Here is an 83,928-nt window from a genome sequence, read left to right on the forward strand (position 1 = left end):
ATCCCGATCACCCGCGGCATCATCGAATCGCTGCGTACCGAGCAGGACCAGGACGTGCTGGCCAAGCGGCTCGTGTCCGAGGTCTCCCTAGCCGATGTGATCGAGAAGGCGCTGTCGCTGGTCCGTACTCTGGCTGCTGGCCGCCAGGAGCCCAACGTCGCCGCCAACCAGGTTGCCCAGACGCAGGTCGACCAGAACGCCGCCAACCTGCAGGTCGAGATACAGAACCTCAAGACCGAGCTGGACATGCGCCGGGAGCTAGCCGGCAACTCGCCGACCACCATCCTGCAGCGCGCCTCGATCCGCAAGGACGCCTCCAAAGGCATCTTCCAGGGCGATCCGCTGCCGAACCGGCTTGATCGCACCGAGAACCCGGCGAAGAAAGGCGAATGACCATGACGAAATCCTCGTGGACTCAGCGCGTTTGGACCGGACTCAGGATCGGCCGGCGCGGCCTTCGTCTGACCTGGTCGTTGCTATGGCCCTTCCTGCTGGCGGTAGCGATCGCCCTGGGCTTCGTGCTTGTGACGGCCTGGGGCTTCGGCGACCTGCAGAGCTACCGCCAGTGGCAGGCTGAGCACCATGGCCACTTCCTGGCGTGGCGGCTGTGCCTATACACCGGCTTGATCTGCTGCTGGTGGCCGGTCAGGCGTCGGCTGATAGCCATGACCGATGAGCGCGGCCGTATCTATCGCTGTGAGGGGCTCGCCCTGGTGGTCATCGGCCTCTTTGAACTGCGCAACGCCGGCGTGCTGTAGGAGATTGCCATGCAGCTCTATACCAACGACTACCTCGAGTACTACCTGACCCTCGTGGGCTGGATCATCAACAGCGGCATCTGGGAGATGATCGGTGGGACCGGACTGTTTGCCGCGCCGTTCGCCGCCATCATCATCCAGGAGTGGCTGCGCGCCCGCGGCGAGGGCCAGGACGAAGGCAACAAGGGTGCTTTGAGCCTAGCGCGCATCGAGAACCGGTTCTTCGTGGCCCTGGTCGTCATCATGCTCGGCCTGATGCCGCTCCCGAATGCGAACGTCAGCTTCTCGACCATCCAGTACGACCAGACCCGCTCCAAGCAATGCCAGGTCGACGTGCCCAAGCCGGACGGAACGGGCTGGGGAACGTCGTTCAGCACCCTCAACGGCAAGAGCGCCCAGGTGCCGGTCTGGTGGATGGTGGTCCACGCCCTGTCGAAGGGCATGGCGGCCGGCGCTGTGGCCAGCATTCCCTGTGGTCAGGATCTGCAGCAGCTGCGTATGGAGGTGAACGCCGAGCGGATCGACAATCCCCTCCTCGCCCAGGAGGTCGCCGACTTCACCAACGACTGCTACGCCCGGGCTCGCGCCAAGCTGTTCATGACCCAGCCCACCCTGACCGACAAGCAGTATCTGGACGTCAGCTGGATCGGCTCGAAGTACTTCCTCAACACCAGCGGCTACTACAGCGATGGCAGCTCGGGCTTCCGCTCCCATACCCCGCGTACGGCATGGCCCTACGATGCTACCCGGGACGCGGGCCTGGCACAGACCACCGGCGGAGGTGGCTACCCTACCTGCACCCAGTGGTGGTCGGACGGCTCTAAGGGCCTTAAGGCACGACTGCTGGCACAGGTTGAACCGGACACCCTGACCAAGCTGGCCAAGTGGGCAAGCTTCATGTCACAGGACGAGGTGAATGACTCAGTGATTCGGGACTTGGTGTCGCCGAAGAAGCAGACGTTGACACAGGGGCAGGTCTACGGGGACTACGGTGGCCAGATCGGCAGCTCGCTGTACAACGATGCCGCCAGGGTCACAGCCGGCCTGGGACAGGCAGTGGGCTCGCTCGCGTACTTCCCGGCCATGGACAGCGTCCGGCAGGCCGCGCCGATGGTGATGGCCTTTCTGAAGATGGCCTTCATCATCTGCATCCCCATCGTACTGGTACTGGGGACCTATGACCTCAAGGTGGCCATGACGCTCACGTTTGCCCAGTTCGCACTGATCTTCGTGGACTTCTGGCTGCAATTGGCGAGGTGGGTCGACAGCACCATCATGGATGCGCTGTATGGCACCGGGATCTACAAAGTGAATAACACCGCGCCCCACGCGAACTTCGACCCCATCATCGGCCTGAGCAATATGCAGGGAGACATGTTGCTGAACTACGTGATGGGGGCAATGTTCCTGATTTTGCCAGCCTTTTGGGTCACAGCTATGTCTTGGACGGGCTTCAAAGTAGGTGGTGTAGTTGATGGTCTCAGCAAAGCGACCAAAGGCGCTGCTGACGCATCTTCTGAGGGCGGCCGAATGGCTCAAGGGGCAGTGAAGAAGACAGCAGGTGGTGGCTGATAAGCAGCGGATTTAGCGGACTGAAGATAGCTAAATCAGTCCGCTCTATCACCCAGCATATCGAGGGGAAAACCGTAAACATCCCGGCCATGAGGGGCGTCAGGATCACGGGATACGCTACCGCCAGCGTTCGAAATGAAAAAGCTTGCAACGAGAGCTGCAGCCACAACTCCCAGTGCCATCAAAGAAACTGACGCCAGGCTCAGCGCTAACAAAGCTCGAACAGACCATTTCAGGAATAAGACGACATGAACAGGAAGTCTCATGCGCGCCAAGCTACTCCAAAGGCGCGACTCGGTACGGAGGACCCAATTGACTGCACCACCAACGGTGGCACCGAAGCGAGCTGCGTTCGAGGTGATAGTCATGAGAAACCCTAGAATACCGCAGAGGGATTGCGTTATGACATCACTTATACGCCCCAACTCACTAGCCTGCAACAGCTTTATCGTGCTAGGCCCAGCCGAGATCTGAGCAATCTGTCACATCATTCAAGGGTTTAGGAGCGGAAATGGGCTGGAGCAAAGGAGGGAATGGAAGGGAGCTTTAAGGGTAAAAGCCCTACCAGAAAGGGCCTCCGCTTTCGCTTCGGGATGACACGCTACGAAAGGGAGGCAAGCAGAAAGCGCAGTCACTTTACTCGTTACAGACTAAACGAACTCTTGCTCAGCTTTTGCCAATAGATCCCTGAGAGCCTGGATAGCAGACTTTCTCTCATCCACCGGGAGTTGCCTCAGGTCCTTCAGGGTTTCAAGATCCTCTTGCTCCTGGTCAAGATCGCTATCCTCCAGAGTCGACCTTTGGCAATCAAACCCACCACTGGCTGCGGCCATCGCATAGCCGAAACGCAGAAAAGCCTCCTTGCGGTCGTCGGACATTTTTCGATAGTAGTCGACGACTTCCCACTCATTTGTCGTGAGTGGCACCAGCCGGATCTGTGGATTATCCGGGTTGGAAGTTGTTTCGGTCATGATGTACGGCTCCAAAGGATGGGTTGATACTGCCCCACAATGCTGTCCGCTACGCCACCAACCTTCCACGGTAAACCGCAAACTCAGCGTATGAGGTTGCCTTCGGCCGCACAAAGCTGGCCTCCGGCCAGTCCAACCTCCTGAACCGTGATAGCGGTTTACCATTGTTCGGCCGATCGTACTGATCGACAACGCAGGCCCAAGAACCGCCAAGGGCATGCCATGTTCGATCTATTTTTCAGGAAGAAAGCCCCACCCTCCGCTCCTCCAGGCCCCTGCAAACAAGGCTTTACAATGCCGTCTGCAGGCAAGGACCTACTGGCCCTCCCCCGCCGGCAGAAGCTCATCGAGAACATCTGGCAGCGGACGTCGCTGTCCCGCGAGCAGTTCGCCTCACTCTATCGGGATCCTCTCGGGCGCTACGCTGACCTGGTCCAGCAACTTCCCGCTTCGGAAAACCACCACCACGCCTATCCCGGGGGCCTGCTCGACCACGGGCTGGAGATCGTCGCATACGCACTGAAGATCCGGCAGAACTACCTCCTCCCCATCGGCGCACCGCCTGAGTCACAAGCAGCCCAGGCCGAAGCGTGGTCAGCAGCAGTAGCCTACGGCGCCCTCCTCCACGACTTGGGCAAGATCGCCGTCGACATCGAGGTCGTCTTCGAAGACGGCAAGCCATGGCACCCCTGGCACGGCCGCATTGAGAAGCCCTACCGCTTCAGATACGTCAAAGGTCGCGACTACCAACTTCATGGCGCTGCCTCAGCACTCGTCTATTTCCAGGTGCTGCCGCCCCACGTGCTGGACTGGCTCAGTGGCTACCGCGAGCTATGGTCATCGCTGATCTTCGTCTTGGCCGGGCAATACCAGCATGCCGGCGTACTGGGCGAGATGATCGTCCAGGCCGACCAGGCGAGTGTCGCCCAGGAGCTCGGCGCCAACCCGCAACGTGCGATGGAGGCGCCCAAGAACACGATCCAGCGGCAGCTGGCAGACGGGTTGCGCACCCTAGTCATCGAGAAGTTCAAGCTGAACCAGCCAGACGGGCCCTCGGACGGGTGGCTGACCCAGGATGCGCTATGGCTCGTCAGCAAGCCGGCCTCAGACCAGTTGCGGGCACTGATGCTCTCCCAAGGCGTAGAAGGTATCCCCACCTCGAACGCCCCATTCTTCAACCTGATCCAGGACCAGGCCATCATCCAGGTCAACGCCCAGGACAAGGCTATCTGGAAGGCAACGATCGACACCGGCCACGGCTGGAAGAACACCTTCACCTTACTCAAGGTATCCCCCGCACTTATCTGGCCAGATCCTGCAGATCGACCAGCTCCATTTACCGGAACTCTCACACTCGAGCAGACAGACGGTGGAGAGCCAGAGCAGCAGCGGGGTGATATAGCGAGCAATATCATTTCGCCATCAATCGCGATAACACATACTGTGACGGATGTCACATCCTTCCAAAAGACAGTCCATTCCGAAACACTGCCGCCGCCCGCATTCCAGACCGGTTTGGACTCCATGGAAGACACCCTCGCACTGGCCGATGAACTCTTTGGCCATACGACCTCAGCCGCTCCACTCACTCTGCCCCAACCGACTATCGACCTCGCTCTCGATGACCAGGAAGCCCATACAGTCGAGGATGTTTCTGCGGCTGCAGTCGCGGTACCAGGTGCAGCGGAGCTAGGTCAGGCATTCATAGACTGGGCTCGTCACGGAGTCCTATCCCACAAGCTGGTGATCAACGATGCCAAGGCGATGATCCACACCGTGGATGGCACCGCGTTCTTGGTGAGTCCGGGGCTCTTCAAACGCTATGCCCTAGAACACCCTCATCTGCAGAAGGAGGCAAAGGAGCGCGATATCGATCCATGGCAACTGGTACAGCGTGCATTTGAGAAACTCAAAATCAATCGCAAGACGGCAGACAACCTCAACATCTGGACTTGCGAGGTTATCGGTCCGCGAAAATCCAAGTCGCTTAAGGGCTATCTGCTGCAGGATCCCACTTCAATCTTCGCTCAGCCGCCATTCGACAATCCCAGCATCAAACTGCAGGTCACGGAGGCAGAGCAATGAACCTGCCGCTGTTTGAGCTCACGGAGAAATTTATCGCTCTGAGCGACTTCCGCCTCGCCACTGAGAAAATCTACCGCGCGGCCGCACGCGCATTCATACGCCGCTTCGAGGATCTATCGCTCGAACAAGTTGATCGAGAGAAAATTATCGAGTGGCGGAAGCAATTGCTGGATCAAGGCTTGAGCAAGCGGAGCTGGAACACCTATAGCAGCCACCTCAAGACCATCGCCGAGTTCGGCATCAATGAGGGGCTCGTCGACCTACAGCGTAACCCCTTCAAAAAGACAAGCGTGGTGCCGCCGAAGCGAAGGAAGAAAACGGTCGCTCGCAGCGCAATCGAGCGCGCACGTGATCTTCTACTCCTGCTGGAGCAAGACGAACTCAAGGAGCAGAAGCGGGCCAAAATCACCCCTGCCTGGTTCTGGCTGATCGTATTCGAGACCTTCCATCTCACTGGGATACGGTTGAACGCCCTGCTCTCAATACGCCTGCAGGACATAGACCTTGAGGAGAACCTGATCGTAATTCGCGGAGAACTGGAGAAGACACACCGCGAGTTCGCAGTGCCGATTCCCACAGCCCTCTACCCACACCTGATCCGACTACTGGATACTGCAGTGTCATGCGGATTTGAGCCTGCCGATCAGCTGTTCAACGTCAACCGATTCTCAAGCCACTACCGCCGCGACGTGATGAACGACAATCAGGTCGAGGCCATGTACACGAAGCTAATTCGCATGACGGGTGTGAGGATGACTCCCCATCGATTCAGGCATACCTTGGCCAGCGACTTGATGCGGCAGCCTGACCGGAACATCCACGTCACCATGCAGCTCCTGAACCACTCGAATATGGCGACTACGATGGAGTACATCGAGCCAGACTATGAGGTGATGCGCGATGCCATGAACGATAGGGTCGAAGCGGCCAAGCCGAAGCATCGGCAACGGGCTCGTGTCGATTACGGCGCTCCGGTGCCAGCTATCACTAAAGCACCATCGCACCATTCGACACCTGCTCTGACTGACATGACAGCGCCCTCTGCGACAGTGGTCCAGGCCTCTCCGCGTGCGCTACCAGCGCCCAACCCTCGCACTGAGCAACGTTCAGCTGTATCTCACCATGAGCGATCTGACCCATTTGCTGGTCCAGATTTGGAAGAGATGGCCTACCAGGTAAGGCAGTTGAGCCAGCTACTATCGTCCAGTGGGCTGGATCAGCTACTACTGAGATCTGGGCATTCGATGACGACGGAAACTCGGCTCCAGGCCAGCCCTGTCAAAGTCTCCCCAGCAAGCAGATTCGAAGTCCGCTCTAAATCAGGGTGACCGACCCCTTCGCTTCGAGTCCTCAAAGTCGCCGTTCATCTGAAATTGAGAACTAGCTCTCAAGGATCGCCTGCGCGCCTTCGATAGATAACAGCCGTAATAACATGCCTTCCAGGCTCCTAGCCCAGTGCCAGAGCGTCATTGGCATGAGATATCGCGGTTTGACATCACTTCATTGCGAAGCTATGTTTCGCGACAGACGGCTGCTTGTATTAGCTGCGAGAAACGCCAAAACCCTCCGCAAGGAGGGTTCTGGGTGAAGTTGGTGGGTCGTGCAGGATTCGAACCTGCGACCAATTGGTTAAAAGCCAACTGCTCTACCGACTGAGCTAACGACCCAAATATGGTCGGGGTAGGGGGATTCGAACTCCCGACATCCTGCTCCCAAAGCAGGCGCGCTACCGGGCTGCGCTATACCCCGAGAATGGAAGTGGCTCCGCGACCTGGACTCGAACCAGGGACCCAATGATTAACAGTCATTTGCTCTACCGACTGAGCTATCGCGGAATTTCGATCTTCCAACCCCTCTTACGTCAGTGCCTTTCGGGCTTTGCCGTAAGTGAGGTGCGCCATTTTACGGAAGTGGAAACAGACGTCAACACCTAGCCTGCTGTTTTTTCACAAATTTATGCGAAAGGCCGGGCGACCCTGGGGTCGCCCGGTCATTTCCTAGGCGAAGACGATCTCGTCGCCCTCTACCCTGCCCTCGATGCGGCTGTTCGGCGCGAAGGCGCCCGAGAGGATGCGCTGGGCCAGCGGATTCTCGATCCAGCGCTGGATTGCCCGCTTGAGCGGACGGGCACCGTAGACCGGGTCGTAACCCACCGCCACCAGCTTGTCCAAGGCCTCGGGCGACAGCTCCAGCTGCAGATCGCGCTCGGCGAGGCGCTGCCGCAGGTGCTGCAGCTGGATCTCGGCGATGCCGGCGATCTGTTCGCGGCCCAGCGGCTCGAACACTACCACCTCGTCGATCCGGTTGATGAACTCGGGGCGGAAGTGACTGGCTACCGCATCCATCACCGCGGCGCGCTGGGCATCGGGGTCGCCGACCAGCTCCTGGATCTGCGCCGAGCCCAGGTTCGAGGTCATGACGATCACCGCATTGCGGAAATCCACGGTTCGGCCCTGGCTGTCGGTCAGACGCCCGTCGTCGAGCACCTGCAGGAGGATGTTGAAGACATCCGGATGAGCCTTTTCCACCTCGTCCAGCAGGACTACCGAGTAAGGCTTGCGCCGCACGGCCTCGGTCAGGTAACCGCCCTCTTCATAGCCGACATAGCCGGGCGGTGCCCCGATCAGGCGAGCCACGGAGTGCTTCTCCATGAATTCGGACATGTCGATGCGCACCATGGCGTCTTCGGTGTCGAAGAGAAACTCCGCCAGCGACTTGCACAGTTCGGTCTTGCCCACCCCGGTCGGGCCGAGGAAGAGGAAGGAACCACTGGGGCGATTCGGATCGGACAGGCCCGCCCGCGAACGGCGCACGGCATTGGCCACGGCGGTGACCGCTTCGTCCTGGCCGATCACCCGGTTGTGCAGGGCCTCTTCCATGCGCAAGAGCTTGTCACGCTCGCCTTCGAGCATCTTGCTGACCGGGATACCGGTCCATTTGGAGACCACTTCGGCGATCTCGTCTTCGGTGACCTTGTTGCGCAAGAGCTGGTTGGCCGGCTTCTCGTGCTGGTCGACCATCTGCAGGCTGCGTTCCAGATCGGGAATGGTGCCGTACTGCAGCTCGGCCATGCGATTGAGGTCACCCTTGCGGCGAGCGGCCTCCAGCTCAGTGCGCGCCTGTTCGATGCGCTGCTGCAACTGAGCGGAATCCTGGACCTCGGCTTTTTCCGCCTTCCAGACCTCCTCGAGATCGGCGTATTCCTGTTCGAGGCGAGCGATGTCCTCGTCGAGTTTTTCCAGTCGCTTGCGCGCGGCCTCGTCCTCTTCCTTCTTCAGCGCCTGACGTTCCACCTTGAGCTGGATCAGCCGGCGATCCAGGCGATCGAGGGCCTCCGGTTTGGAGTCGATCTCCATGCGGATGCGGCTGGCGGCCTCGTCGATCAGGTCGATGGCCTTGTCCGGCAGCTGACGATCGGTGATGTAGCGATGTGACAACTTGGCCGCGGCGATGATGGCGCCATCGGTGATGGCCACCTTATGGTGTACCTCGTAGCGCTCCTTGAGGCCACGCAGGATGGCGATGGTGTCTTCCTCGCTCGGCTCGTCCACCAGCACCTTCTGGAAGCGCCGCTCCAGGGCCGCGTCCTTCTCGATGTACTGGCGGTACTCGTCGAGGGTGGTGGCACCCACGCAGTGCAACTCGCCACGGGCCAGGGCCGGCTTGAGCATGTTACCGGCATCCATGGCGCCCTCGGCCTTGCCGGCGCCGACCATGGTGTGCAACTCGTCGATGAAGAGGATGATGCGCCCTTCCTGCTTGGCCAGTTCGTTGAGCACGCCCTTGAGGCGCTCCTCGAATTCGCCGCGGAATTTGGCACCGGCGATCAGCGCGCCCATGTCCAGGGCCAGCAGGCGCTTATCCTTGAGGCCATCGGGCACTTCGCCATTGATGATGCGCTGGGCCAGGCCCTCGGCGATGGCGGTCTTGCCGACGCCGGGCTCCCCGATCAGGACCGGGTTGTTCTTGGTGCGGCGCTGCAGGACCTGAATGGTGCGGCGAATCTCGTCGTCCCGGCCGATCACCGGGTCGAGCTTGCCGTCTTCGGCGCGCTTGGTGAGATCGACGGTGAACTTGTCCAGCGCCTTGCGGCTGTCTTCGGCATTGGGGTCATTGACCGCCTCGCCGCCGCGCAGGTTGTTGATGGCGTTCTCCAGCGCCTTGCGCGAGACGCCCTGCCCCAGCAGCAACTTGCCGAGGCGGGTGTTCTCGTCCATGGCGGCGAGCAGCACCAGCTCGCTGGAGATGAACTGGTCGCCCTTTTGCTGGGCCAGGCGGTCGGCCTGGTTGAGCAGGCGCGCCAGATCCTGGGACAGATTCACGTCGCCGGTGGGATTCTGGATCTTGGGCAGCTTGTCCAGCTCTTCGGCCAGGGTCTTGCGCAGGCTGGCGAGATCGAAGCCGACCTGGCGCAGCAGCGGAGAAATGGAACCGCCCTGCTGGTCGAGCAGCGCGGAGAACAGGTGCAGCGGCTCGATGGCCGGATGGTCATGGCCGACGGCCAGGGACTGGGCATCCGCCAGGGCGAGCTGCAATTTGCTGGTGAAACGGTCTATACGCATGGGCAAAGTCCTATCTGAGACGCGGGATGGCGCAGCAGAGGGCGCTTTCGATTACCCGCGGGAATGACCTTTAGATAGGGGCGATGCCTAACGATTCAAGCCACAGAGGCTTGACATCCGAAAAAATACTTAGGCGTTGATCCAGATCAGGCTGGCAAAGCGACCGGTCCGCGCGCCACGCCGATAGGAAAAGAAGCGCTCCTCGTCGGCGAAGGTATCGAAGCCACCGCCATGGACCGCCGTAATGCCTTGAGCCGCTAAGCGCAGACGAGCCAGGGCATAGAGATCGCCCAGGTACTTGTCCCCGCCCCTGGCCACGAAGCACTGCTCGGCCTCGGCGTGCTGGGCGACAAAGGCCTCGCGCACCTCGGCGCCTACTTCGAAACTGGCCGGCCCTATGGCGGGACCCAGCCAGACCAGCACCTCGGCGGGAGCGACCTCCAGACTGGCGGCAGCCGCCTCCAGCACGCCACCCGCCAGACCGCGCCAGCCAGCGTGGGCCGCCGCGACGCGGGAGCCGTCCCGCCGGCAGAACAGGGCCGGCAGGCAATCGGCGGTCATCATGGTCACGGCGATACCGGGCGTGGCCGTCCAGGCGGCATCGGCCTGGAGCACCTTGGTCGGATCGGCTTCGACGACGGCAGTGCCATGGACCTGTTCGAGCCAGGCCGGCCGGCACCCCAGGGCCTGGCCCAGGCGTCGACGATTCTCGGCGACCGCAGCCGGATCGTCACCGACGTGGGCACCCAGGTTGAGACTGGCGAAAGGCGCCTGGCTGACGCCCCCGGCCCGGGTCGTCACACAGGCCTGGACGCCGACCGGCGCCGGCCAGTCCGGCCGCAGCCAGTCGGCGTCGATCATTCGAAGGATTCCCGATCCTGGCGCAGCAGATCCAGCAGCCAGACCAGGTCTTCCGGCAGCGGCGACTCCCAGCGCAGGCGTTCGCCGGTCACCGGATGATCCAGTTCGAGGAAGCGCGCGTGCAGCGCCTGACGCGGGAATTCGCGCAGGGTCTTGACCAGGGTCGGATTGGTCGCCGGCGGGATCCTGAAGCGACCGCCGTAGACCGGATCGCCTACCAGGGGGAAACCGACATGGGTCATGTGCACGCGGATCTGGTGGGTGCGCCCGGTCTCCAGCTTGACCCGGGTATGGGTATAGGCACGAAAGCGCTCCAGCACCCGGTAGTGACTGACCGCGGGCTTGCCACCGGCGATCACCGCCATCTGCTGGCGGCGCTGGGAATGACGGCCGATGGGCGCATTGACGGTGCCGCCGGCGACGATCACCCCGGCGACGATGGCCTCATAGATGCGACTCACCGAGCGCGCCTGTAACTGGGCGACCAGGTGGGTATGGGCCTCCAGGGTCTTGGCCACCACCATGAGTCCGGTGGTGTCCTTGTCCAGGCGATGGACGATGCCGGCACGCGGCACGCTGTCCAGCGAGGGCACGTGGTGCAGCAAGGCATTGAGCAGGGTGCCATCGGCATGGCCGGCGGCCGGATGCACCACCAGCCCGGCGGGCTTGTCGAGCACCAGCAGGTGATCGTCTTCGTAGACGATGTCCAGTTCGATGTCCTGGGCCACCCACTCGCCCTGGGCCTCGCGCTCGGCGCGCAGCGCCAGCTGGGCGCCGCCATGGACGGTATCACGCGGACGCAGCACGGCGCCGTCGACGGTCAGGCTGCCGTCCTTGATCCAGGCGGCGAGACGCGAGCGGGAGTGTTCGGCGAACAGCTGGGCAGCGACCTGATCGAGGCGCTGGCCACCGAGTTCGTAGGGGACTTCGGCATTGAGAACGATGGATTCGGACATGGATCTGCGCGGGCAATGGCAGGGCTTTTGGAATCGGCCCGGCCCTGTGGTTAAATACGGCGACTTTTTTGCCCCGGCATTCCGGGTCGATCATCATAACAGGACGGTTCCGGCCCCGTCACAGGCTAGGTGAGCGCTCTCCGCGCTCATCCCTGCAGCGCCGACCGTTTCGGGGAATCCAAGCCGCCATGCAATTGAAGCACCTGCTGCTGGTCACCAGCCTAGTCCTCACCGCCGCCTGCTCCTCGAAAGCGCCCGAGGTTCCGGAAAATCTGCCGGAAGGCGAGCTCTACACCCAGGCTCAGCGCGATATCTCCAACAGCAGCTACACGGACGCCATCAGCAAGCTGAAGGCCCTGGAGTCGCGGTATCCCTTCGGTCGCTATGCCGAGCAGGCCCAGCTCGAGCTGATCTACGCCAACTACAAGAATGGCGAGCCCGAGGCGGCGCGCACGGCGGCGGATCGCTTCATCCGTCTGCATCCGCAACACCCCAACGTCGACTACGCCTACTACATGAAGGGCGTGTCCTCCTTCGAACAGGACCGTGGCCTGCTGGCGCGCTTCCTGCCGCTGGACATGACCAAGCGTGACCCGGGCGCGGCGCGCGATTCCTTCAACGACTTCGCCCAGTTCACCAGCCGCTTCCCCAACAGCCGCTACGCCCCGGACGCCAAGGCGCGCATGGTCTACCTGCGCAACCTGCTGGCGGCCTACGACGTGCACGTCGGCCACTACTATCTGACCCGCAAGGCCTATGTGGCCGCCGCCAACCGGGGTCGCTACGTGGTCGAGAACTTCCAGGGCACCCCGTCCGTGGGCGATGGCCTGGCGATCATGACCGAAGCCTACAAGCACCTGGGTCTCAATGACCTGGCGGCCACCAGCCTGGAAACCCTCAAGCTCAACTACCCGGACAACGTCAGCCTCAAGGATGGCGAATTCCAGCTGCGCGAGCCGGATGACAAGGATCAGCAGCGCTCCTGGCTGACCCGTGCGACCCTGGGCCTGATCGATCGCCCGAGCGATCCGCTGCCGCCCGGCGAGACCCGTGCCAGCCAGGACATCCAGCGCAAGTACCAGGAAGAGCGTGACAACCTGGCGCCCGAGCTGCGCATCGTCGACCCGGCCGAAGCCGAGAAGGCCGGCGGCGCGACGCCGGCGCCGGCCAAGCGCTCCTGGTTCAGCCGCCTGACCTTTGGTCTGTTCGACTGATTCGGCAGCAGACGTGAAAAGGGGAAGCCAGTGGCTTCCCCTTTTTTATTGCCCGCAATGGCTGGCGCACCCCTCTGGCGCCGGATCGCAGGGGTCCGGCGCCTGACGAGCTAGTCGCCGATGCGCCAGCCCGAGGTGATCGGATAGCGCCGATCACGCCCGAAACCGCGCTGGGTGACCCGGGCGCCCACCGCCGCCTGGCGCCGCTTGTATTCGTTGAGATCCACCAGGCGCAGCACCCTGCGCACCGTTTCCTCGTCGAAGCCGGCGGCGACGATGTCCACGGCCGAGAGATCCTGCTCGACATACAGTCGCAGGATCTCGTCGAGCACCGGATAGGGCGGCAGCGAGTCCTCGTCCTTCTGGTCCGGCGACAGCTCGGCCGATGGCGGGCGGTCGATCACGCGCTGGGGAATCACCTCACCCGCGCGATTGCGGTATTCGCAGAGGTGGAACACCAGAGTCTTGGGCACATCCTTGAGCACGTCGAAGCCACCGGCCATGTCGCCATAGAGGGTGGCGTAACCGACGGCCATCTCGCTCTTGTTGCCGGTGGTGAGCACCAGATAGCCCTTCTTGTTGGAGATGGCCATCAGCAGGGTCCCGCGGCAGCGCGCCTGCAGATTCTCTTCGGTGGTATCCCGCCCGAGTCCCGCGAATTCGCCGGCCAGGGTCGTCTGGAAGGCCTCGACCATGGGCGCGATGGGCAAGACGCTGTAGCGCACCCCCAACGTCCGCGCCTCGGCTTCGGCGTCGTCCAGACTGATCTGGGCGGTGTAGTGGTAGGGCATCATCACCGCCTCCACCTGCTCCGCGCCCAGCGCATCCACGGCGACCGCCAGCACTAGGGCCGAATCGATGCCACCGGACAGGCCCAGCACCACGCCCTTGAAGCCGTTCTTGCGCACATAGTCGCGCACCCCGAGCACCAGGGCGTCATAGACGCTGGCCTCCAGCGAGGCGACGGGGGCGAGTTCGGCCGGCTGCGGTTGCAGGGCCGCATCGATGACCACCGGATAAAGGCCTTCGACGAAGGCCGGCGCGCGCTGACAGACCTGCCCCTGGGCATCGACCACGAAGGAATGACCGTCGAATACCAGCTCGTCCTGGCCACCCACCTGGTTGACGTAGACCACCGGCATGCCGCCCTCGCGGGCACGCTCGCCCACCACGGCCTCGCGCTCCGGCTGCTTGCCGCCGTGGAAGGGCGAGGCATTGAGGTTGAGCATGAGTCGTGCCCCGGCCGCTCGCGCCCTCGCCATGGGCTCGGCGAACCAGATGTCCTCGCAGATGGTGACGCCGATGGGCACGCCCTGGTAGTCGAACACGGCAGCGCTGTCGCCCGGCTCGAAATAGCGCTTCTCGTCGAACACCCGGTAGTTGGGCAATTGCTGCTTGCGATAGAAGGCCAGCTCGGCGCCATCGCGATAGACCGCGCAGGCGTTGTAGCGTCGCCCCTCCTCCAGCCAAGGAAAGCCCACCAGCACATGGATGCCAACGATCTCCTGGCGGATCCGCTGCAGCCCCTGCTCGATCCGACGCTGCATGCTTGAGCGCAGCAACAGGTCCTCCGGGGGATAGCCGCACAGCGACAGCTCCGGAAAGACGATGAGATCGCCCTGCAGCTCATCCCGGGCCTGCCGGGCGGTAGTGATGATGCGTTCCACATTGCCGTGGATGTCGCCGACCTTGAGGTTCACCTGCGCCATCACGACGTTCAGCAACTGACTCATGCACTCTTCCTTGCCCGATTGATCGGCGCATTTTCCCGCAAGCAGCGAAGCGGGACAATCGATGCCATGCGGGGCTCACCGCCTGCAGCGGCCCTGCTAAACTCCACCCTCCTTCACGCTGCGAGATCGCCATGGGTCTGCTTCGCCTGCTGTTGTGGCTCGTCCTCCTGGGCGCGCTGTTCTGGATGATCAGACGCTGGTGGCGTGGCAAGACGCAGACGCCGTCCGGCAAGGCCCGTCCGCTACCGCCCAACCCCATGGTGCGCTGCGCCCATTGCGGGGTGCACGTGCCCCAGGAGAGAGCCCTGGCCGATGGCGAAGGCCAGCGCTGGTATTGCAGCGCCGAACATCGCCGGTTGCAGCATGAGCACCGCTACTGATCCAGGCACCCTGAGAGCCGACGCGGTCCTGCGGCTCTATCACCTCTATCGCATCGTCATCGGCCTGGCGCTGGTGGTGCTGATTTCCAGCGACCTGGACCAGCACTGGCTGCGCACCGTCGACGGCCAGCTGTTCCGCCAGGCCAGCTGGGCCTATCTCGCGGTCAACGCCGTGCTGGCGGTCGGCCAGCGGCTCTTGCGCGGTCGCGCCTTCACCCTGGCGCTGATCGACATCCTCGCCCTGGGCGGGCTGTTCTTCCTGGCCGGTGGCATCGCCAGCGGCATGGGCAGTCTGCTGGTGGTGACCGTCGGGGTGTCCAACGTCCTGATCCGCGGCCGCCGTGGCCTGCTGATCGCCGCCCTGGCGGCCATCGCCCTGCTGCTGGCGACCGGCTATCTCGACCTGCGCCGCGGCGACAGTGGCAGTGGCTATGTGCAGGCGGCGGGCCTGGGCACCCTCTGCTTCGCCACGGCGCTGCTGGTGCAGGGCCTGGTCCGGCGGCTGCTGGACAGTCAGGCCCTGGCCGAAACCCGCGCCACGGCCGTGGCCGAACTGGAGGCCCTCAATGCCCTGATCCTCGAACGGATGCGGACCGGCATCCTGGTATTCGATGCCGAATACCAGGTGCTGCTGGTGAATCCGGCAGCCCGGCGTTTGCTCGGCGTGGACGACGAGGACACCATCGCTCCCCTGGCCCTAGGTCTCGCCCAGCGCCTGGAGGAATGGGAGCGCAATCCCAGTATCCGCCCCGCGCCCTGGCGCGCCTATGCCAACGGCCCCCTGTTGCAACCCAGCTTCGCCCGCCTGCAACAGGGCGAAGGCGAGCGGGTGCTGACCTTTCTCGAAGACGTCTCGCGCATCGCCCAGCAGGCCCAGCAACTCAAGCTCGCCTCCCTGGGCCGGCTCACCGCCGGCATCGCCCACGAGATCCGCAATCCGCTGGGCGCCATCAGTCACGCCGCCCAGCTGCTGCAGGAATCCGAAGAGCTGACCACGCCGGACCGGCGCCTGGCGCAGATCATCCAGGACCAGTCGCGGCGGATGAATCGGGTGGTGGAAAACGTCCTGCAGCTGTCTCGCCGCCAGCAGGCCGCCCCTCAGCTGATCGACCTGCGCTACTGGGCGCACCGCTTCGCCGGGGAGTTGCGCCCTACCCTGCCCGCCGGCCAGACGCTGCACGTCAAGACCGAGCCGGGCACCCTGCAGACGCACATGGATCCCCACCAACTGGGCCAGATCCTGACCAACCTGGTGCAGAACGGCCTGCGCTACAGCTGCCAGAAGCACGGCATCGGCCAGGTCTGGCTCAGCACCTACCGCGATCCGGAAAGCGACCTGCCCATCCTCGAAGTGGTCGACGACGGACCGGGCGTCGCCGCCGAGCAACTCGACCACCTGTTCGAGCCCTTCTTCACCACCGAAAACAAGGGGACCGGGCTGGGCCTGTACATCTCCCGTGAGCTTTGCGAGAGCAACCAGGCCAGACTTGGCTATCATCCCTTGGCGAACGGCAGCTGTTTTCGCATCACCTTCGCCCATCCCCGCACAATGAGCTGAGCATGGCCCGACAGAAAGTCCTGATCGTCGACGATGAACCCGATATCCGCGAACTCCTGGAGATCACCCTGGGGCGGATGAAGCTCGACACCGCCAGCGCCAAGAACATCGCCGATGCCCGGGCCATCCTCGAACGGGAAAGCTTCGACCTCTGCCTGACCGACATGCGCCTGCCCGACGGCTCGGGACTGGACCTGATCCAGTTCATCCAGCAACGCTTTCCGCAATTGCCGGTAGCCATGATCACCGCCTTCGGCAGTCTGGAAACCGCGGTCCAGGCCCTCAAGGCCGGTGCTTTCGACTACCTCACCAAGCCGGTGGACCTGCCGCGCCTGCGTGAGCTGGTAGGCACCGCGCTGCGCCTGTCCGGGCCTGCCCCGACAGCGGCCGGCGCCAGCGAAACCCAACTGCTCGGCGAATCGCCGCCGATGCGCGCCCTGCGCAACCAGATTGCCAAGCTGGCGCGCAGCCAGGCGCCGGTCTACATCAGCGGCGAATCGGGCAGCGGCAAGGAGCGGGTGGCACGACTGATCCATGAGCAGGGGCCGCGGGCCGGTCGGCCCTTCGTGCCGGTCAACTGCGGCGCCATCCCCTCGGAACTGGTGGAAAGCGAATTCTTCGGTCACCGCAAGGGCAGCTTCACCGGCGCCATCGAGGACAAGCAGGGCCTGTTCCAGGCTGCCCAGGGCGGCACCCTGTTTCTCGACGAGGTAGCCGATCTGCCGCTGCCGATGCAGGTCAAGCTGTTGCGCGCCATCCAGGAAAAGGCCGTGCGCCCGGTAGGCAGCCAGCAGGAGATCAGCCTGGACGTGCGCATCCTCAGCGCCACCCACCGGGACCTGGCCGCCGAGGTCGCCGCCGGGACCTTTCGCCAGGACCTCTATTACCGCCTCAACGTCATCGAACTGCAGGTGCCGGCCCTGCGCGAGCGCCGCGAAGACATCGGCATCCTGGCCAACCATATGCTCGAGCGCCTGGCACGCGACTCCGGCCTGGCGGCGGCCACGCTGGGCGAGGATGCCCTGGCCAAGCTCAAGAGCTACCGCTTCCCCGGCAACGTGCGGGAACTGGAAAACATGCTGGAGCGGGCCTACACCCTCTGCGAAGGCGACGTCATCCGCCCGGCCGATCTACGCCTGGCCGATGCCCCAGCAGCCACTGCCACCGGCGAAGCCAGCCTGGCCAACATCGCCAATCTGGAAGACCACCTGGAGTCCATCGAACGCCAGCTGATCATGCAGGCGCTCGAAGAGACCCGCTGGAATCGCACCGCCGCCGCGGAACGCCTGGGCCTCTCCTTCCGCTCGATGCGCTATCGACTGAAGAAGCTCGGCATCGACTGATCAGCTCACCGCCAACCGCGCGCCTGGCGCATAGGGCGCCGGATCGATGATGGGCGTGCGCTCGGTGAGCAGATCGGTCAGCAACTGGCAGGACGCCGGCGCCAGCACCAGGCCGTTGCGATAGTGCCCGCAGTTGAGCCACAGCCCAGGCAGCTCCGGTACCGGCCCGATGAAGGGCACGCCATCCGGCGACCCCGGCCGCAGTCCCGCCCAGTGCGCCACCGGCGCCTGGCCGGCCAGGGCCGGCAGCAACTCGGCGGCCGAGGCCTGCAGGCTGGCCAGCGCCTCGGCGGTCGGCGTCTTGTCGAATTCGGCGTGCTCCAGGGTACTGCCGATGAGGATATGCCCATCGCGGCGCGGAATGGCGTAGCGCCCCTTGGCCAGCACCATGCTGGTCAGATAACCCACCGGCTGGCGATACAGCAGCATCTGCCCCTTCACCGGCCGCACCGGCACCGCCAACCCCAGGCTCTGCAGCAACTCACCGCTCCAGGCCCCGGCACAGACCACCACGGACTCGGCATGGATGGCCTCGCGCGCGGTCTGCACCCCCACTACCCGCTCACCCTGGCGCAGGAAACCGGTCACCGGCGACTCGCTCACCAGCGTCACATTGGGCATGCGCAGCAGGGCTTCGCGCAGAGAGCGCACCAGCCGGGGATTGCGCACATTGGCCACCCCCGCCATGAAGACCGCCCGCTCATAGCCCGGCCCCAGCACCGGCACCCGCTGCCGCACCGCCGCGACCGACACCGACGCCAGCGGCCGCACATTGCGCCGCGCCCAGTCCAGCGCCTCGGCTTCGTCCTCCAGATCGAGCCAGTACAGCCCGGTCACTTCCACCTCGGGGTCCACCCCCGTCTCCTGCCGGAGCCGCTCCCCCAGCACCGGATAGAAATCCTGCGACCAGTGCGCCAGCGCCGTCACCGCGGGCTGGTAGCGCCACGGATACAGCGGCGAAACGATCCCGCCGCCGGCCCAGGACGCCTCCCGCCCCGGCTCGCCGCGCTCGACTACCACCACCCGCCGACCGCTCAAGGACAGGCAATAGGCCGACATCAGCCCTATCGCACCCGCCCCGACCACCGCTACATCAAAGATCACGTCACACCTCTACATCCTGGAATTGACTGTTCCGCCGTCCTGGCGCAAAACGGCTAGTGCGGCCAGGAAGGCCGCCTACCTACAAGGACGTCAACATGACCTATCGCATCGCGCGAGGCTTCAGCCTTTTCGAATCCCTGATCTGCCTCAGCATACTGAGTATCGTTGCCTCCCTGGCCGTCCCCGCCTTTGGGGGAATGCTGCAGCGCAATCGCCAGCAACTGGCCATTCAGCAACTCAGGGAGACAGTCAACTTCGCACGTGCGGCTGCCATCAACGGCCATGGCAGTGTGTCCATCTGTCACGCGCCGGCCGGCGAGTGCGACGGCTCAAACCTCTGGGCAGCCACTACGCGCGTCTTCCAAGACAGCAATCGCGATGGCCTTCAATCAGTCGAAGAGCCCACCCTGCTGATCAGTCAGCTCCCCGAGGGCCTGCACTGGCGGTGGAACAATTTCCGTACGCTACCTCATCTGACGTTTTTAAACAGTGGCGTGACCAACGCCCTGAATGGCAGCTTCATTCTCTGCCAAGGCACCGAGCCGCGCGCACGACTGGTCCTGAACAAGGCCGGACGGATCGAGACGGCGAATGTTCGCGACAGCGATCGTTGCGCCTGAACTCCCTGACCAGACACCTTCCCGTTTCGACCGGATATCTGCCGTACGCTGTTCCAGCCGACCGTCATACCCCATGCTTGGCTTTCCAGCCCGGCGAAAACGACGATGCGTACCCAGTACGGCTTTACACTGATCGAAACCCTGGTAACGCTCGCCATTCTGGCGATCGTGGTCAGCATTGCTGCGCCTTCTTTCACTCGAACGTTACAGAGCAACAGGGCTGCAGTCATGAGCAATGAACTGCTTGGCGCCATGCAGATAGCACGCTCCGAAGCCCTGAAGCGTCGTACCGACGTCACCCTATGTCGGCGTAATGTCGCGGGTGATGCCTGCGAAAACGGGACCGACTGGACAGCGGGTTGGCTGATGATTCAAGGCGCAAACGTCATTCGGATCTGGGAGCCTACCACCGGCATCACCTTGAACGGCCCCGTTAATGGCGTCACCTATCGCAGCACTGGCCTCACCACCCTTGTTGCCGCCCAGTCGTTCAGTATCGAAACACCCAGCTGCCGCCGTACGGTTTCGGTGAGTCTCACCGGAAATGCCTTCGTCAACCAGAACGGCTGCCAGTCGCCATGAATGCAAAGCAGCAAATGGGCGCAACCCTGATCGAGGTGCTGGTTGCCATGGTCATTCTCGCCATTGGCCTGCTGGGGCTCGCGGGGCTGCAATCGGTAAGCGTTCAAAGTAACCAAGGTGCCTATTACCGCTCACAGGCGACCATCTTGGCCAACGACATGGCCGATCGTATGCGTGCGAACCGTACTGCTGCCGTGGCGGGTAGCTACGCCCTGACCACCTTTCCCGCTCCGTCGACCAGCAACGCTATTACTGGCACCCCGGCCCAGCGCGATACAGGCCAATGGCTCAATAACCTGGCAACCACTCTGCCACAGGGCACAGGGACCATAGTGACCAGCGGACAGATCGTGACCCTGACCATTTGCTGGAACGACAGCCGAGCCCGAATCAAGTCCACCCAATACGCGCCGCCACAGAACGATAGCTGTACCTCTACCGCCGAGAATTCGGGCTTCGAAACCTTCTCCTACAGGACTCGCCTATGAAACATCGGGCACCTCGCCGTCAGAAGGGCCTATCCATCATCGAACTCATGATCGCCTTGCTTCTGGGGCTATTGCTCATGGGCGGCGTCATGCAGGTCTTTCTGTCTTCCCGGCAAACTTATCAGACCAATTCCGCGCTCTCTCAGGTACAGGAATCTGGACGCTTCGCCCTGGACTTTCTGGCCTATGATCTGAAAAACGCCGGCTATCGCGGAGACTGTCTGTTTCCACTCTATGATCCAACGCCAGCGACACTGACCAAAGACGAACGCTATGTTCTCGGTACCGGTATCGAAGGCTGGAATGACGCTGGAGAGAACTCTATCCCGGGCTGGCTGAACGATATCTACACCACGAGCCGACGAGCCGGAACGGATGTCATTCTGCTCAAGCATGCTGCTGGCGCGACCGGCATAGCCCTATCCAATCCCGTCAGTGCAGACGCCACGACCATTAACGCGACCGCAGCGACCGGCCAGACACCTGGTAGCCTGCTGATCATCTCCGACACAGCTGGCTGCCAACTTTTCATCAATCAAAGCGCAGCCAACGCCACCACGTTGACAACGCTGCAGGCGATCAACCGCCCCTATGCGCAAACGGCGGTAATCTCAAATTTCCAAAGTTCGCTCTATTACATAGGTCAGAGTTCCGTTATAGCCGGCCTTCCTGCGCTACGCCGAATTCGCTATCTGGCCACAGCCGACGCGAGGCCCTTGGTGGCCGATGAGGAGTTGGTCAGTGGCATCCAAGATCTGCAGATCCAATATGCAGTAGGGAATAGCAATGGCCAGATAACAGGACAGTATAGAGACGCCCAGGAGATCAACGATTGGCAGTCCGTAATTTCCGCCCAAATCAGCCTGATTGCCGTTAGTAGAGATACCCAGGCCGTATCACCAGATCAGCAACTTACCTTTCGTGGCGGTACCGTCACCCTTGATAACGGTCGCCTGGGGCAGGTATTCAACCTAACCGTCAGCATTCGGAACCATCTGCCATGAGAACATCAGGCCTCCATCAAACCGGCGCGGTGTTGATCGTGACCTTGGTGATGCTGCTACTGATGACCCTGATTGCCCTGGCCAGTATGAGAGGCACGACGCTGCAGGAACGCATGGCAGGAAATGCTCGCGATCAAAGCCAGGCTTTTCAAGCATCGGAAATGGCCCAGCGACAGGCTGAAGCCTTCGCCCTCACCCGCAGCGTCACCGACTGGCAAAACACTGCCCAAACTGCCAACTGGACAAATGCAGATGCTTTGACAGATCTGCCCAATCAGGCCCGCTTCAGGATCAATCCAACACCAGGTGTCAATCCGTTGAGATCCGGCGATGGCCTTCAGGTGATTCCGCTGGACGTAAGCGTACTGCGCATCGAAACCCAAGGTGCTGGAGCAGCTACAACTGCTGGAGCCGGGTCGGCGTCCACGGCGAATGTCACCATCAACACCATCTTTGTCAGGCGATAGATACTCGGAGAGCGTCATGCCTCATCAATTGCGAATTCTGACGTGGACCCTGCCTTCAGCGATGGTGCTGCTTCTACTGAGTACGCCTGGCAAAGCCACGGTGTCCCAGACTCCGCTGGCTGTAGGGGGGGATATTCCAGGCAGCCTGGCGCTGGTGCCCTCGGTAGAGTGGCCGACGGTCCTATCTGTAGCCAACCTTGGCAGCTACAGTTCCGGCAACGTCTATAGCGGATACTTCGATTCGGACAAATGCTATACCTACGCCTTTGGCAGCTCACTGGACAATAGTTGGTTCAACCCTGTCAGTGCCGCCAATAGCCGTCGCTGCAGCGGTGCCAGACAATGGAGCGGCAATTTTCTCAACTGGGCCGCTACTCCAACCATCGACCCTTTCCGCAGCGCTCTGACCGGCGGCGCCAGAGTGCGGGACGATGTCGGCCTTACCGTGCTGCAAAAAGCTCGGCACAGCGGACAAAACTCTGCTGGTAACCGTTTGAATAGCGGTCAGGGACTGCTGCCAGCGTCCGAGATTGCCGGTGCTACCCCCTTTGCGGCCAACTGGGCTGGCTTCTATGTTCGTCTCGAAGGCCAGGGGTTCGACATGCTGTTCTCCAATTGGAACGATCGAATCGGTGGCGGCGGCTCTGCCGACTATGGCGCGGGCAACAATATGTCGAGCGTCTGGGTTAATCTGGATCCAAACGATAGCAACCAATGGAATGGCAATTTACTCAAGGCTGACTATACCGGGGGTTCGATTTTCAACTCGACCCGCTACAGTGTCTATCGAGTAAGAGTGCAGGTAAAAGTATGTGATCCCAGCGTTGGCTTAGAAGCCAACTGCAAAAGATATTCGGCAAGCAACTACAAACCCGAGGGACTTCTGCAACAGTATTCTGACAAGTTACGCTATTCGGTATTTAGCTATCTTAATGACTCCAGCGCAACACGTGATGGCGGTGTTCTACGGGCTAACCAGAGCTTCATCGGCCCCCTCAAGCCAGATCTCAGCAGTAATTCCGCACGCGCCGAATGGGACCCTCAGACAGGCATTCTGGTGCGTAATCCCTCTGCCAGTGAAGCATCAGCAACAGGCTACGGAGTAGCAGATAGCGGTGTCATTAATTATCTGAACAAATTCGGCTCAATGCCTTATGCGCCAAATACCTATCTTAGCTTAAAAAGCAACGACCCGGTTAGCGAGCTCTATTATACAGCGCTACGTTATTTCAAGAACCAGGGTAACGTATCTGCCTACAGTACGCTATCCGGCTCCACGGATACCGACAAATACGCCCAAGCCGACGGCTTTCCCGTAGTGACCAATTGGCAAGATCCAATCACCTATTCCTGTCAGAAGAACGTTATTCTCGGCATCGGCGACACGAACACCTGGAATGACAAGAATCTACCGGGAGGTATCACTTCCTCGGGCGGAGAACCGGCCAAGCCTGCAGAAGTGACCAGCGACACCTCTATAGATGTAGAGGCCTTGACACAGAAGGTCGCCAGTCTCGAAAACATCACCATAGGCACACCCTTCACAGGTCGCGGCAACTCTGCCTACATCGCCGGCCTTGCCTATGATGCCCATACTCGGGACCAGCGTAGCGATAAAGCAGGTAGCCAGACCATTTCTACCTATTGGATGGATGTCCGCGAGAACCAAAGTCTGGCCGGCAGATCATCGAACCAATACTGGCTCGCTGCCAAATATGGCGGCTTCACGGTCCCCCAAGGCTTTGCTAGCAGCGAAGCCACCGCTGCTAGCATTACCGACGACCTGTGGTGGACTAGCGGTGAGTATCTCTCTTCCAATTACAAGCGCCCCGACAATTTCTACGTTGCTAGCGACGCCCCCAACATGATCAAGGGTCTTCGAGCAGCCTTTGCCAAGATCGTTCAAGAGGTAACTACTTCGACCACCTCGATCAGCACCAACGGCCAGCAACTCGATACCGGCAGCGGCACCTTTCAAACTCAATTCGAAGCCAAGTTCTGGAGTGGCGATCTTCTGGCCAGAACGCTAAGTGCTTCGGGAGTTGCCAGCTCCTACAGCTGGAGCGCGGCAAACAAGCTCGACATCTTAGAGCCAAGCAGCCGAAAGATTTTTACGAGCAATACCCTAACCGCCCAGAGTAACAACGCCTATTCATTGGCTGCAGGCCAAGGCGTCAATTTTCTCTGGAGCAGCTTGGATGCTGAGAGCAAGGTCGCGCTGCAAGGAACCGCGACGACAGGCACCAATGTAAGCACCACAGAAGGGTCGCGTCGTCTCGACTATCTGCGCGGTGATCGGAGCCAGGAGACCGTCAGTAGTAACCCTATGCGCAAACGCAAGAGTCGCCTGGGAGACATTGTAAACTCAGACCCTTTATATATAGGAAAACCAGATTACGGCTATAACCGTCTAGCCGGATCCGTGTGGGGAAGTGCGGGTGAAAGCTATCTGACCTACCGTCAAAGCACAGCCTATCAGGCACGCAAGGCGCTGGTCGTAGTAGGTGCCAATGACGGCATGCTTCATGGTTTCGACGCCAGCCTGGCCGATGGCGGCAATGAACTGTTCGCCTATGTGCCTCGTACCCTGATGGGCGAACTCTACCGCTTGACCGACCCCAGCTATAGCCATCGCTACTATGTAGACGGCTCGCCAACGGGAGGAGACGCCTGGATCAACAATGGTTGGAAGTCCCTCATCGTGGGGACGGCGGGTGCCGGAGGAAACACCGTATTCGCGCTGGACGCGAGCGACCCGAGTAACATGGCTCCCAGCAACGTACTCTGGGAGTTCTCTTCGCCCGACATGCGGTATCCCATTCAGAAGCCTGCCTTGGTCGCGCTGGAGAATGGCAAGTTCGGTGTGATCGTGACCAGTGGCTTCAGCGACAGCAGTGTCAGCCAAGGCAAGATCTGGATCCTGAACGCCGCCACTGGCAGTGTCCTCAAGACCTTCACTGTCGCTACGACCGGCGGCTTGGGCGAGCCCCTTGCCATCGATACCAATAACGATCGCATCGTGGATCGTCTTTATGCTGGCGATACTGCCGGCAATATCTGGCGCTTCGACCTGAAAGGAGCCGACCCGGCCAATTGGGACGCTCCTGCAGCCTTGAAGAGCGGGGCAAACATTCTGCCCTTGTTCATTGCAAGGACAGCCAATGGTACCAGCAGTCCCACTCAACCTATCACTGCGCCTCTCGAAGCCGCCCTCAACAGCGACGGCAATCCGATCATTCTTTTTGGTACCGGAAGCTACTACCAGATTGGAGACAATGAGGTACCTGCCAATCCGCGCTTGGAAACCTTCTATGGCCTGATCGACAGGGGGCAGCAAATCAGCCGGAGCAATCTCGTCGAACAGGCCATTATTGCCCAACAAACCATCGGTAACCGCCGTGCCCGCGCAGTCACCAGTGCAGATATCGGCACGGATAAATCAGGCTGGTTCATGGATCTGGCATGGAAGAGCAGCAATGGCGGGTCTGGAGCTCTAACAAGCGAAAGGGTCATTGCCCGGCCGACACTGAGAAACGGCGTCTTGGTCTTTACTACCATGACCCCCAACAGTGATCCATGCGGCGGCGGAGGTACAAGCTGGATCATGACGTTGAATGTGCTGAACGGAGGCACTCTCAACTTCAGTTTTTTCGACTACAACGGTGACGGAACCTTTGATCAGCGTGACTATTACAGCTTGGCAAATGGCACCAAGGTCCCTTTCTCTGGGATCTCAGACGATCAAAGCGGCATCATCAAGACGCCAAGTTTCGTTCGCGGTAACGGCGACACGACCGACGGCTCTACAGCAACGGGGAAATTGTGCCACTCGGACGCGAGTGGCAACACGATCTGCCAAAATATCAATGACCCGAATAGCAGTTCGAAACGCATGACTTGGCGTGAAATCAGATGAAGTCAATTACGCAAAATCACCATTCAAACCACCAAAGAGGCTTCACGCTCATCGAATTGATGATCGTTGTGGCTATAGTTGGCATCTTGGCGGCCATTGCCTATCCGTCCTACACGGAGCACGTACGCAAGGGGAACAGGGCTGACGCTGAGGCTTCGCTCATGGAGTTGGCTCAGCTCATGGAGCGAAACTATACCCGCCTGGGGCGCTATACCACGGATGTGGCTGGTACGGCTGCACCCACCCTGCCGTTCACTACCTCTCCCAAGGATGGTGGGCGGGCCATCTACGATTTGAGCCTGAGTGCAGTCACTGCTACTAGCTATACGCTTCAGGCAGCCCCACGTGCAGGCGGCCCCATGGCAGGTGATCGATGCGGAAGTCTGACACTTACCAATACCGGGCTGAAGGGACAAGCGACCGGCGCCACCACTGCCGACTGCTGGCGCCGCTAAGGACGCCAGCGACTCCTATACCGCCTTTACCCTGAGCTCTCGCGGCAGGGTGAAGGTGATGTTCTCCGGCTCGCCTTCCAGCTCCACCTCGCCGGTGGCGCCCCAGCTCTGCAGCCGGTCGATGACGCCGCGCACCAGGACTTCCGGGGCCGAGGCGCCGGCGGTGACACCGATGCGTTGCACGCCCTCGAACCATGCCTGCTGCAGGTCTTCGGCGCCGTCGATGAGGTAGGCCGGGGTGCCCAGGCGTTCGGCGAGTTCGCGCAGGCGGTTGGAGTTGGAGCTGCTGGGACTGCCCACGACCAGCACTACGTCGCTTTCCAGGGCCAGGGTCTTCACGGCGTCCTGGCGGTTGGTGGTGGCGTAGCAGATGTCGTTCTTGCGCGGGCCATTGATGGAGGGAAACTTGGCACGCAAGGCGTCGATCACCTTGCGGGTATCGTCCATCGACAGGGTGGTCTGGGAGACGTAGAACAGGGCTTCGGGGTTGCGCACCTCGAGCTTTTCCACGTCGTCCTCGTCTTCCACCAGATAGATGGCACCGCCGGCACGATCGTCGTACTGGCCCATGGTGCCCTCCACTTCCGGATGCCCGGCGTGGCCGATGAGGATGCACTCCTGGCCGTCGCGGCTGTAGCGCGCGACTTCCATGTGCACCTTGGTCACCAGCGGGCAGGTGGCGTCGAACACCTTGAGGCCACGCTCGGCGGCCTCGCGGCGCACGGCCTGGGAGACGCCATGGGCGCTGAAGATAAGGATGACGTCATCCGGTACGTCGGCCACGTCTTCAACGAAGACGGCGCCACGGGCGCGCAGGTTGTCGACCACGAACTTGTTGTGCACCACTTCGTGACGCACATAGATGGGCGGACCGAAAACGTCCAGTGCCCGGTCGACGATGTCGATGGCGCGGTCCACGCCGGCGCAGAAGCCGCGGGGATTGGCGAGCTTGATCTGCATAGGCTCCTCTGCCCGCTTCACGGGCGGCGTTGGATCAATGGGAGACGGCAGGCTCGATGGCCAGGATTTCCACGTCGAAGGTCAGCACACGGCCGGCCAGCGGGTGGTTGAAGTCGATGATCACCTGCTCTTCGTCGTAGCTTTTGACCACGCCAGGCATCTCGCCACCGGCGGCGTCGCTGAAGATGATCAGCAGACCGGGCGACAGCTCCATGTCACTGAAGTCGTCACGCGCCATGGTCTGCAGATTGCCGTCGTTGGGCTGGCCGAAGCCGCGCTCCGGCGGAATGGTCAGGCTGGTCTTGGTACCGGCCTGCAGACCGAACAGCGCCTGCTCGAAACCGGGCAGCAGATTGCCGTCGCCGGCGGTGAAGGTGGCCGGCGCCTTGTCGAAGGTGCTGTCCACCACGTCGCCATTCTGCAGCTTGATGGCGAAATGCAGGGTGACCCGGGTATCCGGGCCGATGGTGATCTCAGCCATGGGCTTCCTCGGGTTTCTTCTTGCGGAACATGTCCAGGGCCAGCATTACGGCACCGACGGTGATGGCGCTGTCGGCCAGGTTGAAGGCCGGGTAGTACCATTCCTGGCGCCAGTGCACCAGGATGAAGTCGATGACGTGGCCCAGGACCAGGCGGTCATAGAGATTGCCCAGCGCACCACCGAGGATCAGGGCCAGGGCGATGGCGGTCCAGGTGTCGTTGCGCAGGCGCTTGAGCCAGACCACCAGCACCACGCTCACCACCGCGGCGATGCCGGCGAAGAACCAGCGCTGCCAACCGGAGTGATCGGCCAGGAAGCTGAAGGCGGCGCCCGGGTTGTAGGCCAGGGTCCAGCTGAGGATGTCCGGAATCACCGGCACCTGCTGGTAGAGCGACAGGTTGGCCTGGAAGTAGAGCTTGGTCAGCTGATCCAGCAGGATCACCACCACACTCAGGGCCAACCAGGGCAAGGCACCGAAACGCGAGGCGTCACGCATGCTCGCGCACCTCGCCGGCACCGTAGACGTTGGTCACGCAGCGCTCGCAGATCTCCGGGTGCGCGGCATCCTGGCCAACGCTGTGGCTGTGGTGCCAGCAGCGGGCGCACTTGGGTGCCTCGGACTTGCGCACCACCAGCTTGAGGCCGCTCAGTTCGCTGGCCACGGCACCTTCCGGAGCCTTCTCCAGCGGCTGGACAGCGGCCTGGGACGAGATCAGCACGAACCTGAGTTCGTTGCCCAGGGCTTCCAGCACGGTCTGCAGGGCGCTGTCGGCGTAGAGGGTGATCTCCGCCTGCAGGCTGCCACCCAGGGTCTTGGCGGCGCGCTGGTTCTCCAGCTCCTTGTTGACCGCGGCCTTGACCGCCATCACCTGATCCCAATAGGCACGATCCAGGGTCGCGCCCTCGGGCAGGGCGAAGAGGCCGTCGTACCAGGTGGTCAGCATCACCGATTCTTCCCGCTCGCCCGGCAGGTACTGCCAGATCTCGTCGGCGGTAAAGGACAGGATGGGCGCGATCCAGCGTACCAGGGCCTCGGCGATGAGATACAGCGCGGTCTGGCAGGAACGCCGCGGCAGGCTGTCGGCCCCGGTGGTGTACTGACGGTCCTTGATGATGTCGAGGTAGAAACCGCCCAGTTCCTGCACGCAGAAGTTGTGCACCTTCTGGTAGACGTTGAGGAAACGATACTCGGCGTAGGCCTGCTCGATTTCCTGCTGCAGCAGCAGGGCGCGATCCACCGCCCAGCGATCCAGGTCGATCATGTCTTCGGGAGCGACCCGATTCACCGCCGGATCGAAGCCGGACAGGTTGGAGAGCAGAAAGCGCGCGGTGTTGCGGATGCGGCGATAGGAGTCGGCGCTGCGCTGCAGGATCTGGTCGGAGACCGCCATCTCGCCGGTGTAGTCGGTCGACGCGACCCAGAGGCGCAGGATGTCGGCACCCAGGCTGTCGATGACCTTTTGCGGGGCGACCACGTTGCCCAGCGACTTGGATTGCTTGCGACCCTGCTCGTCCACGGTGAAGCCATGGGTCAGCAGTTCCTTGTAGGGGGCATGGCCGTCGATGGCGCAACCGGTCAGCAGCGAGGAGTGGAACCAGCCACGATGCTGGTCGGAGCCTTCCAGGTAGAGATCGGCCGCCGGGCCCTGGTCATGGGCCAGCTCGGCGTGGGAACCGCGCAGCACGTGCCAGTGGGTGGTGCCGGAATCGAACCAGACGTCGAGGGTGTCGCGACTCTTGTCGTACTGGCCGGCTTCTTCGCCGAGCAGTTCAGCGGGATCGAGCTTGAACCAGGCTTCGATGCCCTCGCGCTCGACGCGCTGGGCGACCTCTTCCATCAGTTCGACGGTACGCGGATGCAGCTCGCCGCTTTCCTTGTGGGTAAAGAAGGGAATCGGCACGCCCCAGTTGCGTTGGCGCGAGATACACCAGTCGGGCCGGCCGGCGATCATGCCGTGCAGCCGCGCCTGACCCCAGGCCGGGACGAACTGGGTCTGCTCGATGGCCGCCAGGGAACGCTCGCGCAGGGTGGCCCCTTCGTTGGGCTGCTTGTCCATGCCAACGAACCACTGGGCGGTAGCGCGATAGATCAGCGGGGTCTTGTGCCGCCAGCAGTGCATGTAGCTGTGGTTGATCGCCTCGTGCTTGAGCAGGGCGCCCGCCTCTTCCAGCGCGGCGACGATGGCCGGATTGGCCTTCCAGATGAACTGGCCGCCAAACAGCGGCAGCGACTCGGCGTAGACACCGTTGCTCTGCACCGGATTGAGGATGTCGTCGTTGCTCAGGCCGTACTGCTTGCAGATGCGGAAGTCATCTTCGCCATAGGCAGGCGAACAGTGCACGATGCCGGTACCGGCGCCCAGCTCGACGTATTCGGCAAGGTAGACGGGCGACAGGCGCTCGTACAGCGGATGGCGGAAGTTGATCAGCTCCAGGGCAGTACCCGGAGCAGTGGCAATTACCTCGCCCTGCAGGCCGTAGCGCGCCAGGCAACTTTCCACCAGCTCTTCGGCCAGCAGCAGCAGGCGATCGCCGACATCCACCAGCGCATAGGTGAACTCGGGATGCACGTTGAGCGCCTGGTTGGCCGGGATGGTCCAGGGAGTGGTGGTCCAGATGACGATGGCGGTGGGCTTGGCCAGGGCGCCAAGACCAAAGGCAGCCGCCAGCTTGTCGGCATCGGCGACCGGGAAGGCCACGTCGATGGCGTCGGATCTCTTGTCCTGGTACTCCACCTCGGCCTCGGCCAGGGCCGAGCCGCAGTCGAAGCAGAAGTTGACCGGCTTGAGGCCCTTGAAGACGAAGCCCTTCTTGACCAATTCGCCCAGGGCGCGGATCTCGCCGGCCTCGTTGGCGAAGTTCATGGTCAGGTAGGGATTGCTCCAGTCACCGAGCACGCCCAGGCGGACGAAGCCGGCCTTCTGCTCTTCGATCTGCTCGCTGGCATAGGCGCGGCAGCGCTCGCGGGTCAGGTCCGCCGGCTGGTTCTTGCCGAAGGTGGTTTCCACCTTGTGCTCGATGGGCAGGCCATGGCAGTCCCAGCCCGGCACATAGGGAGCATCGAAGCCGGCCAGGGTCTTGGACCGGGTAATGATGTCCTTGAGGATCTTGTTCAGCGCATGACCGATGTGGATGCTGCCGTTGGCATAGGGCGGACCGTCATGCAGGATGAAGGTCGGACGGCCCTTGCCGATGGCGCGCAGCTTCCCGTACAGGTCGATATCCTGCCAGCGCTTGAGCGCTTCCGGCTCGCGCTGCGGCAGGCCGGCTTTCATCGGGAATGCCGTTTCCGGCAGGTTGAGCGTCGCTTTGTAATCGGTCATGTCAGTCCAGGCTCGTTGACGGTTGCCCCTGCCAGTAGGCGCGGGCCGTGGCGACGTCCGCTTCGATCGCCGCCTTGAGGGCCTCCAGAGAGGCGAATTTCTGTTCGTCGCGGACCTTCTGCACGAAGGTCACGCTGAGGTGGCGGCCATAGAGGTCGCCGGCAAAGTCCAGCAGATGGATTTCCAGGTGCGGACGGCCATCGCCCTGCACCGTCGGCCGCTGGCCGATATTGGCCACGCCCGGCACCACCCGCCCATCGATCAGGCTGCTGACCAGATAGACGCCGCGCAGCGGCGGTCGACGCCGCTTGAGCTGGACGTTGGCCGTGGGCCAGCCCAGCTGACGCGCCAGCTTCTGGCCATGCAAGACCCGTCCCGAGAGGCTGTAGGGCCGGCCCAGCATGCGCGCGGCCAGGGCCAGATCGCCGTCGGCCAGGGCCTGGCGGATCAGGGTACTGCTCACCCGCAGGCCGTCCAGCTCGACGGTGGTGGCGGCTTCCAGGGTGAAGCCGTGGTCGCGGGCAGCCAGGTTCAGGTAGGTGAAGTCGCCGGCGCGGTCGCAGCCGAAACGGAAGTCGTCACCGATCTCCAGGTGCTTCACCCCCAGGCCTTCCACCAGCACCTGCTGGACGAAGGCCTCGGCGGACAATTCGCGCAGCCGTCGATTGAAATTCAGGCAGAGCACGTTGTCGACGCCCAGGCGTGCGAAGCATTCCAGCTTCTCGCGCAGGCGGGTCAGACGCACCGGCGCGATATCGGGCAGGAAGAATTCCCGCGGCTGCGGCTCGAAGATCACCACGCAACTCGGCACGCCGAGCTCCGCCGCCCGCTCACGCAGCCGCGCGAGGATGGCCTGGTGCCCCAGGTGAACCCCGTCGAAGTTGCCAATGGTGGCAACGCAGCCCTTGGGAAAGGCGTCGAGATGATGGAGACCACGAAACAGCTGCATGGGTAGGTATTGCTCAGAAATTAATCGATTATATCCGGATGCCCGCCGCGAGGACAGGCGCACACCCGGCCTTGTGCAATCACAGCACCGCGCGCCGATTGAAGTCGCGCACGCGGAAGCCGAGCAGGAAGAGACTGGCGAAATAGGCCAGCACCCCCGCCGCGACCAGACCACCCAGACGCAAGAGGCGCTGCCACATCAGACCTTCGCTCCAGCTGGGCAGCAGCTGCATCAGGCCGAACAGGACGGCGGTCATTACCGCTACCGCGATCAGCAGTCGCAGCAGGAAGCCTGTCCAGCCTGCCTGGGGGATGAACAGGTTATGGCGGCGCAGTTGCCAGAATAAAAGGCCGGCGTTGAGACAAGCCGCCAGGCCTATGGCCAGGGCCAGGCCGACATGCTGCAGCGGCCCGATCAGGATCAGGTTGAGCACCTGGGTCACCGCCAGGGTGAAGAGCGCGATCTTTACCGGGGTCTTGATGTTCTGCTGGGCATAGAAGCCCGGCGCCAGCACCTTGACCAGGATGATGCCGAGCAGCCCCACGGCATAGGCGACCAGCGCTCGCTGGGTCATCAGGGCGTCATGGGCATCGAAACGGCCGTACTGGAACAGCGAGACGGTCAGGGGCTCGGACAGCAGCGCCAGGGCCGCCGAGCAGGGCAGCACCAGCAGGAAGCACAGTCGCAGGCCCCAGTCGAGCAGCCGCGAATATTCCTGGCGATCGGCCTTGGCGTAGGTGCGCGACAGTGCCGGCAGCAGGATGGTCCCCAGCGCCACGCCGAGCACCCCCGAGGGCAGCTCCATCAGGCGATCGGCGTAGTACATCCAGGACACCGAACCGGCCGCCAGGAAGGAGGCGAAGATGGTGTTGATGATCAGCGAAATCTGGCTGACCGAGACCCCGAGGATCGCCGGCCCCATCTGCTTCATGACCCGCCAGACGCCACTGTCCCGCAGATTCAGTCGCGGCAGCACCAGCATGCCGATGCGCTTGAGATGCGGCAGCTGATAGAGGAATTGCGCCAGGCCACCCACCAGGGTCGCCCAGGCCATGGCCATGATCGGCGGATCGAAATAGGGGGTCAGGAACAGCGCGAAGATGATCATGCTGACGTTGAGCAGGGTCGGCACGAAGGCCGGCACGCTGAATCTGTTCCAGGTGTTGAGCACGGCGCCGGCCAGGGACGCCAGGGAGATCAGCAGGATGTAGGGAAAGGTCACCCGCAGCAGGCTGGAGGTGAGGGCGAATTTCTCCGGGGTGTCGGCGAAACCCGGCGCGGTGATCCAGATCACCAGGGGCGCGGCCAGCATGCCCAGCACCGTGACCAGCGCCAGCACCAGGGTCAGCAGGCCGCTGACGTAGGCCAGGAAGGTGCGGGTGGCCTCCTCGCCCTGCTGGGCCTTGTATTCGGCGAGGATGGGGACGAACGCCTGGGAAAAGGCCCCTTCGGCGAAGATGCGGCGCAGCAGGTTGGGCAGCTTGAAGGCGACGAAAAAGGCGTCGGTGGCCATGCCGGCGCCAAAGGTGCGGGCGACGATGGTGTCGCGCACGAAACCCAGCACACGGGACAGCATGGTCATGGAGCTGACGGCGGCCAGGGACTTGAGCAGATTCATGGCAGGGAGAGGACTCGGTGAACGCAGCGGGACGTGACAGAGGATGCGCGTGAGCGCAGTCGCGCGATGGGCACAAGCGATCGAGTGTAACGAGGCCCTTCATCGGCGACCAGCCGGATATCCATCCAGACAGCCTTGACAGGCGCCGCCAGGGACGTCAAGATTCGCGACCTTAATTTAGCTCTGTACTTGCTACAGAGTTCGCTCTGTACCCAATACAGTCTTTTTCGAAGGAGCTCCACGGTGGCTAACTCCCCCTCCGCCAAAAAACGCGCCAAACAGGCTGAGAAGCGTCGCAGCCACAATGCGAGCCTGCGCTCCATGGTGCGTACCTACATCAAGAACGTCGTCAAGGCGATCGAAGCCAAGGACCTGGAAAAAGCCAAGTCCGCTTATGTTGCTGCCGTTCCGGTCATCGACCGCATGGCCGACAAGGGCATCATCGACAAGAACAAGGCCGCTCGTCACAAGAGCCGCCTGAACGCTCACATCAAGGCCCTGGCTACCCCCGCCGCTGCCTGATAAGCGTTCAAGTAAAAAACCGGCTTCGGCCGGTTTTTTACTGCCTGGGATTCAGGAATCCAACGCCTCCGGAGAGGCGCCAGGATCGACGATCGTCAGACCAGGACGAGGTTGTCCCGGTGAATCAGCTCGGGCTCATAGACATAGCCCAGCTCGACCACGATGGCGTCCGAAGGCCGCCCCAGGATGCGCTGCGCCTCGGTCGCACTGTAGTTGACCAGGCCACGCGCCACCTCGCGCCCGTCCGGACCGACGCAGGCGACCATCTCGCCGCGCCGGAAGCTGCCTTCCAGCGCTCGCACGCCCACCGGCAGCAGACTGCGATGACCGCCCACCAGGGCCTCCACCGCACCGGCGTCCAGGCGCAGGGTACCGCGCACCTGCAGATGCCCCGCCAGCCACTGCTTGCGCGCCGCCACCAGGCCACGCTCGGGTGACAGCAGGGTGCCCAGCTGTTCGCCCTGCTGCAGGCGACTGAGCACCTGCTGGATCCGCCCGCCGACGATGACGGTATAGGCACCGGACCGTGCCGCCAGACGCGCAGCACGCAGCTTGGTCTGCATGCCGCCACGCCCCAGGGCACCGCCGGTACCACCGGCGACCAGATCCAGGGCCGGATCGTCGGCGCGCGCCTCGCTGATGAGGCTGGCATCGGGATTGTTGCGCGGATCGGCATCGAACATGCCATCGCGATCGGTGAGGATGACCAGCAGATCGGCTTCGACCAGGTTGGCCACCAGGGCGGCCAGGGTGTCGTTGTCGCCGAAGCGGATCTCGTCCGTGACGACGGTATCGTTCTCGTTGATCACCGGCACCACGCCCAGGCTCACCAGAGTGCGCAGGGTGCTGCGAGCATTGAGATAGCGCTTGCGATCGGACAGGTCGTCATGGGTGAGCAGGATCTGCGCGGTCTGCACCTGATGCTCGGCGAAACTGGATTCCCAGGCCTGCACCAGCCCCATCTGCCCTACCGCCGCGGCCGCCTGCAACTCGTTGATGGCGGTCGGACGCTGCGTCCAGCCGAGCCGACTCATGCCGGCCGCCACCGCACCCGAGGACACCAGCACCAGCTCGATGCCCGCCTGGTGCAGGGCCACCATCTGCTCGACCCAGCCGGCCATGGCCCCGCCATCCAGACAACGCCCGTCGTCGGTCAGCAGGGCACTGCCGATCTTCACCACCCAGCGCTGGGCGCCAGACACCTGATCACGCATGGGCAAGCTCCTTTCTTACCGTACGTAGAAGATTTCCGGACCGTCGCCGTCGTCTTCGTCATCATCGAAGTCGTCGTCTTCGTCCACCGCCTTGACGCCCGAACGGCGCAGGGCTCGCTGGTCGTCCAGCGCCTGCAGACGCGCCCGCGCCTCGTCCTCGATGCGCTGATCGAGCTCCTCCAGCGCCTCGGCATAGGCCGGGTCTTCGGCGAGACGCAGGGTCCGCTCGTCGAGATACTGCATGATGGCCTGACAGAGCTGCTCGGTGCCTTCCCGCTCCAGGGCGGAGATGACGAAGACCGGACCCTGCCAGTCCAGACGCTCGACCACCGCCTTGAGGCGCTCTTCGCGCTCGTCATCGAGCAACTGGTCGGCCTTGTTCAACACCAGCCAGCGGTCACGCTCGCCCAGCGCCGGACTGAACTTGGTCAGCTCGTTGATGATGGTCTCGGCAGCCTCGGCCGGATCGCTTTCATCCAGGGGCGCCATGTCGACGAGGTGCAGCAGCAGGCGGGTCCGCGCCAGGTGCTTGAGGAAACGGATCCCCAGGCCGGCGCCTTCGGACGCCCCTTCGATCAGCCCCGGGATGTCGGCGACCACGAAGCTCTTGAAGCGCCCCACGCTGACCACGCCCAGGTTGGGCACCAGGGTGGTGAAGGGATAGTCGGCGACCTTGGGCTTGGCGGCCGAGACCGCGCGAATGAAGGTGCTCTTGCCGGCATTGGGCAGGCCGAGCAGACCGATGTCCGCCAGCACCTTGAGCTCCAGCTTGAGATCGCGCTCTTCGCCGGGCTTGCCCGGGGTGGTCTGCCGCGGTGCGCGGTTGGTGCTGGACTTGAACCGGGTGTTGCCCAGGCCGTGCCAGCCGCCCTGGACGACGCGGATGCGCTGACCGGGCTGGGTCAGGTCACCGATGATCTCCTGGGTCGCCGCATCGATCACCGTGGTGCCCACGGGGACCGGCAGCACCAGGTCTTCACCCTTGGCGCCGGTGCACTCGGTGCTCCCGCCCTTCTCACCGTTCTGCGCGGTGAAACGTCGGGTGTAACGGTAATCGACCAGGGTGTTCAGGTTGATGTCGGCTTCGAGCCAGATCGACCCGCCATCGCCGCCGTCACCCCCATTGGGGCCACCCTTCTCGATGAATTTCTCCCGGCGGAAACTCATCATGCCGTTGCCGCCGTCACCCGCTTTTACGTGTATGGATACTTCATCGACGAATTTCATCTGGACCTCCCGCGCTCGCGGGCCGCTGCAAACAAGGAACTAGTGTGGTGCTTCAGGAGTTCGCGCAAGAATTGGCGAGTGATTTTTCGGTCTGGGCTAGGCGCCGCGACGAGTCATAGCAGGGCCATGGCGAGGAGTGGCAACAACGCCCAGGCGGAAAAAGCGCCGCCAAAATTGTGCAGATAACTTCTGAAACACCACACTAGCTTAACTACAAACGAAAAAGCCCCGTCGGGTAGACAGGGCTTTTCTTTCGTCACGGGCCTTAGGCGGCGGCGACGATGCTCACGTAACGACGGCCGAAGGCGCCCTTCACGTCGAACTTGATCACGCCGTCCACTTTCGCGAACAGGGTGTGATCCTTGCCGAGGCCCACGCCGTAACCGGCATGGTACTGGGTGCCGCGCTGACGCACGATGATGTTGCCGGCCTTGACGACCTGGCCGCCGTACAGCTTCACGCCAAGGCGTTTGCTTTCGGAATCGCGACCGTTACGAGTAGAACCACCCGCTTTTTTGTGTGCCATGAGTCAATTCTCCGTTAGAGGCGAGATCAGGCCTGGATGCCAGTGATCTTGATTTCGGTGAACCACTGACGGTGGCCCTGACGCTTCATGTGATGCTTACGACGACGGAATTTGATGATGGTGACCTTGTCGTGACGGCCCTGGGCGGTCACTTCGGCGGTCACTTTGGCACCATCAACGACCGGCAGACCGATCTTGACGTCGTCACCGTTGCCAACCAGCAGAACCTGGTCGAAGGTGACGGTTTCACCGGTGGCGATGTCGAGCTTCTCGACCTTCAGATATTCGCCTTCGGCGACCTTGTATTGCTTGCCACCGGTAACGATAACTGCGTAGGACATGGTAAATCTCCGTTAAACCTGCTCACCCGGTGCTTTATAGGAGGTATCGTCGACCGGCATGGCTGCACGGGACCGGAAGGACCACCGCGCAATTGCGTAAGACAGGGGGTTAACCCTAGGAATGTTCAGGGCCCGCGATTCTACGCAAGCCGTGCCCGGGAGGCAAGAGCCGCCCGCCCGCGCCTTGACAGCCCCCCACCCCACCCCTAGCATGCCGCGCAACCTCGTTCAGCGGCCATGCCGGGCCGGTGCCCAGCCGAATCGGCATGAGCGGCGAGCCGCGGGAGCGCGATGGCAATCCCTGGGCATGGCACTCGTGCCGGTCCCTAGGGCATAGTCTGGCGGTCATGCGCCATCCGGCCGCTTGAATATTGCCCGGACCTCCAGTGGACACCTCTCAATGACGCAGCAATCCCAGTCCTTCTATCGCGTGGTGACGGACGATTTCGCCGCCGTAGACGGCATCATCCGCCAGCAGCTGACCTCGCGCGTGCCGCTGGTCGAGAAGATTGGCGACTACATCGTCTCCGCGGGTGGCAAGCGCCTGCGTCCGCTGCTGGTCCTGCTGGCCGGTAAGGCGCTCGGGCGCGCCGATCACGATCTGCAACTGCTGGCGGCGACCATCGAATTCCTGCACACCTCCACCCTGCTGCACGACGACGTCGTCGATGCCTCGGGGATGCGCCGTGGCCGCTCCACCGCCAATGCCCTCTGGGGCAACGCCCCCAGCGTCCTGGTGGGCGATTTCCTCTATGCCCGCTCCTTCGAGATGATGGTGGCGCTGGGCTCCATGGAGGTGATGCGCATCATCTCCCAGGCCACTCGCGTCATCGCCGAGGGCGAGGTGCTGCAGCTGTCGAAGGTCCGCGACGCCAGCACCACCGAAGAGATCTACATGGAAGTCATCCGCGGCAAGACCGCCATGCTCTTCGAAGCCTCCACCCACAGCGCGGCGATCCTGGCCGGCGCCAGCGCCGAGCAGGCCGACGCCCTGCGTCGCTATGGCGATCATCTGGGCGTGGCCTTCCAGCTGGTCGACGACCTGCTCGACTACCAGGGCGACGCCGTCGCGCTGGGCAAGAACGTCGGTGACGATCTGGCCGAGGGCAAGCCGACCCTGCCGCTGATCGTGACCATGCGCGAAGGCTCTGCCGAACAGGCCGCCCTGGTACGCCAGGCGATCCGCCAGGGCGGCAGTCAGGACCTGGAAGGCGTGCGCGCCGCCGTCGAAGCCGCTGGCGCCCTCGACTACACCGCACGCAAGGCCCAGGAATTCGCCGAGCGGGCGATCGCCTGCCTGGACGCCCTGCCCGCCAGCGAATATCGCGATGCCCTGGCCGACCTGGGTCGGTTCTCGGTGGCCCGTACCCACTGACGCCTGCACCGACCGATCGAGCCCGCCGTCGCCAGATCGCGGGCTTTTTCATATCCGACCAAAAAAGTCAGGTAATCCCTTGCTATTTATTGAATAAGAATTATTCTCATAAATAGCACAGCAGGAGCCCTTGCCATGACTTATCTGATCGACGCCTGGCTGGACCGGCCGCACCCCTATCTGCGCATCCTCAACCGGGAAACCGGCAAGGTCTGCGCGGAGCTGGACGAGACGGCCCTGGAAGAACTCAAGGACCTGGGCGAGCTGGATCTGCACAGCCTCACCTCCAGCGAGCCGCGGGTGGTGAAGGAGCAGATCCGTCAGGTCTTCCTGTTCAGCTACGCCCTGGCGCTGCGCCCGGACAACGAGGCGCTGCGCCTGGACTGCTAGCGTTAGAGGACGTCGAGCAGCTCGACGTCGAACACCAGCACGCTGTGCGGCGGGATGCCGCCAACGCCCTGGGCGCCATAGGCCAGTTCGCTGGGCACGTGCAGGCGCCACTTGCTGCCGGCAGGCATCAGTTGCAGGGCTTCGGTCCAGCCGGCGATCACGCCGCCCACCGGAAACTCGGCCGGCTGGCCGCGCTGGTAGGAGCTGTCGAACACGCTGCCGTCGATGAGGGTGCCGTGGTAGTGGGTGCGCACCTGGTCTTCACGGGTCGGCGTGGCGCCCTCCCCCTGGGTGAGCACCTCGTATTGCAGACCGGACGGCAGCACCACGACGCCAGGGCGCTCGGCATTGGCCTTGAGGTAGTCGACGCCTTCGTGAGCCGCCGCAGCGGCCTTGGCCTGGGCTTCCGCCTGCATACGCTCGCGGATGACGCGGAAGCTGGCATTCAGCGACTCGACGTCCACCCGGGAATCCTGGCCGTCGAAGGCCTCGGTCAGGCCGGCGAGCACGGCCGCCAGCTGCATACCGGGAACCGGGTTCTGACGCAGCTGATCGCCCAGCTGGCGGCCGATGCCGTAGCTGACGCGGGCTTCGTCGGTGTCGAGCAGGATGTCGTTCATAGCAGCCTTTCCATCGTGAAAAAAGGAGCCGAGCCTAGCACATCAGGGTCCCGGCTCGCCGCCGAGGCTGCCGCGCTGCCGGCGACAGCGCTCGGAGCAGTAGCGCACCTCGTCCCAATTGCGCTCCCATTTCTTGCGCCATGCGAAGGGCCGCTGGCAGACCGGACAGACCTTGGTGGGCAGATCGCCCTTCTTCATAGGGATTCTCCCGCGTCGAGACGCGCCAGCAGGGCTTCGCCACGCTGCCAGAGGGCCTGCTGGCGCTCCGGGGCCTGGCGATCGAGATTGCGATAGAGATCGAGCATGCGCGGATAGTGGGCGAAACGCTCGCGATGGCGGATCAGGAAGTGCCAGTAGAGGGCATTGAAGGGACAGGCCCTGTCGCCCAGCGCTTCCGTGACCTGATAGTGACAGCCCTTGCAGTAGTCGGACTGACGACGGATGTACTGGCCACTGGCGCAATAGGGCTTGCTCGCCAGATAGCCGCCGTCGGCATGCATCACCATGGCCTGGGTATTGGGCAGCTCGACCCACTCGAAGGCATCCAGGTAGACCGCCAGATACCACTCGCCGATGGCCTGGGGCATGATGCCGGCCAGCAGGGCGAAGTTGCCGGTGACCATCAAGCGCTGGATATGGTGCGCATAGCCCAGCGCCAGGGTCTGGCCGATGGCTTCGCGCATACAGGCCATGGCGGTCGTCCCGGTCCAGTAGAACTCCGGCAGCGCCCGGGTATTGCCCAGTGCATTGAGCTCACGGTATTCGGGCATGCGCAGCCAATAGACGCCATGCACGTACTCCCGCCAACCGATCAGCTGACGCAGGAAGCCCTCGGCACTGTTGAGCGGCACCCTGCCCTCGCGATAGGCGGCGTCCACGTCGGCGCAGAGCTGACGCAGGTCCAGCAGCCCGATATTGAGCGCCGCACTGATCCGGGCATGATGCAGATAGGGCTCGCCACGGGCCATGGCGTCCTGATAGCTGCCGAAGTCGCGCAAGCCTGTGCCCAGGAAGTGCTGCCAGAGGCGCTCGGCATCCGCCCGGGTCACCGGATAGTCGAAGCCCTCCAGCCGGCCATAGTGGTGGGCGAAGCGCTGCCCGACCAGTTCGAGCACGTCCCGGGTACAGGCATCAGGCGGACAGCTGAAGGACTCGGGAACAGGATGGTCTTTAGGCAGCGCCTTGCGATTGTCCTTGTCCAGATTCCAGACGCCACCGCAAGGCTCGTCTGGTCCCGCCATCAGCCAGCCGTGTCGCCTGCGCATGCCGCGGTAGAAGGCCTCCATGCGCAGCTCGGTGCGCGACCCGGCCCAGCGGGCAAAGGCGGCGCGACTGCAGAGAAATCTGTCATCGCCGTGCCAGTGCACGGGTATCGCCAGGTCCAGCGCGCGCAGCGCCTGTTCCAGTCGCCACTCGCCGGCCTCGGTCAGCTGAATCTCGCGTGCACCCGTCGCCTCTGCCCAGAACGCGATCTCGGCCGGCAGCGAGCCCTGGTTGTCGGGGTCGTCCAGGGTGCGGTACAGAACCCGGAAGCCGCGCGCGCGCATCTCGCTGGCGAAGTGGCGCATGGCGCTGAAGATCAAGGCGATCTTGCGCGGATGATGAGGGACGTAGCTGGCTTCGCTCATCACCTCGGCGAGCAGCAGCACGTCCTGCGCGGGATCGGCGTCGCGCAGGGAGGCCAGGCGGGGCGAAAGCTGGTCGCCGAAGACCGGCAGCAGGCGCCGGACGGCGCCTTCGCTCAAGTGGCGTTCCGGTAGTTCAGCGGGATCTTCAGGGGTTCGGCCGAGCGTGGCGCCATGCCGACCATCTCGTCGTAGGCACTGTGCTGGATGAGAAAGCACGGCAGTGCCGGCAGATCGGCCAGCAGGCGGCGGGCCTGGGCAGCCGAGCCCAGCCGGTAGAAGTGCCCGTCCCGTCCGGTCAGGCGCGTGCGACCGCTCTGGGTGAGCACCTCGAGCACATAGAAACCGCCCTCGATGGAAAGCAGATTGAGTTCACGAACCTCACCGGCCTGGGCGCGCTGGGTCAATTCCGGCAATTGCATGGAAACCTCCGGGTCGAGATCGACACCAGGGATGGCGTCGATCGGCAGCTGTGAGCATTCGACAACCTAGGACAAGCAAGCGCAGCGGCGCAATCCACAAAGCGTAAGCGAAAGCTGCCGGCGGCGGACCAATGGCCGCCCGGCCCGTCAATGCTTGGTCAAGCGATCCAGATAGCCCATGGCGAAGGCCGAGACCACGAACACCAGATGGATGATCACGTACCACTTGAGGTACTCGGGATTGGTGTTCTGGGCATCCATGAAGATGCGCAGCAGGTGAATCGAGGAGATGGCGACGATGGACGCGGCCACCTTGTTCTTCAGCGAGCCCGAATCCATCTTGCCCAGCCAGCTGAGCTTTTCCGAGCCTTCGTCGATGTCCAGCTGGGACACGAAATTCTCGTAGCCGGAAATCATCACCATGACCAGCAGGCCACCTACCAGCGCCATGTCGATCAGCGACAGCACCAGGAGGATCAGCTCGGCCTCGGTGGATTCGAAGATGTGCGGCAGGACGTGGAAGACTTCCTGAAAGAACTTGAGCGCCAGCAGGACCAGGGCCAGGGACAGACCCAGATAGATGGGCGCCAGCAGCCAGCGGGAGGCGTAAAGGGCTTTTTCGATCAGACGTTCCATGCACACTCGCTCGGATTACCAGGGCCGGGCGAGTATACCGGGGCGGTGCAGGCGGACCAATGCGGCAGGTTGTACCTGACTCAGGCGTCGGGGCCGACCTGGAAACGCACCTGCTGATGGGCACGCTCGCCATTCATCTTGCGCAGCTCACTCTGCATGTGCAGGCGCCAGATCTGGGTTTCTTCGACCTGGATATAGCCCTGCTCGACCAAGTTCTCGGCAATGGCGGTCATTACGCCTTCGGCCGCCTTGGGACCGTGGAAAGGTCCCTGGGCCTTGATGGCGGTGGGCTGCTGACCGTTCAAGCCGGCGGCGCACAACAGGGTCCAGAGGCCCTGTTCCTGACCGAGCGGCTTGATTTCGCATTCGATACGGGTGACGAGGCCCAGGCAGGGACGGATCAGGGTAATGGTGCGGGACATGGCGTCATCCTCTCGAAGCGCTCAATGCTCGCCGGTCCTAGGCCAGAGGTATCCACAAAGGCTGTGGACAACCCTGTTGGTCAACAGGGGGCAAGCGGGTCTGGGCGCCGTGCTACTTGGGCTGCGGCGCCTTGTACAAAATCCGACCTGCCCCCTGGACCTCAGTTCTCCGCCGCTTGGTTGTTTTTCCCTTTTGCCTTGGAGTTATCACTGAGTTTGTCGGCCAGTTCATCTTCCAGCTCGAGCTCGGCGATTTCCTTGAGACGCTGTACCACACGCGCATTGACGCTGCCGTCGGGGAAGCGACCCTTGGCATCCGGCGCCCCGGCAGGCTCGCCCACCAGCAGCGACAGGGCCTCGTCCGCCTGACGTACGGCATAGACATGGAACAGCCCCGCGCGGACCGCTTCCAGCACGGTTTCGTCGAGCATCAGGTTGGTGACGTTGGCGCGCGGAATGATCACCCCCTGCTCGCCGGTCAGGCCGCGGGCCTGGCAGAGGCGGAAGAAGCCTTCGATCTTCTCGTTCACGCCACCGACCGGCTGCACCTCGCCGAACTGGTTGATGGAGCCGGTGATGGCGAAGCACTGCTTGAGCGGGGTGCGCGAAAGGGCCGAGATCAGGGTGCAGGCTTCGCCGAGGGAGGCGCTGTCGCCATCGACATAGCCATAGGACTGCTCCAGGGCAATGCTGGCCGAGATCGACAGCGGGAATTCCTGGGCATAGCGACTGCCCAGGTAGCCGGTCAGGATCATCACCCCCTTGGAGTGGATCGGCTGACCCAGGCTGACTTCGCGCTCGATGTCGAGGATGCCGCTGGCGCCCGGGTAGACGGTGGCCGAGATGCGCGCCGGCATGCCGAAGGCGGAGTCGGCGACCTCCAGTACGGTGAGACCGTTGCACTTGCCCACCGCCGCGCCCTGGGTGTCGATGAGGATGAGCCCGGTGAGCATGTCGTCCAGCACCCGGGCGCAGACGCGACCGGTGCGGGTCTCCTTGGCCTTGAGCGCGCGCTCGACGTGGCCCTTGTCGGTCCGCTCATCGCCGGCCAGGTGGCGGATGAAGTCGGCTTCGCTGACCAGTTGGAACAGATCGCCGATACGCGCCGACAGCCGTCCCTGGTGTTCGGCCAGGCGGGCGCTGTAGGTGGCCAGGCGGGCCACGGCCGCCGAGGTCAGGGGCGCCATGCCCTCTTCCGAGGTGCGCGTCTTGAGCAGCTGGGCGAACTGCTCCAGGCTCTCGTCGCGCAGCGGCAGTTCTTCATCGAAGTCCACCAGTACCCGGAACATCTCCTGGAAGTCCGAATCCAGCTCCTGCAGGGTGTAGTAGATGTTGCGCGAGCCGATGATGATGACCTTGAGCTGCAGCGGAATCTGCTGCGGCGCCAGACTCATGGCCGTGAGACGCCCCAGCTCGGCCAGCGGCGATTCCATCTTCAGCTGACGCGAATGCAGGGCGCGCTTGAGCGCATCCCAGACGAAGGGCTCGGTCAGCAGCTTGTCCGCCTCGACGATGAGGAAGCCGCCGTTGGCGCGGTGCAGGGCACCCGGGCGCAGCTGGCGATAATTGGTGTAAAGCGCGCCCTGATCGGACTGGTACTCGATGCGCCCGAAGAGGTTGTCGTAGGTCGGGTGGGACTCGAACACCACCGGCGCACCGCCGGTGACGTGGTGGCCGATGATCAGATTGGGCTCGTACTGTTCGCGCAATTCCTTGCGCCGCTGCATGTCGGGCTTGGCGTCGTCGGCCAGTTGCTCGACCACCGTCTTGAGCAGATCCACCTGCATGGCCTGCAGGTAGGCGCAGACCCCGGGATTGTCGTTGTACTTCTCCGACAGCGGCGCCAGCAGCGGCTGCAGGGCCTGGATGATGGTGTCTTCATTCAGGGCACGCAGCTGGTTGCTCGATTCGCGCCGCCACTGCGGCAGGCTGGCCAGCTCTTCGTTGAGGCGCTCTTCCAGGCTGGAGATGTCGGCGTGGAAACGCTCGCGCTCGGCCTCGGGCAGCTGGGCGAAGTCGGCCTCGTCCAGCGCCTTGCCCTCCTTCATCGGGGTGAAGGCGACATTGTTGGCGTCGCGATAGAGGGCGATCTCCTTTTCCAGGGCGAGCTTTTCCACCACGTCCAAGGCTTGGTCATAGCGCTGGTTGAAGGCGCGCTCGATGGCGCTCTTCTTCTGCTGGAACGCCGGGTGCTCGAACACCGCCGGAAAGGTCGCCAGCAGGTTGTCGATGAAATGGGCCATGTCGGCCACGAAGGCCTCGCCTTCACCAGGCGGCAACTCCAGAGCGCCCGGTGCGCGGGGCTCTTCGAAGTGATTCAGGTAGACCCAGTCGTTGGGCGTCGGCTGGCGCTTGGCTTCGGCCTTGAGATAGCGCTGGACGAAGGAAAAGCGACCGGTGCCCGGCTCGCCCATGACAAAGACGTTGTAGCCGGGCCGCGGCATGGCCACCCCGAACTGCAGGGCTTCCACCGCGCGCTCCTGACCGAGGATGCCACGGAAGGGTTCGAGCTGATCGGTATCGGCAAAGGAGAATTGTTCGGGAGCGAAGGGGCGGGTCAGCTCATCAGGAGCGAGCCGGAGACCGGCCGCGACGGGATCGTGCATCGTAAGTCCTTGTCAGGCATGCAAGCAGTGTCCGCATTCTGCGACCGGGATGACAGCCGAAGCAAGGCAAGCGGCGCTCCCCTGCCCATTTAAGCGCAGCGGTGCGTGAGGCTAGCGCAACGTCTGTCGGTATTTTTCGGCTCCAGCGTTTTTTGACGAAATTCTCACCAGACGCCTACTAAGCTTTCTACATGGGGATCAGTCGTAGGATCCCGTGAGGAGGTCCCATGGCTGGCTCTCGTCGTTTCATTCCGCTGTTCTTCCTGCTGTCCGCACTCGCGGCCTGCACCAGCTATCACGACCAGTTGATCGCCAAGGGCTATCCACCGGCCTATGCCGATGGCTTCAGCGACGGCTGCCAGACCGGCAAGCAGGCGGTCAACGGCATAGGTTACGAGCACAAGGACGCTCGCCGCTTCGCCGCGGAAAAGCCCTATCAGCAGGGCTGGGACGCGGGCTATACGCAATGCGTGCAGGTAGCCCAGCGCGAAGAGCAGCAGCGGTTCCTGGACCAGGTCCGGGAAAACCGCGAAGGCGCCGAGCAACTGCACCTGCGCTCCAAAACACGTTGAGGTCGTAGCCAACCTTGCGGCGCGGATAGGATGACCTATGCTGGCGGGCCCGCTTGTCGAGCCCTGCCGATGTCTGCCCGTTCGCCACTGTTCGCCGTTGCCCTGCTGCTGGTCGCCATGACCTCGATCCAGACCAGCGCCAGCCTGGCCAAGACCCTGTTCCTGCGCCTGGACCCGGTGGGTGTCACCACCCTGCGGCTGATCTTCGCCGCGCTGGTCCTGCTGCTCGTGCTGCGCCCCTGGCGCAACTTTCGCCGGGAGGCGCTGGGCAGTCTGCTTGGCTATGGCGTCGCCATGGGCGTGATGAACCTGACCATCTACCTGGCCATGCAGCGGTTGCCGATCGGTATCGCCGTCGGCCTGGAATTCGTGGGCCCCCTGGTGGTGGCGCTGTGCGCCCTGCGCCGCTGGCTGGACCTGCTGTGGATCGTGCTGGTGGTGGCCGGCCTGGCGGTACTCCTGCCCTTCGGCCATAACGCCTCGGCGCTGGATCCGCTAGGCACCGCCCTGGCCCTGGGCGCCGGCGCCTGCTGGGCGCTGTACATCGTGCTGGGCAAGCGCGCTGGCGCGGTTCACGGTACCGGCACGGTGGCTTTCGGCGCGACCATCGCCGCCCTGGTCGTCCTGCCCATCGGCATCGCCCATAGCGGCAGCAATCTCTTGCAACCGGAAATCTGGCCGCTGGCACTGGCCCTGGCGCTGATGTCCACGGCCATTCCCTACGCCCTGGAGATGGTGGTCCTGACCCGCCTGCCGGCGTCCACCTTCGGCACCCTGATGAGCCTGGAACCCGCGCTGGGTGCCCTCTCCGGCTGGGTATTCCTCGGCGAGATCTTGGGCATCTCCCAGTGGTTCGCCTTGGCCTGCATCATCGCCGCGTCCATCGGCGCTACCTGGAGCAGCCGCCTGACCCCGGAGCAAACGCCGCTCTAGGGACTCTATAGCGAGGCGAATCCTCACGCGGAGTACCGACGATGATCTATCTGATAATGGGCGTCTCGGGCAGTGGCAAGACCACCCTGGGCGAACTCCTGGCCAGCCGGCTGGGTTGTCGTTTCGACGATGCCGACACCTTTCACAGCCAGGCCAACAAGGACAAGATGGCCAAGGGCATCGCCCTCACCGACGAGGATCGCTGGCCCTGGCTGGATGCCATCCACGACGCCATGCAGCAGGCGCAAGCCAAGGGCACCACCCGGGTGTTCGCCTGCTCGGCGTTGAAAAAGATCTATCGCGACCGCCTGCTGAGCGGCCTGAAAGGCGTCCGGCTGCTGTTTCTCAAGGGCTCGCCGGAGCTCCTGGCCGAGCGCATCGGCAGCCGCCGTGGGCACTTCTTCGATCCCAAGCTCTTGCAGAGCCAGCTCGATACCCTGGAGGCGCCCGATCACCTGGAAGCCCAGGTGCTGGACGTGCGCAAATCGCCCGAGCAGCTGGTGGACGAGGTGCTGGAGCCTGGCCACAGCGCCTGAGCGCTGCGGCCAGCGCCTCAGACCGCGACGGGTGCCTTGATGTGCGGGTGGGCCTGATAGCCTTCCAGTTCGAAATCCTCGAAGCGGAAGGCGAACAGGTCCGTGACTGCCGGATTGAGCTTCATGGTCGGCAGCGGCAGCGGCTCGCGGGTCAGCTGCAGGTCGGTCTGTTCCAGGTGATTGGCATACAGATGACAATCACCGCCGGTCCAGATGAATTCGCCCGGCTGCAGCCCGGTGACCTGGGCCACCATCAGGGTCAGCAGCGCATAGCTGGCGATGTTGAAGGGCACGCCGAGGAAGATGTCGGCGGAACGCTGATACAGCTGGCAGCTCAGGCGACCATTGGCGACATAGAACTGGAACAGCGCATGGCACGGCGGCAGCGCCATCTCGTCCACCAGGGCCGGATTCCAGGCCGAGACGATCAGGCGGCGCGAGTCGGGGTTGGCGCGGATCATGTCCACCACCCCGGCGATCTGGTCGATATGGCGACCATCGGGTGCCGGCCAACTGCGCCACTGGTAGCCGTAGACCGGACCCAGCTCGCCATTCTCGTCGGCCCATTCGTCCCAGATGGACACGCCGTGGTCCTTCAAATAGCGGATATTCGTATCGCCCTGCAGAAACCACAGCAGTTCGTGGATGATGGAGCGCAGATGGCACTTCTTGGTGGTGACCAGGGGAAAACCCTCGGCCAGATCGAATCTCATCTGGTAACCGAAGACGCTGTAGGTCCCGGTGCCGGTGCGGTCGCTCTTGAAGGTGCCGTGTTCGCGCACGTGGCGCATCAGGTCGAGGTACTGTTTCATGGCGAGAGCGCTACCTGGCAAAAGGCAAATGGTACCAAATCGCGCCCCGTTACAGCGGTCGCGCTTGTCGCAGCCCCAATCGAGGCACAAAAAAAGCGGCCCGAAGGCCGCCTTTTCCAGGACACCTAGCTATTGGCTGGCGGCGCCGTGAGGGTCGCCGTTTCGCGCTCGCGCTGGGTGATCTCCGAGGCCGTGGCATCCATGGCTTCCTGTAGACCCTGCAGCCGTTTCTTCTCGGCGCGGCGGGTGAAGTACCAGGCGAAGAAGGTGAACAGCGAGACCGCCAAGAGGATCAGGCTGGCGATGGCGTTGATCTCCGGCTTCACGCCCAGGCGCACCGCGGAGAACACCTCCATCGGTAGGGTGGTCGAGCCGGGGCCCGAAACGAAGCTCGCCAGCACCAGGTCATCCAGCGACAGGGCGAAGGACATCATGCCGCCCGCCGCCAGCGACGGCGCGATCATGGGAATGGTGATCAGTAGGAACACCTTCCACGGCCGGGCGCCCAGGTCCATGGCCGCCTCTTCGATGGACAGATCCAACTCGCGCAGGCGCGAGGAGACCACTACCGCCACATAGGAGGCGCAGAAGCTGGTGTGGGCGATCCAGATAGTGGTCACTCCGCGATCCTGCGGCCAGCCGATCAGCTGGGCCATGGAGACGAACAGCAGCAGCAGCGACAGACCGGTGATCACCTCGGGCATCACCAGCGGCGCCGTGACCATGCCACCGAAGATAGTGCGGCCACGGAAGCGCGGGATGCGGGTCAGTACGAAGGCTGCCAGGGTGCCGAGGATCACCGAGGAGATGGCCGTGTAGAAGGCGATCTCCAGGGAGCGGAACACCGCACTCATCAGCTGGCTGTTGTCCAGCAGACCGACGTACCACTTCACCGACCAGCCGCCCCAGACGGTCACCAGGCGCGACTCGTTGAAGGAGTAGATGACCAGGATGACCATCGGCAGGTAGATGAACAGCAGTCCGAGCACCAGCATCAGGTTGGTGAACTTGAGGCCTCTCATAGCTTGCCCTCCAGTTCCTTGGCTTGGTTTCTGTTGAACAGCACGATGGGCACGATGAGGATCAGCAGCATCACCACCGCCAGGGCGGAGGCCACCGGCCAGTCACGGTTGTTGAAGAATTCCTGCCAGAGCACGCGGCCGATCATCAGGGTCTCAGGGCCACCCAGCAACTCGGGAATGACGAACTCGCCCACCGCCGGAATGAACACCAGCATGCAGCCGGCGATGATGCCGTTCTTGGACAGCGGCACGGTGATCTTCCAGAAGCTGGTGAAGCGGCTGGCACCCAGGTCGCCGGCGGCTTCCAGCAGGGTCAGGTCATGCTTCACCAGGTTGGCGAACAGCGGCAGAATCATGAACGGCAGATAGGAATAGACGATCCCCAGATACACCGCGAAGTTGGTGTTGAGCATCTGCAGCGGACTGCTGATGATCCCCAGGTTCATCAGGAAGCTGTTGATCAGGCCGTTGGTGGACAGCAGCCCCATCCAGGCATAGACGCGGATGAGAATGGCGGTCCAGGTCGGCATCATGATCAGCAGCAGCAGGACCGTCTGCTTCTCGCGACTGGCCCGGGCGATGGCATAGGCCATAGGGTAGCCGATCAGCAGGCAGATCAGGGTGCTGATGCCGGCCATCTTCAGCGAGCCGAGATAGGCATCCAGATACAGCGGATCGTCGGCGAACATCAGGTAGTTGCCGAAGTTGAGCGCGATATCCAGTTGCTGATCGGCGTAGCTGAACAGCTCGGTATAGGGCGGGATGGCCACGTCCGCCAGCGAGAAGCTGATCTTGAGCACGATCAGGAACGGCAGCAGGAAGAACAGGAACAGCCAGACGAAGGGCACGCCGATGGTCAGGCGGCGGCCATCGAGCAGGCGCTTGAGCAAGGGAGGTCTGGTCATGCTTGCAGTACCACGCCGCTGTCGTCTTCCCAGTACACCACCACGGCGTCATCCCAGGTGGGTCGCTTGCCGAGGCGTTCGGCGTTGGCGATGAAGCACTGGACCAGATGGCCGGAAGCCAGGCGCACGTAGTACACCGAGTGCCCGCCCAGGTAGGCGATGTCCTGCACGGTACCACTGCACCAGTTGTAATCGGGATGCTCGTGATCCGCCGGCAGGCTCGTGCCCATCAGCAGTTTTTCGGGACGCAGGGCGAAGGTTACCTGCTTTTCCTGAGCCCGAGTACTGATGCCGTGACCGATGTAAATCGGTCGCTCCAGTTGCGGACTCTGGATGATGGCGTGGTCGGCGCCGTCGTCGGTCAGCTCGCCGTCGAAGACGTTGACGCTGCCGATGAACTCGCAGACCAGCCGGCTCGCCGGGGTCTCGTAGATGTCCATGGGGCTGCCCACCTGGGCGATCCAGCCCAGGTGCATGATGGCGATGCGCTCGGCCATGGTCATGGCCTCTTCCTGATCGTGGGTCACCATCACGCAGGTCACCCCCACGCGCTCGATGATCTCCACCAGTTCCAGCTGCATCTGCGAGCGCAGCTTCTTGTCCAGGGCGCCCATGGGCTCATCGAGCAGCAGCAGCTTGGGTCGCTTGGCCAGGGAGCGCGCCAGGGCCACCCGCTGGCGCTGGCCACCGGAGAGCTGGTGCGGCTTGCGCTTGGCGTACTGGGTCATGTGCACCAGCTTGAGCATCTCGGCCACGCGGGCATCGATCTCGGCCTTGGGCAGCTTGTCCTGCTTGAGACCAAAGGCGATGTTCTGCTCCACGCTCATGTGCGGGAACAGCGCATAGGACTGGAACATCATGTTGATCGGCCGCTCGTAGGGCGGCATGTCGGTGATGTCCACGCCATCGAGGAAGATGCGCCCCTCGCTGGGCCGTTCGAAACCGGCCAGCATGCGCAGCAGGGTCGACTTGCCCGAACCCGAGCCGCCGAGCAGGGCAAAGATCTCGCCCTTGTTGATGGTCAGGGAGACGTCGTCGACAGCGACGGTTTCGTCGAACTTCTTGGTGACCCGGTCGATCTTGACCAGGACTTCCTTGGCTTTCTTGTCGCCGGTGGCGGCTTTCTTGAAGGCACTGGTGGCGGTCGCCATGTACATCTCCCCAGGAAAATCGGGGACCGGCCGGGCCGGTCCGCTTAGCGTTGGTTATTTGCCGGACTTGACCCGCGTCCAGCTGCGGGTTTCCAGGCGCAGGAGTTGCGGAGGCAGCTCCTTCATGACGTACAGCTTGTCCATCACCGCCTGTGGCGGATAGACGGTCTCGTCCTGCCGCAGCTCGGCACTCATCAGCTCGCCCGCCTTGGGATTGGGGTTGGCGTAGCCGACATAGTCACTGACCTTGGCGATGACCTCGGGCTGCAGCAGATAGTTGATGAAGGCATGGGCCTCCTTCACGTTCTTGGCATCCTTGGGGATGGCCAGGAGGTCGAACCAGAGGTTCGCGCCCTCCTTGGGAATCGCGTAGCCGATGTTGACGCCCTTCTTCGCTTCCTCGGCACGCGAGCGCGCCTGAAAGACATCGCCGGAGTAGCCGAAGGCCACGCAGATGTTGCCGTTGGCGAGGTCCGAGATGTACTTGGAGGAATGGAAATAGGTGATGTACGGCCGCACCTTGAGCAGCTGTGCCTCGGCCTTCTTGTAGTCGTCAGGGTTGGTGCTGTTGGGATCGAGTCCCAGGTATTGCAGTACCGCCGGATAGACCTCATCGGGCGAATCCATGAAGGACACGCCGCACTTGCTTAGCTTCTTGAGGTTCTCAGGTTCGAACAGGATGGCCCAGGAATCGAGCTTGTCGGTTCCCAGCGCGGCCTTGACCTTGTCGACATTGTACCCGATGCCGTTGGTGCCCCACAGGTAGGGAACGCCATATTGATTGCCCGGATCGCTCTTTTCCAGCTGCTTGAGCAACGCCGGGTCGAGATTCTGCCAGTTCGGCAGCTGGCTCTTGTCCAGTTTCTGGAAGGCGCCCGCCTTGATCTGCTTGGCCAGGAAGTTGCTCGAGGGCACCACCACGTCGTAGCCGGTATGGCCGGCCAGCAGTTTGCCTTCGAGGGTTTCGTTGGAATCGAAGACGTCATAGACCGGGGTGATGCCGGTTGCCTTCTGGAAATCCTCCAGCGTGGTCTCGCCGACGTAATCGCTCCAGTTGTAGACGCGGACCGTCGATTCGGCGACGGCGGTTCCCATGACGGTCAGGGTGGTCATGGCCAGCAGGGTTTTACGCAACGAAAGCACGGGCGGCTCCTTTCATGGTGGGTATCGGCGGCGACACCCTTTCGGCGGTCCATACAGACGTACGGCACGCCGGAGTGACTCCGGCGTGCCGTCCTTTCAGCCGCACACGGCGGCAGAACTCACTTGCCGGACTTGATGGTGGTCCAGGTACGGGTCATCAGACGCTGGGTCTTGGCCGGAAGATCCGGGAAGGCGTACAGCTTGGCCATGGTTTCCTGGGTCGGATAGATCCCCGGGTTGGTGCGGATCTCTTCGGCCACCAGCGGGGTCGCCGCCTTGTTGCCGTTGGGATACTGCACGTAGTCGCTGACCGCCGCGATCACCTTGGGCTCCATGATGTAGTTGATGAACTTGAGCGCCCCTTCGGGGTTCTCGGCATCCTTGGGAATGGCCATGGTGTCGAAGAAGGTGCCAGCGCCTTCCTTGGGAATGTTGTAAGCCACGGTCACGCCGTTCTTGGCGTCGGCCGCGCGGGCCTTGGCCTGGGCGATGTCGCCGGAATAGCCGACCGCCACGCAGACGTTGCCGTTGGCCAGGTCCGAGATGTACTTGGAGCTGTGGAAATAGGTGATGTAAGGACGCACCTTGAGGAACAGGTCCTCGGCCGCCTTGATCTCCTTGGGATCCTGGCTATCCGGCTTGTAGCCGAGGTAGTGCAGACCGGCGGGAATGATCTCGGTGGGCGAATCCAGCACCGCCACGCCGCAGCCCTTGAGCTTGGAGAGGTTCTCGGGCTTGAAGATCAGGTCCCAGGAATCCACCGGGGCATTGTCGCCAAGGGCAGCCTTGACCTTGGCCGGGTTGTAGCCGATGCCGATAGTGCCCCACAGGTAGGGGATGGCGTACTGGTTGCCCGGATCGCTGACTTCCAGGGTCTTCATCAGCTGCGGATCCAGGTTGCTGTAGTTGGGCAACTTGGACTTGTCCAGCGGCTGGTAGACGCCGGCCTTGATCTGCTTGGCCAGGAAGGAGTTGGACGGCACCACCACGTCGTAGCCGGAACGACCGGCCAGCAGCTTGGCCTCGAGGGTCTCGTTGCTGTCGTAGACGTCATAGACCACCTTGATCCCCGACTCCTTCTCGAAGTTGGCGATGGTGTCTTCGGCAATGTAGTCGTTCCAGTTGTAGACGTGCAGGACCTTGGGGTCCGCCGAGGCGTTACCGGCAAAGAGGCCGGCCAGGCTCAGCGCTAGAAGAGTCTTGCCAAAAACATTCATGCGGTGGTGCTCCTCAAGTCATCGTTGGTCTTTTGATTCGGTGCGCGGCCAGCGCCCGCGCGCAGTCTGGCAAGGTCCGCCGCCGCGCTCAAGCCTTGCCGGCCATTAGCCACGCTGGCGCAGCACCTCATGTGTCTGATCGAGGCTCAAGCGCGCCAGGGTGACCAGCTCGTCGATGGACTCGGGCGTGATCACCAGCGGCGGCGCGATGATCATGGTATCGCCCACCGCGCGCATCACCAGGCCATTGCGGAAGCAGTGCTCACGACAGAGCATGCCCGCCCCACCCTCGTAGCGGGTCCGCGTCTTCTTGTCGCGCACCAGCTCCAGTGCCGCCACCATGCCGACGCCACGGGTCTCGCCCACCAGCGGGTGGTCGGCCAGCTCCGCCCAGCGTTTCTGCAGATAGGGTGCCGTGGTGCTGCGAACCCGGTCGACGATGCCTTCGTCGCGCAGGATGCGGATGTTTTCCAGGGCCACGGCGGCCGCCACCGGATGCCCGGAATAGGTGAAGCCGTGATAGAACTCCCCGCCCTCGTCAAGCACCCTGACCACCTCGTCACGCACCACCACACCGCCCATGGGCACGTAGCCGGAGGTGAGCCCCTTGGCGATGGGCATGAGGTCCGGAGCATTGCCATAGTACTGGCTGCCGAACCATTCTCCGGTACGACCGAAGCCGCAGATGACCTCGTCGGCGATGAAGAGGATGTCGTACTTGTCGAGGATCTGGCGCACCCGCGGCCAGTAGCTTTCCGGCGGCACGATCACTCCGCCGGCGCCCTGGATGGGCTCGGCGATAAAGGCGGCTACCCGTTCCTCTCCTACCTCGAGGATCTTCCGCTCCAGCTGATCGGCCGCCCAAATGCCGAATTCCTCCGGACTCATCTCGCCGCCTTCACCAAACCAGTAGGGCTGCGGGATGTGCACGATGTCGGGCAGCAGGCCGCCCTGCTCGTGCATCGCCGCCATGCCGCCCAGGCTCGCCCCGGCCATGGTCGAACCGTGGTAACCGTTCCAGCGGCCGATGACCACGCGCTTCTCCGGCTGGCCCTTGATCGCCCAGTAATGGCGTACCAGGCGCAGCACGGTGTCGTTGGCCTCCGAACCGGAACCGGTAAAGAACACGTGGTTCATGCCCTCCGGCGCTAGCTCGGCGATGGCCTTGGCCAGCTCCAGCGCCGGCGGGTGGGCGGTCTGGAAGAACAGGTTGTAGTAGGGCAACTCGCGCATCTGGCGGCTGGCCGCCTCGACCAGCTCTTCCCGGCCGTAGCCGACGTTGACGCACCAGAGCCCGGCCATGCCGTCGAGGATGCGCTGACCCTCGCTGTCCCAGAGGTGGACGCCGGAGGCCTTGGTGATGATGCGCGCGCCCTTTTCGTTGAGCTGGCGATAGTCGGTGAAGGGCGCCAGCAGATGCCGGCGACTCAGGTCCTGCCAATGGGCGGTGGTAAAGGTATTCACGAAGCCTCTCCTCGGATCGCGGTCAGACGCTGAGCAGCAGGAATTCCCGCTCCCAGGAACTGATCACGCGCTTGTAGTTCTCGTGTTCGGCGCGCTTCACCGCGACATAGCCGCGGGTGAAACGACTCCCCAGATAGCGTTCCAGGGTGGCCGACTGTTCCATGCGCTCCAGGGCGGCTTCCAGGGTCAGCGGCAGGCGCAGGTTGCGACGTTCGTAGCCACGCCCCTGCACCGGCGCGCTGGGCGAGACGTTCTCGGTCATGCCCAGATAGCCGCACAGCAGGCTGGCCGCTAAAGCCAGGTAGGGGTTGGCATCGGCACCCGCCAGGCGATTCTCCACCCGGCGATTCTGCGGATCGGAATCCGGCACCCGCAGTCCCACGGTGCGGTTCTCCTCGCCCCACTCCACGTTGACCGGCGCCGAGGTGTCGGGCAGGAAGCGGCGGAAGGAATTCACATTGGGGGCGAACAACGGCAGCGCCTCGGGAATGTATTTCTGCAGGCCGCCGATGTGGTGCAGGAACAGCTCGCTCATGCTGCCATCGGAGTTGGAAAACACCGTCTTGCCGGTCTTGAGATCCACCACGCTCTGGTGCAGGTGCATGGCGCTGCCGGGCTCGCCGGTCATGGGCTTGGCCATGAAGGTGGCGGTGACGTTGTGCTTGAGCGCTGCCTCGCGCAGGGTGCGCTTGAAGACAAAGATCTGGTCGGCCAGGTGCAACGGATCGCCGTGGCGGAAGTTGATCTCCATCTGGGCAGTGCCTTCCTCGTGGATCAGGGTATCCAGATCCAGTTCCTGGGCCTCGCACCAGTCGTACATGTCTTCGAACAGCGGATCGAATTCGTTGGCCGCATCGATGGAAAAGGACTGGCGCCCGGTTTCCTGGCGCCCGGAACGGCCTACCGGCGGCTGCAGCGGATAGTCGGGGTCGTCACTGCGCTTGGTCAGGTAGAACTCCATTTCCGGCGCGACGATGGGCTGCCAGCCGTGCTCGGCATAGAGCTTGAGCACCTTCTTGAGCAGGTTGCGCGGTGACAGCTCGATGGGGATGCCGCGCTTGTCGTAGGTGTCGTGGATCACCAGGGCGGTGGGCTCCAGTGCCCAGGGCACCAGGAACACCGCGCGATCGTCCGGACGACAGTGCATGTCGATGTCCGCCGGATCGAGCAGTTCGTAGTAGATGTCGTCGTCGACATAGTCCCCGGTCACGCTCTGCAGGAGCACGCTCTCCGGCAGGCGCATGCCCTTTTCATTGAGAAACTTGGCGGTGGGGGAAATCTTGCCGCGGGCGATGCCGGTCAGGTCGGCGACCAGGCATTCCACTTCAGTGATCTTGCGTTCTTTCAACCAGGCGGTGAGCCGGTCAAGCGGGGTGCTCATAAAGACCTCGAAGGTTCGAGCGGGGTGAACAGCATCAGCGATCGGCAGCGCGCTCCTTGCAGGCCTTGCCAAACGCCTCGAATAAGGCGAGATAGACCGGGTGACTGTGCACCTTCCATTCCGGGTGCCACTGCACGCCACAAGCGAAGGCGCGGGCCTCTCGGATCGAGACGGCCTCGATCAGGCCATCGGGGGCCAGTGCCTCGGCGCGCAACCCCGGTGCCAAGCGATCGATGCCCTGGCCGTGGATGGAATTCACCGCGAAGCGCGCCGGCAGGCGCAGGGCTTCGAACAGGCCACCCGGCTGGATCTCGACCGGATGGTGCAGGCCATAGTGCTCCTCCAGGGTCTCGCCGCGTTCGCGGTGATCCATGAGGGAACCGACCTCGTGCACCTTCTGGTGCAGGCTGCCGCCAAAGGCCACGTTCATTTCCTGGAAGCCGCGGCAGATGCCCAGCACTGGAACGCCCGCCGCCACGGCGGCGCGCAACAGCGGCAGGGTCACGGCATCGCGGGCCGCGTCGTGCAGGGTGCCGGGCTCGCTGGGCGTGCCCTGGTAGTGATGGGGCTCGACGTTGGATGGCGAGCCGGTGAACAGCAGACCATCCAGGCGCTCGAGCAGGGCCTCGATGGCGATGAAGTCGGCCAGGGCCGGGATCACCAGCGGCATGCCCTCGGCGCCCTCCACCACCGCGCGCAGATACTTGTCGCCAGCGATGTGAAAGGGATGCAGGCCTAGTTGCCTGGTACAGGCTGTGACACCTATGAGGGGCAGCGTGGACATGGGACACCGGGTTGACCAGGAATCATCCGAGCCTAGTCTTGTTCGTTATTTTTCACAACCACCGGCAAAAAGTTTCGAGATTCTGCACAGAAGCGGCGAAACAGAGGCCTTCCGGCCCTGCTAAATGCGCCAAAAACAGGCACCTGCGCACCACCTCTGAGCAGGGCTGCCTCCAGTTGACTTTGGTCCGCCTTTCGGATTGACTCCAGGGTGGTAACTCCGCTGATTGATATTTTTAACAGGGGCGCTGACAAAGCGTCGGAGCGCAGGCGAGACCGTACTCTCAGGTCGCTGTCGGATCGACAGCGGGCACTCGTGCCCTCACTGCGGTTGGCCCACTGGGCAAACAGGCGCATCAGGCGCTAACCGTTTTGTCGAGCGCAGCCAAAAGCAAAGGTGTTTCATCATGTCGGTACCCCCGCGTGCCGTTCGTTTGGATGAAGCGACCGACTTCCTCAGGGAACACCCTGAGGTCCAGTTCGTCGATCTTCTGATTGCGGATATGAATGGCGTGGTGCGTGGCAAACGCATCGAGCGCAACAATCTGCCCAAAGTCTTCGAGAAAGGAATCAACCTCCCCGCTTCGCTGTTCGCCCTCGACATCACCGGCTCCACCGTCGAAAGCACCGGTCTCGGCCTCGACATCGGCGACGCCGACCGCGTCTGCTTCCCCATCACCGACACCCTCTCGATGGAGCCCTGGCAGAAGCGCCCCACTGCGCAGCTGCTGATGACCATGCACGAGATGGAAGGCGAGCCCTTCTTCGCCGATCCGCGCGAGGTCCTGCGCCAGGTCGTCCAGCGCTTCGACGAGCTTGGACTCACGGTCTGCGCCGCCTTCGAGCTGGAGTTCTATCTGATCGACCAGGAGAACATCAACGGCCGCCCGCAACCGCCGCGTTCGCCCATTTCCGGCAAGCGTCCCCAGTCGGTCCAGGTCTACTCCATGGACGACCTGGACGAATACGCGGACTGCCTGCAGGACATCATCGACGGCGCCCGCGCCCAGGGCATTCCGGCCGACGCCATCGTCGCCGAATCGGCTCCGGCGCAATTCGAGGTCAACCTCAATCACGTCGCCGACCCGATCAAGGCCTGCGATTACGCCGTGCTGCTCAAGCGGCTGATCAAGAACGTTGCCTATGACCATGAAATGGACACCACCTTCATGGCCAAGCCCTACCCGGGCCAGGCGGGCAACGGCCTGCACGTGCACATCTCCCTGCTGGACAAGGAAGGCCGCAACATCTTTGCCGGTGAGGATCCCGAGCAGAACGCCGCATTGCGTCATGCCATCGGCGGTGTGCTCGAGACCCTACCCGCCTGCATGGCCTTCCTGTGCCCCAACGTGAACAGCTATCGCCGCTTCGGCTCGCAATTCTTCGTGCCCAATGCGCCGAGCTGGGGTCTGGACAACCGCACCACCGCGCTGCGCGTCCCCACCGGCACGCCGGAAGCGCACCGCATCGAGCATCGGGTGGCTGGCGCCGACGCCAACCCCTACCTGCTGCTGGCCGGCGTCCTCGCCGGTGTGCACCATGGCCTGACCCGGCAGATCGAGCCCGGTCCGGTCACCGAGGGCAACTCCTACGAGCAGCACGAGCAGAGCCTGCCGAACAACCTGCGCGATGCCTTGCGCTACCTGGACGACAGCTCGGTGATGGCGGAATACATCGATCCGAAGTACATCGATATCTTCGTCGCCTGCAAGGAGCACGAGCTGGAGGAGTTCGAGCACTCCATTTCCGACCTCGAGTACAACTGGTACCTGCATACCGTGTAAACGCCGGCCTGCCGACCGGTCCCGCACCGGTCGGCAGCTGTTCTGCGGTACCCCTGACGCCCTGCGCGTGTTCACGCCCGCGGCGCCCTTTCGCTTCTTCCCTTTATCAGCCAACGACGACTCTGGACGGAGAGCCTCGCCATGACCACCCTCACCACGCCGCGTGCCGACGGCTTCCACATGCCGGCCGAATGGGCCGACCAGCGCCAGATCTGGATGGTCTGGCCCGAGCGCCCGGACAACTGGCGCCTGGGCGGCAAACCCGCCCAGGCCGCCTTCACCGCCGTCGCCCAGGCCATCGCCCGTTTCGAGCCGGTCACTGTCGGCGCCTCCGCGCAGCAATACGAGAATGCCCGCGCCCGTCTGCAGCACCCGCATATCCGCGTGGTGGAAATCAGCAATGACGACGCCTGGTGCCGCGACACCGGTCCGACCTTCGTCAGCGACGGCCAGGGCGGCGTGCGCGGTGTCGACTGGAGCTTCAACGCCTGGGGTGGCCTGGATGGCGGCCTCTATTTCCCCTGGCAGCGCGATGACCAGGTGGCCGGCAAGATCCTGGCGATCGAGAATCTGCCGGGCTATCGCACCCCTGACTTCGTCCTCGAAGGCGGCTCCATCCATGTCGACGGCGAAGGTACCCTGATCACCACCGAGGAATGCCTGCTCAACACCAACCGCAATCCACACCTGGATCGCGAGACGATCGAGCGCTACCTGAGCGACTACCTGGCGGTGGACAAGGTCATCTGGCTGCCCCATGGTCTCTACAACGACGAGACCAACGGCCACGTGGACAACTTCTGCTGCTACGTGCGTCCGGGCGAGGTGCTGCTGAGCTGGTGCGACGACCAGGCCGATCCCAACTACCACCGCTGCCGCGAGGCCCTGGCCGTACTGGAGCGCGAAACCGATGCCCGCGGCCGCACCTTCAAGGTGCATCGGATCGTTACCCCGGGCCCGCTGTTCGCCAGCGAAGAAGAATGCCGTGACGTGGATGCCTGCCTCGGTACCCAGCCACGCCGGGCCGGCGAGCGCCTGGCTGCGTCCTACGTCAACTTCCTGATCGTGAACGGCGGCATCATCGCCCCGACCTTTGGCGTTCCCGAGGATGCCGAGGCGCTGCGCACCCTGCAGGCCTGCTTCCCGGAGCACGAGGTGGTACAGGTGCCCGGGCGCGAGATTTTGCTGGGGGGTGGCAACATCCACTGCATCACCCAGCAGCAGCCGACCGGCCGCTGATTTCTGGCAGAAACGAAAAAGCCCGTCTTGCGACGGGCTTTTTTCTGACCTGAGCGCGGCTTAGAGCAGCGGCAGGGTGTAGCTGACGATCAGACGGTTTTCGTCCTGATCACGCTGGCTGGAGGCCGGCAGGTCAGTACGGTACATCGCGTTACGCCAGGTGAAGCCCAGACCTTTCAGCTGGCCTTCCGGAATGACGTAGCTGACGGTCAGGTCGCGTTCCCACTCCATGGAGTCACCACCAGCGGTGCGGATGTTGTCGCCACGCTGGTAGATGACACCAGCGGTCAGACCCTTGGCGCCCAGCTGAGCGAAGTCATAGGAGTAGCGAGCTTGCCAGGTGTCTTCGCCCGAACGGGTGAAGTTGTTGATCTGGATATCGGTGATGGTGTAGGTCGAGGCACCACCCGCCTGGTTCAGATACGGGAAGTTGCTGTCGCCGTTGGTGCTCTGATAGCCCAGGCCCAGGGTGTGACCATAGATGGAGTAGGTGAACAGGCCGCTGTAGAGACGGTTGTCCACTTCGCCACGAGTACGGGTGCCGCCGTAATAGCCGGTAGAACCGTACAGGGCGCCTTGGGTATCGGCGTCCTTGTTGTTGCCATTGCCCTTGCTATTGAAATAGCGCAGGTCGGTCTTGAAGGTGCCATCGCCCAGCTTGACCGCGTGGGTCAGACCCAGGAAGTGCTGGTTGTAGAAGTCTTCCAGCTGACCGAAGTAGTACTGCAGGGTCAGGTCTTTGGTGACCTTGTAATCAGCACCGATGAAGTTGAACTTGTTGCTGTCACGCGCAGTGGAACCGCTGTTGGAACCCGCGATGGACAGTTGGTCCTGATCGGTGGAGTTACGGTTCTTCGCGCTCTGCAGCTGGCCGCCGGTCAGGGTCAGGTTCTTGATGTCCTTGGACGTCACCTGGGCGCCTTGATAGGTCTGCGGCAGCAGACGACCGTCGTTGAAGGTCACGACCGGCAGCTTGGGCATCAGGGTGCCGTAGCGGAATTCGGTCTCGGAAATCTTCATCTTGGCGGTAGCACCAACGCTGGAGAATTCATCGACGGAGCTGTTGTCAGTCTCGCGCGGGAACATGGTGCCCGGCTGGTTGGAGTTGGTAGAGCGGCCGGCATGGCCGCTGCCATCCAGACGCAGGCCCAGCATGCCGATGGCGTCAACGCCAAAACCGACGGTGCCCTGGGTGAAGCCCGACTGATAGTTCAGCAGGAAGCCCTGACCCCACTCTTCAACCTTGGAGGGGTTCCGTGCAGCATAGGAAGCCTCGTTGCGGTTGTCGTTGTTGTAGTAGAAGTTGCGCAGGCTGAGGGTGGCCTTGCTGTCTTCGATGAAGCCGGCAGCGTGGGCAGCGGCAATGACGGACAGGTTCAGACAGGCCGCGGAGACCGCGACCACCAGTGGCTTCTTGACCATGTGTGCTCCAGGGGTGAATCGTTGTTATGCAGCCACCAGAGGTGTCAGCGCCTGCTGGTGGTATGCCCGACGGGCCGTGCGGAAGGGAAAGCTAGAGGGCTTTTGTTTCAATTTGGAGAATTATCCCGGGCCTGGTCGACTTTTAAGTTGCGACCTCCAGCACAGGGTCTCTGCCACCGTCTTCCACGTTGCGAAAGCTAATTGCAAAAAAGCATTTCGTCTAGCGATACCTGGTTGAAAACCCGCCCTGTGGTCTTCCGCTCTGACTGTTCGGTCATTCCCCCGGGGAACCTGCCCCGCCCACACCTCAGGAAAGGTTTGCCTTTTATAGATAAAGCAGCTCTTCCAGCCCGACACCCTGATGCTCTAGAACGGTAATCTCAGGGCACTTCCGGCCTCGTTTCCGTCACCCACCTCGGCGCGAGAACTCTGACTCCAAAAGAATTTTTGTTTGTCTTCAAGGACTTGTAATTTTTTGCAACTGGCCTTCCAGTCGACTTTCGTAGGCATCGACCGCTTTCGCTCCTGATCAGGCGCCGCATGCCTTGCCACAAAAGTCTTTCCAATCGGCGCAGTGCCCCCCCCTTGCAGCCTGCGGGCCAGGCGATGCGGCAGACTGAACGGAAAACTCAGCGAACGGAAGGGGAACGTCTACGTGCAGGTTGTGGAGGCAAGGCAGCCGTCAGGCCGGTAGGGCAGAGCCAGAGGGGCGGCGCAGACGGCCGACAATCGGAAGCCAGGCAACCCGGGGTGTCGCCGGGCCGCCTGGCAGGGGATTTCAGCCCTGGACGATCTGATCCTTGCCCTGGCGCTTGGCTCGGTACATGGCTTCGTCCGCGCGGACATAAAGGGTGTCGAGGGACTCATCGCCCTCGCGCAGGACGGTGACGCCCTGACTGATGGTGACCTTCAGCGGCCCCTCGGCAGTGGGCACCGCCAGTTGCCGCACGGCCCGTTGCAGGCGTCCGCCGATCTGCAGTGCCAGGTCGCTGTCGCAGCCCGGCAGCAGCAGGGCGAATTCCTCGCCCCCGATACGGCCGAACAGATCGCCCCTACGCGTGGTCTGGGCACCGCACTCAGCAACACGCTGTAACACTTGATCACCCATCTGGTGACCGAAGCGGTCGTTGATCTTCTTGAAGTCGTCGATATCGAGCAGCAGGAAGGCCAAGGGCTCGCCTTCGTTCTGGGCGAATTCGAAGGCGCGCTGGGCACTCTCGAAGAAATGCCTGCGGTTGCTGCTGCGTGTCAGCACATCGGTAGTGGCGAGCCGCTGCAGCTCTTCCTCCATGCGCTTCTTATCGGTGATGTCTTCGGCGATGCCCACCACCAGCAGAGGCATCCCGGCTTCGCTGCGCTGGCTGACGAAGCACTTGTCGCTGAGCCAGCGGATCTCACCGTCGGCGCGGATGATGCGGTACTCGCGCGACTCCACGGCACCCTGCTCGATCACCTGTTCCAGCGTACGCTGAGCGTATTCCAGGTCGTCGGGATAGATGTTGTTGAGCCAGGTGCTGTAGTCGCTCAGTACCAGCGACTGGGAACGACCGAAGATCTGGGCGTAGGCGGGGCTGACATAGATGATCTGACGATTGCGCCAGTCCAGCGCCCAGAGGACGGCGTTGACGCTTTCGAGCAGTGCGCTGAAGAGCTGCTCACGATCACGCAGGCGATCTGCCTCGGCCCGCGAGTGCAGGAGAGCCAGAAGATTCTCTTCCGGAGTGGGAAGAGCAGACAGCGGGGGTTGTTCATCCATATACAAATGCGCCTACGCGGGGTCCTGAGGGAATTAGAGACAGCTGAAACCAGCCTGGTTCAATCCCCGCGTAGGGCAGCCCGCCGCTTCGACGGGCTTTTGTGAAGCCTTTCTCAGGCGGTTCCGGCCGGCCGCAGGGAATAAGTTCTCAGCTGTTCGGCGAATTCGCGCAGGGACTGGATACCACTGGCTTCGGCCTCGCCGATCCACTGGCGGGTCGCGGCCAGCATGTCATGGCCATTGGCGCTGGTGCGAGCCCAGATCTGCTGCAGCGCCAGGCGCTTTTCGTAGATCAGCTTCAGCGCCTGGCTGTGCTCGAGCAATTCGTCGATGCGCACCTGATGGCGCGCCTTGAGCAGGCTGGTCTCCCGTGCCAGCAGACCACGCGCGCGACGGAACAGCGGGCGCTGGGAGGGCGCGGCGCTGCCCCGCTCCTGCCGCAGCAACGGGCCGATCACCTGCTTGCGATACTGGGCCATGATCTGGAAGCGGTTGTTGAGGATGGCCATGGCGGTGTCCATGTCCAGTTGCCCCTTACCTTCGATGCGATGGGCGATGGGGGCGACGCGATTGACCTTGGCCAGGCGCAGCCAGGTGAACAGCTTGATCCAGGCCCAGCCCATGTCGAATTCCCAGCGCTTGACCGACAGCTTGGCCGAGTTGGGGTAGGTATGGTGATTGTTGTGCAGCTCTTCGCCACCGATGACGATGCCCCAGGGGATAAGGTTGGTGGCGGCGTCGCGGCATTCGAAGTTGCGATAGCCCACGGCATGGCCCAGGCCATTGACCACGCCCGCGGCCCAGAAGGGAATCCAGACCATCTGCACCGCCCAGACGGTGAGACCCAGGGCGCCGAACAGAGCGATGTCGATCAGCAGCATCAGAACCACACCCAGGTTGCGGGTGCGCGGATTGGAATAGAGCTTGCACTCGATCCAGTCATCCGGACAGTTCTTGCCATAGATGCGCAGGGTGTCGGCGTTGCTGGCCTCGGCCTTGTACAGCTCGGCACCGCGCCGGACCACGGTGGCCAGGCCCTTGTGCACCGGACTGTGGGGGTCTTCCTCGGTTTCGCACTTGGCGTGGTGCTTGCGATGGATGGCGGTCCACTCGCGAGTGTTCATCGCCGTGGTCAGCCACAGCCAGAAGCGGAAGGCGTGCTTGAGCGCGGGATGCAACTCCAGCGAGCGGTGGGCGGAGTAGCGATGCAGGTAGACGGTGACACTGACAATGGTCAGGTGGGTCAGTACCAGGGTGACCACCACCAGTTGCCAGACAGACAGGTCGAGCAGGCCGTTGTAGCTCATGGACGCAGAGGACCTCGCGCGGGTTGTGTAGTGCAACTGTCACGGAAAGTTCAGTGAACAGGCGTTCGCGCATTATTGCCGCGGCGGACGATAAATCCAGCTCTCCCTTTTGCTACATAACGTGTCCTTCACAGACTGCTAATTCTAAAATTGAATAAATAAAGCATTATTAGCAATTTTAAGAAATAAAGACCGGCATCCTAAGATGGTCCACCTCTTCGCCCATCTCCACCTCCGAGGACGCCGTCCCATGAGCTCCGTTCCGTTCCGCAGCCTGGAAAACCAGGACGAAACCGCACTGCTCCGCGATATCCAGCAGGCTTTGCGCGGACTCAGGTTCGGCGCCATCGAGATCACCGTGCACAACGGGCAGGTGGTGCAGATCGAGCGTAAGGAAAAATTCCGGCCCCAGAGCGGCCACCCCAACAAGCACTGAGTTCTCGAGGTCAGCGGACGAGCGGGCAAGGTGCCCGCCAGACGGTGTCCGGCATTCTCACGTCAAGGAGCCTTTTCATGTCGATTCGCCGTTTCGCCCTGGCCGCGCTGGCCGGTGCCCTGTTCGCCACCCAAATCCACGCCGTTGAGTTGCTCAACGTGTCCTACGATCCGACCCGCGAGCTTTACCAGCAGTACAACGCCGCCTTCGCCAAGCACTGGAAGGCCGAGACCGGCGAAGACGTGACCATCAAGAATTCCCATGGCGGCTCCGGCAAGCAGGCGCGCTCGGTGATCGATGGCCTGCAGGCGGATGTGGTGACCCTGGCGCTATCCGGCGATATCGATGCCCTCAACCTGCGCCAGCAGCTGGTCGACCCCAACTGGCAGAAGCGTCTGGCGGACAACAGCACCCCCTACACCTCGACCATCGTCTTCCTGGTGCGCAAGGGTAATCCCAAGGGCATCAAGGACTGGGACGACCTGGTGAAGAAGGATGTCCAGGTCATCACCCCCAATCCCAAGACCTCTGGCGGCGCCCGCTGGAACTTCCTCGCCGCCTGGGCCTATGCCAAGGCCAAGTACGGCAGCGACGCCGAGGCGCTCAAGTTCGTCACCGAGCTCTATCGCCACGCCCCGGTGCTGGACACCGGCGCCCGCGGCGCCACCATCAGCTTCGTGCAGCGTCAGCTGGGCGACGTGCTGATCGCCTGGGAAAACGAAGCCTATCTGTCGCTCAAGGAAGAAGGCGGCGACCAGTTGGAGATCGTCACCCCGTCGCTGTCGATCCTGGCGGAGCCCCCGGTGGCGGTGGTGGACAAGGTGGTCGACAAGAAGGGCACCCGCAAGCAGGCCGAGGCCTATTTGCAGTATCTCTACAGCCCCGAGGGCCAGCGCATCGCCGCGCAGAACTTCTATCGTCCCCGCGATGCCAAGGTGGCGGCGGAATTCAAGGATCAGTTCAAGCCGGTCAAGCTGGTGACCATCGACGAGGAATTCGGCGGCTGGAAAGAGGCGCAGCCCAAGTACTTCGCCGACGGCGGCGTGTTCGACAAGATCTTCGCCGACATCAACAAATAGCACCCCGGCCGGGACGGCTCACGCTGACCGGCCCGGAACAGGTATCGTTCCACCCCTCTGCGCCCTGGCGAATGCATCGCCGGGGCGCCTTGCAGAAGGACGTCTCATGCCTCGCCGTCTCTCCCCGGTCATACCCGGCTTCGGGTTGACCCTGGGATTCTCCCTGACCTACCTCGCGCTGATCGTGCTGATCCCGCTGGGCGCCATGTTCCTTCACGCCAGCCAGCTGACCCTCGGGCAGTTCTGGTCGCTGATCACCGGGCGCCAGGTGCTGGCCGCTTTGCAGCTGTCCTTTGGCACGGCCCTGCTCGCCGCCTTCGTCAACGGCATCCTCGGCACCCTGCTGGCCTGGGTGCTGGTGCGCTACGAATTTCCCGGGCGCAAGCTGATCGATGCCATGGTCGATCTGCCCTTCGCCCTGCCCACCGCGGTGGCCGGCATCGCCCTGACGGCCCTTTATGCGCCCAACGGTCTGATCGGTTCGCTGTTTCCCTTCAAGATCGCCTACACGCCGATCGGCATCACCCTGGCGCTGATCTTCGTCACCCTGCCCTTCGTGGTGCGCACCCTGCAGCCGGTGCTGGCGGACATCCCCAAGGAGCTCGAGGAAGCCGCCACCTGCCTGGGCGCGCGCCCCTGGCAGGTGTTCCGCTACGTGCTGGTGCCGACCCTGCTGCCGGCCTGGCTGACCGGTTTCGCCCTGGCCTTCGCCCGCGGCGTGGGCGAGTACGGTTCGGTGGTGTTCATCGCTGGCAACATCCCGTTCAAGACCGAGATCCTGCCGCTGCTCATCGTCTCCAAGCTGGACCAGTACGACTACACCGGCGCCACGGGCATCGGCGTGTTCATGCTGCTGGTGTCCTTTGTCATGCTGCTGCTGATCAATATCCTGCAGCGCCGCATCCAGCCCAACATCTAAGGACGTCCGCATGAGCCTCATGACTTCCACCAAGGCCGATGCGCGCGCCAACAAGCAGCGCACCCCGGTGGCCATCGCGCTGATCGCCAGCGCCTGGCTGATCTTTTTGCTGGTCCTGGTGCTGCCGCTGTACATGGTGCTGAGCCAGGGCCTGGCCAACGGCATCGGGGCCTTCTGGGACGCCATCAGCGAACCGGATGCAATCTCGGCGCTCAAGCTGACGCTGTTCGCCACCGCGATCTCGGTGCCCCTGAATCTGGCCTTCGGCCTGGCCGCGGCCTGGTGCGTGACCAAGTTCGAGTTCACCGGCAAGAGCCTGCTGATCACCCTGATCGACCTGCCCTTCTCGGTCTCGCCGGTGATCGCCGGCCTCATCTATGTGCTGCTGTTCGGCGCCCAGGGACTGCTGGGCCCCTATCTGCAAAGCGTGAACGTCCAGATCGTCTTCGCCGTACCGGGCATCGTGCTGGCGACGATCTTCGTCACCTTTCCCTATGTGGCCCGCGAACTGATCCCGCTGATGCAGGAACAGGGCACCCAGGAAGAAGAGGCGGCACGCCTGCTGGGCGCCAGCGGCTGGCAGCTGTTCTGGCACGTGACCCTGCCCAATGTGAAATGGGCGCTGATCTATGGCGTGGTGCTCTGTACCGCCCGGGCCATGGGCGAGTTCGGCGCGGTGTCGGTGGTCTCCGGCCATATCCGCGGCCTGACCAACACCCTGCCGCTGCACATCGAGATTCTCTACAACGAATACAACATCGTCGCCGCCTTCAGCGTGGCGATCCTGCTGCTGATGATGGCCCTGGTGATCCTGCTGCTGCGGCAGTGGAGCGAGAGTCGCCTGAGCCGCCAACTGCAGCACCGTGACGAGGAATAAGCCGCCATGAGTATCGAGATCCAGGGCATCAACAAGAGGTTTGGCGCCTTCCAGGCGCTTAAGGACATCAACCTGCACATCGAGAGTGGCGAGCTGGTCGCCCTGCTCGGCCCCTCGGGCTGCGGCAAGACCACCCTGCTGCGCATCATCGCCGGCCTGGAAGCGCCGGACACCGGCAACATCGGCTTCCATGGCGAAGACGTCTCCGGGCGTGACGTGCGCGATCGCAATGTCGGCTTCGTCTTCCAGCACTATGCGCTGTTCCGCCACATGACGGTGTTCGACAACGTGGCCTTCGGGCTGCGCATGAAGCCGCGCCGCGAGCGGCCGAGCGAGGCGCAGATCGCCAGCAAGGTGCACGAGTTGCTGAACATGGTGCAACTCGACTGGCTGGCCGATCGCTATCCCGAGCAGCTCTCCGGCGGTCAGCGCCAGCGCATCGCCCTGGCCCGCGCCCTGGCGGTGGAGCCCAAGATCCTGCTGCTCGACGAACCCTTCGGCGCCCTGGATGCCAAGGTGCGCAAGGAGCTGCGGCGCTGGCTGGCACGGCTGCACGAGGAGATCCACCTGACCTCCGTGTTCGTCACCCACGACCAGGAAGAAGCCATGGAGGTGGCCGACCGCATCGTGGTGATGAACAAGGGCCAGATCGAGCAGGTCGGCTCGCCCGGCGAGGTCTACGAGCAGCCGGTGAGCGACTTCGTCTATCACTTCCTCGGCGACTCCAACCGCCTGGCCCTGGGCGAGCAGGAGGTGCTGTTCCGTCCGCACGAGGTGGAGCTGGAGCGTGAGCCGCGACCGGGTTACCACGCCGCCGAAGTGCGCGACATCCGGCCGCTGGGCGCCACTACCCGGGTCACCCTGAGGGTGCCGGAGCAGAGCGAGGTGATCGAGGTGGAACTGGTCAAGGACCACCCGGTGCTGGCCGGGCTGCAACGGGGTGCGCCGCTGCATTTCCTGCCGCGTACGCCCTGACCCTCCGCAGGCGGCTAAGACGAAAGTCGTAGCCGCCGGGACCAGACAGCGGTTGCAACCTCCGGAAAGCCGGCTCCATGATCGAAGAAGCTGACAGCCGTCACACTTCGTATTCGATCGAGCAGAATAACAAGGAGGTCGCATGCCCAGGCGCTGGCCCATCGTGTTGTCGCTTCACGTGGCCAGCCTCGTGGCGGCCCTGCTGCTCTGGCAGGGGCTGACGCTGTCCGCCGCCGCTGGCATGGGGCTGGTCCTGATGGCCGCCCTCTGGCCCTGGTCGCTGCTACGCAAGCCCGAGGCACCACCCGCTTCCACCCAGTCTTTCGATGAACTGACCGGCGATCTCTCGCGCAGCACGGCGCGCAACGCCGTGGCCATCGCCGGCGTGGCCTTTGCCGCCCAGCAGCTGGCGGCTCGGGTCCAGTCCCAGGCCAGCACGGCCGCGCAGATTTCCAGCAGTGCCTCAGCCCTCACCCAGACCGAGCACGACAGCGCCGCCAGCGCCCGCCAGGCCCTGGCGGTGGCGCGGCAGGTGCACCAGCGCAGCGAGGCCGGTCAGGACGCCCTGAGTACGGCGATCGCCGCCATCCGTGCCCTCAGCGAGCACGCCCGCCAGAGCCGCGAACTGATCGCCGGCCTGAGTGCCCGCACCGAAAAGATCCAGCAGGTCACCGAGGTCATCCAGGGCATCGCCAGCCAGACCAACCTGCTGGCGCTCAATGCCGCCATCGAGGCCGCCCGGGCCGGCGAGCACGGGCGCGGTTTCGCCGTGGTCGCCGACGAGGTCCGGGGCCTGGCGGCGCGGACCTCCAGCGCGACCGGCGAGGTGGGGCTGATCGTTGCCGACATCAGCCAGCAGACCGACGCCGTGGTGGCGCAGATCCAGGAACTGGCCCAGGCGCTGGAAGACGGCGTGCGCCAGGTCGAACGCACCGGCGAAGGCCTGCAGGAGATCGCTCAGCTGGCGCAGACCGCCGAGCGCCAGGCCGCGGACATCGCCCAGGGCACCTCGGCCAATCTCGCCCAGCTGGAAAGCCTGGCCCAGGCGGTGGAGCAGGTGCACAGCGATCTGGCCGACAGCGAGCGCCAGACCAGCCGGCTCAGCAGCGCCGCCGACGAACTGGTGGACATGGCCGAAGCCAGCAGCGAACGCCTGGCCGAGGTCGGTCTGGACAGCTATCACCAGCGCATCTTCGAACTGGCGCGCCAGGGCGCAGATGCGATCGGCCGGCGCTTCGAGGAAGACCTGGCCGCCGGACGCATCACCCAGGATGCCCTCTTCGACCGCCAGTACCAGCCGGTGCCCGGCAGTCAGCCGGCCAAGTACCGCACCCGTTTCGACAGCTATACCGATGGCGTGCTACCGGCGATCCAGGAGCCGCTGCTGGATCAGCATCCCGGCCTGGTCTTCGCCATCGCCTGTACCCCGGAAGGCTATGTGCCCACCCACAACCGCGCCTTCGCCCATGCGCCCACCGGCGACGTGGCGGTGGATACCGCGCGTAGTCGCAGCAAGCGCCTGTTCAGCGACCGCACCGGCAGGCGCTGCGGCAGCCATCAGCGCCGCCTGCTGTTGCAGACCTACATGAGAGACACCGGCGAGGTGATGCACGACCTTTCGGTGCCGATCCTGGTGAATGGCCGGCACTGGGGTGGACTGCGGCTGGGCTATCGCCCCGACACCGGGCGCTAGCTCAGCTTGAGCTGGGTGACGGCCAGCTGCCAGACCGCCGCCTCCAGCCCCAACATGCGCCCGGCCTTGTGCTCCAGCAGGGCTTCGAGGGACTCGCCCGGGGCGGGATCCGCCGCCTGCGCCGCCAGGTGCAGGATCAGCGACGGCTTGGGCAACACGCCCTGCAGGCTGTGCACCGCGGCCACCAGCTCGCGCAACTCCAGCGGCAGTCGCCAGTGCCGCTGCAATTCCGCGGAGAATTCCAGGCTGTAGCTCAGCAGCGCGCGTTCCAGCGCGGCTTCGTCGATGGCACCACCCCCGTCGCACCAGCGCTGCACGCCTTGCAGCACGGCCAGCTCACCCAGGCGGTGCAGCAGGCCGGCGGTATAGCAGCGTTCGGCGTCTTCGCGCACATAGCGCAGCGCCAGCAGCCGCGCGCAATCGGCGGCGCGCTGGGCGAGGTGCAGATAGCCCTCGGCGCGTCCGGCCAGTAGCGGCTCGGCCAGGCGGGTTGCGCGTCGCAGACTCAGGCCCAGGACCAGATTGAGGGTGAAGCCGACGCCCAGCCGCGGCAGGGCCTGGCTGAGGGTCTGGCAGGACTGGCCGACGCGCTGGGAGGCACTGTTAGCCGCGGCGATCAGGGTCGCCGTGACCAGCGGATCCTGGCCGAATTCGGTTTCCAGTTCGCCCAGGCTGCAGCTCTCGCTCTCGCGGCAGCGCTGGATGATGGCGGGCAAGTCGGCGAACAGCGGCACGGCGTCGATTTCGGCGGCCATGCGCTGCAGATGATCGTCAAGCGAACCCAGGGCCGTGGCACTGGCCGCCTGAGAAGCGTCTCCGGCCGGCGGCAACAGACTGCGCAGGCGGCGCAATACCTCTTCCGCCGCATAGGGTTTGACCAGATAGGCCGTTGGTGCCAGACGCAGGGCGGCGCGCACATAGGCGGTATCGGAATGGTCGGACAACAGGATCACCGGCTGCAGCGGCTGGGCGCCGCGCTGGCGAATGCGCCGCAACAGGTCGAGGCCGTCGCAGTCGGCCGGTCGCTCGACGATGATCAGGGCGCATCTCTTGCGCTGATCCAGTTCGGCGAGGGCCTGATAGCCATGGCCGTATTCATGCACCAGGGCATCGGCACGCACGGCCAGCACCAGCGACTTGAGCAGGTCACGGGTCCAGGGATTGGCGTCTACGATGAGTATCAGGGGCGGCATCCCAACCCACTCCTGCTTGAGGAAAGCGAAGCGGCGGATGATGCGGCAAAGCGAGGTTTGTGCCAAGCGTGTCACAAAAAAACCGCCCTCCAGGAGGGCGGTTTAGGCAGGACTCAGGCCAATTCGGCAAAACACTCGCCGATAATGGCCAAGCCGCGATCCAGCTCTTCGTCGCTGGCGGTCAGGGGCACCAGGATGCGCAGCACGTTGCCGTAGCTGCCGCAGCTGAGCAGGATCAGGCCCTTCTGACGCGCCCGGACCACGATCTGGCTGGTCAGCTCGGCATCGGGCTGCTCGATGTCGCCGCCCTTGCCCAGCTCCATGGCGATCATGGCGCCCAGGCCACGGACGTCGCAGATCTGCGCGTGCTTGGCGGCCAGTTCGCGCAGACCGGCGGTGAGGCGTTCGCCCACGGCCTTGGAGCGGTCCAGCAGGTTCTCTTCCTTGAAGGTCTCGATCACCGCCAGGGCCGCGGCGCAGGCGATGGGGCTGCCGGCGTAGGTGCCACCCAGGCCACCGGGGGTGACGGCATCCATCACCGTGGCGCGACCGGTCACGCCCGACAGCGGGAAGCCGCCGGCGATGGACTTGGCGAAGGTCACCAGGTCGGCGTCGACGCCCATCTGCTCCATGGCGAAGAAGGTGCCGGTCCGGCCGGCACCGGACTGGACTTCATCGGCGATCAGCAGGATGCCGTGGGTGTCGCACAGGGTGCGCAGGCGCTGCATGAATTCCTTAGGCGCGGCATAGAAACCGCCCTCGCCCTGCACCGGCTCGAGGATGATGGCCGCGATGTCACCGGGGGCGGCATCGTTCTTGAAGATGCGCTCGACGCTGGCAATGGCGTCATCGACGCTGATGCCATGCAGTTCGCAGGGGTAGAGCGCGCGATAGACGCCGCCGGGCATCAGGCCCATGCCGGCCGAATAGGGCGCGACCTTGCCGGTCAGCGACAGGGTCATCATGGTGCGACCGTGGTAGGCGCTGGAGAAGGCGATGACGCCGGCACGCTGGGTGGCGGCGCGGGCGATCTTGACCGCGTTCTCCACGGCTTCGGAGCCGGAGTTGAACAGCGCGGTCTTTTTCGGGAAGTTGCCCGGCACCAGTTCGTTGAGCTTTTCGCAGACCTCGACATAGGGCTCGTAGGCCAGCACCTGGAAGCAGGTGTGGGAGACCTTGGTCAGCTGCTCCTGCACGGCCGCCACCACGCGCGGATGCAGGTGGCCGGTGTTGAGCACGGCGATGCCGCCGGCGAAGTCCAGGAACTCGTTGCCCTCGACGTCCCAGACCTTGGCGTTCTCCGCGCGGGCGACGAAGATCGGGTGGGTCTGGCCGACGCCACGGGCGACGGCGGCGCTGCGGCGGTGCATCAGGGAATCATTGGTGTGGCTCATTGCAGTCCTCGATGGCCGCTCATCGTGGCGGCCGGCTACGGGAAAGGCGCGGACCGGATTCCGGGCAGCATACGATGATCGACTGCCAACGGCCCGGCGTCCGCGCCGGGGGAAAGCTAGGGGCGAGCTGGAAGTGTTGGGCTTCGACGGAGGAGCCGTCTCAACCCAACCTACGGGTGCTGGTAGGTTGGGTTGAGCACAGCGAAGCCCAACAGATCAGCGGCGTCGGGTCAGACGCCCAGGCAGAGGTACTTGATCTCTAGGTACTCCTCGATGCCGTACTTGGAGCCCTCGCGGCCCAGGCCCGAGGCCTTGACGCCACCGAAGGGGGCGACCTCGTTGGAGATCAGGCCGGTGTTGATGCCGACCATGCCGTACTCCAGCGCCTCGGCCACGCGGAACACGCGGGACAGGTCGCGGGCATAGAAGTAGGAGGCCAGACCGAATTCGGTGTCGTTGGCCAGTTCGATGACCTCGGCCTCGTCCTTGAAGCGGAACAGCGGCGCCAGCGGGCCGAAGGTCTCTTCCTTGGACACCTTGGCGCTCTTGGGCACGTCGGCGAGGATGGTCGGCTCGAAGTAGCTGCCACCGTTGGCGTGGGCCTTGCCCCCGGCGATGACCTTGGCGCCCTGGCTCACGGCGTCGTCGATGTGTTCCTTCACCTTGGCCGCGGCCTTGGCGTCGATCAGCGGGCCGATGGTCACGCCCTCTTCCAGGCCGTTGCCGACCTTGAGCTTGGCCACGGCGGCCTTGAACTTCTCGGCGAAGGCGTTGTAGACACCGTCCTGGATGTAGAGGCGGTTGACGCAGACGCAGGTCTGGCCGGCGTTGCGGTACTTGGAGGCAATGGCGCCTTCCACGGCCTTGTCCAGGTCGGCGTCGTCGAAGACGATGAAGGGCGCGTTGCCGCCCAGCTCCAGCGACAGCTTCTTGATGGTGGGCGCGCTCTGCTCCATCAGCTTGGCACCGATCTCGGTGGAGCCGGTAAAGGAGATCTTGCGCACGATGGGGCTTTCGGTCAGCTCGGCGCCGATCTCGGCGGCCGAGCCGGTGACCACGCTCAGCACGCCCTTGGGAATGCCGGCGCGCTCGGCCAGCTTGACCAGGGCCAGCGCCGAATAGGGGGTCTGGCTGGCGGGCTTGATCACCATGGTGCAACCGGCGGCCAGGGCCGGACCGGCCTTGCGGGTGATCATCGCGGTGGGGAAGTTCCACGGCGTGATGGCGGCGGTGACGCCGATGGGCTGCTTGATCACCAGGATGCGCTTGTCGGCCTGGTGGCCGGGGATGGTGTCACCATAGATGCGCTTGGCTTCTTCGGCGAACCACTCGATGAAGGAGGCGGCGTAGGCGATCTCACCCTTGGCCTCGGCCAGCGGCTTGCCCTGCTCCAGGGTCATCAGGCGGCCCAGGTCGTCCTGGTTCTCGATCATCAGCTCGTACCAGCGACGCAGCTTGGCCGAACGCTCCTTGGCGGTCAGCGCCCGCCAGGCCGGCAGGGCGCGGTTGGCGGCATCGATGGCACGCTTGGTCTCGGCGCGACCGAGCTTGGGAATGGTGCCCAGGGTCTCGCCGGTGGCCGGGTTGTCCACCTTAACGGTGGCACCGCTGTCGGCGTCGATCCAGGCGCCGTCGACATAGGCTTGCTGGCGAAACAGGGAAGCGTCTTTGAGCTGCATTACGGTCTCCTTGGCTGAAAGGGCCGGAAGCAAGGGCATGACACCCCTGCGCCTGCGATAGGGTCAGGCCTGGAAACGCTGGCATCGCCACCGTTCAGTGCCCGCTCGAGCAACGTCCGAACCGCCCTGGGCGTTCGAAATATTGAACGCATCCTAGGAGAATATTGAACCCCCGCGCAAGAGCGCCGGAGCGGTTTTCGCGCGGACTTCCTCCTTGTTTATGCAGCCCTTGCCAAGCCCCGCGAAACAGTCGTTCAAAATCAACAACATCGTGCATGCGGGCATGGACGGTCGAGGGCAAGGTGAGTATGATGGCGACCGATTCAGCGTCACCGAATCGCTGCACTCGTAGCTCAGCTGGATAGAGTACTGCCCTCCGAAGGCAGGGGTCGTGGGTTCGAATCCCGCCGAGTGCGCCATCTCCCGTTCACCGCTGCGTGAACCTCAGCAAAGCCCGCCATCGCGCGGGCTTTGTTGTTTATGGCTGTCGCTCAAGCCGTTCCGAGACGCTCAAAACGTTCTGTAAAAGACGATCGCCAGATCACCGGCGTGAATTATCTGACCATTATCCCTGGCGCTAACGCGATTCTGCTCTAAGCTCTGACCTCTAGACCCGCTCCAACAGGCCGGCCGGATGCCGATACCCTGGTGATCACCCTGCAAGGACGCCTCATGAGATACCTCCTGACCAGCTCGGTCACTCTATTTCTCGCCGCTCCGCTCCTGACCGAAGACACCGCCCTGGCCCAGGCCGGCCATGCCCTGCGTCCGGGGATAGAGGCAGCGGCGCACGCCCTCAACCTGTCGCTGCTGCAGAGCAGCGCGGTTGGCAGAGGGCCGGTGGCCGACGGCGCGCGGCTGCAGCTGGCGGCGCTGGAACGGCAGGCGCGGCTGGACGACTAGGGCTTCAAGGCGTTTGCCAAGGCCCGGCGCAGAGCCATTCTTGAACGAAGCGCCCGTCCCGGGCTCTCAAGGTCTCCACCACGGCCACTCCGAGGAGACCTGGATGAAATCCCTGATTCCCCTGTTGCTGCTGCCGCTCGCCCTGGGCGCCTGTACCAAGGAACAACGACCTCGCGACGATCTTGGCTTGCCCAGCTGCAATCTGCAGCAGCAGCGTGAACTCCCGGGTGAGCTGGGCGGCGCCATAACCGATCCGCGGCAGGCGCATGTATCCATGCGCGCCAATGTGCTGCTGGCGGATGTGAGCACGGCGCGCAAGGCGCAGCGGATCAGTCAGGAACAGGCGACCGCCTTCAGCGAGCGCATTGCCGCGGTGCGCAGCCAGACCGATGCCCTGGTCGGGCAGCAAGGCTTTCTCAGCGCGGCCGAACGCGCCAGCTTCGACCGGGAATTCGACGGGATCGCCATGCAGATCTGCCAGCCGCGCTAGCGGGTGATGGGTAGCGACTGCCAGGCCGGGTCGAACGGCGCGGCCATGAACGGCTAGGATAGTAGAGCCGATCAGGCGGTGGAGCAGCCTGCCGCCCTTCTCTCTTGGCCCCCGGGGACGACCCCGGCGATCGGTGGGCAGCGTTCCGGGACGGCCCGGTTTTACAGGAGGCCGTCGTTGGCTTGGTTCTATCTGGTGTGCGCGGGACTGCTCGAGGTGGTCTGGGCGTTCTATATGAAGCAGTCCGCGGGCTTCACCCGTCTCACGCCCACGCTGATCACCGGGGTCGCCATGGTGGCCAGCGTGGCGCTGCTGTCGATCTCAATGCGCAGCCTGCCGCTGGGCACCGCCTATACGATCTGGACCGGCATTGGCGCGGTCGGCGCCTTCATGGTGGGCATTCTGGTGCTGGGCGAGGCGGCGAGTCCTCTGCGCATCCTGGCCGCCGCGCTGATCGTCAGCGGACTGGTGCTGATGAAGCTGACCTCGTCCTGAGCGCCCTCCCCTAGCGCGGGACCACCGAGCGCGCCAGCCAGATGAACAGCAGCCCGCCAAGCAATCCACCCACGGCCATCGCCAGCAGCCCCTCCAGGGTGCGCGTCGCATAGATGAGCACCGGCATAGGCGCGAAGGCGTCGATCAGGCGGATGGCGGCGATCAGGCTGAGGCTGCTGGCCAGCGGCAGCAGGCAGGCGCGATAGGCACCGCCGTGACGCCCCAGCCAGAGGGCCGCGGCAAAGGCTGGTAACCAAGCGGCGAGCACGATCGCGGCATAGACGGGTCCGAAGCCCAGCAGATCCTCCAGCGAGGTCCGCCAGCGCGTGGGCAGGTCGATCGGCTGGCCGAGTCCCTGGAGAGCCGCCAGATTGTACTGGGTCTGCACCAGGCTGCCCCAGGCGGTGGCCAGCAGCAGGGCCGCGGCGAACGCCAGCAGGGTGCGCGGTTGCAAAAGGGCGCGCCAGAGCGGTTGAGACATGGTCGAAAGATCCCTTGGAGAGAGGCAGATGCTAGCGAAAGCGAGTACCCGGAGTAGACCTCAAGCGTTACCTAAAGCTTCCGGCCGCTGGGCCTGGCTGGCCTGGCTGGCCCTGCTGGCGGTTCCGCTGGCGCTGGCGGCGCCGGCCTATCGGATCGAGACGGTGGCGACCGGACTGGACCGGCCCTGGTCGCTGGCCTTCCTGCCCGATGGCCGCGCGCTCCTGACCGAGGGCGCCGGGCGCTTGCGGCTGCTGGTGCCAGATGGAGACGGCCGCCTTAGATTGCACGCGGAAGCGCTGGACGGACTACCCACCCTTTACAACGAAGGCCAGGCCGGGCTGTTCGAGGTGCTGGCGGATCCGGATTTCGCGCGTAACCAGCTGATCTATCTCTCCTATGCGACAGGCACGCGCCAGGCCAATCACTTGAGGGTGGTACGCGCGCGGCTGGAGGGCGGACGCCTGCAGGACGTCCAGCCGTTGTTCACCAGTCAGCCGGCCAAGGCCTTCGGCCAGCACTTCGGGGCGCGGATGGCCCTGCTTGGCGACGGCACCCTGGCCATCGCCCTGGGTGACGGCAACGTGGAACGTACCGATGCCCAGCGACTGGATACCCATCTGGGCAAGATCGTGCGCATCACCCGCAACGGCCAGGTGCCGGCGGACAATCCCTTCATCAAGCGACCCGGCGCCCTGCCGGAGATCTACAGCCTGGGCCATCGCAATCCCCAGGGCCTGGTCTGGGTGGCCGAGCGCCAGGCGCTTTACGAGCACGAGCACGGCTCCAAGGGCGGCGACGAACTCAATCTGATCCGCAGCGGTGCCAACTATGGCTGGCCGCTGACCACCGGCGGCGTGGACTACACCGGCGCGCGCATCTCGCCCTTCCGCGAATTGCCGGGCATCACTCCACCACTGCTGGAGTGGACCCCCTCCATCGCCCCGGCCGGCATGACCTGGTACGACGGCCAGGGCTTTCCCGCCTGGCGCGGCAGTCTGTTCGTGGCGGCGCTGCGGGAAAAATCGGTGCGGCGGATACCGCTGGTGGACGGCCAGCTCGGTCAGCAGGAGCTCCTGTTCCAGGAGCTGGACCAGCGTCTGCGCGATGTGCGCAGTGGACCGGACGGCAATCTCTGGCTGCTCACCGATGGCGAAGACGGGCAGCTGTTGCGGGTGGTGCCGGATAAGGGCAGCGGCGCCTGAGCGGGCATAGAGCGTTCGGCCTATCGCGGCCATGGCGGTCCGCCGATGCGGCCGCTCCTACAGGTTCTATGTAACCGTAGGAGCGGCCCATGGCCGCGATCAAGGTCACCGCGCAAACCTCCTTCGGTAACAGCGCTCCGACCCACGAGCGAGACGCTTCGTCGAAACGACGAAAACTCCGTCGCTTCGTCAAATAAAGCACAACACTTCGACGCTCTGACGCTCACATCTGACAGCGCCACTTTTTAAGCTGGAGCCTCAACCACGGAGGATCCGCCATGAAAGTCACCCTGCTCGGCGCCGGCCATATCGGCTACACCATTTCGCAATTGCTGCACGCCAGTGGCGACTATCAGGTGACGGTGGCGGATCGCGACGAGCGCGCCCTGGCGGCCATCGCTGCCCTGGGCGTGCAGACCCGGACCCTGGATACCGCCGACGCCAGCGCCCTGGCCGCGGCCCTGGACGACCAGGACGTGGTGCTCAATGCCCTGCCCTATCACCTGGCGATTCCCGTAGCCCAGGCGGCCAAGGCCACCAACACCCACTATTTCGACCTGACCGAAGACGTCAAGGCGACCAAGACCATCCGCCAGCTGGCCGAGGGCGCGAGCAATGCCTTCATGCCCCAGTGCGGTCTGGCGCCGGGCTTCATCGGCATCGCCGCCCACTCCCTGGCCAAGCGCTTCGACAGCGTGCGCGAGGTGAAGATGCGCGTCGGCGCCCTGCCGGAATTCCCTACCAATGCCCTGAAGTACAACCTGACCTGGAGCGTCGACGGCCTGGTCAACGAGTACTGCCACCCCTGCGAGGCGGTGCGCAACGGCGAGCTGCAACTGGTGCAGCCGCTGGAAGGCCTGGAGCACTTCTCTTTGGACGGCGTGGAATACGAGGCCTTCAACACCTCGGGCGGCCTGGGCACCCTCTGCGAGACCCTGCAGGGCCAGGTGGAAACCCTGGACTACAAGACCGTGCGCTATCCCGGTCATCGCGACCTGATGAAATTCCTGCTGGAAGACCTGCGCCTGGCCAGTGACCAGGAGCAGCTCAAGACCATCCTGCGCGGCGCGGTGCCCACCACCATGCAGGATGTGGTGCTGGTGTTCGTCACCGTCAGCGGGATGCGCGGCGGCAAGCTGGTGCAGGAGGTGTTCAGCCGCAAGATCTTTGCCGCCGAGCGCGACGGTCGCCTGACCAGCGCCATCCAGATCACCACCGCCGCCGGTATCTGCACCGCCCTGGATCTGTTCCGCGAAGGCAAGCTGCCGCAGCGCGGCTTCATCGCCCAGGAGCAGGTGGACATGGAGGCCTTCCTAGCCAACCGTTTCGGCAAGGCCTACCAGCCGGCCTGATCGGGGAAGCTTAGCGGCGCACCCGGGGTCCATAACGGAACAGTTGCCGTTAGAGGACCCCTCGTCATGCTCAGCGTCGCCATCGTCGGTTGCGAACAGATCCACGCCCAGGACTACCTGGACACCAGCCTGGCCGATCCGCGGGTGCGGGTGGTGGCGGTGGCCAGCGAACTGGATCCCGCCCGCGCCCGGCGCCTCGCCGCCCCTCATGATCTGCCGGTAGTGGACGACTTCACCCGGCTGCCCGAAGTGGACCTGGCCTTCGTCACCACCGCGATCGAGGATCACGAGGCGGCGGTAACCGCCCTGCTCCCGCGCGCCCGACACCTCTTCGTGGAAAAGCCGCTGGCCGTCTCGGCCGCCCGGGCCACCGCCCTGGCCAGGCAGCTCGCCGGACGGTCCTGCTTCAGCGGCTTCTATCTGCGCACCGATCCGGCCCTGCAGCTGTTGCGCCAGCGGGCGCGGGACGGGGCCATCGGCACGCTCAGCCACCTGTCGCTAACCGCCGGGCATCCCGGACTGCTGGAGGGTTGGCTCAGCGACTGGCCGGCGCACCTGGACGAGCGCCGCATGGGCTATGGCGCCTTTGGCGATCTGGCGGTGCATCTGCTGGATTTCAGCGCCTGGCTAAGCGGTGAGGCCCTGACCGTCACGCACAGTCGGCTGGACCGCGATCCGCGCTGGCCACTGGATCATGGCGGCGAGGCCCTGCTCCATGCCGGTGCTCTGCCGATTCATCTGCGTGCCAGCGCCACCCTGCGCGGTCCGCGCCTGGCCATTCGACTGGACGGCAGCGAGGGAACCCTGGAGCTCTCTGCGGGGCGGCTGGTGCTGCACGACGCCAAGGGCCATCGCCAGGTGCTGGTCGAAGGGGTGGACCCCGGCGTACCCCAGGGCGCCCAGGCGGTGTTCGATCAGTTGCTTGGCCGGCCGCGGCCGGAACTGGCCAGTCTGGCGGAGGCGCTGGCGGCCAATCGGCTGGTCGACCGGCTCTATGGACGCGACTGAAGGCGGACCGGAACGATCGTGAGCCCGCCACCTCACCTAAAGGTCGGACTGTTGGTGCCGATAGCGAGGGTATCCAGCGCAACTTGCTGATACCCACCTCGCAGAAAGGAAGGCTCCATGGTCTGGTTCAACAATCTGGCGCTGGCGAAGAAACTCGCCGTGGCCTTTGGTCTTTGCACGGCGATCACCCTGGGCATTGGCGCAGTGGGCATGAGTGGACTCAACAGCCTCAATGCGCTGCTGAATAACCTGCTGAGCGACAATCTGCGCTCCATCGTTCTGCTCAACGACGCCAAGAGCAATGTCATCGGTCATAACCGCGACCTCTTCCGCCTGCTGTCCATGGCCTATGGCGAGGCACCCCAGAACGACCAGGAGGCCGTCATCGCCTCCATGAAGAGCAACCAGGCCGATGCCGAAAAGCCCTTCGCCGCTTACCGTGCCACCCCGCTGGAAGACGATGAAAAGCAGGCTGGCGATGCCTTCGAGCGTGACTGGAAGACCTATATTGCCGGTGTCGACAGCATCCTGGCGCGCTTGGCCGCCAAGGACGTGGCCGGTGCGGCCAAGTTGCTCAACGAGCAGGTGCAGCCCACCTATCGCAAGACCATGGCCTCCTTCAAGATCATGGTGGAATCCAACAAGCGCCAGAGCACCGAAGCCGGGGTCGAGGCAAAGACTACCTATGACAAGGCCTTCTGGACGCTCGCCGGCGGTCTGCTGCTGGCCACGCTCTGCGCCCTGGCGCTGGGCATCATCATCACCCGAATGATCGTCACGCCGATCCGCCAGGCGGTGACCAGCGCCGAGCGCGTCGCCCAGGGCGACCTGACCCAGGCGATCCAGAGTTCGCGCCGCGACGAGGCCGGGCAACTGCTGCAAGCGCTGGGTGGCATGCAGCGCAGCCTGAAAGACACCGTGCAACAGATGGCCGGTGCCTCCAGCCAGCTCGCCGCGGCCGCCGAGGAATTGCATGCCGTGACCGAGGAGACTTCCCGAGGTCAGGTCCGCCAGCACGATGAACTGCAGCAGGCCGCCACCGCGGTGAACCAGATGACCGCGGCCGTGGAAGAGGTGGCGCGCAATGCGGCCTCCACCTCCACCGCCTCCCAGGACACCAGCCGCGAAGCCCAGAAGGGTCGCGAGCAGGTGCAGCAGGCGGCCCAGGCCATGGCGGTAATGACCGGCGAGATCACCGATTCCACCCAGAAGGTGCAGACCCTGGAAGGCCAGGTGCGCGAGATCGGCAAGCTGCTGGAGGTGATCCGCGGGATCGCCGAGCAGACCAACCTGCTGGCGCTCAATGCCGCCATCGAGGCCGCCCGGGCCGGCGAACAGGGCCGCGGCTTCGCCGTGGTGGCGGACGAGGTCCGCGCCCTGGCCCATCGCACCCAGGGTTCCACCGGCGAGATCGAACGCATGATGAGCGCCGTGCGCAGCAGCGCCGAAGAGGCGGTGAGCGCCATGCACAAGAGCCAGTCCCTGGCCGACAGCACCCAGGTGCGCGCCAACCAGGCGGGTGAAGCCCTGGACCGCATCGCCGCCGGGGTTGCCCAGATCGAGGAGCGCAACCTGGTGATCGCCAGCGCCGCCGAGGAGCAGGCCCAGGTCGCCCGCGAAGTGGACCGCAATCTGGTCAATATCCAGGACCTCTCCACCCAGACCGCCACCGGTGCCCAGCAGACGGCCGCCTCCAGCCAGGAGCTGTCGCGACTGGCCACCTCGTTCCAGGGCCTGGTGGCGCAATTTCGTTATTGATCGGCCGTTCAGGAAACTTCCGACCAGCGGTCAGCCTGCCCTCGCCCCTGCGAGGGGCAGGCTTTCGGCATGGCCATGGACCGGCTAACGCAGTGCGCCGATGTTCGCAATTGAACATTGCGTGCCCGCGCGGCTCTGAGCTGAAACACCTGAATGGATGCTCCCATGCGCTTTACCTACGATGCCCGTCGCAGCTATCGCCTGATCGGTCTGGACGATGGCCGTCTGGCAGGCCAGTTGCTGTGCGGGCAGCTGTACATCATGGTCGGAGGGGATGGCAGGCAACCAGAGTCCTATGCCCAGCTGGAAGACGACCAGTTGCGCACCGCCGAAGGCCGGCTGATCGGCTGTCGCGAGGCGGATATCCTCACCCTGCAACGGACCGGTGTCGCCCTGCGGCTGGAGCCGCTCGACGCCTGAGCGAGACCCCTAGCGCGGCCCCCTTTGCTCCGGGCCACCGCCGGGCCCGCCGTGGCCGCCATGACCACCCCCTCCAGGCGGTGGCGTGAACAGCCAGCAACCGGACAGGGACAACAGGGCCGCCAGCACGGCCACCTTGACGCCTTTCATCACCACCTTTACCTTGTAGTGGTCAACCCATCCCGGACAGTGGGTTAAGTTTTTCTTCGGCCACCGCAGGCGGTAGCCCATCGTTGAATTGATGCGGCCTGATCCAGTT

At 63.7% G+C, this 83,928-nt stretch carries 79 protein-coding genes, 4 tRNA genes and 1 pseudogene (1 of these 84 running past the window's edge); 40 read left to right on the forward strand and 44 right to left on the reverse strand.

What is annotated here, in order from left to right; genetic code table 11:
* The 3 genes in view from EC839_RS18790 to EC839_RS18800 are tightly spaced (at most 9 nt apart) and all read left to right on the forward strand, a layout consistent with a single transcriptional unit that may run on beyond the window.
* Positions 1–393 carry the 3' portion of an integrating conjugative element protein gene (locus EC839_RS18790; RefSeq protein ID WP_132832989.1) on the forward strand. The gene continues 981 nt to the left of window position 1, outside the view, so 393 of the gene's 1,374 nt are visible here — the last part of the coding sequence; the start codon falls outside the window, past its left edge; the stop codon is at positions 391–393.
* Entirely contained in the window at positions 390–758 is a 369-nt protein-coding gene (locus EC839_RS18795) for a hypothetical protein (RefSeq protein ID WP_132832990.1), read from the forward strand. The genes EC839_RS18790 and EC839_RS18795 overlap by 4 nt, the downstream gene beginning before the upstream one ends.
* Positions 759–767: 9 nt before the next feature.
* Positions 768–2,330: a conjugal transfer protein TraG N-terminal domain-containing protein gene (locus EC839_RS18800; protein ID WP_132832991.1), complete on the forward strand. Its 1,563-nt coding sequence runs from the start codon at positions 768–770 to the stop codon at positions 2,328–2,330.
* Positions 2,331–2,365: 35 nt separating this feature from the next.
* Here the strand turns inward: EC839_RS18800 and EC839_RS25090 are convergent, their stop codons facing one another.
* Positions 2,366–2,698, reverse strand: a complete 333-nt coding sequence (locus EC839_RS25090; RefSeq protein WP_132832992.1) for a DUF3742 family protein — start codon at positions 2,696–2,698, stop codon at positions 2,366–2,368.
* A 282-nt stretch (positions 2,699–2,980) separates the two neighbouring features.
* Complete coding sequence (locus tag EC839_RS18810) at positions 2,981–3,301, reverse strand: hypothetical protein (RefSeq protein ID WP_132832993.1); 321 nt, start codon at positions 3,299–3,301, stop codon at positions 2,981–2,983.
* A gap of 222 nt (positions 3,302–3,523) precedes the next feature.
* Here EC839_RS18810 and mobH point away from each other — a divergent pair, with 222 nt between their 5' ends.
* The gene (gene mobH, locus EC839_RS18815) at positions 3,524–5,386 is read left to right on the forward strand and encodes a MobH family relaxase (RefSeq protein ID WP_132832994.1); all 1,863 of its coding nucleotides are present in this window, start codon (positions 3,524–3,526) and stop codon (positions 5,384–5,386) included.
* Positions 5,383–6,714, forward strand: a complete 1,332-nt coding sequence (gene xerC / locus EC839_RS18820; RefSeq protein ID WP_132832995.1) for a tyrosine recombinase XerC — start codon at positions 5,383–5,385, stop codon at positions 6,712–6,714. Before mobH ends, xerC begins: the two co-directional genes overlap by 4 nt.
* 263 nt (positions 6,715–6,977) lie before the next feature.
* Here xerC and EC839_RS18825 read toward each other — a convergent pair.
* From EC839_RS18825 to rluD, 6 genes are all read right to left on the reverse strand, one after another.
* Positions 6,978–7,053: transfer RNA gene (locus EC839_RS18825), tRNA-Lys, on the reverse strand.
* 5 nt (positions 7,054–7,058) lie between these two features.
* Positions 7,059–7,135 (reverse strand) — tRNA-Pro (locus tag EC839_RS18830).
* A 10-nt stretch (positions 7,136–7,145) separates the two neighbouring features.
* Positions 7,146–7,221: transfer RNA gene (locus EC839_RS18835), tRNA-Asn, on the reverse strand.
* 162 nt (positions 7,222–7,383) lie between these two features.
* Positions 7,384–9,948, reverse strand: coding sequence for an ATP-dependent chaperone ClpB (gene clpB, locus EC839_RS18840; protein WP_027600191.1), 2,565 nt, complete (start codon positions 9,946–9,948; stop codon positions 7,384–7,386).
* Between the two features lie 129 nt (positions 9,949–10,077).
* Positions 10,078–10,809: a peptidoglycan editing factor PgeF gene (pgeF, locus tag EC839_RS18845; protein ID WP_132832996.1), complete on the reverse strand. Its 732-nt coding sequence runs from the start codon at positions 10,807–10,809 to the stop codon at positions 10,078–10,080.
* A complete protein-coding gene (gene rluD, locus EC839_RS18850) occupies positions 10,806–11,765 on the reverse strand; it encodes a 23S rRNA pseudouridine(1911/1915/1917) synthase RluD (RefSeq protein WP_074583960.1) in 960 nt (319 codons plus the stop codon). The genes pgeF and rluD overlap by 4 nt, the downstream gene beginning before the upstream one ends.
* 188 nt (positions 11,766–11,953) lie before the next feature.
* Between rluD and EC839_RS18855 the strand changes: the two genes are divergently transcribed.
* Positions 11,954–12,979 (forward strand): outer membrane protein assembly factor BamD, encoded by a 1,026-nt coding sequence (locus EC839_RS18855; RefSeq protein ID WP_007160812.1) that lies wholly within the window; start codon positions 11,954–11,956, stop codon positions 12,977–12,979.
* 110 nt (positions 12,980–13,089) lie between these two features.
* Here EC839_RS18855 and EC839_RS18860 read toward each other — a convergent pair whose 3' ends face one another.
* Positions 13,090–14,712, reverse strand: coding sequence for an NAD+ synthase (locus tag EC839_RS18860; protein WP_132832997.1), 1,623 nt, complete (start codon positions 14,710–14,712; stop codon positions 13,090–13,092).
* Positions 14,713–14,843: 131 nt separating this feature from the next.
* On the opposite strand from EC839_RS18860, the gene EC839_RS18865 reads away from it, so the two are divergent.
* Genes EC839_RS18865 through EC839_RS18875 form a run of 3 tightly spaced genes read left to right on the forward strand, consistent with a single transcriptional unit; the run spans position 14,844 to position 17,993 of the window.
* Complete coding sequence (locus EC839_RS18865) at positions 14,844–15,092, forward strand: PP0621 family protein (protein WP_132832998.1); 249 nt, start codon at positions 14,844–14,846, stop codon at positions 15,090–15,092.
* On the forward strand, positions 15,076–16,650 hold the full coding sequence (locus EC839_RS18870; RefSeq protein ID WP_132832999.1) for a PAS domain-containing sensor histidine kinase: 1,575 nt from the start codon (positions 15,076–15,078) through the stop codon (positions 16,648–16,650). Before EC839_RS18865 ends, EC839_RS18870 begins: the two co-directional genes overlap by 17 nt.
* Positions 16,651–16,652: 2 nt before the next feature.
* A complete protein-coding gene (locus EC839_RS18875; RefSeq protein WP_132833000.1) occupies positions 16,653–17,993 on the forward strand; it encodes a sigma-54 dependent transcriptional regulator in 1,341 nt (446 codons plus the stop codon).
* Here EC839_RS18875 and thiO read toward each other — a convergent pair whose 3' ends face one another.
* A complete protein-coding gene (thiO, locus tag EC839_RS18880) occupies positions 17,994–19,097 on the reverse strand; it encodes a glycine oxidase ThiO (RefSeq protein WP_132833001.1) in 1,104 nt (367 codons plus the stop codon).
* 95 nt (positions 19,098–19,192) lie between these two features.
* Here thiO and EC839_RS18885 point away from each other — a divergent pair, with 95 nt between their 5' ends.
* From EC839_RS18885 to EC839_RS18915, 7 genes are all read left to right on the forward strand, one after another.
* Positions 19,193–19,717, forward strand: a complete 525-nt coding sequence (locus EC839_RS18885) for a GspH/FimT family pseudopilin (RefSeq protein ID WP_132833023.1) — start codon at positions 19,193–19,195, stop codon at positions 19,715–19,717.
* Positions 19,718–19,822: 105 nt separating this feature from the next.
* Positions 19,823–20,299 carry a GspH/FimT family pseudopilin gene (locus EC839_RS18890; RefSeq protein WP_132833002.1) on the forward strand — a complete coding sequence of 159 codons (477 nt, stop codon included), beginning with the start codon at positions 19,823–19,825 and terminating at the stop codon, positions 20,297–20,299.
* Complete coding sequence (gene pilV / locus EC839_RS18895) at positions 20,296–20,787, forward strand: type IV pilus modification protein PilV (RefSeq protein ID WP_132833003.1); 492 nt, start codon at positions 20,296–20,298, stop codon at positions 20,785–20,787. Before EC839_RS18890 ends, pilV begins: the two co-directional genes overlap by 4 nt.
* On the forward strand, positions 20,784–21,791 hold the full coding sequence (locus tag EC839_RS18900) for a PilW family protein (protein WP_132833024.1): 1,008 nt from the start codon (positions 20,784–20,786) through the stop codon (positions 21,789–21,791). The genes pilV and EC839_RS18900 overlap by 4 nt, the downstream gene beginning before the upstream one ends.
* Positions 21,788–22,258, forward strand: a complete 471-nt coding sequence (locus tag EC839_RS18905) for a PilX N-terminal domain-containing pilus assembly protein (protein WP_132833004.1) — start codon at positions 21,788–21,790, stop codon at positions 22,256–22,258. The genes EC839_RS18900 and EC839_RS18905 overlap by 4 nt, the downstream gene beginning before the upstream one ends.
* A gap of 16 nt (positions 22,259–22,274) precedes the next feature.
* Positions 22,275–26,174, forward strand: coding sequence for a pilus assembly protein (locus EC839_RS24640; RefSeq protein ID WP_165904687.1), 3,900 nt, complete (start codon positions 22,275–22,277; stop codon positions 26,172–26,174).
* Positions 26,171–26,629, forward strand: a complete 459-nt coding sequence (locus EC839_RS18915) for a type IV pilin protein (protein ID WP_132833006.1) — start codon at positions 26,171–26,173, stop codon at positions 26,627–26,629. The genes EC839_RS24640 and EC839_RS18915 overlap by 4 nt, the downstream gene beginning before the upstream one ends.
* A gap of 15 nt (positions 26,630–26,644) precedes the next feature.
* On the opposite strand, the gene ispH is transcribed toward EC839_RS18915, so the two are convergent.
* The 6 genes from ispH to murJ form a co-directional block, all read right to left on the reverse strand.
* Positions 26,645–27,589 carry a 4-hydroxy-3-methylbut-2-enyl diphosphate reductase gene (gene ispH / locus EC839_RS18920; protein WP_132833007.1) on the reverse strand — a complete coding sequence of 315 codons (945 nt, stop codon included), beginning with the start codon at positions 27,587–27,589 and terminating at the stop codon, positions 26,645–26,647.
* 34 nt (positions 27,590–27,623) lie between these two features.
* A complete protein-coding gene (locus EC839_RS18925) occupies positions 27,624–28,070 on the reverse strand; it encodes a peptidylprolyl isomerase (RefSeq protein WP_132833008.1) in 447 nt (148 codons plus the stop codon).
* A complete protein-coding gene (lspA, locus tag EC839_RS18930) occupies positions 28,063–28,566 on the reverse strand; it encodes a signal peptidase II (RefSeq protein ID WP_132833009.1) in 504 nt (167 codons plus the stop codon). The genes EC839_RS18925 and lspA overlap by 8 nt, the downstream gene beginning before the upstream one ends.
* A complete protein-coding gene (gene ileS, locus EC839_RS18935) occupies positions 28,559–31,393 on the reverse strand; it encodes an isoleucine--tRNA ligase (RefSeq protein WP_132833010.1) in 2,835 nt (944 codons plus the stop codon). Before ileS ends, lspA begins: the two co-directional genes overlap by 8 nt.
* Position 31,394: 1 nt before the next feature.
* A complete protein-coding gene (gene ribF, locus EC839_RS18940; RefSeq protein WP_007160797.1) occupies positions 31,395–32,342 on the reverse strand; it encodes a bifunctional riboflavin kinase/FAD synthetase in 948 nt (315 codons plus the stop codon).
* A 79-nt stretch (positions 32,343–32,421) separates the two neighbouring features.
* The gene (gene murJ / locus EC839_RS18945; RefSeq protein WP_132833011.1) at positions 32,422–33,960 is read right to left on the reverse strand and encodes a murein biosynthesis integral membrane protein MurJ; all 1,539 of its coding nucleotides are present in this window, start codon (positions 33,958–33,960) and stop codon (positions 32,422–32,424) included.
* Between the two features lie 243 nt (positions 33,961–34,203).
* On the opposite strand from murJ, the gene rpsT reads away from it, so the two are divergent.
* Positions 34,204–34,482 (forward strand): 30S ribosomal protein S20, encoded by a 279-nt coding sequence (gene rpsT, locus EC839_RS18950; protein WP_007160795.1) that lies wholly within the window; start codon positions 34,204–34,206, stop codon positions 34,480–34,482.
* Between the two features lie 95 nt (positions 34,483–34,577).
* Here the strand turns inward: rpsT and proB are convergent, their stop codons facing one another.
* The 4 genes from proB to rplU form a co-directional block, all read right to left on the reverse strand.
* Entirely contained in the window at positions 34,578–35,696 is a 1,119-nt protein-coding gene (proB, locus tag EC839_RS18955; protein ID WP_132833012.1) for a glutamate 5-kinase, read from the reverse strand.
* A 15-nt stretch (positions 35,697–35,711) separates the two neighbouring features.
* The gene (cgtA, locus tag EC839_RS18960) at positions 35,712–36,923 is read right to left on the reverse strand and encodes an Obg family GTPase CgtA (RefSeq protein ID WP_042137070.1); all 1,212 of its coding nucleotides are present in this window, start codon (positions 36,921–36,923) and stop codon (positions 35,712–35,714) included.
* A 265-nt stretch (positions 36,924–37,188) separates the two neighbouring features.
* Positions 37,189–37,449, reverse strand: coding sequence for a 50S ribosomal protein L27 (gene rpmA / locus EC839_RS18965; RefSeq protein WP_007160792.1), 261 nt, complete (start codon positions 37,447–37,449; stop codon positions 37,189–37,191).
* A 26-nt stretch (positions 37,450–37,475) separates the two neighbouring features.
* Entirely contained in the window at positions 37,476–37,790 is a 315-nt protein-coding gene (rplU, locus tag EC839_RS18970) for a 50S ribosomal protein L21 (protein WP_007160791.1), read from the reverse strand.
* 400 nt (positions 37,791–38,190) lie between these two features.
* Between rplU and EC839_RS18980 the strand changes: the two genes are divergently transcribed.
* Positions 38,191–39,165, forward strand: a complete 975-nt coding sequence (locus tag EC839_RS18980) for a polyprenyl synthetase family protein (protein ID WP_132833014.1) — start codon at positions 38,191–38,193, stop codon at positions 39,163–39,165.
* A 135-nt stretch (positions 39,166–39,300) separates the two neighbouring features.
* The gene (locus EC839_RS18985) at positions 39,301–39,555 is read left to right on the forward strand and encodes a hypothetical protein (RefSeq protein ID WP_007160789.1); all 255 of its coding nucleotides are present in this window, start codon (positions 39,301–39,303) and stop codon (positions 39,553–39,555) included.
* 2 nt (positions 39,556–39,557) lie between these two features.
* Here the strand turns inward: EC839_RS18985 and EC839_RS18990 are convergent, their stop codons facing one another.
* The 7 genes from EC839_RS18990 to EC839_RS19020 all read right to left on the reverse strand — a co-directional run bounded on the left by EC839_RS18990 (position 39,558) and on the right by EC839_RS19020 (position 45,886).
* On the reverse strand, positions 39,558–40,175 hold the full coding sequence (locus EC839_RS18990) for an FKBP-type peptidyl-prolyl cis-trans isomerase (protein WP_132833015.1): 618 nt from the start codon (positions 40,173–40,175) through the stop codon (positions 39,558–39,560).
* A 42-nt stretch (positions 40,176–40,217) separates the two neighbouring features.
* Complete coding sequence (locus EC839_RS18995; protein ID WP_081737463.1) at positions 40,218–40,373, reverse strand: DUF2256 domain-containing protein; 156 nt, start codon at positions 40,371–40,373, stop codon at positions 40,218–40,220.
* Positions 40,370–41,920 (reverse strand): cryptochrome/photolyase family protein, encoded by a 1,551-nt coding sequence (locus tag EC839_RS19000; RefSeq protein WP_132833016.1) that lies wholly within the window; start codon positions 41,918–41,920, stop codon positions 40,370–40,372. Before EC839_RS19000 ends, EC839_RS18995 begins: the two co-directional genes overlap by 4 nt.
* On the reverse strand, positions 41,917–42,222 hold the full coding sequence (locus tag EC839_RS19005) for a DUF6482 family protein (protein ID WP_132833017.1): 306 nt from the start codon (positions 42,220–42,222) through the stop codon (positions 41,917–41,919). The genes EC839_RS19000 and EC839_RS19005 overlap by 4 nt, the downstream gene beginning before the upstream one ends.
* 147 nt (positions 42,223–42,369) lie before the next feature.
* The gene (locus tag EC839_RS19010) at positions 42,370–42,858 is read right to left on the reverse strand and encodes a TIGR00645 family protein (protein WP_017640865.1); all 489 of its coding nucleotides are present in this window, start codon (positions 42,856–42,858) and stop codon (positions 42,370–42,372) included.
* 80 nt (positions 42,859–42,938) lie between these two features.
* Positions 42,939–43,280 (reverse strand): hypothetical protein, encoded by a 342-nt coding sequence (locus tag EC839_RS19015; protein WP_007160783.1) that lies wholly within the window; start codon positions 43,278–43,280, stop codon positions 42,939–42,941.
* 161 nt (positions 43,281–43,441) lie between these two features.
* Positions 43,442–45,886, reverse strand: coding sequence for a Lon protease family protein (locus EC839_RS19020; RefSeq protein ID WP_027600169.1), 2,445 nt, complete (start codon positions 45,884–45,886; stop codon positions 43,442–43,444).
* 227 nt (positions 45,887–46,113) lie between these two features.
* On the opposite strand from EC839_RS19020, the gene EC839_RS19025 reads away from it, so the two are divergent.
* From EC839_RS19025 to EC839_RS19035, 3 genes are all read left to right on the forward strand, one after another.
* Positions 46,114–46,458, forward strand: coding sequence for a hypothetical protein (locus EC839_RS19025; protein WP_058791116.1), 345 nt, complete (start codon positions 46,114–46,116; stop codon positions 46,456–46,458).
* Positions 46,459–46,527: 69 nt separating this feature from the next.
* Positions 46,528–47,391 (forward strand): EamA family transporter, encoded by an 864-nt coding sequence (locus EC839_RS19030; protein ID WP_007160780.1) that lies wholly within the window; start codon positions 46,528–46,530, stop codon positions 47,389–47,391.
* 41 nt (positions 47,392–47,432) lie between these two features.
* Entirely contained in the window at positions 47,433–47,927 is a 495-nt protein-coding gene (locus tag EC839_RS19035) for a gluconokinase (protein WP_007160779.1), read from the forward strand.
* A gap of 17 nt (positions 47,928–47,944) precedes the next feature.
* On the opposite strand, the gene EC839_RS19040 is transcribed toward EC839_RS19035, so the two are convergent.
* From EC839_RS19040 to EC839_RS19080, 9 genes are all read right to left on the reverse strand, one after another.
* Positions 47,945–48,739 (reverse strand): thymidylate synthase, encoded by a 795-nt coding sequence (locus EC839_RS19040; RefSeq protein WP_007160778.1) that lies wholly within the window; start codon positions 48,737–48,739, stop codon positions 47,945–47,947.
* 125 nt (positions 48,740–48,864) lie between these two features.
* On the reverse strand, positions 48,865–49,761 hold the full coding sequence (locus EC839_RS19045; protein ID WP_007160777.1) for an ABC transporter permease subunit: 897 nt from the start codon (positions 49,759–49,761) through the stop codon (positions 48,865–48,867).
* Positions 49,758–50,666, reverse strand: coding sequence for an ABC transporter permease subunit (locus tag EC839_RS19050; RefSeq protein ID WP_037006730.1), 909 nt, complete (start codon positions 50,664–50,666; stop codon positions 49,758–49,760). Before EC839_RS19050 ends, EC839_RS19045 begins: the two co-directional genes overlap by 4 nt.
* A complete protein-coding gene (gene potA / locus EC839_RS19055) occupies positions 50,663–51,817 on the reverse strand; it encodes a polyamine ABC transporter ATP-binding protein (RefSeq protein ID WP_007160775.1) in 1,155 nt (384 codons plus the stop codon). The genes EC839_RS19050 and potA overlap by 4 nt, the downstream gene beginning before the upstream one ends.
* A 54-nt stretch (positions 51,818–51,871) precedes the next feature.
* The gene (locus tag EC839_RS19060; protein WP_177416771.1) at positions 51,872–52,930 is read right to left on the reverse strand and encodes a polyamine ABC transporter substrate-binding protein; all 1,059 of its coding nucleotides are present in this window, start codon (positions 52,928–52,930) and stop codon (positions 51,872–51,874) included.
* A gap of 149 nt (positions 52,931–53,079) precedes the next feature.
* Positions 53,080–54,177 (reverse strand): polyamine ABC transporter substrate-binding protein, encoded by a 1,098-nt coding sequence (locus EC839_RS19065; RefSeq protein WP_007160773.1) that lies wholly within the window; start codon positions 54,175–54,177, stop codon positions 53,080–53,082.
* Positions 54,178–54,282: 105 nt separating this feature from the next.
* The gene (locus tag EC839_RS19070; protein ID WP_007160772.1) at positions 54,283–55,641 is read right to left on the reverse strand and encodes an aspartate aminotransferase family protein; all 1,359 of its coding nucleotides are present in this window, start codon (positions 55,639–55,641) and stop codon (positions 54,283–54,285) included.
* A gap of 22 nt (positions 55,642–55,663) precedes the next feature.
* Positions 55,664–57,022, reverse strand: coding sequence for a glutamine synthetase family protein (locus EC839_RS19075; protein ID WP_007160771.1), 1,359 nt, complete (start codon positions 57,020–57,022; stop codon positions 55,664–55,666).
* A 34-nt stretch (positions 57,023–57,056) separates the two neighbouring features.
* Positions 57,057–57,806 (reverse strand): gamma-glutamyl-gamma-aminobutyrate hydrolase family protein, encoded by a 750-nt coding sequence (locus tag EC839_RS19080; RefSeq protein WP_007160770.1) that lies wholly within the window; start codon positions 57,804–57,806, stop codon positions 57,057–57,059.
* 406 nt (positions 57,807–58,212) lie between these two features.
* On the opposite strand from EC839_RS19080, the gene EC839_RS19085 reads away from it, so the two are divergent.
* Both EC839_RS19085 and aguA read left to right on the forward strand, forming a co-directional pair.
* Complete coding sequence (locus tag EC839_RS19085) at positions 58,213–59,589, forward strand: glutamine synthetase family protein (RefSeq protein ID WP_007160769.1); 1,377 nt, start codon at positions 58,213–58,215, stop codon at positions 59,587–59,589.
* Between the two features lie 141 nt (positions 59,590–59,730).
* Positions 59,731–60,828, forward strand: a complete 1,098-nt coding sequence (aguA, locus tag EC839_RS19090; RefSeq protein ID WP_007160768.1) for an agmatine deiminase — start codon at positions 59,731–59,733, stop codon at positions 60,826–60,828.
* 60 nt (positions 60,829–60,888) lie between these two features.
* Here the strand turns inward: aguA and EC839_RS19095 are convergent, their stop codons facing one another.
* From EC839_RS19095 to desA, 3 genes are all read right to left on the reverse strand, one after another.
* Positions 60,889–62,250 carry an OprD family porin gene (locus EC839_RS19095; RefSeq protein WP_007160767.1) on the reverse strand — a complete coding sequence of 454 codons (1,362 nt, stop codon included), beginning with the start codon at positions 62,248–62,250 and terminating at the stop codon, positions 60,889–60,891.
* 778 nt (positions 62,251–63,028) lie between these two features.
* Entirely contained in the window at positions 63,029–64,006 is a 978-nt protein-coding gene (locus EC839_RS19100) for a sensor domain-containing diguanylate cyclase (protein WP_027600156.1), read from the reverse strand.
* Between the two features lie 113 nt (positions 64,007–64,119).
* Positions 64,120–65,313 carry a delta-9 fatty acid desaturase DesA gene (desA, locus tag EC839_RS19105; protein WP_007160765.1) on the reverse strand — a complete coding sequence of 398 codons (1,194 nt, stop codon included), beginning with the start codon at positions 65,311–65,313 and terminating at the stop codon, positions 64,120–64,122.
* A 250-nt stretch (positions 65,314–65,563) separates the two neighbouring features.
* On the opposite strand from desA, the gene oscA reads away from it, so the two are divergent.
* From oscA to EC839_RS19135, 6 genes are all read left to right on the forward strand, one after another.
* The gene (oscA, locus tag EC839_RS19110) at positions 65,564–65,749 is read left to right on the forward strand and encodes a sulfur starvation response protein OscA (RefSeq protein WP_007160764.1); all 186 of its coding nucleotides are present in this window, start codon (positions 65,564–65,566) and stop codon (positions 65,747–65,749) included.
* Positions 65,750–65,826: 77 nt separating this feature from the next.
* On the forward strand, positions 65,827–66,828 hold the full coding sequence (locus tag EC839_RS19115) for a sulfate ABC transporter substrate-binding protein (RefSeq protein WP_007160763.1): 1,002 nt from the start codon (positions 65,827–65,829) through the stop codon (positions 66,826–66,828).
* A 106-nt stretch (positions 66,829–66,934) separates the two neighbouring features.
* Positions 66,935–67,747 (forward strand): sulfate ABC transporter permease subunit CysT, encoded by an 813-nt coding sequence (cysT, locus tag EC839_RS19120; protein WP_007160762.1) that lies wholly within the window; start codon positions 66,935–66,937, stop codon positions 67,745–67,747.
* 10 nt (positions 67,748–67,757) lie between these two features.
* On the forward strand, positions 67,758–68,624 hold the full coding sequence (gene cysW / locus EC839_RS19125) for a sulfate ABC transporter permease subunit CysW (RefSeq protein WP_007160761.1): 867 nt from the start codon (positions 67,758–67,760) through the stop codon (positions 68,622–68,624).
* 6 nt (positions 68,625–68,630) lie between these two features.
* Positions 68,631–69,599, forward strand: a complete 969-nt coding sequence (locus tag EC839_RS19130; protein WP_007160760.1) for a sulfate/molybdate ABC transporter ATP-binding protein — start codon at positions 68,631–68,633, stop codon at positions 69,597–69,599.
* A 256-nt stretch (positions 69,600–69,855) separates the two neighbouring features.
* Complete coding sequence (locus tag EC839_RS19135) at positions 69,856–71,292, forward strand: methyl-accepting chemotaxis protein (protein ID WP_372237677.1); 1,437 nt, start codon at positions 69,856–69,858, stop codon at positions 71,290–71,292.
* Here EC839_RS19135 and EC839_RS19140 read toward each other — a convergent pair.
* From EC839_RS19140 to gabD, 3 genes are all read right to left on the reverse strand, one after another.
* Positions 71,289–72,485, reverse strand: a complete 1,197-nt coding sequence (locus tag EC839_RS19140; protein ID WP_007160758.1) for an HDOD domain-containing protein — start codon at positions 72,483–72,485, stop codon at positions 71,289–71,291. The two genes, EC839_RS19135 and EC839_RS19140, sit on opposite strands and share 4 nt — an antisense overlap.
* A gap of 113 nt (positions 72,486–72,598) precedes the next feature.
* Complete coding sequence (gene gabT / locus EC839_RS19145) at positions 72,599–73,879, reverse strand: 4-aminobutyrate--2-oxoglutarate transaminase (protein WP_007160757.1); 1,281 nt, start codon at positions 73,877–73,879, stop codon at positions 72,599–72,601.
* Positions 73,880–74,109: 230 nt separating this feature from the next.
* On the reverse strand, positions 74,110–75,558 hold the full coding sequence (gabD, locus tag EC839_RS19150) for an NADP-dependent succinate-semialdehyde dehydrogenase (RefSeq protein WP_007160756.1): 1,449 nt from the start codon (positions 75,556–75,558) through the stop codon (positions 74,110–74,112).
* A gap of 342 nt (positions 75,559–75,900) precedes the next feature.
* Between gabD and EC839_RS19155 the strand changes: the two genes are divergently transcribed.
* The 4 genes from EC839_RS19155 (at position 75,901) to sugE (ending at position 77,446) form a co-directional block, all read left to right on the forward strand.
* A tRNA-Arg gene (locus tag EC839_RS19155) sits at positions 75,901–75,977 on the forward strand.
* A 253-nt stretch (positions 75,978–76,230) separates the two neighbouring features.
* Complete coding sequence (locus EC839_RS19160) at positions 76,231–76,461, forward strand: hypothetical protein (RefSeq protein ID WP_039975808.1); 231 nt, start codon at positions 76,231–76,233, stop codon at positions 76,459–76,461.
* Positions 76,462–76,564: 103 nt separating this feature from the next.
* On the forward strand, positions 76,565–76,951 hold the full coding sequence (locus EC839_RS19165; protein WP_007160754.1) for a hypothetical protein: 387 nt from the start codon (positions 76,565–76,567) through the stop codon (positions 76,949–76,951).
* 177 nt (positions 76,952–77,128) lie between these two features.
* Positions 77,129–77,446, forward strand: a complete 318-nt coding sequence (sugE, locus tag EC839_RS19170) for a quaternary ammonium compound efflux SMR transporter SugE (protein ID WP_007160753.1) — start codon at positions 77,129–77,131, stop codon at positions 77,444–77,446.
* Between the two features lie 10 nt (positions 77,447–77,456).
* Here sugE and EC839_RS19175 read toward each other — a convergent pair whose 3' ends face one another.
* Positions 77,457–77,927, reverse strand: a complete 471-nt coding sequence (locus EC839_RS19175; RefSeq protein ID WP_039975805.1) for a hypothetical protein — start codon at positions 77,925–77,927, stop codon at positions 77,457–77,459.
* A 28-nt stretch (positions 77,928–77,955) separates the two neighbouring features.
* Here EC839_RS19175 and EC839_RS19180 point away from each other — a divergent pair, with 28 nt between their 5' ends.
* The 6 genes and pseudogenes from EC839_RS19180 (at position 77,956) to EC839_RS19200 (ending at position 83,669) form a co-directional block, all read left to right on the forward strand.
* Positions 77,956–79,131, forward strand: a complete 1,176-nt coding sequence (locus tag EC839_RS19180; RefSeq protein ID WP_007160751.1) for a PQQ-dependent sugar dehydrogenase — start codon at positions 77,956–77,958, stop codon at positions 79,129–79,131.
* Between the two features lie 278 nt (positions 79,132–79,409).
* Positions 79,410–80,483 carry a saccharopine dehydrogenase family protein gene (locus EC839_RS19185; protein ID WP_027600883.1) on the forward strand — a complete coding sequence of 358 codons (1,074 nt, stop codon included), beginning with the start codon at positions 79,410–79,412 and terminating at the stop codon, positions 80,481–80,483.
* Between the two features lie 66 nt (positions 80,484–80,549).
* Complete coding sequence (locus EC839_RS19190; RefSeq protein WP_007160749.1) at positions 80,550–81,491, forward strand: Gfo/Idh/MocA family protein; 942 nt, start codon at positions 80,550–80,552, stop codon at positions 81,489–81,491.
* Positions 81,492–81,608: 117 nt separating this feature from the next.
* Positions 81,609–82,391: pseudogene (locus tag EC839_RS25095) on the forward strand (MCP four helix bundle domain-containing protein); the annotation flags it as partial.
* A gap of 27 nt (positions 82,392–82,418) precedes the next feature.
* Positions 82,419–83,249 carry a methyl-accepting chemotaxis protein gene (locus tag EC839_RS25100; RefSeq protein WP_372237678.1) on the forward strand — a complete coding sequence of 277 codons (831 nt, stop codon included), beginning with the start codon at positions 82,419–82,421 and terminating at the stop codon, positions 83,247–83,249.
* A 165-nt stretch (positions 83,250–83,414) separates the two neighbouring features.
* Complete coding sequence (locus tag EC839_RS19200; RefSeq protein WP_007160747.1) at positions 83,415–83,669, forward strand: hypothetical protein; 255 nt, start codon at positions 83,415–83,417, stop codon at positions 83,667–83,669.
* A gap of 9 nt (positions 83,670–83,678) precedes the next feature.
* On the opposite strand, the gene EC839_RS24405 is transcribed toward EC839_RS19200, so the two are convergent.
* Positions 83,679–83,928 (reverse strand): hypothetical protein (locus tag EC839_RS24405; RefSeq protein WP_218568252.1); only part of this gene is annotated, 250 nt, incomplete at its 5' end.

It is taken from the genome of Pseudomonas sp. JUb52, assembly GCF_004341115.1.
Classification (GTDB): Bacteria; Pseudomonadota; Gammaproteobacteria; order Pseudomonadales; family Pseudomonadaceae; genus Chryseomonas; species Chryseomonas oryzihabitans.

Bases quoted from the DNA above. Each gene is read 5' to 3' on its own strand.
- EC839_RS18795 (WP_132832990.1), top strand. From the start codon at position 390: ATGACCATGACGAAATCCTCGTGGACTCAGCGCGTTTGGACCGGACTC.
- EC839_RS18800 (WP_132832991.1), top strand. From the start codon at position 768: ATGCAGCTCTATACCAACGACTACCTCGAGTACTACCTGACCCTCGTG.
- EC839_RS25090 (WP_132832992.1), bottom strand. From the start codon at position 2,698: ATGACTATCACCTCGAACGCAGCTCGCTTCGGTGCCACCGTTGGTGGT.
- EC839_RS18810 (WP_132832993.1), bottom strand. From the start codon at position 3,301: ATGACCGAAACAACTTCCAACCCGGATAATCCACAGATCCGGCTGGTG.
- mobH (WP_132832994.1), top strand. From the start codon at position 3,524: ATGTTCGATCTATTTTTCAGGAAGAAAGCCCCACCCTCCGCTCCTCCA.
- xerC (WP_132832995.1), top strand. From the start codon at position 5,383: ATGAACCTGCCGCTGTTTGAGCTCACGGAGAAATTTATCGCTCTGAGC.
- clpB (WP_027600191.1), bottom strand. From the start codon at position 9,948: ATGCGTATAGACCGTTTCACCAGCAAATTGCAGCTCGCCCTGGCGGAT.
- pgeF (WP_132832996.1), bottom strand. From the start codon at position 10,809: ATGATCGACGCCGACTGGCTGCGGCCGGACTGGCCGGCGCCGGTCGGC.
- rluD (WP_074583960.1), bottom strand. From the start codon at position 11,765: ATGTCCGAATCCATCGTTCTCAATGCCGAAGTCCCCTACGAACTCGGT.
- EC839_RS18855 (WP_007160812.1), top strand. From the start codon at position 11,954: ATGCAATTGAAGCACCTGCTGCTGGTCACCAGCCTAGTCCTCACCGCC.
- EC839_RS18860 (WP_132832997.1), bottom strand. From the start codon at position 14,712: ATGAGTCAGTTGCTGAACGTCGTGATGGCGCAGGTGAACCTCAAGGTC.
- EC839_RS18865 (WP_132832998.1), top strand. From the start codon at position 14,844: ATGGGTCTGCTTCGCCTGCTGTTGTGGCTCGTCCTCCTGGGCGCGCTG.
- EC839_RS18870 (WP_132832999.1), top strand. From the start codon at position 15,076: ATGAGCACCGCTACTGATCCAGGCACCCTGAGAGCCGACGCGGTCCTG.
- EC839_RS18875 (WP_132833000.1), top strand. From the start codon at position 16,653: ATGGCCCGACAGAAAGTCCTGATCGTCGACGATGAACCCGATATCCGC.
- EC839_RS18885 (WP_132833023.1), top strand. From the start codon at position 19,193: ATGACCTATCGCATCGCGCGAGGCTTCAGCCTTTTCGAATCCCTGATC.
- EC839_RS18890 (WP_132833002.1), top strand. From the start codon at position 19,823: ATGCGTACCCAGTACGGCTTTACACTGATCGAAACCCTGGTAACGCTC.
- pilV (WP_132833003.1), top strand. From the start codon at position 20,296: ATGAATGCAAAGCAGCAAATGGGCGCAACCCTGATCGAGGTGCTGGTT.
- EC839_RS18900 (WP_132833024.1), top strand. From the start codon at position 20,784: ATGAAACATCGGGCACCTCGCCGTCAGAAGGGCCTATCCATCATCGAA.
- EC839_RS18905 (WP_132833004.1), top strand. From the start codon at position 21,788: ATGAGAACATCAGGCCTCCATCAAACCGGCGCGGTGTTGATCGTGACC.
- EC839_RS24640 (WP_165904687.1), top strand. From the start codon at position 22,275: ATGCCTCATCAATTGCGAATTCTGACGTGGACCCTGCCTTCAGCGATG.
- EC839_RS18915 (WP_132833006.1), top strand. From the start codon at position 26,171: ATGAAGTCAATTACGCAAAATCACCATTCAAACCACCAAAGAGGCTTC.
- ispH (WP_132833007.1), bottom strand. From the start codon at position 27,589: ATGCAGATCAAGCTCGCCAATCCCCGCGGCTTCTGCGCCGGCGTGGAC.
- EC839_RS18925 (WP_132833008.1), bottom strand. From the start codon at position 28,070: ATGGCTGAGATCACCATCGGCCCGGATACCCGGGTCACCCTGCATTTC.
- lspA (WP_132833009.1), bottom strand. From the start codon at position 28,566: ATGCGTGACGCCTCGCGTTTCGGTGCCTTGCCCTGGTTGGCCCTGAGT.
- ileS (WP_132833010.1), bottom strand. From the start codon at position 31,393: ATGACCGATTACAAAGCGACGCTCAACCTGCCGGAAACGGCATTCCCG.
- ribF (WP_007160797.1), bottom strand. From the start codon at position 32,342: ATGCAGCTGTTTCGTGGTCTCCATCATCTCGACGCCTTTCCCAAGGGC.
- murJ (WP_132833011.1), bottom strand. From the start codon at position 33,960: ATGAATCTGCTCAAGTCCCTGGCCGCCGTCAGCTCCATGACCATGCTG.
- proB (WP_132833012.1), bottom strand. From the start codon at position 35,696: ATGCGTGATCAGGTGTCTGGCGCCCAGCGCTGGGTGGTGAAGATCGGC.
- cgtA (WP_042137070.1), bottom strand. From the start codon at position 36,923: ATGAAATTCGTCGATGAAGTATCCATACACGTAAAAGCGGGTGACGGC.
- rpmA (WP_007160792.1), bottom strand. From the start codon at position 37,449: ATGGCACACAAAAAAGCGGGTGGTTCTACTCGTAACGGTCGCGATTCC.
- rplU (WP_007160791.1), bottom strand. From the start codon at position 37,790: ATGTCCTACGCAGTTATCGTTACCGGTGGCAAGCAATACAAGGTCGCC.
- EC839_RS18980 (WP_132833014.1), top strand. From the start codon at position 38,191: ATGACGCAGCAATCCCAGTCCTTCTATCGCGTGGTGACGGACGATTTC.
- EC839_RS18985 (WP_007160789.1), top strand. From the start codon at position 39,301: ATGACTTATCTGATCGACGCCTGGCTGGACCGGCCGCACCCCTATCTG.
- EC839_RS18990 (WP_132833015.1), bottom strand. From the start codon at position 40,175: ATGAACGACATCCTGCTCGACACCGACGAAGCCCGCGTCAGCTACGGC.
- EC839_RS18995 (WP_081737463.1), bottom strand. From the start codon at position 40,373: ATGAAGAAGGGCGATCTGCCCACCAAGGTCTGTCCGGTCTGCCAGCGG.
- EC839_RS19005 (WP_132833017.1), bottom strand. From the start codon at position 42,222: ATGCAATTGCCGGAATTGACCCAGCGCGCCCAGGCCGGTGAGGTTCGT.
- EC839_RS19010 (WP_017640865.1), bottom strand. From the start codon at position 42,858: ATGGAACGTCTGATCGAAAAAGCCCTTTACGCCTCCCGCTGGCTGCTG.
- EC839_RS19015 (WP_007160783.1), bottom strand. From the start codon at position 43,280: ATGTCCCGCACCATTACCCTGATCCGTCCCTGCCTGGGCCTCGTCACC.
- EC839_RS19020 (WP_027600169.1), bottom strand. From the start codon at position 45,886: ATGCACGATCCCGTCGCGGCCGGTCTCCGGCTCGCTCCTGATGAGCTG.
- EC839_RS19025 (WP_058791116.1), top strand. From the start codon at position 46,114: ATGGCTGGCTCTCGTCGTTTCATTCCGCTGTTCTTCCTGCTGTCCGCA.
- EC839_RS19030 (WP_007160780.1), top strand. From the start codon at position 46,528: ATGTCTGCCCGTTCGCCACTGTTCGCCGTTGCCCTGCTGCTGGTCGCC.
- EC839_RS19035 (WP_007160779.1), top strand. From the start codon at position 47,433: ATGATCTATCTGATAATGGGCGTCTCGGGCAGTGGCAAGACCACCCTG.
- EC839_RS19040 (WP_007160778.1), bottom strand. From the start codon at position 48,739: ATGAAACAGTACCTCGACCTGATGCGCCACGTGCGCGAACACGGCACC.
- EC839_RS19045 (WP_007160777.1), bottom strand. From the start codon at position 49,761: ATGAGAGGCCTCAAGTTCACCAACCTGATGCTGGTGCTCGGACTGCTG.
- EC839_RS19050 (WP_037006730.1), bottom strand. From the start codon at position 50,666: ATGACCAGACCTCCCTTGCTCAAGCGCCTGCTCGATGGCCGCCGCCTG.
- potA (WP_007160775.1), bottom strand. From the start codon at position 51,817: ATGGCGACCGCCACCAGTGCCTTCAAGAAAGCCGCCACCGGCGACAAG.
- EC839_RS19060 (WP_177416771.1), bottom strand. From the start codon at position 52,930: ATGACCACCCTGACCGTCATGGGAACCGCCGTCGCCGAATCGACGGTC.
- EC839_RS19065 (WP_007160773.1), bottom strand. From the start codon at position 54,177: ATGAATGTTTTTGGCAAGACTCTTCTAGCGCTGAGCCTGGCCGGCCTC.
- EC839_RS19075 (WP_007160771.1), bottom strand. From the start codon at position 57,022: ATGAGCACCCCGCTTGACCGGCTCACCGCCTGGTTGAAAGAACGCAAG.
- EC839_RS19080 (WP_007160770.1), bottom strand. From the start codon at position 57,806: ATGTCCACGCTGCCCCTCATAGGTGTCACAGCCTGTACCAGGCAACTA.
- EC839_RS19085 (WP_007160769.1), top strand. From the start codon at position 58,213: ATGTCGGTACCCCCGCGTGCCGTTCGTTTGGATGAAGCGACCGACTTC.
- aguA (WP_007160768.1), top strand. From the start codon at position 59,731: ATGACCACCCTCACCACGCCGCGTGCCGACGGCTTCCACATGCCGGCC.
- EC839_RS19095 (WP_007160767.1), bottom strand. From the start codon at position 62,250: ATGGTCAAGAAGCCACTGGTGGTCGCGGTCTCCGCGGCCTGTCTGAAC.
- EC839_RS19100 (WP_027600156.1), bottom strand. From the start codon at position 64,006: ATGGATGAACAACCCCCGCTGTCTGCTCTTCCCACTCCGGAAGAGAAT.
- desA (WP_007160765.1), bottom strand. From the start codon at position 65,313: ATGAGCTACAACGGCCTGCTCGACCTGTCTGTCTGGCAACTGGTGGTG.
- oscA (WP_007160764.1), top strand. From the start codon at position 65,564: ATGAGCTCCGTTCCGTTCCGCAGCCTGGAAAACCAGGACGAAACCGCA.
- EC839_RS19115 (WP_007160763.1), top strand. From the start codon at position 65,827: ATGTCGATTCGCCGTTTCGCCCTGGCCGCGCTGGCCGGTGCCCTGTTC.
- cysT (WP_007160762.1), top strand. From the start codon at position 66,935: ATGCCTCGCCGTCTCTCCCCGGTCATACCCGGCTTCGGGTTGACCCTG.
- cysW (WP_007160761.1), top strand. From the start codon at position 67,758: ATGAGCCTCATGACTTCCACCAAGGCCGATGCGCGCGCCAACAAGCAG.
- EC839_RS19130 (WP_007160760.1), top strand. From the start codon at position 68,631: ATGAGTATCGAGATCCAGGGCATCAACAAGAGGTTTGGCGCCTTCCAG.
- EC839_RS19135 (WP_372237677.1), top strand. From the start codon at position 69,856: ATGGCCGCCCTCTGGCCCTGGTCGCTGCTACGCAAGCCCGAGGCACCA.
- EC839_RS19140 (WP_007160758.1), bottom strand. From the start codon at position 72,485: ATGCCGCCCCTGATACTCATCGTAGACGCCAATCCCTGGACCCGTGAC.
- gabT (WP_007160757.1), bottom strand. From the start codon at position 73,879: ATGAGCCACACCAATGATTCCCTGATGCACCGCCGCAGCGCCGCCGTC.
- gabD (WP_007160756.1), bottom strand. From the start codon at position 75,558: ATGCAGCTCAAAGACGCTTCCCTGTTTCGCCAGCAAGCCTATGTCGAC.
- EC839_RS19160 (WP_039975808.1), top strand. From the start codon at position 76,231: ATGAGATACCTCCTGACCAGCTCGGTCACTCTATTTCTCGCCGCTCCG.
- EC839_RS19165 (WP_007160754.1), top strand. From the start codon at position 76,565: ATGAAATCCCTGATTCCCCTGTTGCTGCTGCCGCTCGCCCTGGGCGCC.
- EC839_RS19175 (WP_039975805.1), bottom strand. From the start codon at position 77,927: ATGTCTCAACCGCTCTGGCGCGCCCTTTTGCAACCGCGCACCCTGCTG.
- EC839_RS19180 (WP_007160751.1), top strand. From the start codon at position 77,956: ATGCTAGCGAAAGCGAGTACCCGGAGTAGACCTCAAGCGTTACCTAAA.
- EC839_RS19185 (WP_027600883.1), top strand. From the start codon at position 79,410: ATGAAAGTCACCCTGCTCGGCGCCGGCCATATCGGCTACACCATTTCG.
- EC839_RS19190 (WP_007160749.1), top strand. From the start codon at position 80,550: ATGCTCAGCGTCGCCATCGTCGGTTGCGAACAGATCCACGCCCAGGAC.
- EC839_RS25100 (WP_372237678.1), top strand. From the start codon at position 82,419: ATGGCCGGTGCCTCCAGCCAGCTCGCCGCGGCCGCCGAGGAATTGCAT.
- EC839_RS19200 (WP_007160747.1), top strand. From the start codon at position 83,415: ATGCGCTTTACCTACGATGCCCGTCGCAGCTATCGCCTGATCGGTCTG.